102 protein-coding genes and 1 riboswitch (2 of these 103 only partly in view) are annotated in these 115,343 nt (G+C 72.4%); of the genes, 77 read left to right on the plus strand and 25 right to left on the minus strand.

All coding sequences use genetic code 11. From position 1 onward, the window contains the following. The 17 genes from carB to rpe form a co-directional block, all read left to right on the plus strand. Nucleotides 1-2,527: the 3' portion of a carbamoyl-phosphate synthase large subunit gene (carB, locus tag ACZ6YG_RS05420; RefSeq protein ID WP_466017295.1), read on the plus strand. It extends 761 nt beyond the left edge of the window; the window shows 2,527 of its 3,288 coding nt (coding positions 762-3,288); its start codon lies beyond the left edge, outside the window; it ends in the stop codon at nt 2,525-2,527. A gap of 22 nt (nt 2,528-2,549) precedes the next feature. After that, nucleotides 2,550-3,416 (plus strand): dihydroorotate dehydrogenase electron transfer subunit, encoded by an 867-nt coding sequence (locus ACZ6YG_RS05425; protein ID WP_148032724.1) that lies wholly within the window; start codon nt 2,550-2,552, stop codon nt 3,414-3,416. A gap of 6 nt (nt 3,417-3,422) precedes the next feature. Next, a complete protein-coding gene (locus tag ACZ6YG_RS05430) occupies nt 3,423-4,406 on the plus strand; it encodes a dihydroorotate dehydrogenase (RefSeq protein WP_466017296.1) in 984 nt (327 codons plus the stop codon). Beyond that, nucleotides 4,403-5,101, plus strand: a complete 699-nt coding sequence (gene pyrF, locus ACZ6YG_RS05435; protein WP_148032722.1) for an orotidine-5'-phosphate decarboxylase — start codon at nt 4,403-4,405, stop codon at nt 5,099-5,101. The genes ACZ6YG_RS05430 and pyrF overlap by 4 nt, the downstream gene beginning before the upstream one ends. A 1,650-nt stretch (nt 5,102-6,751) precedes the next feature. Further along, complete coding sequence (gene mihF / locus ACZ6YG_RS05440) at nt 6,752-7,075, plus strand: integration host factor, actinobacterial type (protein WP_148032721.1); 324 nt, start codon at nt 6,752-6,754, stop codon at nt 7,073-7,075. 69 nt (nt 7,076-7,144) lie between these two features. Continuing rightward, nucleotides 7,145-7,786, plus strand: a complete 642-nt coding sequence (gene gmk / locus ACZ6YG_RS05445; protein WP_148034746.1) for a guanylate kinase — start codon at nt 7,145-7,147, stop codon at nt 7,784-7,786. A gap of 6 nt (nt 7,787-7,792) precedes the next feature. Next, nucleotides 7,793-8,062: a DNA-directed RNA polymerase subunit omega gene (rpoZ, locus tag ACZ6YG_RS05450; protein ID WP_049577463.1), complete on the plus strand. Its 270-nt coding sequence runs from the start codon at nt 7,793-7,795 to the stop codon at nt 8,060-8,062. A gap of 8 nt (nt 8,063-8,070) precedes the next feature. After that, nucleotides 8,071-9,267: a bifunctional phosphopantothenoylcysteine decarboxylase/phosphopantothenate--cysteine ligase CoaBC gene (gene coaBC, locus ACZ6YG_RS05455; protein ID WP_466017297.1), complete on the plus strand. Its 1,197-nt coding sequence runs from the start codon at nt 8,071-8,073 to the stop codon at nt 9,265-9,267. Nucleotides 9,268-9,451: 184 nt separating this feature from the next. Further along, entirely contained in the window at nt 9,452-9,778 is a 327-nt protein-coding gene (locus ACZ6YG_RS05460; RefSeq protein ID WP_246639248.1) for a hypothetical protein, read from the plus strand. A gap of 344 nt (nt 9,779-10,122) precedes the next feature. Next, the gene (gene metK, locus ACZ6YG_RS05465) at nt 10,123-11,310 is read left to right on the plus strand and encodes a methionine adenosyltransferase (RefSeq protein ID WP_148032718.1); all 1,188 of its coding nucleotides are present in this window, start codon (nt 10,123-10,125) and stop codon (nt 11,308-11,310) included. Between the two features lie 1,085 nt (nt 11,311-12,395). After that, nucleotides 12,396-14,837, plus strand: a complete 2,442-nt coding sequence (locus ACZ6YG_RS05470) for a primosomal protein N' (protein ID WP_466017298.1) — start codon at nt 12,396-12,398, stop codon at nt 14,835-14,837. 49 nt (nt 14,838-14,886) lie between these two features. Then, entirely contained in the window at nt 14,887-16,392 is a 1,506-nt protein-coding gene (locus ACZ6YG_RS05475) for a serine/threonine-protein kinase (protein WP_466017299.1), read from the plus strand. 37 nt (nt 16,393-16,429) lie between these two features. Next, nucleotides 16,430-17,749 carry a hypothetical protein gene (locus ACZ6YG_RS05480; protein WP_148032715.1) on the plus strand — a complete coding sequence of 440 codons (1,320 nt, stop codon included), beginning with the start codon at nt 16,430-16,432 and terminating at the stop codon, nt 17,747-17,749. Between the two features lie 34 nt (nt 17,750-17,783). Continuing rightward, nucleotides 17,784-18,332: a peptide deformylase gene (gene def, locus ACZ6YG_RS05485; protein WP_148032714.1), complete on the plus strand. Its 549-nt coding sequence runs from the start codon at nt 17,784-17,786 to the stop codon at nt 18,330-18,332. Between the two features lie 2 nt (nt 18,333-18,334). Then, nucleotides 18,335-19,264, plus strand: a complete 930-nt coding sequence (fmt, locus tag ACZ6YG_RS05490) for a methionyl-tRNA formyltransferase (protein WP_466017300.1) — start codon at nt 18,335-18,337, stop codon at nt 19,262-19,264. A gap of 151 nt (nt 19,265-19,415) precedes the next feature. Further along, nucleotides 19,416-20,876, plus strand: coding sequence for an RsmB/NOP family class I SAM-dependent RNA methyltransferase (locus ACZ6YG_RS05495; RefSeq protein ID WP_187281257.1), 1,461 nt, complete (start codon nt 19,416-19,418; stop codon nt 20,874-20,876). 82 nt (nt 20,877-20,958) lie between these two features. Then, nucleotides 20,959-21,618, plus strand: a complete 660-nt coding sequence (gene rpe / locus ACZ6YG_RS05500; protein ID WP_466017301.1) for a ribulose-phosphate 3-epimerase — start codon at nt 20,959-20,961, stop codon at nt 21,616-21,618. Nucleotides 21,619-21,649: 31 nt separating this feature from the next. Here the strand turns inward: rpe and ACZ6YG_RS05505 are convergent, their stop codons facing one another. The 5 genes from ACZ6YG_RS05505 to ACZ6YG_RS05525 are packed head-to-tail and all read right to left on the minus strand — an operon-like array spanning nt 21,650 to nt 27,524. Further along, a complete protein-coding gene (locus ACZ6YG_RS05505; protein WP_466017302.1) occupies nt 21,650-22,684 on the minus strand; it encodes an ABC transporter ATP-binding protein in 1,035 nt (344 codons plus the stop codon). Beyond that, on the minus strand, nt 22,681-23,697 hold the full coding sequence (locus ACZ6YG_RS05510; RefSeq protein ID WP_466017303.1) for an ABC transporter ATP-binding protein: 1,017 nt from the start codon (nt 23,695-23,697) through the stop codon (nt 22,681-22,683). Before ACZ6YG_RS05510 ends, ACZ6YG_RS05505 begins: the two co-directional genes overlap by 4 nt. Continuing rightward, a complete protein-coding gene (locus ACZ6YG_RS05515; RefSeq protein WP_466017304.1) occupies nt 23,697-24,677 on the minus strand; it encodes an ABC transporter permease in 981 nt (326 codons plus the stop codon). Before ACZ6YG_RS05515 ends, ACZ6YG_RS05510 begins: the two co-directional genes overlap by 1 nt. Nucleotides 24,678-24,731: 54 nt before the next feature. Beyond that, nucleotides 24,732-26,513, minus strand: coding sequence for an ABC transporter substrate-binding protein (locus tag ACZ6YG_RS05520; protein ID WP_466017305.1), 1,782 nt, complete (start codon nt 26,511-26,513; stop codon nt 24,732-24,734). A 9-nt stretch (nt 26,514-26,522) separates the two neighbouring features. Next, nucleotides 26,523-27,524, minus strand: coding sequence for an ABC transporter permease (locus ACZ6YG_RS05525; RefSeq protein WP_148032706.1), 1,002 nt, complete (start codon nt 27,522-27,524; stop codon nt 26,523-26,525). 318 nt (nt 27,525-27,842) lie between these two features. Here ACZ6YG_RS05525 and ACZ6YG_RS05530 point away from each other — a divergent pair, with 318 nt between their 5' ends. From ACZ6YG_RS05530 to ACZ6YG_RS05580, 11 genes are all read left to right on the plus strand, one after another. Further along, complete coding sequence (locus tag ACZ6YG_RS05530) at nt 27,843-28,604, plus strand: oxygenase MpaB family protein (protein ID WP_466017306.1); 762 nt, start codon at nt 27,843-27,845, stop codon at nt 28,602-28,604. 66 nt (nt 28,605-28,670) lie between these two features. Continuing rightward, a riboswitch (FMN riboswitch) is annotated at nt 28,671-28,801 on the plus strand. A 103-nt stretch (nt 28,802-28,904) separates the two neighbouring features. Further along, nucleotides 28,905-29,999, plus strand: a complete 1,095-nt coding sequence (ribD, locus tag ACZ6YG_RS05535; protein ID WP_466017307.1) for a bifunctional diaminohydroxyphosphoribosylaminopyrimidine deaminase/5-amino-6-(5-phosphoribosylamino)uracil reductase RibD — start codon at nt 28,905-28,907, stop codon at nt 29,997-29,999. Continuing rightward, entirely contained in the window at nt 30,000-30,590 is a 591-nt protein-coding gene (locus ACZ6YG_RS05540) for a riboflavin synthase (RefSeq protein WP_148032704.1), read from the plus strand. Beyond that, the gene (gene pnuC, locus ACZ6YG_RS05545) at nt 30,587-31,231 is read left to right on the plus strand and encodes a nicotinamide riboside transporter PnuC (RefSeq protein ID WP_148032703.1); all 645 of its coding nucleotides are present in this window, start codon (nt 30,587-30,589) and stop codon (nt 31,229-31,231) included. Before ACZ6YG_RS05540 ends, pnuC begins: the two co-directional genes overlap by 4 nt. Next, nucleotides 31,228-32,469, plus strand: a complete 1,242-nt coding sequence (locus ACZ6YG_RS05550; RefSeq protein WP_148032702.1) for a bifunctional 3,4-dihydroxy-2-butanone-4-phosphate synthase/GTP cyclohydrolase II — start codon at nt 31,228-31,230, stop codon at nt 32,467-32,469. Before pnuC ends, ACZ6YG_RS05550 begins: the two co-directional genes overlap by 4 nt. Beyond that, the gene (gene ribH / locus ACZ6YG_RS05555; protein WP_219543398.1) at nt 32,466-32,936 is read left to right on the plus strand and encodes a 6,7-dimethyl-8-ribityllumazine synthase; all 471 of its coding nucleotides are present in this window, start codon (nt 32,466-32,468) and stop codon (nt 32,934-32,936) included. The genes ACZ6YG_RS05550 and ribH overlap by 4 nt, the downstream gene beginning before the upstream one ends. Nucleotides 32,937-32,956: 20 nt before the next feature. Further along, on the plus strand, nt 32,957-33,409 hold the full coding sequence (locus tag ACZ6YG_RS05560; RefSeq protein WP_148032700.1) for a PH domain-containing protein: 453 nt from the start codon (nt 32,957-32,959) through the stop codon (nt 33,407-33,409). Nucleotides 33,410-33,504: 95 nt separating this feature from the next. After that, nucleotides 33,505-34,371, plus strand: a complete 867-nt coding sequence (locus ACZ6YG_RS05565) for an AAA family ATPase (protein ID WP_219543399.1) — start codon at nt 33,505-33,507, stop codon at nt 34,369-34,371. Continuing rightward, nucleotides 34,364-35,434: a VWA domain-containing protein gene (locus ACZ6YG_RS05570; RefSeq protein ID WP_397197153.1), complete on the plus strand. Its 1,071-nt coding sequence runs from the start codon at nt 34,364-34,366 to the stop codon at nt 35,432-35,434. Before ACZ6YG_RS05565 ends, ACZ6YG_RS05570 begins: the two co-directional genes overlap by 8 nt. Further along, a complete protein-coding gene (locus ACZ6YG_RS05575) occupies nt 35,427-36,515 on the plus strand; it encodes an XdhC family protein (RefSeq protein ID WP_148032697.1) in 1,089 nt (362 codons plus the stop codon). Before ACZ6YG_RS05570 ends, ACZ6YG_RS05575 begins: the two co-directional genes overlap by 8 nt. A gap of 9 nt (nt 36,516-36,524) precedes the next feature. Next, complete coding sequence (locus ACZ6YG_RS05580; RefSeq protein ID WP_219543402.1) at nt 36,525-37,100, plus strand: nucleotidyltransferase family protein; 576 nt, start codon at nt 36,525-36,527, stop codon at nt 37,098-37,100. Between the two features lie 21 nt (nt 37,101-37,121). Here the strand turns inward: ACZ6YG_RS05580 and ACZ6YG_RS05585 are convergent, their stop codons facing one another. Beyond that, on the minus strand, nt 37,122-38,009 hold the full coding sequence (locus ACZ6YG_RS05585) for an endonuclease/exonuclease/phosphatase family protein (RefSeq protein WP_148032696.1): 888 nt from the start codon (nt 38,007-38,009) through the stop codon (nt 37,122-37,124). Between the two features lie 90 nt (nt 38,010-38,099). On the opposite strand from ACZ6YG_RS05585, the gene ACZ6YG_RS05590 reads away from it, so the two are divergent. The 10 genes from ACZ6YG_RS05590 (at nt 38,100) to ACZ6YG_RS05635 (ending at nt 47,280) form a co-directional block, all read left to right on the plus strand. Next, entirely contained in the window at nt 38,100-39,140 is a 1,041-nt protein-coding gene (locus ACZ6YG_RS05590) for an LLM class F420-dependent oxidoreductase (protein WP_148032695.1), read from the plus strand. Nucleotides 39,141-39,259: 119 nt separating this feature from the next. Further along, nucleotides 39,260-40,651, plus strand: coding sequence for a serine/threonine-protein kinase (locus ACZ6YG_RS05595; protein ID WP_466017308.1), 1,392 nt, complete (start codon nt 39,260-39,262; stop codon nt 40,649-40,651). 40 nt (nt 40,652-40,691) lie between these two features. Further along, nucleotides 40,692-41,729 carry a M24 family metallopeptidase gene (locus ACZ6YG_RS05600; protein WP_397197150.1) on the plus strand — a complete coding sequence of 346 codons (1,038 nt, stop codon included), beginning with the start codon at nt 40,692-40,694 and terminating at the stop codon, nt 41,727-41,729. Between the two features lie 25 nt (nt 41,730-41,754). Next, the gene (gene efp, locus ACZ6YG_RS05605; RefSeq protein ID WP_148032692.1) at nt 41,755-42,315 is read left to right on the plus strand and encodes an elongation factor P; all 561 of its coding nucleotides are present in this window, start codon (nt 41,755-41,757) and stop codon (nt 42,313-42,315) included. A 1-nt stretch (nt 42,316) separates the two neighbouring features. After that, the gene (gene nusB, locus ACZ6YG_RS05610; RefSeq protein ID WP_271279769.1) at nt 42,317-42,727 is read left to right on the plus strand and encodes a transcription antitermination factor NusB; all 411 of its coding nucleotides are present in this window, start codon (nt 42,317-42,319) and stop codon (nt 42,725-42,727) included. A 242-nt stretch (nt 42,728-42,969) separates the two neighbouring features. After that, a complete protein-coding gene (locus ACZ6YG_RS05615) occupies nt 42,970-44,178 on the plus strand; it encodes an MFS transporter (RefSeq protein WP_364227147.1) in 1,209 nt (402 codons plus the stop codon). Between the two features lie 40 nt (nt 44,179-44,218). After that, nucleotides 44,219-44,557: an MmcQ/YjbR family DNA-binding protein gene (locus ACZ6YG_RS05620; RefSeq protein WP_466017309.1), complete on the plus strand. Its 339-nt coding sequence runs from the start codon at nt 44,219-44,221 to the stop codon at nt 44,555-44,557. 130 nt (nt 44,558-44,687) lie between these two features. Further along, nucleotides 44,688-45,413 (plus strand): methyltransferase domain-containing protein, encoded by a 726-nt coding sequence (locus ACZ6YG_RS05625; RefSeq protein ID WP_308248785.1) that lies wholly within the window; start codon nt 44,688-44,690, stop codon nt 45,411-45,413. A 27-nt stretch (nt 45,414-45,440) separates the two neighbouring features. After that, a complete protein-coding gene (gene dinB / locus ACZ6YG_RS05630) occupies nt 45,441-46,682 on the plus strand; it encodes a DNA polymerase IV (protein ID WP_271279772.1) in 1,242 nt (413 codons plus the stop codon). 202 nt (nt 46,683-46,884) lie between these two features. After that, a complete protein-coding gene (locus ACZ6YG_RS05635) occupies nt 46,885-47,280 on the plus strand; it encodes a DUF3040 domain-containing protein (RefSeq protein WP_148032686.1) in 396 nt (131 codons plus the stop codon). Nucleotides 47,281-47,363: 83 nt separating this feature from the next. Here ACZ6YG_RS05635 and ACZ6YG_RS05640 read toward each other — a convergent pair whose 3' ends face one another. From ACZ6YG_RS05640 to ACZ6YG_RS05650, 3 genes are read right to left on the minus strand one after another with little or no spacing between them, the layout of a single operon-like run. Then, entirely contained in the window at nt 47,364-49,802 is a 2,439-nt protein-coding gene (locus ACZ6YG_RS05640) for a transglutaminase TgpA family protein (protein ID WP_148032685.1), read from the minus strand. Further along, complete coding sequence (locus ACZ6YG_RS05645) at nt 49,799-51,052, minus strand: DUF58 domain-containing protein (protein WP_148032684.1); 1,254 nt, start codon at nt 51,050-51,052, stop codon at nt 49,799-49,801. Before ACZ6YG_RS05645 ends, ACZ6YG_RS05640 begins: the two co-directional genes overlap by 4 nt. Further along, complete coding sequence (locus ACZ6YG_RS05650; RefSeq protein WP_372452399.1) at nt 51,049-52,074, minus strand: AAA family ATPase; 1,026 nt, start codon at nt 52,072-52,074, stop codon at nt 51,049-51,051. The genes ACZ6YG_RS05645 and ACZ6YG_RS05650 overlap by 4 nt, the downstream gene beginning before the upstream one ends. A gap of 425 nt (nt 52,075-52,499) precedes the next feature. On the opposite strand from ACZ6YG_RS05650, the gene mraZ reads away from it, so the two are divergent. From mraZ to ACZ6YG_RS05740, 18 genes are all read left to right on the plus strand, one after another. Next, entirely contained in the window at nt 52,500-52,931 is a 432-nt protein-coding gene (mraZ, locus tag ACZ6YG_RS05655; protein ID WP_148032682.1) for a division/cell wall cluster transcriptional repressor MraZ, read from the plus strand. A gap of 217 nt (nt 52,932-53,148) precedes the next feature. Further along, nucleotides 53,149-54,132, plus strand: coding sequence for a 16S rRNA (cytosine(1402)-N(4))-methyltransferase RsmH (gene rsmH, locus ACZ6YG_RS05660; RefSeq protein WP_148032681.1), 984 nt, complete (start codon nt 53,149-53,151; stop codon nt 54,130-54,132). Beyond that, entirely contained in the window at nt 54,116-54,832 is a 717-nt protein-coding gene (gene ftsL / locus ACZ6YG_RS05665; RefSeq protein ID WP_148032680.1) for a cell division protein FtsL, read from the plus strand. Before rsmH ends, ftsL begins: the two co-directional genes overlap by 17 nt. A gap of 902 nt (nt 54,833-55,734) precedes the next feature. Then, the gene (locus tag ACZ6YG_RS05670) at nt 55,735-57,465 is read left to right on the plus strand and encodes a peptidoglycan D,D-transpeptidase FtsI family protein (RefSeq protein WP_466017470.1); all 1,731 of its coding nucleotides are present in this window, start codon (nt 55,735-55,737) and stop codon (nt 57,463-57,465) included. Nucleotides 57,466-57,502: 37 nt separating this feature from the next. Continuing rightward, nucleotides 57,503-59,035, plus strand: coding sequence for a UDP-N-acetylmuramoyl-L-alanyl-D-glutamate--2,6-diaminopimelate ligase (locus ACZ6YG_RS05675; RefSeq protein ID WP_466017471.1), 1,533 nt, complete (start codon nt 57,503-57,505; stop codon nt 59,033-59,035). Then, nucleotides 59,032-60,450 carry a UDP-N-acetylmuramoyl-tripeptide--D-alanyl-D-alanine ligase gene (locus tag ACZ6YG_RS05680; RefSeq protein WP_466017310.1) on the plus strand — a complete coding sequence of 473 codons (1,419 nt, stop codon included), beginning with the start codon at nt 59,032-59,034 and terminating at the stop codon, nt 60,448-60,450. The genes ACZ6YG_RS05675 and ACZ6YG_RS05680 overlap by 4 nt, the downstream gene beginning before the upstream one ends. Further along, nucleotides 60,447-61,502, plus strand: coding sequence for a phospho-N-acetylmuramoyl-pentapeptide-transferase (gene mraY, locus ACZ6YG_RS05685; RefSeq protein WP_148032678.1), 1,056 nt, complete (start codon nt 60,447-60,449; stop codon nt 61,500-61,502). Before ACZ6YG_RS05680 ends, mraY begins: the two co-directional genes overlap by 4 nt. Then, complete coding sequence (gene murD / locus ACZ6YG_RS05690) at nt 61,502-62,866, plus strand: UDP-N-acetylmuramoyl-L-alanine--D-glutamate ligase (protein ID WP_466017311.1); 1,365 nt, start codon at nt 61,502-61,504, stop codon at nt 62,864-62,866. Before mraY ends, murD begins: the two co-directional genes overlap by 1 nt. Then, nucleotides 62,863-64,155: a putative lipid II flippase FtsW gene (ftsW, locus tag ACZ6YG_RS05695; protein WP_466017312.1), complete on the plus strand. Its 1,293-nt coding sequence runs from the start codon at nt 62,863-62,865 to the stop codon at nt 64,153-64,155. Before murD ends, ftsW begins: the two co-directional genes overlap by 4 nt. Before the next feature lie 12 nt (nt 64,156-64,167). Then, complete coding sequence (gene murG, locus ACZ6YG_RS05700; RefSeq protein ID WP_466017313.1) at nt 64,168-65,244, plus strand: undecaprenyldiphospho-muramoylpentapeptide beta-N-acetylglucosaminyltransferase; 1,077 nt, start codon at nt 64,168-64,170, stop codon at nt 65,242-65,244. Further along, entirely contained in the window at nt 65,241-66,650 is a 1,410-nt protein-coding gene (gene murC / locus ACZ6YG_RS05705; RefSeq protein WP_148032674.1) for a UDP-N-acetylmuramate--L-alanine ligase, read from the plus strand. The genes murG and murC overlap by 4 nt, the downstream gene beginning before the upstream one ends. Nucleotides 66,651-66,662: 12 nt before the next feature. Further along, nucleotides 66,663-67,325, plus strand: coding sequence for a cell division protein FtsQ/DivIB (locus ACZ6YG_RS05710; RefSeq protein WP_466017314.1), 663 nt, complete (start codon nt 66,663-66,665; stop codon nt 67,323-67,325). A 367-nt stretch (nt 67,326-67,692) separates the two neighbouring features. Then, complete coding sequence (gene ftsZ / locus ACZ6YG_RS05715; RefSeq protein ID WP_466017315.1) at nt 67,693-69,198, plus strand: cell division protein FtsZ; 1,506 nt, start codon at nt 67,693-67,695, stop codon at nt 69,196-69,198. Between the two features lie 186 nt (nt 69,199-69,384). After that, on the plus strand, nt 69,385-70,077 hold the full coding sequence (locus tag ACZ6YG_RS05720) for a YggS family pyridoxal phosphate-dependent enzyme (protein ID WP_261808669.1): 693 nt from the start codon (nt 69,385-69,387) through the stop codon (nt 70,075-70,077). 138 nt (nt 70,078-70,215) lie between these two features. Continuing rightward, the gene (locus ACZ6YG_RS05725) at nt 70,216-70,716 is read left to right on the plus strand and encodes a cell division protein SepF (protein ID WP_148032670.1); all 501 of its coding nucleotides are present in this window, start codon (nt 70,216-70,218) and stop codon (nt 70,714-70,716) included. Between the two features lie 81 nt (nt 70,717-70,797). Beyond that, the gene (locus ACZ6YG_RS05730; RefSeq protein ID WP_148032669.1) at nt 70,798-71,088 is read left to right on the plus strand and encodes a YggT family protein; all 291 of its coding nucleotides are present in this window, start codon (nt 70,798-70,800) and stop codon (nt 71,086-71,088) included. A gap of 104 nt (nt 71,089-71,192) precedes the next feature. After that, nucleotides 71,193-72,068 carry a DivIVA domain-containing protein gene (locus ACZ6YG_RS05735; protein WP_148032668.1) on the plus strand — a complete coding sequence of 292 codons (876 nt, stop codon included), beginning with the start codon at nt 71,193-71,195 and terminating at the stop codon, nt 72,066-72,068. Nucleotides 72,069-72,150: 82 nt separating this feature from the next. Beyond that, nucleotides 72,151-74,187 carry a hypothetical protein gene (locus ACZ6YG_RS05740; protein ID WP_466017316.1) on the plus strand — a complete coding sequence of 679 codons (2,037 nt, stop codon included), beginning with the start codon at nt 72,151-72,153 and terminating at the stop codon, nt 74,185-74,187. A 382-nt stretch (nt 74,188-74,569) separates the two neighbouring features. Here the strand turns inward: ACZ6YG_RS05740 and ACZ6YG_RS05745 are convergent, their stop codons facing one another. After that, nucleotides 74,570-75,631 (minus strand): SDR family oxidoreductase, encoded by a 1,062-nt coding sequence (locus ACZ6YG_RS05745; protein WP_148034741.1) that lies wholly within the window; start codon nt 75,629-75,631, stop codon nt 74,570-74,572. Nucleotides 75,632-75,830: 199 nt separating this feature from the next. On the opposite strand from ACZ6YG_RS05745, the gene ACZ6YG_RS05750 reads away from it, so the two are divergent. Beyond that, nucleotides 75,831-76,727, plus strand: coding sequence for a LysR family transcriptional regulator (locus ACZ6YG_RS05750; protein WP_466017317.1), 897 nt, complete (start codon nt 75,831-75,833; stop codon nt 76,725-76,727). Between the two features lie 38 nt (nt 76,728-76,765). Continuing rightward, nucleotides 76,766-77,389, plus strand: coding sequence for an MBL fold metallo-hydrolase (locus tag ACZ6YG_RS05755; protein ID WP_466017318.1), 624 nt, complete (start codon nt 76,766-76,768; stop codon nt 77,387-77,389). Between the two features lie 50 nt (nt 77,390-77,439). Here the strand turns inward: ACZ6YG_RS05755 and ileS are convergent, their stop codons facing one another. Beyond that, nucleotides 77,440-80,589 (minus strand): isoleucine--tRNA ligase, encoded by a 3,150-nt coding sequence (gene ileS, locus ACZ6YG_RS05760; protein WP_466017319.1) that lies wholly within the window; start codon nt 80,587-80,589, stop codon nt 77,440-77,442. A 466-nt stretch (nt 80,590-81,055) separates the two neighbouring features. On the opposite strand from ileS, the gene ACZ6YG_RS05765 reads away from it, so the two are divergent. From ACZ6YG_RS05765 to ACZ6YG_RS05775, 3 genes are read left to right on the plus strand one after another with little or no spacing between them, the layout of a single operon-like run. Beyond that, on the plus strand, nt 81,056-81,457 hold the full coding sequence (locus ACZ6YG_RS05765; RefSeq protein ID WP_148032663.1) for a TraR/DksA family transcriptional regulator: 402 nt from the start codon (nt 81,056-81,058) through the stop codon (nt 81,455-81,457). Next, entirely contained in the window at nt 81,430-82,014 is a 585-nt protein-coding gene (locus ACZ6YG_RS05770; protein WP_396990194.1) for a signal peptidase II, read from the plus strand. The genes ACZ6YG_RS05765 and ACZ6YG_RS05770 overlap by 28 nt, the downstream gene beginning before the upstream one ends. Continuing rightward, nucleotides 81,998-82,927 (plus strand): RluA family pseudouridine synthase, encoded by a 930-nt coding sequence (locus ACZ6YG_RS05775; RefSeq protein WP_148032661.1) that lies wholly within the window; start codon nt 81,998-82,000, stop codon nt 82,925-82,927. The genes ACZ6YG_RS05770 and ACZ6YG_RS05775 overlap by 17 nt, the downstream gene beginning before the upstream one ends. Nucleotides 82,928-82,932: 5 nt before the next feature. On the opposite strand, the gene ACZ6YG_RS05780 is transcribed toward ACZ6YG_RS05775, so the two are convergent. The 6 genes from ACZ6YG_RS05780 to ACZ6YG_RS05805 are packed head-to-tail and all read right to left on the minus strand — an operon-like array spanning nt 82,933 to nt 89,991. Then, entirely contained in the window at nt 82,933-84,315 is a 1,383-nt protein-coding gene (locus tag ACZ6YG_RS05780) for a serine/threonine-protein kinase (RefSeq protein ID WP_466017320.1), read from the minus strand. Between the two features lie 9 nt (nt 84,316-84,324). Next, nucleotides 84,325-84,639: an AzlD domain-containing protein gene (locus ACZ6YG_RS05785; protein ID WP_271279063.1), complete on the minus strand. Its 315-nt coding sequence runs from the start codon at nt 84,637-84,639 to the stop codon at nt 84,325-84,327. Next, nucleotides 84,636-85,298 carry an AzlC family ABC transporter permease gene (locus ACZ6YG_RS05790; protein ID WP_466017321.1) on the minus strand — a complete coding sequence of 221 codons (663 nt, stop codon included), beginning with the start codon at nt 85,296-85,298 and terminating at the stop codon, nt 84,636-84,638. Before ACZ6YG_RS05790 ends, ACZ6YG_RS05785 begins: the two co-directional genes overlap by 4 nt. Nucleotides 85,299-85,323: 25 nt before the next feature. Next, on the minus strand, nt 85,324-86,163 hold the full coding sequence (locus ACZ6YG_RS05795) for an AraC family ligand binding domain-containing protein (RefSeq protein WP_466017322.1): 840 nt from the start codon (nt 86,161-86,163) through the stop codon (nt 85,324-85,326). Further along, a complete protein-coding gene (locus ACZ6YG_RS05800) occupies nt 86,160-88,187 on the minus strand; it encodes a serine/threonine-protein kinase (RefSeq protein ID WP_466017323.1) in 2,028 nt (675 codons plus the stop codon). Before ACZ6YG_RS05800 ends, ACZ6YG_RS05795 begins: the two co-directional genes overlap by 4 nt. Before the next feature lie 10 nt (nt 88,188-88,197). After that, nucleotides 88,198-89,991 carry a serine/threonine-protein kinase gene (locus tag ACZ6YG_RS05805; RefSeq protein WP_466017324.1) on the minus strand — a complete coding sequence of 598 codons (1,794 nt, stop codon included), beginning with the start codon at nt 89,989-89,991 and terminating at the stop codon, nt 88,198-88,200. A gap of 289 nt (nt 89,992-90,280) precedes the next feature. Between ACZ6YG_RS05805 and ACZ6YG_RS05810 the strand changes: the two genes are divergently transcribed. Further along, the gene (locus tag ACZ6YG_RS05810; RefSeq protein ID WP_466017325.1) at nt 90,281-91,099 is read left to right on the plus strand and encodes a chorismate mutase; all 819 of its coding nucleotides are present in this window, start codon (nt 90,281-90,283) and stop codon (nt 91,097-91,099) included. Between the two features lie 113 nt (nt 91,100-91,212). Here ACZ6YG_RS05810 and ACZ6YG_RS05815 read toward each other — a convergent pair whose 3' ends face one another. Next, the gene (locus tag ACZ6YG_RS05815; RefSeq protein ID WP_187281250.1) at nt 91,213-92,241 is read right to left on the minus strand and encodes an SGNH/GDSL hydrolase family protein; all 1,029 of its coding nucleotides are present in this window, start codon (nt 92,239-92,241) and stop codon (nt 91,213-91,215) included. A gap of 220 nt (nt 92,242-92,461) precedes the next feature. Between ACZ6YG_RS05815 and ACZ6YG_RS05820 the strand changes: the two genes are divergently transcribed. Further along, nucleotides 92,462-93,358 carry an oxidoreductase gene (locus tag ACZ6YG_RS05820; protein ID WP_466017326.1) on the plus strand — a complete coding sequence of 299 codons (897 nt, stop codon included), beginning with the start codon at nt 92,462-92,464 and terminating at the stop codon, nt 93,356-93,358. Here ACZ6YG_RS05820 and ACZ6YG_RS05825 read toward each other — a convergent pair. Further along, nucleotides 93,342-94,730, minus strand: coding sequence for an amino acid permease (locus ACZ6YG_RS05825; protein ID WP_222709019.1), 1,389 nt, complete (start codon nt 94,728-94,730; stop codon nt 93,342-93,344). The two genes, ACZ6YG_RS05820 and ACZ6YG_RS05825, sit on opposite strands and share 17 nt — an antisense overlap. Before the next feature lie 158 nt (nt 94,731-94,888). Between ACZ6YG_RS05825 and dnaE the strand changes: the two genes are divergently transcribed. Then, on the plus strand, nt 94,889-98,416 hold the full coding sequence (gene dnaE / locus ACZ6YG_RS05830) for a DNA polymerase III subunit alpha (RefSeq protein ID WP_148032653.1): 3,528 nt from the start codon (nt 94,889-94,891) through the stop codon (nt 98,414-98,416). Nucleotides 98,417-98,510: 94 nt separating this feature from the next. Continuing rightward, nucleotides 98,511-99,881: an amidase gene (locus ACZ6YG_RS05835; protein WP_466017327.1), complete on the plus strand. Its 1,371-nt coding sequence runs from the start codon at nt 98,511-98,513 to the stop codon at nt 99,879-99,881. 5 nt (nt 99,882-99,886) lie between these two features. Here the strand turns inward: ACZ6YG_RS05835 and ACZ6YG_RS05840 are convergent, their stop codons facing one another. Then, the gene (locus ACZ6YG_RS05840; protein WP_271279070.1) at nt 99,887-100,420 is read right to left on the minus strand and encodes a hypothetical protein; all 534 of its coding nucleotides are present in this window, start codon (nt 100,418-100,420) and stop codon (nt 99,887-99,889) included. 62 nt (nt 100,421-100,482) lie between these two features. Between ACZ6YG_RS05840 and murA the strand changes: the two genes are divergently transcribed. Then, nucleotides 100,483-101,790 carry a UDP-N-acetylglucosamine 1-carboxyvinyltransferase gene (murA, locus tag ACZ6YG_RS05845; RefSeq protein ID WP_271279071.1) on the plus strand — a complete coding sequence of 436 codons (1,308 nt, stop codon included), beginning with the start codon at nt 100,483-100,485 and terminating at the stop codon, nt 101,788-101,790. Between the two features lie 55 nt (nt 101,791-101,845). Next, nucleotides 101,846-104,056 (plus strand): transglycosylase domain-containing protein, encoded by a 2,211-nt coding sequence (locus ACZ6YG_RS05850; protein ID WP_466017328.1) that lies wholly within the window; start codon nt 101,846-101,848, stop codon nt 104,054-104,056. A 4-nt stretch (nt 104,057-104,060) separates the two neighbouring features. On the opposite strand, the gene ybaK is transcribed toward ACZ6YG_RS05850, so the two are convergent. Both ybaK and ACZ6YG_RS05860 read right to left on the minus strand, forming a co-directional pair. Beyond that, complete coding sequence (ybaK, locus tag ACZ6YG_RS05855) at nt 104,061-104,555, minus strand: Cys-tRNA(Pro) deacylase (RefSeq protein WP_364227228.1); 495 nt, start codon at nt 104,553-104,555, stop codon at nt 104,061-104,063. Nucleotides 104,556-104,573: 18 nt separating this feature from the next. Continuing rightward, nucleotides 104,574-105,317: an AraC family transcriptional regulator gene (locus ACZ6YG_RS05860; protein ID WP_466017329.1), complete on the minus strand. Its 744-nt coding sequence runs from the start codon at nt 105,315-105,317 to the stop codon at nt 104,574-104,576. Between the two features lie 58 nt (nt 105,318-105,375). On the opposite strand from ACZ6YG_RS05860, the gene ACZ6YG_RS05865 reads away from it, so the two are divergent. Continuing rightward, the gene (locus ACZ6YG_RS05865) at nt 105,376-106,515 is read left to right on the plus strand and encodes an MFS transporter (protein WP_466017330.1); all 1,140 of its coding nucleotides are present in this window, start codon (nt 105,376-105,378) and stop codon (nt 106,513-106,515) included. 12 nt (nt 106,516-106,527) lie between these two features. On the opposite strand, the gene ligD is transcribed toward ACZ6YG_RS05865, so the two are convergent. After that, nucleotides 106,528-107,532 carry a non-homologous end-joining DNA ligase gene (gene ligD, locus ACZ6YG_RS05870; RefSeq protein ID WP_364227237.1) on the minus strand — a complete coding sequence of 335 codons (1,005 nt, stop codon included), beginning with the start codon at nt 107,530-107,532 and terminating at the stop codon, nt 106,528-106,530. 59 nt (nt 107,533-107,591) lie between these two features. Then, the gene (locus tag ACZ6YG_RS05875) at nt 107,592-107,783 is read right to left on the minus strand and encodes a hypothetical protein (RefSeq protein WP_148032647.1); all 192 of its coding nucleotides are present in this window, start codon (nt 107,781-107,783) and stop codon (nt 107,592-107,594) included. A gap of 226 nt (nt 107,784-108,009) precedes the next feature. Between ACZ6YG_RS05875 and hisD the strand changes: the two genes are divergently transcribed. The 9 genes from hisD to hisF are packed head-to-tail and all read left to right on the plus strand — an operon-like array spanning nt 108,010 to nt 113,987. Beyond that, on the plus strand, nt 108,010-109,317 hold the full coding sequence (gene hisD / locus ACZ6YG_RS05880; RefSeq protein WP_148032646.1) for a histidinol dehydrogenase: 1,308 nt from the start codon (nt 108,010-108,012) through the stop codon (nt 109,315-109,317). Then, the gene (locus ACZ6YG_RS05885) at nt 109,314-110,384 is read left to right on the plus strand and encodes a histidinol-phosphate transaminase (RefSeq protein WP_466017331.1); all 1,071 of its coding nucleotides are present in this window, start codon (nt 109,314-109,316) and stop codon (nt 110,382-110,384) included. Before hisD ends, ACZ6YG_RS05885 begins: the two co-directional genes overlap by 4 nt. Further along, on the plus strand, nt 110,381-110,974 hold the full coding sequence (hisB, locus tag ACZ6YG_RS05890) for an imidazoleglycerol-phosphate dehydratase HisB (RefSeq protein ID WP_148032644.1): 594 nt from the start codon (nt 110,381-110,383) through the stop codon (nt 110,972-110,974). The genes ACZ6YG_RS05885 and hisB overlap by 4 nt, the downstream gene beginning before the upstream one ends. Then, nucleotides 110,971-111,126: a hypothetical protein gene (locus ACZ6YG_RS05895; RefSeq protein ID WP_187281249.1), complete on the plus strand. Its 156-nt coding sequence runs from the start codon at nt 110,971-110,973 to the stop codon at nt 111,124-111,126. Before hisB ends, ACZ6YG_RS05895 begins: the two co-directional genes overlap by 4 nt. Then, complete coding sequence (gene hisH, locus ACZ6YG_RS05900) at nt 111,123-111,758, plus strand: imidazole glycerol phosphate synthase subunit HisH (RefSeq protein WP_187281248.1); 636 nt, start codon at nt 111,123-111,125, stop codon at nt 111,756-111,758. Before ACZ6YG_RS05895 ends, hisH begins: the two co-directional genes overlap by 4 nt. Further along, entirely contained in the window at nt 111,751-112,080 is a 330-nt protein-coding gene (locus ACZ6YG_RS05905; RefSeq protein ID WP_148032642.1) for a hypothetical protein, read from the plus strand. The genes hisH and ACZ6YG_RS05905 overlap by 8 nt, the downstream gene beginning before the upstream one ends. Then, on the plus strand, nt 112,080-112,802 hold the full coding sequence (gene priA / locus ACZ6YG_RS05910; protein ID WP_148032641.1) for a bifunctional 1-(5-phosphoribosyl)-5-((5-phosphoribosylamino)methylideneamino)imidazole-4-carboxamide isomerase/phosphoribosylanthranilate isomerase PriA: 723 nt from the start codon (nt 112,080-112,082) through the stop codon (nt 112,800-112,802). Before ACZ6YG_RS05905 ends, priA begins: the two co-directional genes overlap by 1 nt. A gap of 31 nt (nt 112,803-112,833) precedes the next feature. Continuing rightward, a complete protein-coding gene (locus tag ACZ6YG_RS05915) occupies nt 112,834-113,229 on the plus strand; it encodes a Rid family hydrolase (RefSeq protein WP_246639251.1) in 396 nt (131 codons plus the stop codon). Continuing rightward, nucleotides 113,226-113,987 carry an imidazole glycerol phosphate synthase subunit HisF gene (hisF, locus tag ACZ6YG_RS05920; RefSeq protein WP_148032640.1) on the plus strand — a complete coding sequence of 254 codons (762 nt, stop codon included), beginning with the start codon at nt 113,226-113,228 and terminating at the stop codon, nt 113,985-113,987. The genes ACZ6YG_RS05915 and hisF overlap by 4 nt, the downstream gene beginning before the upstream one ends. Here hisF and ACZ6YG_RS05925 read toward each other — a convergent pair. After that, nucleotides 113,984-115,343, minus strand: partial view of a glutamine synthetase family protein gene (locus ACZ6YG_RS05925; RefSeq protein ID WP_466017332.1) — the 3' portion only. It continues 2 nt past the right edge of the window; only the last 1,360 of its 1,362 coding nucleotides appear in the window; the start codon is cut by the window's right edge — 1 of its three bases falls inside, at nt 115,343; it ends in the stop codon at nt 113,984-113,986. The genes hisF and ACZ6YG_RS05925 overlap by 4 nt on opposite strands.

Genomic DNA, 115,343 nt, shown 5'->3' on the forward strand with positions numbered 1-115,343 from the left:
CACCGTCGCGCCCGCGCTCACCCTCACCGACCGCGAATACCAGAACATGCGCGACGTGGCCATCGCGGTCATCCGCGAGGTCGGCGTCGACACCGGCGGCTGCAACATCCAGTTCGCGGTCGACCCGCGCACCGGCCGGATGATCGTCATCGAGATGAACCCGCGCGTGTCGCGCTCCTCGGCGCTGGCCTCCAAGGCGACCGGCTTCCCGATCGCGAAGATCGCCGCCAAGCTGGCCATCGGCTACACGCTCGACGAGATCCCCAACGACATCACCAAGGAGACCCCGGCCTCCTTCGAGCCCACCCTCGACTACATCGTGGTCAAGGTCCCCCGGTTCGCGTTCGAGAAGTTCAGCGGCGCCGACCGCACCCTCACCACCCACATGAAGTCCGTGGGCGAGGCCATGGCCATCGGCCGCTCCTTCACCGAGGCGCTGCAGAAGGCGCTGCGCTCGCTGGAGAAGAAGGACTCCTCCTTCTCCTGGACCGGCGACCCCGGTGCCAAGGACGAGCTGCTGGCCGCCGCCGGCACTCCGCACGACGGCCGGCTGCGCACCGTGCAGCAGGCCATCAGGGCCGGCGCCACGGCGGAGGAGCTCTACGAGTCCACCGGCATCGACCCGTGGTTCCTCGACCAGCTCTACCAGCTCGACGAGCAGGCCAGCGCCGTCGCCGGCGCGCCCGAGCTGACCGCCGACGTGCTGGCCACGGCCAAGAGCCACGGCTTCAGCGACGCCCAGATCGCCGAGATCCGGGGCATCGACGAGGCCCGCGTCCGCGACCTGCGCCACGCGCTCGGCCTGCGGCCCGTCTACAACACCGTCGACACCTGCGCCGCCGAGTTCGCCGCCAAGACGCCCTACCTCTACTCCACCTACGACGAGGAGAGCGAGGTCCCGACCGGCACCCGGCAGAAGGTGATCATCCTCGGCTCCGGGCCCAACCGCATCGGCCAGGGCATCGAGTTCGACTACGCGTGCGTGCACGCCTCCTTCGAGCTGTCCAGGGCCGGGTTCGAGACCGTCATGGTCAACTGCAACCCGGAGACCGTCTCCACCGACTACGACACCTCCGACCGGCTCTACTTCGAGCCGCTCACCCTGGAGGACGTCCTGGAGGTGGTGCACGCCGAGCAGCAGACCGGCCCCGTCGCCGGCGTCATCGTGCAGCTCGGCGGGCAGACGCCGCTCGGCCTGGCCCAGGCGCTCAAGGACGCCGGCGTGCCCGTCGTCGGCACCTCGCCCGAGTCCATCCACCTGGCCGAGGAACGCGGCGCGTTCGGGCGGGTGCTGGCCGAGGCCGGGCTGCCCGCGCCCAGGCACGGCGTCGCCACCACCGTCGCCGGGGCCGTCGAGGTCGCCGCCGACATCGGCTACCCGGTGCTCGTGCGTCCCTCGTACGTGCTCGGCGGCGCCGGCATGGCCATCGTGTACGACGACGAGACGCTCACCCGCTACATGGCCGCCCAGGAGGGCGGCCACCCGGTGCTCGTCGACAAGTTCCTGGACGAGGCCGTCGAGATCGACGTCGACGCTCTCTACGACGGCGAGGAGCTCTACCTCGGCGGCGTGATGGAGCACATCGAGGAGGCCGGCATCCACTCCGGCGACTCGGCGTGCGCGCTGCCGCCCATCACGCTGGGCAGCGCCGACATCAAGCGCATCCGCACCGCCACCGAGTCCATCGCCCGCGGCGTCGGCGTACGGGGCCTGCTCAACGTCCAGTACGCGATCTCGGCCGGGGTGCTGTACGTGCTGGAGGCCAACCCGCGCGCCAGCCGCACCGTCCCGTTCGTGTCGAAGGCGACCGCGGTGCCGCTGGCCAAGGCGGCGGCCCGGATCATGCTCGGCGCCACGCTGCGCGAGCTGCGCGCCGAGGGCATGCTCCCGGCCGGGGGCGACGGCGGCACGCTCCCCCTGGACGCGTCCATCGCGGTCAAGGAGGCGGTGCTGCCGTTCAACCGGTTCCACGGCGTCGACATCGTGCTCGGGCCCGAGATGCGCTCCACCGGCGAGGTCATGGGCATCGACGCGTTCTTCGGCGTGGCCTTCGCCAAGTCCCAGGCGGCCGCCTACGGCGAACTCCCGACGAAGGGACGCGCGTTCGTATCCGTGGCCAACAGGGACAAGCGTGCCATGATCTTCCCTGTGAGGGCGCTGGCCGACCTCGGTTTCGAGATCCTCGCCACCGAGGGCACCGCCGAGGTGCTGCGCCGCAACGGCGTCCATGCCAAGATCGTGCGCAAGCACGGCGAGGGGACCGGTCCAGGAGGTGAACCCACCAGCGTGCAGGCCATCCTCGACGGGGAGATCGACCTGATCGTCAACACCCCGTTCGACAGTCCCGGCCAGGCCGGATCGCGGCTCGACGGCTACGAGATCCGCACGGCCGCCGTGCTGCGCGGCATCCCGTGCATCACCACGGTGGCGGGGCTCGCCGCCGCCGCGGCCGGCATCCAGGCCATCGTGCGGGGCGACGTCGGCGTACGGTCCCTCCAGGAGCACGCGAAGGCACTACGGGGCTGACACCCCCGGGAGGTGAAGCAGACTGGCCGGCACTCCGGTGCAGGTGACGGGCACGGTGCTGACGACGCGCCGGGTCGACGCCTACCATGCGCTGACCGTGGTGGCGCCCGGCATCGCCGAGCGTCACCGCCCCGGCCACTTCGTCTCCGTCGCGGTCGGGGGCGCGCACTCGTCCATGGTGACGCGGCGCGCCCTGACCGTCCACGACGTCAAGGCCGACTACGGCGGCACGGTCGAGCTGGTCTTCACCGTGCGCGGCCCGGGCACCGCGTGGCTGGCCGAGCGCCGCGCCCGCGACACGCTCGACCTGGTCGGGCCGCTCGGACGGCCGTTCCCGCTGCCCCGCGACCCGGTCCACTGCGTGCTGGTCGGCGCCGAGTACGGCTCGGCCGTGCTGTTCCCGCTGGCCGACATGCTGCTGGAGCGAGGCTGCCGGGTCGACTTCGTGCTCGGCGCGGCCAGCGCCGACCGGGTGTTCGGGGCCATGCGGGCCCGGCGCATGGCCGAGACCACCACGCTGACCACCGAGGACGGCTCGCTCGGGCTGCGCGGCAGGGTCACCGACGCGCTCCCGTCGGTGATCGCCGACACGCGGGCCGACGCCGTCTACGCGTGCGGGCCGATGGAGTCGCTGCGCGCCGTCACGGCCGTCGCGATGGAGTTCGACATCCCCGTCCAGGTGGCGGTCGAGGAGTCCATGGCGTGCGGCATCGGCGTCTGCATGACGTGCGTGCTGCCGGTCATCGGTGACGACGGCGCCACCCGGATGGTCCGGGCCTGCGCCGAGGGCCCGGTGTTCCGCGGTGAGCGGGTGCGCTTCGAGGACGTCGGGACGATCCCGTTCGACGCGCTCGGCGCCCCCGGAGGCGGTGCCCGCCATGCCGGATAGCGGGTGATGGCCGTGGCCGTCGACATGCGCACCTTCCTCGCCCACGTGGAGCTGGCCAACCCGGTCACCACGGCGGCGGGCTGCGCCTCAGCGGGCCGTGAACTGGCCCAGTTCTTCGACCTGCACCGGCTGGGCGCGCTCACCACGCGCTCGGTCACCATGGCGCCGCGCGCCGGGCGGCCCACGCCCCGGATGGCCGAGACGCCCTCCGGCATGCTCAACGCCGTCGGCCTGCAGGGGCCGGGCATCGACGTCTTCCTCGAACGCGAGCTGCCCTGGCTGGCCCAGCGCGGCATCAGGACCATCGTGTCGGTCGGCGGCGGCTCCGTCGCCGAATACTCCGAGCTGGCCCGCAGGCTGGCCGACGCGCCCGGCGTGACCGCGCTCGAGGTCAACCTGTCGTGCCCCAACATGGAAGACCGCGGCCGCGTCTTCGCCCGCGAGGGCGGCACCGCCGCCGAGGTGATCGCCTCCGTCCGGTCGATCATGCGCTACGACGTCCCGGTCGTCGCCAAGCTGGCCCCCGACGTGGCCGACATCGTGGCCGTCGCCCGCTCCTGCGTCGACGCCGGCGCCGACGCCCTCTGCATGATCAACAACCCGCTCGGGATGGCCATCGACACCGAGACGCTGCGGCCGTCGCTGGCCGCCGTCACCGGCGGGCTGTCCGGCCCCGCCATCCTGCCGCTCGCCGTGCGCTGCGTCTGGCAGGTGCACGCCGCGCTGCCCGGCGTCCCGCTCATCGGCGTCGGCGGCGTCATGACGGGCAGGGACGCCTTCCAGCTCGTCCTGGCCGGCGCCTGCGCGGTCGGGGTGGGCACGGCGCTGTTCAACGACCCGTACGCTTGCCTGCGCATCGAGCGCGAGCTCGAAGACCTGCTGCAGGCGCGCGGCTTCCAGCGGCTGGCCGACGCGGTCGGCCTGGCCCACCGCCCGCCGGGCGGCGCCGCCCGGCACCTGCTCGTCGACACCGAGGAGAGCACCTCTTGACTCCCGCACCCATCGCCGTCGCCCTCGACGCCCCCGACCTGGAGACCGCCGCCCGGTGGGCCGGGCTGGTGACCCCGCACGTCACCACGGTGAAGGTGGGCCTGGAGCTCTACCTGCGCTACGGGCCCGACGTGATCGCCTCCGTGCGCGGGGCCAGTGGGGTCAGGGTCTTCCTCGACCTCAAGCTGCACGACATCCCCAACACCGTCGCGGGGGCCGCCGGGGCCGTCGCCCGGCTGCGGCCCTCCATCCTGACCGTGCACGCCGCCGGCGGCCCCGCCATGATCCGCGCGGCGGTGGAGGCGGCCCCGCACACCCAGATCGCCGCCGTCACCGTGCTCACCTCGCTCGCCGAGGAAGACCTGGAACGCATCGGCCTCGCCGGGCCGGCGTCCGACGCGGTCCGCCGCCTGGCCGCCCTGTCCGTGGCGGCGGGCGCCACCGCGCTGGTCTGCTCACCGCACGAGCTGCGCGCGGTCCGCGCCGAGGTGGGCGACGACATCACGCTCATCACCCCAGGCGTCCGGCCGGCCGGCGCGGCCACCCAGGACCAGGCCCGGGTCGCCACCCCCGAACGCGCCCTCGCCGACGGTGCCGACCTCCTGGTGATCGGACGGCCCATCACCGGCTCCCCGGACCCCGGCGCCGCGGCCGCCGCCATCGCCGCCTCCCTCCGCCGCACCAGCCACGCCTGACAGCCGGCGCCGCTCGTACGGGCCGTCAGGCGGGCGGCCCTGTGCCGTGTCCGTCACGGAAGGAGGGGCCGCCTCTCTCCGCTGCGCCAGCCACGCCTGACGGCCGGTGGGCGGCTATCGGCCGGTGTTGCTCGTACGGGCCCGTTCGGTCTGGCCCGGCGGCCAGGCCAGCAGCAGCGACCCCCAGACGGTGTCGCCGGCGCAGATGGGAGCGGCGGCCATCGAGAAGTCGTACGGCAGGGACAGCGCCGCACCGGGTAGTCACGGGCCAGCTCCTCCTGGTCAGCCAGCCAGACCAGCCGCCGCTCGCGCAGGGCCACCGCCGACGGCTCGGGTCAGTCGGGCGGCCCTGCCGCGTCCTTCACGGGATGGCGGGCGGCCTCTCCGCCGCGCCTGACTGCCGTTGGGCGGCCCTGTGCCGTATCCGTCACGGAAGGAGGGGGCTGCCTCTTTCCGCCGTGCCAGCCAGGCCTGATGCTGAGGGGCGTACGGCGGCCGGTGGCGCCCCGTACGGGCTTGGCCGCCGTGTCCTTCACCGAAGGGCGGACACCACCGGCGTTGAGCGCCTAAGGCTGTGTGAGCGGGCGGCCCCGCGGTCCCCCCATGCGGGTTTGCGAGCTGGGTGACTGGTCTGAGGCCCGCGCTTCGGAAGACCGGGTGCTCCCGCATGGCGGGCGATTCTGTGGGGGGTGCGGGAGGTGTCTTGTCTGAAGGCTCGCGGAGGTTCGCGTTGATGGCGGGGCGCCCGGAGGTCGCCTCCCTTTGCTGCACCAGCCACGCCTGACGGCCGGTGGGCGGCTGTCGGCCGGTGCTGCCCGTACGGGTCTGAAGCCGGGCGCCCTTGCGGCGTTCTTCACGGAATGAGGGCCGCCTCTCTCCGCTGCGCAAGCCGCGCCTGATGCTGACGGGCGTACGGCGGCCGGTAGCGCCCGTATGAGCACCGCCGCCGCCCTTCACCGTGGGGCGGACACCATCGGTGGTGAGTGCTTAAGGCCGCGTGAGCAGGTGGCCCCCCGATCTCCGGGTGACTGGGAGGTCTCTTGTTTGAGGGCCCGCGCGTCGAAGGGCCGTAGGACCTGATGCCCTGTGGCTTCCCACATGGGCGGGCGATTCTGTTGGGGTGCGGGAGCGTCTTGTCTGAAGGCACGCGCGGGCTCGCGTAGAAGGCGGGGCGCCGGAATTTCTCGTAGGGGGACGGGGTGATGCGGCGTACCGGAGGCGTGCGGTGGCGCGCTGCGGGCGGTCTTGACACGCGATTCCACAAGGGAGCTCCGGACGGCGGGGGAGGGGCGTGAAAGGGCGCGGCGCGACAGCCTCGGCAGCCGAGATCGTCAACGCCGTGCCGGACCGTCGCCGGACCCCGCCGGGCATGGCACGGTCCAGGTTTCGGACACAGGTCAGCCCTGCTTTCGGACATGGTCGGCGGGTCCGTACGTGATCATCGTAGCGCCCCTCGCGACCTCCGGGGGCGCGGTCGAGAACAGGGAAGTGGAGGCGATTTGATCAGCACTGTGTGATTTTACGGTCACCCAAAGTGATGAAGTGGATTTTGTAGCGAGAGAAACCGCTCTTGGCGTTGCTAAGGGGGCGATGACCAGCTAGTTTCCCTTCCCGTCCGAGTACATCGACAGAAATTCGAGGTGACCCGGCGTGGCTCTTCCTCCCCTGACCCCCGAGCAGCGCGCCGCAGCCCTGGAGAAGGCTGCAAAGGCCCGTAAAGAGCGTGCCGAGGTCAAGAACCGGCTCAAGCATGGCGCGGTTTCTCTGGCCGAGGTGCTCAAGGATGGGCAGACCGACGACGTCATCGGCAAGATGAAGGTGTCGGCATTGTTGGAATCGCTTCCCGGCGTGGGCAAGGTCCGCGCCAAGCAGCTGATGGAGAAGCTTGCCATCGCCGAGTCCCGCCGCGTGCGGGGCCTCGGCGCGAACCAGAGGGCCTCCCTCGAGCGCGAGTTCGGTGGCAACGAGAGCTAATCTCGATTCCACAAGAAGCGCTGGTTCGACGGGGGGTAGGAAGTGGCCGACAGGTCCTGGTCCGGCGGTGTGACGGCCCACGAGGCGGCCGGAGCCGGAAGTGGAGTCGGAGACTTCCTCCCCTCGAGCGAGAGGCGGCTGACGGTCCTGTCGGGGCCGTCGGGCGTGGGCAAGTCAACGGTCGTAGCCGAGCTCCGGCGGGCGCACCCCGAGGTGTGGCTGTCGGTCTCGGTGACCACCAGGCGACCCCGTCCGGGCGAGGTGGACGGGGTCCACTACTTCTTCGTCGACGGCGAGGAGTTCGACCGGCTCGTGGAGCGGGGCGAGCTGCTCGAGTGGGCGGAGTTCGCGGGCAACCGCTACGGCACGCCGCGCCGGCCCGTGCTCGACAAGCTGGCCGCCGGCGTGCCGACCCTGCTGGAGATCGACCTCGAAGGCGCCCGGCAGGTGCGGCGCAGCATGCCGGAGGCGCTGCTGATCTTCCTGGCCCCGCCCAGCTGGGCCGAGCTGGAGAAGCGGCTGCGCGGCCGCGGCACCGAGCCCGAGGACGTGATCGCCCGCCGCCTGGACGCCGGGCGGATCGAGATGGCGGCCGAGAAGGAGTTCGACCTCTCACTGGTTAACACGGACGTCAAACTCGTGTGCCACCGGCTGATAGCCTTGATGACTGACCCTCAGGGGGTCACCGCAACCACCAACCGAGAGGTCTGATCAATCGTGGCAGGAATTGCCCCGGTCGCTGAGGGCATCACCAACCCGCCGATCGACGCGCTGCTCGACATCGTCGACAGCAAGTACTCCCTGGTGATCATGGGTGCCAAGCGCGCCCGCCAGATCAACGCCTACTACTCGCAGCTCGGCGAGGGCCTCCTCGAATACGTCGGTCCGCTGGTCGAGACCCACGCGCAGGAGAAGCCGCTGTCGATCGCGCTGCGCGAGGTCTCCGAAGGCCTGCTCAACGCCGAGCCCATCGAAGGCGCGGCCTGACCCTTTCGATGAAGGTCGTCCTTGGTGTCAGCGGCGGCATCGCCGCCTACAAGGCGTGCGAGCTGCTGCGCCTGTTCACCGAATCCGGGCACGAGGTGCGGGTGGTCCCCACCCGCGACGCCCTGAGGTTCGTCGGAGAGCCCACCTGGGCCGCCCTGTCGGGCAACCCGGTGACGACCGACGTCTGGGAGTCCGTCCACGAGGTGCCCCACGTGCGCATCGGCCAGGCGGCCGACCTCGTCGTGGTCGCGCCCGCCACGGCCGACGTGCTGGCCAAGGCGGCCCATGGGCTCGCCGGTGACCTGCTCACCAACACGTTGCTGACCGCGCGCTGCCCGGTGGTGTTCGCGCCCGCGATGCACACCGAGATGTGGCAGCATCCGGCCACCCGCGCCAACGTCGCCACCTTGCGCGAGCGCGGATCGGTCGTGATCGACCCGGCCGTCGGCCGGCTCACCGGCGCCGACACGGGCCCCGGGCGGCTGCCCGACCCCGCCGAGATCTTCCAGGTCTGCGTGCGCGCGCTGCGCGGACGCCCGCTCGACCTCGCCGGCCACAGGGTCGTCGTCTCCGCCGGCGGCACCCGCGAGGCCATCGACCCGGTCCGCTACATCGGCAACCGCTCCTCCGGCCTTCAGGGGTACGCGCTCGCGCGCACCGCCGTGGCCAGGGGCGCCGAGGTGACGCTGGTGGCCGCCAACGTGACGCTGCCCGACCCGGCCGGCGCCGCGGTCGTGCGCGTCGGGTCGGCCGCCGAGCTGCGGGAGGCGGTGCTCGCCGCGGCCGACGACGCCGACGTGGTGGTGATGGCCGCCGCGGTCGCCGACTTCCGGCCCGCCGAGCGCCACGACGCCAAGATCAAGAAGACGGACGGCGAGCCCGCCCCCATCCACCTGGCCAAGAACCCCGACATCCTGGCCGAGCTGGGCGGCCGTCGCAAGGAGCGGGGCGGGGATTCGCCCCGGGTGCTCGTCGGGTTCGCCGCCGAGACCCACGACGTGCTCGCCAACGGCCAGGCCAAGCTCGCCCGCAAGGGCTGCGACCTGCTCGTCGTCAACGAGGTCGGCGAGAGTCTCGCCTTCGGCACCCCCGACAACGCGGCCACCATCCTGGTGGCGGGGGGCGAGCCGGTCGAGGTCCCGCGCGGTCCCAAGGACGACATCGCCGACGCCGTCTGGGACGCCGTCGCCCCCCGGCTGCGCTGATCTCTTTTCCGCCCGTGCGGCGCCGGGGAAGGTGACCGTTCCTACGCGCGGGACGTACGGGACAAATGGGTTAGAACGATTGCCCTATCACCTGTTGCAGCTTTCCGGAATGCCTGCTGATACTGGGGCGAAGGGGGGCGGCATGCCGGTGAATTCTGCTGTCAGAGACCGCTGCAGGACGGTTATGGGACACAAAGGCGCGATCCGCTACGTGTTCCCCGCGCTGTCCGTCGGGCCGGGCGGCTCGGCCAACTTCCTGATCGTGGTCACGGACCTGGCCGTGGCGGTGCTGTCCACGCGGATGTTCCGCGGCGACCGGCCGATCTCGGTGTACGCGATGTACCCGCGCGACACGCGGCTCGGGCCGATCACGCTGGCGCCGGGGCCCGTCATCGAACTGGGGGAGATGACCTTCGAGTTCGACGACGAATACGCCGCCGTGGTCGCCGCCGCCGACGCGGAGGTGTTCGCGCCCGAGACGCTTCCCCCGGATCCCCTTCCCCACCTTTGACCGGGGCGGGCTCCTTTTCGTACTTACGCTGGCTCCCTCGTCCGTACGCGGGCTCCTTCGTTCGTACGCTGGCTCCTTCGTCCGTACGCGGTCGGCAGCCTGGCCGCCGGGCGGGCCGAGCGCTCGCGGAGTGACTGCGGGACCACCGCCCGCGGTGACACGCCCGATGGAGCGGAACCGCTGGAGCGTGGCATGGGCCGCGCAGGAGGGATCCCCGGCGTAACGATCGTGGACGGTTTCGCGGCGAGGCGCCGGGTACGGCTAGACTTCTGCGAGGCTCTGGCGTGCCAACCCGTCTTGAGCCCTTAAATCCGTCAGCAGCCGCTGCATGAGGAGCCACTGAGTTGTCACGTCGCCTGTTCACCTCCGAGTCGGTCACCGAGGGCCATCCGGACAAGATCGCCGACCAGATCAGTGACGCGATCCTGGACGCCATGCTCAAGGACGACCACAAGAGCCGGGTCGCCGTCGAGACGATGATCACCACCGGCCAGGTCCACGTCGCGGGCGAGGTGACGACCGAGACCTATGTCGACATTCCCGGCGTCATCCGGGAGAAGATCCTGGAGATCGGCTACGACGCCTCCTACAAGGGCTTCGACGGCGCCTCCTGCGGCGTGTCGGTGTCCATCGGAGCGCAGTCGCCCGACATCGCCCAGGGTGTCGACGACGCCTACGAGCACCGCGTCGAGGGTGACGTCGACGAGCTCGACCGCCAGGGCGCGGGCGACCAGGGCCTGATGTTCGGCTACGCCTGCCGCGAGACGCCCGAGCTGATGCCGCTGCCGATCATGCTCGCCCACCGCCTGGCCCTGCGCCTGTCCGAGGTCCGCAAGTCCGGCACCGTGCCCTACCTCCGCCCCGACGGCAAGACCCAGGTCACGGTCGAGTACGACGGCGACCGGCCGGTCCGCCTCGACACCGTGGTGGTCTCCACCCAGCACGCCGCCGAGATCGACCTCAAGGAGATGCTGACCCCCGACATCAAGGAGCACGTCGTCGACGTCGTGCTCGCGGGGCTCGACATCGAGACCGACGGCTACCGCCTGCTGGTCAACCCGACCGGCCGCTTCGAGATCGGCGGCCCGATGGGCGACGCCGGCCTCACCGGCCGCAAGATCATCATCGACACCTACGGCGGCGCGGCCCGTCACGGTGGCGGCGCGTTCTCCGGCAAGGACCCGTCCAAGGTCGACCGCTCGGCCGCCTACGCCATGCGCTGGGTCGCCAAGAACGTCGTGGCCGCCGGGCTCGCCGACCGCTGCGAGGTCCAGGTCGCGTACGCGATCGGCAAGGCCGAGCCCGTCGGCCTGTTCGTCGAGTGCTTCGGCACCGAGAAGCTGCCGGTGGAGAAGATCCAGACGGCCGTCCTCGACGTGTTCGACCTGCGTCCCGCGGCGATCATCCGCGACCTCGACCTGCTGCGGCCGATCTACTCCGAGACCGCCGCCTACGGCCACTTCGGCCGCGAGGGCTTCTCCTGGGAGTCCACCGACCGCGCCGAGACCCTCCGCACGGCCGCCGGCCTCTGACACCCGGCACCTCGGGAGCTCCCGCGCCCTCCCGGCGCAGGCGCTCCCGCAGGGCTGCCTCCCTTCCCGGGCCTGGCGTTCTGTAAGGGTTGCTCCGGTCCTGTGCCTGGCGCTCCGGGAAGGTTGTTTCCGTCCTGTGCGTCGTGCGGCGGGAGGGTTCTTTCCCTCCTGTGCGTGTGTGGCGGGAGGGCCGCCGTCCCTGCTCGCCGCCTACGGCCGCTTCGGCCGCGAGGGCTCCTTCTGCGAGTCCACCGACCCGCGCCGAAATCCTCCGCACCGCCGCCGGCCTTTGACATCCGGCACGCTCGGGAGCTCCCCGCCCCTGGAAGCTCCCGCGCCCCTTGGCGCAAGTGCTCCCGTAGAGCTGCCTCCTCCCGCGCCGGGCGCGCCGGGAGGGTTGCTTCGGTTCTGTGCCGTGGTGCGTCGGGAAGGTTGTTTCCGTCCGTGCCGTGGTGCGTCGGGGGCCTGCTTTTCCCTCTTGTGCCTGGCGCTCTCGATGGGTTGTTTTCGTCCTGTGCCTGGCGCGCCGTGACGGGTGTTGCCGTCCTGCACTCGGCGCTCTGGGAGAGCTGCCCCCTCCCGCACTCGGCGCTCCGGGAAGGTTGCTTCCGGCCTGCGCCCGGTGCTCCCGAAAGGATGCCGGGCCTTCCGCACTCGGTGCCACGAGAGGTTGTCGTGTTTTCGGCGTAGGGGCGTTTTCGCCAGGTTCGTCGCGCCTTCGGTGCTCGGTGGGAATGAGGGACGCTCCTTCGGGGCTCGGGCTCTGTCGTGGGGTTCGATGCCGCCGTCTCCGTGGTCTGCCCCGCGATGTCGCGGCGGGCCGATCATGTGATGTGCACGACCGTTCATGCAGGGTCCGCGCCGTCGAAGGAAGTCCTTCCCCTGAACGTCTCAGCGCGGCCACCCTGTCATGAGCGGCTGACCGTGAGGCTGCGGCCGCCCGGCTTGCTTCGTCCTCGCCGTTGGGCCACGGCCAGGTTCGGCGCCCGCTCCCGAGTGGATCCTTGGACGAGGGCTGGTCGGGGCAGGCAGGTCTGGGGGAAGGGGCGGGCGTTCCGGGCCGTCGCGTCTGGTAGACGTAGTGCGTGACCGACTCCGACGACGCGCTCCTGCCGCTCGACGCCGTGCGGCCCGCGGCGTCGCCGAAAGGGGCCAAGGGAGCCGTCGTCCCCGCCGCCGAGCTGCCCGTCGCCCGGGTGGCCGTGGACAACCCGCTGCCTCACCTGGACCGGCCGTTCGACTACCTGGTGCCCGCCGCCATGCACGACACGGCGCGGCCGGGGGTGCGGGTGCGGGTGCGGTTCGCGGGCAAGCTGGTCGACGGGTTCCTGCTGGAGCGGGCCGGGCAGAGCGACCACGCGGGCAAGCTGACGCCGCTCGAACGCGTCGTCTCACCTGAGCAGGTGCTGACGCCCGAGGTCGCGGGGCTGGCCAGGGCTGTGGCCGACCGCTACGCGGGCACGCTGGGCGACGTCCTCCGCCTCGCGATCCCGCCCCGCCACGCCAGGACGGAGGCCGCCACCCGCCCCGTTCCCGAGACCTCGGGCGAGCAGGCCGCGTCCGAGCGGGAGCCCGAACCACAGGATGCTCCCGATGCGGGGACGTGGGCGGACTATCCGATGGGCCCCTCGTTCATCGACGCGCTGCGCAACGGGAGGGCGCCGCGCGCGGTGTGGACGGCGCTGCCCGGCGGGGGCGGATGGGCGACGGGGTTCGCCGAAGCGGTGCGGGCGACCCTGGAAGGTGGCAGGGGCGCGCTGGCCGTGGTGCCCGACGGCAAGGACGTGGCGCTGCTCGACGAGGAGCTCAGCCGGGCGCTGGGGCCCGGACGGCATGTGGCGCTCACCTCGGACCTGGGCCCGGCCGAGCGGTATCGGCGGTGGCTGAGCGTGCTGCGCGGTCAGGCGCGGGCGGTGGTGGGCACGCGGGCGGCGATGTTCGCGCCCGTCGAACGGCTCGGGCTGGTGGCTGTCTGGGACGACGGGGACGACCTGCACGCCGAACGGCTGGCCCCGTACCCGCACGCCCGTGAGGTGCTCGGGCTGCGCGCGCACCGGACCGGCGCGGCCATGCTGATCGGCGGATACGCGCGTACGGCCGAGGCCACGCAGCTCATCGCGGCCCGGTGGGCGCGGCCGATCGTGGCCGCGAGGCAGGAGATCAGGCGCAGGGCGCCGCGCGTGCGCGCCGCGGGGGAGGACGCCGAGCTGGCCAGGGACCAGGCGGCGCGGGCGGCGAGGCTGCCCAGCGTGGCGTGGCGGGCGCTGCGTCAGGGCCTGGACCACGGGCCCGTCCTGGTGCAGGTCCCCAGACGGGGATACCTGCCCGCGCTGGCGTGCGCGCACTGCCGCGCCCCCGCCCGGTGCGCCCACCCGCCGACCCGCATGAGCGCCCTGGAATGGGCCGGCCCGCCCTCCGGCGAGGGACAGCTCCCGTACGAGGAGACCGGGGAGGGCGCGGCCGGGTCGCGTCAGGACACGTACGGCGAGGCGGGGCGCGGGTCGCGGGACGCGGCTCCGGGTGGGTCACGCCGTGGCGTGCCCGATGGCGGCGAGGCGGGGCGCGGGTCGCGGGACGCGGCTCCGGGCGGGTCACGCCGTGGCGTGCCCGACGGCGGAGAAGCGGGCGGCGGGTCGCGGGACGCGGTTCCGGGTGGCTCACGTCATGGTGGGGAAGCACCGGCTCCGGACGGGGCGCGTCGCGGCGGGCCCGACGGCGGGGAAGCGGGGCCTGGGGAGGGGGGCCGGGGGGCCGAGGAGTTCTGTCACGGGCCGCTGGCGCTGCGCACCGGGCATGCGGCGCCCTACTGCCGCTGGTGCGGGCGGGTCGACGCCGCCTGGAAGTGCCCGGCCTGCGGGAGCCACCGGCTGCGTGCCGTGGTGGTGGGGGCCCGGCGCACGGCGGAGGAGCTGGGCAGGGCGTTCCCGTCCGTGCCGGTGCGGACGTCGGGGCGGGACGGGGTGCTGGCCCGGCTGCCCGCCGGTCCCGCGCTGGTGGTGGCCACGCCGGGGGCGGAGCCGGTCGCCGAGGGCGGGTACGCGGCGGCCGTGCTGCTCGACGGGTGGGCGCTGCTGGGCCGGGCCGACCTGCGGGCGGGGGAGGAGGCGGTGCGCCGGTGGATGAACGCCGCCGCCCTGCTCCGCCCGGCCGCCGAGCTCGTGGTGCTCGCCGACGCCGCGCTGCCCGCCGTGCAGGCGCTGGTGCGCTGGGACCCGGTCACGCACGCAGAACGCGAACTCGCCGACCGCGCCGAGCTGGGCTTCCCGCCCGCGGTGCGGATGGCCACGCTCACCGGCGCGGCCTCGGCCGTGCGGCAGATGCTGGAGGAGTCCCGGCTGCCCGGGGGAGCGCAGGTGCTCGGCCCGGTGCCGGTCGACGACGCGGGCCGGGAACGCGCCATGGTACGGGTGCCGCGCGGTGGAGGTGCCGCTCTGGCCGCCGCGCTCAAAGGGGCCAGCGGGGTGCGTGCCGCGAGAAAGGCAGCAGAGGTGGTGAAGGTGTGTGTCGACCCCCTCGACCTGATTTAGACCGTTTCCCCGATTCGCTCATCCGTAAGCCAGCCGTTAGCGTGCCTGTGTGTCGATCGAATGGGTGAACTCGGCCATCGACGACCTGCGCGCCTGGGGGCGCGCCCGGGGCGTCGAGGTGGACGCGGACGAGGTCCGCTTGCTCTGCGACTACGCCAGCGACTACCTGAACGTCAACAAGCTCGCCGACTTCACGCCCGCCACGTTCGACGAGCTGCTGCTGTCCATCTATCCGCGCAAGGTCATCGCGCCCCCGGAGAGCGCCGAGGAGACCGTGGCCGCCGGGCGCACGCTCGTCCGCTACCTGCAGGAGTCGGGCGAGGTCGGCGACGAGACCGCCGCCGCCATGCGCGAGCGGCTGGCCGACATCGAGACCCGCATGCCCGACGCCCTGGCCGACACGGCCAACTTCGGCATGGCCAAGAGCCTGTTCAGCTCCATCGGGCCCGAATCCCTGGAGCAGTCCATCGCCATCCCGTCCGGTGAGGTGCCCGATCTGGGGGAGGCGCCCTGCGACTGCCCCGGCTGCACCCCGCGTCCCGCCGTCCGGCCGGCCGCGCCCGAGGAGCTGGAGGCGGAGCTGCGCGGCGTCCCGCTCCTGGCCGCGCTCGACCGCGGCGCGGTCCCCTACCTGGAAGGGCTGCGCGCGCCCGGCGGCCCGCTGGGCAGGTGGGCGGCCGTCGTGGCCCACCTGATGGAGGGCGACACGGGCGGCGGGGTCACCGGCTCGGCGGGCGTCGACGAGGAGCTCTACGACCTGTTCGACATGCTCTACCGGGTGCAGGCCCCGGTGCCCGCCGAGGTGATCGGCGAATACCTGGAGGAGCTCGTCGAGGACGAGGTGGACGTGCCCGCCGTGCTCGCCCGCCTTGCCTGGTGCGGCCTCGTACGCCTCACCGGAGACGGCGCCCACCCAGCGGCCGGGCTCACCCCCGCCGCCGTGTGGGCGCTGCGCGAGCACTACCTCGCGCTCGGACTCGACGCGCCGCAGGCGCCCGACCTGGCCGAGGCCGACGCGCGCGGGCTCATCGAAGGGCTGCTCGACGGCGTGCCTGCCGAGCTGGCCGAGTCCGACATCGACCGCTGGCTGGCCGCCAGGAGCCCCGAAGAGGCCGCGGCCGAGCTGTTCGACGCCGCCTCGGGAGCGCCCGCCGTCGCCCGCGGGATCGCCGTCACCATCGTCGACCGGCTCGGCGCCGGGGCCGAGCCCGCGGTGCGCGGCGGCCTCGACGAACCCGAGCTCCGGCCGCACGCCATCCACTGGCTCATCTCGCGCGGCCTGCCCGCCCCGCATCTCACCCACGACGAGCTGCTCTGGGTCAGCGTCGACATGCTCGCGCTGGCGATGCCGCACGCCCAGGAGGCCCCGGAGATCTTCGCCGAGAACATGGGCGCCTCGGGCCCGCCCGCCCACCTGATCGAGGAGATGTGGCAGGTGGACCATCCCGACGTGGTCGAGGTCCTGGAGCTGCTCGGGCGCTCGCTGCCCGACACCACCACGGCCAAGGCCGCGCGCAAGGCCGCTTTCAAGGCACGCTCGCGGGCCATCCGTTGAGTACGCCTCTGTGACTCACGTGCAGTAAGTTTCGTGGGTGGCAAACAACGTCTTCGACCTCGCCGAGCTGCGCAAGCTGATCGATGAGCAGGCCGCTCCGCCGGGGCCGCCTGAGGAGACGCCCGTGGAGCACGAGGCGCTCACCTTCCCGCCTGTCACCCTCGCCGACGACGCCGAGCTGGCGAGGGCGGTTCCCCAGGTGCCGCTCGTCGCCGACGCGGTGCGCCTGGCCGGCTGGACGGGCACCCGCCCCGTCACCCCCGAGGGCCTGCCGACCGAGGCCGACGCCGCGGCCGCCGCCGCCGAGCTCGGGCTCGACCCCTCCCGCCTGCGCCTCGTCTGGATCGTCGCCGTCAACACCGGCCTGCTCCAGATCCTCGGCGGCCGCGCCTCCCGCGGTCCGCTGCCGCAGCGGCTGACCGTCGAGGCCACGCTCGAGTTCTGGGACGGCGTGGTCATGGACGTCCTCGACCGCGCGGACGAGGGCCTGACCGGCTCCGCCGTCGTCGACGGCCACCTGGCCGAGATGCTCGCCACGATCTATTCCGTACGGTCCGGCGTCGCGGTCGCCAACCTGGCCCGCGGCATCCTGCAGTCCCACGAGGTCGCCTGCGCCCCGGGCGAGACCGGGATGCGACGGATGGCCGCCGACCTGCCCGGCGAGCTGCTGCAGGCGCTGTCGCTGCTGGCCTACTGCGGCGTGGTCGAGCAGACCGCCGCCGGCCGCACCGCGCTCACCCCGCTCGGCGTCTGGGCCATCAGGCGCGATCTGCTGCGCGAGGGCCACGACGCGCCCACCTCCGCGGAGGTCGAGGTGTTCGCCGACCTGACCGCGGCCGAGCTGGTCGACGCCCTGGTCAGCGGGTCCGCCACGCAGAGCGCGGTGGCGGGGTGGCTGGAGCGCCGCCCGCCCGAGGAGGCCGCGCGCGAGCTGATCGCCATCGCCGCCGAGGGCACCGCCGGCCGGCGCGGCGCGGTGGGAGCCGTCCTGGAGGAGCTCGGCCCCGAGGCCGAGTCGCCCCTGCGCGAGGCGCTCGATCTGCCGCTCATGCGCCGCTACGCCGCCTCCTGGCTGCACATCCGCGACCTCGACGCGCCCCCGCTCAGCCCTGAGGACCACACCTGGATCGCCGTCGACTCGCTGGCCGCCCTCATGCATCTGTCCGGTCACGCCGCCGACCGGCTCGACACGCCCGAACCCCGCGAGGACCTCATCCGCCTCGTCGCCGAGATGCCCTCCGTCGGCCACCCCGACACCGTCGCCGTGCTCGACATGCTCGCCCGCGCCCACGGCGACGAGGCCGTCGTCAAGGCCGCGCGCAAAGCGGCGATGAAGGCTCGCTCGTTCGCCCACTAAACTGAGCTGATCCCTCGAAGAAACGGAGTGACCCTTGGCGATCCAGGCGATCCGGCTGTTCGGAGACCCGGTGCTGCGCACCCCGGCGGCTCCGGTGGTCGACTTCGACAAGGAGCTCCGCAAGCTCGTCAAAGACCTCACCGACACGATGATGGACGCGCCGGGCGCCGGCCTCGCCGCCCCGCAGATCGGCGTCGGGCTGCGGGTGTTCACCTATTACGTGGACGACCAGCTGGGCCACCTCATCAACCCCGACCTCGACCTGTCCAGCGAGCTCGACGAGGAGGGCGAGGAGGGCTGCCTGTCCTTCCCCGGCCTGTCCTTCCCGACGCCGCGCGCGATCCGCGCCGTCGCCAAGGGCTTCGACATGCACGGGGAGCCGGTCGTGCTGGAGGGCACCGACCTGATGGCGCGCTGCTTCCAGCACGAGACCGACCACCTCGACGGCATCCTGTTCATCGACCGGATGGACCCCAAGCAGCGCAAGCTCGCGATGAAGGCCGTGCGTGAGGCCGAGTGGAGCGGGCTGCAGGCGCCCGCGGTCAAGTTCTCGCCCCACCCGACCGGCGGAAAGGCTCTCTGACGATGCGGCTGGTCTTCGCCGGCACCCCGGAGACGGCGCTGCCGTCGTTGCGCGTCCTGCTCGACTCGCCGCGTCACGAGGTCGTCGCGGTCGTCACCCGCCCCGACGCCCAGTCGGGGCGCGGACGCAAGGTGCATCCGTCGCCGGTGGCCGAGCTGGCCGAGGAGAGCGGCATCGAGGTGCTGCGCCCGGTCAAGGCAGGCGACCCCGCCTTCCTCGACCGGCTGCGCGCCCTGGAGCCCGACTGCTGCCCCGTCGTCGCGTACGGCGCGCTGCTGCCGCAGGCCGCGCTCGACATCCCCCGGCACGGCTGGGTCAACCTCCACTTCTCGATCCTGCCGGCCTGGCGCGGCGCCGCCCCCGTGCAGCACGCCGTGCTCCACGGCGACGAGATCACCGGCGCGACCACGTTCCGCATCGTCAAGGAGCTCGACGCCGGTCCGGTCTTCGGCGTCGTCACCGAGGAGGTCAGGCCAGGCGACACCAGCGGCGCCCTGCTCGAACGGCTGTCGGTCTCCGGCGCCGGGCTGCTCGCCGCCACCCTCGACGGCATCGAGGACGGCAAGCTGGAGGCACGCCCGCAGCCGTCCGAAGGGGTGAGCCTCGCTCCCAAGATCAGCGTTGAGGACGCCCGCGTCGACTGGTCCGCCCCCGCCATGAGGATCGACCGGCTCATCCGCGCCTGCACCCCCGGCCCGGGGGCATGGGCCGAGTTCCGCGGCCAGCGGGTCAAGCTCGGCCCGGTGCGCGTCGCCGCCGGAGAGGAGCGCCTCGCCCCCGGCGAGATGGCGGCCGGCAAGCACCGCGTCCTGGCCGGCACCGCCACCGACCCGGTCGAGCTGGGCGAGGTCCAGCCCCAGGGCAAGCGCCTGATGAGCGCGGTCGAGTGGGCCCGCGGCGTTCGCCCGGAGGCCCGGGAGTGCCTCCGGTGAGCGACCAGATCTGTCGAGACGGTGCGCCCGGCCGTGAGGCGGACGCCCCGCGGGGCGTGACCGCCGGGTTCGCGGAGCTCGGAGCGAAGGAAGCCCGGCCTCGTCGATGCGCGGGCGTCGCCGGCCGAGGCGTGACGGAAAGTCGGAGGGCATGAGACCACGGGGTGCCGCGGGCAGGGGCGGTGCGGGAAGGCCGCGCAGGCCGGTCCGCGACCAGGCGCGCAACACCGCCTTCGACGTCATGCGCGCCGTGGCGGAGCGCGACGCGTACGCCAACCTGCTCCTGCCGCGGCTCCTGCGGGAGCGCGGCATCGGGGGGCGCGACGCGGCGCTCGCCACGGAGCTGACCTACGGGACGCTGCGCGGGCTCGGCACCTACGACGCGATCATCGAGGTGTGCGGCGACCGCGCGCCCGACCCGGCGGTGCGCGACGCGCTGCGGCTGGGCGCCCACCAGCTGCTGAAGATGCGCGTCCCGCCGCACGCCGCCGTCGGCACCAGCGTCGACCTGGTACGGCTGCGCGTCGGGCAGGGGGCGGCCAAGTTCGTCAACGCGGTGCTGCGCAAGATCGCCGGGCGGACGCTGGAGGAGTGGGTGGCGATCGTCGCGCCCGACCCCGAGCGTGACCCGGCGGGTCACCTGGCCGTCGCCCACAGCCACCCGCGCTGGGTGGTGACCGCCTTCCGCGACGCGCTGGGCGAGGACGCCGCGGAGACCGCGGATCTGATGGCCGCCGACAACGACCGTCCGCTGGTGACGCTGGTGGCGCGTCCCGGGCGCTCCTCGGCGAAGGAGCTGCGCGACGCGGGGGCCGAGCCCGCCCGCTACTCCCCGTACGGGGCCTACCTGCCCGAAGGCGACCCCGGCCAGATCGCGGCGGTGGCCGAGACCCGGGCCGCGGTGCAGGACGAGGCCAGCCAGCTCGTGACGCTCGCCCTCACCCGCGTCCCGCTCGACGGCCGCGACGAGCGCTGGCTCGACCTGTGCGCGGGCCCGGGCGGCAAGGCGGGCCTTCTCGACGCCATCGCGACCCACGGCGACCTCGAAGGACTCGCGGCCCCGTCGGCCCAGCGAGGCGAGGAGGGGCCGGGTGGCGGAGCGCCCCGCGCGTTCCCCGGTGGGGCGTGGGTGATGGCCAGTGACGTGCAGCACCATCGGGCGCGGCTGGTGTTGCAGACCACGGACGACGCGCTGGTGATCACCGCTGACGGCACCGCGCCGGCGTGGCGGCCGGGGGCGTTCGACCGGGTCATGCTCGACGCTCCCTGCACCGGGCTGGGGGCGCTGCGGCGCCGGCCGGAGGCGCGGTGGCGGCGCGAGCCGTCGAGCGTCGCCGAGCTGAGCCGGCTCCAGCGGGAGCTGCTCGGCACCGCGCTGGACTCGGTCAGGCCCGGCGGGGTCGTCGCCTACGTCACCTGCTCGCCGCACCTGGCCGAGACCCGGGTGGTGGTGGGCGACGTGCTGGCCCGCAGGGACGACGTGGAGCAGCTCGACGCACGCGACTACCTGCCGGGGATCGACGGGCTCGGCGAGGGGCCGCACGCGCAGTTCTGGCCGCACCGGCACGGCACCGACGCGATGTTCCTGTCCCTGCTCCGCAAGCGCCCGTGACCGGCGAGGTCCTCTCGACGCGGAAGTGAGACGGCCCGCTGGGCGGGGCAGGGACACCGGCACCCAATAGACTCGGGGCATCATGGCCGTACAGATCTCTCCCAGCATCCTCTCCGCCGACTTCGCGCGGCTCGCCGACGAGGCCGCCGCGGTGCCGAACGCCGACTGGCTGCACGTGGATGTCATGGACTACCACTTCGTCCCCAACCTGACCCTCGGGCTGCCCGTGGTCGAGGCGCTGCGCAAGGCGACCTCGCTGCCGCTCGACTGCCACCTCATGATCGACGACCCCGACCGGTGGGCGCCCTCGTACGCGGAAGCGGGGGCGGGGAGCGTGACCATCCACGCGGAGGCGTCCTCGGCCCCCGTGCGCACCCTGCGGGAGATCCGGTCGCTGGGCGCCAGGGCGGGGCTCGCGCTCAACCCGGCCACCGCCGTGGAGCCGTACGAGGATCTCCTCCGCGAGATCGACATGCTGCTGCTGATGACGGTGGAGCCCGGGTTCGGCGGGCAGTCGTTCCTCGACATGGTGCTGCCGAAGATCCGGCGGGCTCGGGACCTCATCGAGCGGCACGGCGGCCAGGTGTGGCTCCAGGTCGACGGCGGCATCGCCGGCGACACCATCGAGCGGTGCGCGGAGGCGGGAGCCGACGTGTTCGTGGCGGGCAACGCTGTCTACGGCGCCGACGACCCGGTCGCGGCGATCGACTCGCTGCGCGCCCTGGCCGACGGGGCGTCCTGACCGGCCCCCGCCACGAGGCGGGGGCTTCGGGTCAGTCCTGGAGCGCGGGGTCGAGGACGATGTCCTCGCCCTCCGTCGTCGGCTCCTCGGGGAAGTGACAGGCGGTCAGGTGGCCGTCGCGGTTGCCCGACAGCCGCAGCAGCGGCGGCTCCTCGGTCGCGCACGTGTCCTGCGCCTTCCAGCAGCGGGTGCGGAAGCGGCAGCCGGACGGCGGGTCGACCGGGGAGGGCACGTCGCCCGCCAGGCGGATGCGCTCGCGGGGCGGGGCGTCCAGGTCGGCGTCGGGCACGGCCGACAGCAGGGCGTGCGTGTACGGGTGCCGGGGCCGCTCGTACAACGACTCCCGGTCGGCGATCTCCACCACCTTGCCGAGATACATCACCGCGACCCGCTGCGAGAAGTGCCGCACCACGGCCAGGTCGTGCGCGATGAACAGGAACGCGATGCCCAGCTCCCGCTGCACCCGCTGGAGCAGGTTGATCACCTGGGCCTGGATCGACACGTCCAGCGCCGACACCGGCTCGTCCGCGATGATCAGCCTGGGGTTCACCGACAGCGCGCGGGCCACGCCGATGCGCTGGCGCTGGCCGCCGGAGAACTCGTGGGGGAAGCGGTTGTAGTGCTCCGGATTGAGCCCGACGATCTCCAGCAGCTCGCGGACCCTGGCCTCCCGGCCGCCCGGCGGGTCGATGCCGTTGACCTCCATCGGCCCCTTGATGATCGACCCGACCGTGTGGCGCGGGTTGAGCGACGAGTACGGGTCCTGGAAGATCATCTGGATCTGGGAGCGGATCGGCTTCAGGTCGCGCCGGGAGGCGTGGCTGATGTCGCGGCCCTGGTAGCTGACCGTGCCCTTGGTCGGTTCCAGCAGCCGGGCGGCCAGCCGGCCGGTGGTGGACTTGCCGCAACCCGACTCGCCGACCAGGCCGAGCGTCTCGCCGCTGTGCACGGTCAGGTCGATGCCGTCCACCGCGTGCACGGCGCCGACCTGGCGCTTGATGAACGCGCCGCCTCTGACGGGGAAGTGCTTCTCCAGGCCGGACAGCTCCAGCAGCTTCTCCGTCACGTCGTCTCCTTACCGGCCGCTCGTTCGCGGATCTCCGTCTTCTGCTTCAGCGGCAGGTAGCAGGCGTCGCCGTGGCCGCGGTGCGGCGACAGCTCCGGCCGCTCACCCGTGCACACCTCGCGCCCCAGCAGTTCCATGAAGTCGCAGCGGGGGTGGAACGGGCAGCCGCGCGGGACGTTGATCAGGCTGGGCGGCGTGCCGCGCACCGGGCGCAGCGGCTCGTCCACCGCCTGGCGCAGGCTCGGCATGGACCCGAGCAGCCCCCACGTGTACGGGTGGCGGGGCTCGCGCAGCACCTCGCGCATCGTGCCCCGTTCCACGGCGCGGCCCGCGTACATGACCAGCACCTCGTGCGCCGTGCTGGCCACCACGCCCAGGTCGTGCGTGACCAGGATGATCGCGGTGCCGGTCTGCTCCTGCAGCTCGCGCAGCAGGTCGAGGATCTGCGCCTGTACGGTGACGTCCAGCGCGGTCGTCGGCTCGTCGGCGATGAGCAGGCCGGGGCCGCAGACCAGGGCCATCGCGATCATCGCCCGCTGCCGCATGCCGCCGGAGAACTGGTGGGGGTACTCGTCGACGCGGAGCTTCGGCTGCGGGATGCCGACCCGGTCGAGCATCTCGATGGCCCGGTCCCGCGCCACCGACTTGGAGACGCCCTTGTGCTTGCGGTACACCTCGGCGATCTGCGCGCCGACCGTGTGGAACGGGGACAGCGAGGTCAGCGGATCCTGGAAGATCATCGCGATCTTGTTGCCGCGCAGCCGCTCCATCGTGGACCGGGACGCCGTCAGCAGCTCCTGGCCGTCGAGCGTGATGCTGCCGGAGATCTGCGCGGTCTCCGGGTTGTGCAGGCCGAGCACGGCCAGGTTGGTCACCGACTTGCCGGAGCCGGACTCGCCCACGATGCCCAGCGTGCTGCCCCGTTCGACCTCGAAGGAGAGCCCGCCCACGGCGTGCACGACGCCGTCCTCGGTGTGGAAGTCGACGGTGAGGTCGTTGACTTCGAGATACATCAGCTCAGCCTCACGCGGGGGTCGATGACGGCGTACAGGGAGTCGACGACCACGTTCATCAGCACGATCGCGCCGGCCGCGAGCACCACCGTGGCCATCAGCGTCGGCAGGTCGGAGTAGTCGACCGCGCGCACCGCCAGTCGCCCGATGCCCTGCAGGCCGAACGTGGTCTCGGTGATGATCGCGCCGCCGATGAGCGTGCCCAGGTCGACACCGAAGATCGTGATGACCGGGGTGAGCGTTCCGCGCAGCGCGAACCGCAGCACCACGCTCCGCCCCGACATGCCCTTGGCCCTTGCTGTGCGGACGTAGTCCTCGTTGAGGTTCTCCACCATGGTGGAGCGGGTGATGCGGGTGTAGTTCGCGGTGAAGATGAGCGCCAGGACCAGCCAGGGCAGCAACAGCCCGTTGAACCAGCCGAGCGGATCCTCGGTGATGGGCACGTACTTGGGCTGGGAGAAGACCTGTGTCTGGTAGACGAACAGGTACATGGCCAGGGTGCCGACGAAGTAGATCTGCACCGACGCGCCGATGAGCGACGCCACGCTGGCGACCTTGTCGAGCGGCTTGCCCTGACGCAGCGCGGCGATGATGCCGGTGGCCACGCCGAAGATGAGGAAGATCACCGCGGCGCCGAGCGTGAGCGCGATCGTGACCGGCATCCGGTCCATGATCGTCTCGAACACCGGGGCCTTGTTGACGAACGAGAAGCCGAGACAGGGCGCCGGGCAGTTGCCGAGGCCCTCGTAGTCACGGCCGACGAAGATCCCGGACAGCCATGACACGAACTGCACCAGGAGCGGCTGGTCGATGCCCAGGTTGCGGCGGGCCTGCTCCAGCGTCTCCGGCGGGCACACCTTGCCGCAGGCCAGCCGGGCCGGGTCCGCGGGAATCGCGTAGAACAGGAAGAAGGTCACCGCCGAGATGACCAGCAGGATGACCGCCGCTCCCAGCACGCGGCGGATGAGGAATCGAAGCACGAGATCTCCAAGAGGGTGCCCCGGGCGCCCGCACGGACGCCCGGGGCGGTGGCACTACGGCTTCACGAAGATGGTGTTCGGGGAGACGATCCACATCTGCGGGTCGATCTCCGCACCACCGACCTTGGAACCGTGCAGCCAGGTCCCGATCCGGTTCTCGGCCACGACCAGCGGCGCGTGCTTCTCCTGGATCTCCTTGTCCAGCGCCATCCAGGCGGCGTTGGCCGCGTCGATGTCCGGGTTCTCGGAGATCTCCTTCATCTTCGCGTCCAGCTCCGGGTCGCGCAGGTGCGTCATGTTCTGGCCACCGTCGCTGACCGGGCCGAAGATGATCGGCATCACCGTCGAGCCGGACGGCCAGTCGGAGCCCCAGCCGCCCCAGTACAGGTCGAACTCGTTCTTGGTCTGGCTGATCGAGTCGTAGTACGTCTTGCGGTCCAGCGGCTTGGTCACGACCTTGATGCCGGCCTTCTCCAGGGCATTCTTGATCACGACCGTGATCTGCTCCTGGACCGGCGTCTGGTTGTGCGCGTAGACGATGGTCGGGTTCGGGTCGCTCGACTCGGCCAGCAGTTGCTTGGCCTTCTCGATGTCGCCCTCGGGCTTGGCCGCCTTGCCGTACAGGTCGTAGGACTCGTACCCGACCGTGGTGTTCTCGTTCAGGATCGTCGTCGGCAGCGCCGCGGCGGCCGGGCCGCCCATCGTCTGCTGGATCTGCTTCGACGGCCACGCGTAGTTGATCGCCTGGCGGATCTTGATGTCCTTCACCCGGTCGAGGTTGAAGTAGTAGTAGTTGCCGTAGGGCGAGGGGCTGACCATGCGCCGGTCGGCCAGGCTCTCGTCGGCGAGCACCTGCTGCAGCCGCTCAGGCGGCACCGCCGCGTAGAAGGTGAACGCCTGCTGGTCAGGGCCGTTGTCCGCGACGAGCCGGTCCGTGATCTGCAGGTTCTCCTGGCCGAACTCCAGCTTCCAGACGTCCGGGTACGCGCCGCGGACCGGGTCGGTGCTCGCGTCCCAGTGCGGGTTGCGCTCCAGTTCCATCGACTTGTCGACGGTGTGGGACTTGATGATGTACGGGCCGGAGGAGAAGGGCTCCTTGTCGTACTTCTCCTTGGTGTCCTTGGCCTTGGGCACGATGGCGTAGCCGCCCATGGCGAAGGCGTAGTTGGCGTCGGCGTGCGGCGCCTTGAAGGTGAAGACGATCGTCTTCTCGTCCGGCGTCTCGATCGCGTCGAGCCGCTTGCCGTCGTACGGACCCTCGTACGCCTTCTTGTAGTCCTCCTCGGTCAGCCACTGCTGGATGTACGCGGGACCCTGGGTGATGAACGGGGCGAACATCCGCTCGATCGTCCACTTCACGTCCTCGGACGTGATCGGCGTGCCGTCCTGCCACTTCACCCCGTCCTTGAGGGTGAAGGTCCAGGTCTTGCCGCCGTCGGACACCTGGCCGGCGTCGGTGGCCAGGTCGCCCACGAGCTTGTACTCGCCCTTGGCGACCCGCTTGTAGCCGGTCAGGCCGCGGTGGATGAGCAGCTGGAAGTTCGTCGCTGTGTTGACGTAGCTCTGGGCCGGGTCCAGGTGGGCGAAGTCGTCACGGTCGATCATGGTGACCGTGCCGCCCTTGACCACGCCTTCCGGCTCGATGGCCGGGCCCTTCGAGTCCTCGGCCGTGCCCAGGGTGATCACGGCAGGCTTGTACTCCGTCTGCGGCGGCGCCGACTCTCCGGAGCTGGGGGCGGCCGACGGCGCGCCCTGGTTTCCCGGCGCGCAGGCGCCGACCAGGGTCAGCGACGCCGCGGCGAGCACCGCGAGCACCGACCTCGTACGGTGGTTCATCTCTCTCCTCTAGCGCTTGATCTTGGGGTCGAAGGCGTCACGCACGGAATCGCCGAGCAGGTTGAAGGCGATCACGAAGATCAACAACGCGACGCCGGGGAAGATGAGGTACGTGATGTCGTTCTGGTAGACCTGGGTCGCCCGCAGGAACATGCGCCCCCAGTCGGGCACCAGCTCACCCATCCCGACGCCGAGGAACGACAGCCCCGCCTCGGCCGTCACCATGGCGGGCAGCAGCAGCGTCGACTGGATGAGGATCGGCGTCCACAGGTTGGGCAGCAGCTCCTTGAACACGATCCGGGCCGGCGAGGCGCCGGTGACCTTGGCGGCCTCGACGAACTCGCGCTCGCGCAGCGACAGCACGTAACCGCGCAGCAGCCGGGCCAGCCCCGCCCAGCCGAAGGCGCTGAGCATGATCGTGAGCGAGACGGCGCGCAGCCAGATCGGCGTCTCCTCGTCCGGCGGCACCAGCAGGCTCTCCACCACCGGGGTGAACGCGATGATGAAGATCGTCGACGGGAAGGACAGCGTCAGGTCGATGATCCGGCCGATGAAGTAGTCGGTCCTGCCGCCGATGTAGCCGGCCACGATGCCGATCACGATGCCGAGCGCGGTGATGATCAGGGTCGCGGCCAGGGCGATGCCGAGCGACGTCCTGATGCCGTACACCAGTTGCATGAACACGTCCCGGCCGAGGCTCGGCTCCAGCCCGAACCAGTACTCGGAGCTGATGCCGCCGTTGGGCAGGATCGGGTAGCCGTAGTCGTTCAGCAGTCCTGGGATGTCCTGCCCGTACAGGGTGTACGGGTCCTTGCCGTACAGCCACGAGATCACGGGCGCGAAGATCGCCACCAGGAAGAAGAAGATGACGATCACCGCGGAGGTGACGCCGACGCGGTCGCGGCGGAAACGCGTCCACATCAGCCGGCCGGGTGACCGGCCGGCGGTGTCCTGGGTTTCGGTCACGGACGTCGCGTCGGTGGTGATCGCGGTGGACGTCGGTGTCGTCATGTGGTCGGGGTCCCTCAGCACGTACGAAATCCGGGAATTCCGGGCCACAGGCGACGTTCTCAGGTCATCTCACTCTGTGACAATGCCTCCACGGTTTTTCGTAAGTTTGTTGTAAAAAATAGACTTTGTCGTATTCGCAAAGTCATTGACCTGCCATATCACCGGATGCAAGAATCAGAACCGTTTATACGCTCAGTAATCACGGAATCGCGGCACAACCACGACAGTCCTGTGACATAGCCCCCGGCCCTGGCGGGTAGGCCCTTACTCATGGAAGACCACGGGCTGTTCGGGCCGGAGTCCGTGACGTGGCGGGTGATGGGTGAACCGATTCTGCTGGTCGGCGGGTTCCGCGCGCTTCTCATGCAGAGCCTTCACCCGCGCGCGATGCGCGGCGTCATACAGAACTCCGCCTTCATGAATCCCGACGAGGCATGGTCGCGTTTCGTCCGGACCACAGAATTCGTCCGCGTGCGCACGTACGGGACACGAGCCGAAGTCGAGCAGGCCGGCCGCCGCGTACGCAAGATCCACGCCACGCTCACAGGCTGTGACCCCGACACCGGCGAGCGGTTCCGGCTCGACGAGCCCGCGTCGCTGCGCTGGGTGCACGTCGGCGAGGTCGACTCCTACCTGACGGTGGCCCGCCGGGCGGGCGTGCGGCTCAGCGACGCCGACGCCGACGCGTTCGTCGCCGAGTGGCGGCGCGCCGCCGAGGTCGTCGGCCTGGACCCGCTGAGCGTGCCCGGCTCGGTCGGCGGGCTGCGCGCCTACATCGAGGCCGCCCGCCCGGGGCTGCGGCTGGTCCCCGAGGCCGCGAACCCGCTCCTGGCGTCCCTGCACACGCCGCTGCCCGGCCTGCTCGCCACGCTGCGGCCGGTGGTGCCGGCCTTGACCGTGCTCGCCTTCGCCACGCTGCCGCGCTGGGCCAGGCGGATGTACGGGCTGCCCGCCACGCCGGTCGGCGACCTGTGGGCGACCGCCACGCTGCGGGCCCTGCACGCCGGCATCGGCCTGGTGCCCGCGAACGTCCGCTACAGCCCCGACGCCCGCCGCGCCCGCAAGCTCATGGCCGCCTGAGCCGATCACGGGGAGGCCCCGGTCGCGCGCATGAATTCGGACATGGCACACTGGGATGGACAGAGCTAGCGTGCTCCGGGGTCGGTGAAAGTCCGAACCGGCGGTGACAGTCCGCGACCCGGCCGATGCCATCGGCCGGTTGACCCGGTGAAATTCCGGGACCGACGGTGAAAGTCCGGATGGGAGGCAGCACGCGGGTGCCCGGCATTGCGCCGGGTGCCCCACGGTGCGTTCGCGTACCGTGTTCGACCCCCCGGGGCCCGCCACGGCTTGGAGCTACTGGCGAGTAGGAGGCCCCCGGTGGCGGGATCCCCGCATGACGCGGTCCACATGGCGCGCGCCGTCGAGCTGGCCGCCCGCGGTCACGGTCACACCAGCCCCAACCCCGTCGTGGGCTGCGTCGTGCTCGACGCCGCCGGCCGGGTCGCGGGTGAGGGGTTCCACGCGTACGCGGGAGGGCCGCACGCCGAGGTCGCCGCCCTGCGTGAGGCGGGGGAGCGGGCCAGGGGCGGCACCGCGTACGTCACCCTCGAACCCTGCGACCACACCGGCCGGACGGGCCCGTGCAGCGGCGCGCTGCTGGAGGCGGGCGTGGCCCGCGTCGTGCACGCGGTCGCCGACCCCAACCCGAAGGCCGCCGGCGGCGCCGGGCGGCTGCGCGCGGCCGGAGTCGCCGTGACGGCCGGGGTGCTGGCCGAGGAGGCGGAGCGGGTCAACGCCGAGTGGCTGACCTGGGCCAGGCTCGGCCGCCCGCACGTAACGTGGAAGTTCGCCGCCACTCTCGACGGCCGCTCGGCCGCCGCCGACGGCACCAGCCAGTGGATCACCTCTCCCGAGGCCAGGGCCGACGTGCACCGGCTGCGCGCCCGCAGCGACGCGATCGTGGCCGGCATCGGCACCGTGCTGGCCGACGACTCCCGGCTCACCGCCAGGCCGGCCCTGACCGAGGGCCGCCCGCTGCGCGTGGTCGTCGACCCGGACGCCAGGACACCGGCCACCGCGCGGGTGCTCGACGGCGCGGCCCCCACGCTCGTCGCCGTGGCCGCCGACACCGTCACGACCCTCGGCGCCGACCTGCTGCGCGTGCCCCGCGACGGCCGCGGCCTCGACCTGCACGCCCTGCTCAAGGAGCTCGCCGCCCGCGAGGTGGTCAGCGTGTTCCTGGAGGGCGGCCCCACGCTGGCCGGGGCGTTCCTGGCCCGCGGGCTGGTCGACCGGGTCGTCGCCTACGTCGCGCCCGCCCTCCTCGGCGCCGGCGCCGCCGCGCTGGGCGAGGCCGGAGTGCGCACCATCGGCGAGGCGCACCGCCTGATCTTCGACGAGGTTTCCCCCATCGGGCCGGACGTGCGCCTCGTCGCACGCCCCGCGCCCCCGCACCCCCGCAGGGAGAAGTGAATGTTCACCGGAATCATCGAGGAGAAGGGCGAGGTCGTCGCCGTCGAGGCGGCCGGCGGCGGCGCCAGGATGTCCGTACGCGGCCCCGTGGTCACCTCCGACGCCCGTCACGGCGACTCGATCGCCGTCAACGGCGTCTGCCTCACGGTCGTGGACGTGCGCGGCGACGTCTTCAGCGTGGACGTGATGAAGGAGTCGCTCGACCGCAGCTCGCTCGGCGCCCTGTCGGAGGGCGGGGCGGTCAACCTGGAGCGCGCGGTCCGGGCCGACCAGCGGCTCGGCGGCCACATCGTGCAGGGCCACGTCGACGGCACCGCCGAACTGCTGTCCAGGGAGCCCGGCGACAACTGGGACGACCTGCGTTTCAGCCTGCCCGCGTCCCTGAGCAGGTACGTCGCGGAGAAGGGCTCGATCGCCGTCGACGGAATCAGCCTGACCGTGACGACTGTTGACGACGGAAGCTTCGGCGTGAGCCTCATCCCGACCACGCTCAAGCTGACCACCCTGGGCGAGCGCCAGGTGGGCGACCTGGTGAACCTCGAGGTCGACGTGATCGCGAAGTACGTGGAGAGGCTGGTGGGCGCCCGATGAGCTGGGCGGACGCATCGATCGACATCTTCGGCCTGCCCGTGAGGTGGACCGACCTGATCGGCAACATCTGCGCGCTGGCGACCGTGGTGTTCGCCATGCGCAAGTCCATCTGGACCTGGCCGGTGCAGTTCACCGGCGCCGTCCTGCTCTTCGCCGCCTCCATCAGCGCGCACGTCACCGGCAACGCGCTCAAGCAGGCCCTGTTCGGCCTGCTGGCGATCTACGGCTGGTGGAAGTGGCGCCAGGGCACCCAGCAGCACGAGCTGGCCGTGCGGCCCGCGACCGGGCGCGAGCGGCTCGTGCTGATCACCGCGGCCGTGCTCGGCACGATCGTGGTGGCGGCGCTGTTCAAGACGTTCAACCTGTCGTGGTACCCGGACGCCCCGCTGGCCGTGGTGGCCGCGGACGCCTACATCTTCGTCGGCGGCGCGGTCGCGACCTGGGCGCAGGGCCGGGCGCTGGTCGACTTCTGGATCGTCTGGGTGGCCGTCGACCTCGTGGGCGTGCCGGTCGCGTTCAACTCCGGGCTGTACGTCTCGGGCGCGGTGTACGCGATCTTCTTCGTGATGGTGCTGGTCGGGTTCGTCAAGTGGCTGCGCGAGTACCGCGCCTCCGCACCGGCCGTGGCGGTGGCGTCATGACCGGGGGCATCCTCGACCCGGTCGAGCGGGCGATCGAGGACATCAGGGCGGGCCGGCCCGTCGTGGTCGTCGACGACGAGAACCGCGAGAACGAGGGCGACATCATCTTCGCCGCGGCCAGGGCCACGCCCGAGCTGCTCACCTTCACCATCAGGCACACCAGCGGCGTCATCTGCGTGCCGATGGAGGGCCGCGAGCTCGACCGGCTCGGCCTGCCGCTCATGGTCCACCAGAACCGCGAGCGGCTGCGCACCGCGTACACGATCAGCGTGGACGCCCGCGACGGCGTCACGACCGGCATCTCGGCCGCCGACCGGGCCAGGACGATCCGGGCGCTCGCCGACTCCGCGACCGAGCCGTACGAGCTGGTACGGCCCGGCCACGTCTTCCCGCTGCGCTACCACGAGGGCGGCGTGCTGGTCAGGCGCGGCCACACCGAGGCGGCCGTCGACCTGGCCAGGCTCGCCGGGCTCAGCCCCGCGGGCGTGCTGGCCGAGGTGGTCAACGACGACGGCACCATGGCCAGGCTGCCCGAGCTGCGCGTCTTCGCCGACGAGCACGACCTCGCGCTCATCTCCATCGAGCAGCTCGCCGACTACCGGCGGCGCACCGAGAGCATGGTCACCCGGGTCGCCGAGACCAACCTGCCCAACGCGTACGGGATGTGGCGGGCGTACGGCTACTCCAGCTCCATCGACGGCGGCGAGCACGTCGCGCTGGTCTTCGGCGACCTCGGCGACGGCGAGAACGTCCTGGTCCGCGCCCACTCCGAGTGCCTGACCGGCGACGTGTTCGGCTCGCTGCGCTGCGACTGCGGGGTGCAGCTCGACCACGCCATGGCGGCCATCGCGGCCGAGGGCCGCGGCGTGGTCGTCTACCTGCGCGGACACGAGGGCCGCGGCATCGGGCTGCTGGCCAAGCTGCGCGCCTACAGCCTCCAGGACGCCGGGGTCGACACCGTCGACGCCAACGTCGAGCTGGGGCTGCCGATCGACGCCCGCGAGTTCTCCAACGCCGCCCAGATCCTCGCCGACCTGGGGGTCAAGGGGGTGCGGCTGCTCACCAACAACCCGGTCAAGGTCACGGGCATGGACGGCTACGGCATCAAGGTGCTCGGCCGCGAGCCGATGCCGGTCGCGGTGAACCCGTACAACGCCCGCTATCTGCAGGCCAAGCGCGACCGGCTGGGCCATTCCATCGAACACACGGACATCGGCGGCACCCAGGAGGCCTCATGAGCGGCGAAGGACGTCCCGCGATCACCACGGCGCCCGACGCGTCCGGGCTGACCGTCGGGGTGGTGGCCGCGAGCTGGCACGCCGACATCACCGACCGGCTGGTGGACCGGGCGGTGCGGGCCTGTGAGGACGCCGGCGCCACCGCCACCGTGGTGCGGGTGCCCGGCTCGCTCGAACTCCCGGTGGTCGCCCAGGCGCTGGCCCGCCGCTGCGACGCGGTGGTGGCGCTGGGCGCGGTCATCCGCGGCGAGACGGCCCACTTCGACTACGTGTGCGACTCGGTCACGGCCGGGCTGACCAGGGTCTCGCTCGACGAACGCACCCCGGTCGGCAACGGCGTGCTCACCTGCGAGAACCTCGGCCAGGCGCTGGACCGATCGGGGCTGCCGGACAGCAAGGAGGACAAAGGCTACGAGTCCGCGATCGCCGCGCTGGAGACCGCACTCCTCCTGCGGACCCTCGGCTGACCTGCGGTACATTCTCGACCGTGCCTGAGCTCGTGCCACCTCCCCCGCTGCCCGTCGTCTGGCGCCCGCGCCGGGGGAGGATCGTCGCCTACACCTTCGCCACCCTGATCGTGCTCGGCGCGGTGGTGATGGCGATCCTCATCGCCCCGCCGTTCCAGCTGGCCGACCGCATCGCGATCGTCGCGTTCGGCTGCGCGGTGGCGTTCGTGCTCCACCTGCTCGGCCGGGTGCGGGTGGAGGCCGACGACGAGGGCGTCACCCTGGTCAACGCGGCCCGCACCCACCGCTACACCTGGCCCGAGGTCCTCGACGTGACCTTCGTGCAGGGCGACCCGTGGCCCCGTGTCGACTTCTCCGACGGGCGGACGATCGGCGCGATGGGCATCCAGGGCTCCGAGAAGCCCGCGGCCCGCCGCGCCATCGCCGAGCTCACCGCCCTCATCCACGACCGCGGCGAGGCCCGCGAAGACTGACGTGAGACCTCACTTCACGTCATAGAGGGCGTCGATTATCAGGAAAACGGTGTGACCCGTAGCCTGAAAGCGTGCGTCGGCGGACAATGAGGGCGATGGACATCGAGTCGCCGGAAAAGCTCATCGAGCTGCTCGACCGGCATGCGTATCTGGCCGACGAAGGTCTGGCCACGGCCGCGTTCCTGGCGCTGCGGATGCGGCGGCCGCTGTTCCTGGAAGGGGAGGCGGGCGTCGGGAAGACCGAGCTGGCCAAGACCCTGGCCGGACTGCTCGGGGCGCCGCTGATCCGGCTGCAGTGCTACGAAGGGCTGGACGCCGCGCAGGCCCTGTACGACTGGGACTTCGCCCGGCAGCTGCTGCACCTGAAGGCGGCAGAGGTCGCCGGCGTGACCGACGTGCGGCGGCTCGAAGGGGAGATCTACGAGCGGCGCTTCCTCATCGCGCGGCCGCTGCTCAAGGCGCTGGAGACGCAGCCGAGCGTGCTGCTGGTCGACGAGATCGACCGGGCCGACGACGAGTTCGAGGCGTTCCTGCTGGAGGTGCTCTCCGACTTCACCATCTCCGTCCCGGAGCTCGGCACGATCAGGGCCGAGTCGCCGCCGGTCGTGGTGGTGACCTCCAACCGGACGCGGGAGGTGCACGACGCGCTCAAGCGCCGCTGCCTCTACCACTGGCTGGAGCATCCGAGCTTCGAGCGGGAGGTGGCGATCCTGCTGCGCCGCCTGCCCGCCTGCACCGAGACACTGGCCCGGCAGGTCGCCGGGGCCGCCGAGCGGCTGCGCGGGGCCGACCTGGTCAAGCCGCCGGGCATCGCCGAGACCCTCGACTGGACCGAGGCGCTGCTGACGCTCGGCGCCGACGAGCTCGACCCTGGCCGGGCGGCCGCCACGCTGGGCGCCGCGCTCAAGTACCGGGAGGACGTCGAACGCGTCCTGGGCAACGGGCTGCTCCGCCATGACTGATTTGGCCGCCACGATGACCGGGTTCGCCCGTACCCTCAGGGCGGCCGGGGTCGCGGCCGACCACGAGCGCACCCAGGGCTTCCTGCGCGCGCTGGAGCAGCTGGACGTCGCCGTCCCCGGCGACGTCTACTGGGCGGGCCGCCTCACGCTCTGCGCCGGCCCCGACGACCTGCCCCGCTACGACCGCTGCTTCCACGCGTACTTCGGCGGCGCCAAGGCCACCACCGCCCCGGCCGCCGTCACCTCCGTCACCCGCTACACAGCGGCGGGCGAGAGCGCGGAGGGCGGGCGCGAGGGCGAGGCCGCGCCCGCCACCGCCAGCAGCACCGAGGTCCTGCGCCACCGGGACGTCGCCAGGCTCACCGAGGCCGAGCGCGCCGAGGTGCACCGGATGCTGACCATGCTCAGGGCCAGGCGGGCCACACGCCGCTCGCGCCGGTACGAGAGCGCCCACCGGGGCGTGCTCGACCAGCGCCGCACCATCCGCGACGCGCTCAGGAAGGGCGAGGTGGCAAGGCTGCGGCGCCGGCGGCACACCACCAGGCCGCGCCGCGTCGTGCTCTTCGTCGACGTGAGCGGCTCCATGTCGCCGTACGCCGAGACGCTGCTGCGGTTCGCGCACGCCCTGGTGCGCAGCGAGCCGCGGGCCACCCGCGTGTTCTCGGTCGGCACCCGGCTCACCGCCGTCACCGCCGAGCTGCGCCACCGCGACCCCGGCACCGCGCTCGACGCGGTGTCGCGGGCCATCCCCGACTGGAGCGGCGGCACCCGGCTGGGGGAGGAGCTGCAGGAGTTCCTGTCCCGGCACAGCGCGCGCGGCGCGACCGTGGTCATCGCCTCCGACGGCTGGGAACGGGGCGACCCCGAACTGCTGCGCGCCCAGATGGCCCGGCTGGCCCGGCAGGCGCACCGGGTGATCTGGGTCAACCCACACAAGGGGTACGAGGACTACCAGCCGCTCACCGGCGGCATGCGGGCCGCCCTGCCCTACCTCGACGCCCTGGTGGCCGGGCACAGCCTGGCCGCCTACGAGGAACTCACCGAAAGGCTCGCCCATGCGTGACGTGCTCCCGGAGATCATGCGCTGGTGGAGGTCGGGGCTCGAGTTCGGGCTCGCGACGGTGGTCGGCACGTTCAACAGCGCGCCCAGGCCACCGGGCGCCGCCATGGCCGTGCGCGGCGACGAGGTGGTCGGCAGCGTGTCCGGCGGATGCGTCGAGGGCGCCGTGTTCGAGCTCGCCACCGAGACCCGCCGCCCGGTGCTGCAGAGGTACGGGGTCAGCGACGACGACGCGTTCGCCGTCGGGCTCACCTGCGGCGGCATCATCGACATCTTCGTCGAGCCGATCTCCCGCGACACCTTCCCCGAACTGGGCGACGTGGCCGCCTCGATCGAGGAGCGCGAGCCGGTCGCCGTCGCCACCGTCCTGTCCGGCCCCGGCGAGGTCGGCGCCCGCCGGATCATCTGGCCCGGCCGCTCCTCCGGCTCGCTCGGCCCCGGCCGCCTCGACGACGCGGTGGACGACGACGCGCGCGGCATGCTCGCCCAGGGGCTGACCGGCATCCGCCACTACGGCGGCGAGGGCGAGCGGCGGCTGGACGACCTGGCCGTGTTCGTGCACTCGTTCGCGCCCCCGCCGCGCATGCTGGTGTTCGGCGCGATCGACTTCGCCGCGGCCGTCGCCCGGGTCGGCAAGTTCCTCGGCTACCACGTCACCGTGTGCGACGCCCGGCCCGTCTTCGCCACCCCCAAGCGCTTCCCCGACGCCGACGAGGTCGTGGTCAAGTGGCCGCACGACTATCTGGCCTCCGTCCCGGTGGACGAGCGCACCGTGATCTGCGTGCTCACCCACGATCCCAAGTTCGACGTGCCGCTGCTGGAGGTGGCGCTGCGCACCCCCGCCGGGTACGTGGGCGCCATGGGTTCGCGGCGCACCCACGAGGACCGGATGGACCGGCTGCGCGAGGCCGGGCTGACCGAGGAGGAGCTGGCCCGGCTGCGCTCGCCCATCGGGCTGGACCTGGGGGCGCGCACTCCGGAGGAGACGGCCGTGTCCATCGCCGCCGAGCTGATCCAGCTCCGCTGGGGCGGGTCCGGCCGGCCGCTGTCGACCACCCGGGGCCGCATCCACCACGACGGGTAGGGGACGGCCATGAAGGGGAGCGGGGTGGCGGGGCTGCTGCTCGCGGCCGGCGAGGGCTCCCGGCTGGGCAGGCCGAAGGCGCTGCTGGAGCTGGCCGGGGAGCGGCTGGTCGACCGGGGGGTGCGGCTGCTGGAGGAGGGCGGCTGCCACCCGGTCGTGGTGGTGCTCGGGGCGGCGACCGTGCAGGTGCGGGGGGCGGTGGCCGTGCGCAACCCGGACTGGCGGTCCGGCATGGGGTCCTCCCTGCGGGCCGGGCTGGCGGCGCTGCCCGCCGAGTCGCGGGCCGTGGTGATCGCGCTGGTGGACCAGCCGCTGGTGCGGGCCGAGGCGGTGCGCGCGCTGATCGCCTCCGGGGCCGGGGTGGCCGTCGCCACGTACGGCGGCCGGCGCAGGAACCCGGTGCTGATCGAGCGCCGCCACTTCGCCGAGGTCGCCGCCCTGGCCCGCGGCGACGTGGGCGCCCGCCCGTTCCTGGCCGCCCATCCGGAGCTGGTGACCGAGGTGCCGTGCGCCGGCGACCCCGCCGACATCGACACCCCCGGCGATCTGGCCAGGCTGGAGCCTCGGCTGCTGGAACCTGAGTGAGCGGCCGCGGTCGCGTCGTCGTCAGAGACGGAACGAGGCGACGGCGGCCCGGTGGTCGCTGCCGGTGGCCGGGGCCACCTCGGCCCGCGTGGCGGTCATCCCGCGGAACAGGATGTGGTCCGGCCGCGTCACGGGGAACCCGGCCGGCCAGGTGAACCCGAACCCGTCGCCCGCGACCTCCTGCGCGTCGGTCAGCGGCGGCGTCAGCCCGCGCATGCCCCGGTCGGTGGTGGCCGTGTTGAGGTCGCCCAGCAGCAGGATCCGCTTGCTGCCGTCGCGGTCGATCAGCTTGCGCGCCTGCGCCAGCGAGGCGTCCCTGGAGGTGGTCTCGCCCGGCCGCGCCGAGGCGAGGTGCATCACGTACACGGTCACGTCGCCCTTGGGGGTCCGCACGGTCGCGCGCAGGGCGCGCACCCAGCCCATGCCGACGTCCAGCGGGCGCTCGCGGCTGATCGGGTAGCGGCTCCACAGGCCGACGGTGCTCACCGCGTAACGGTGCTCGAACATCCGGTTGAGCTGCTTGGCCGCCGGGCCGCCCGGGGTGAGCTCCTGCGCCGCCAGCAGGTCGAGGTCCTCGGCGACGGCGCGTACGGCCTCGCCCGAGGCGTCGTTGCGCACGCCCACGTTCACCGTGCCGACCGCCAGGTCGCTCGGCCCGCCTGGCGGGGTGCGCAGCAGCGCTGGACCGAACATGACGCCCCACACGGCCGCCGGAGCCAGCACGGCGCCGACGGCCGCGGTGGAGCGGGCCAGGGCCGCGCCCAGCAGCAGGACCGGCACGGCCAGGCCCAGCCACGGCAGCAGACTCTCCATGACCGTCGTGAAACCGCCCAGGGCCGGCACGTAGCGGTGTCCGGCCAGGACCACGGCGAGGACGGCGGACACGACGACGACGACGCGCTTCAGCACTCTGACCAAGGTAGCCCCTCGCTGGCTCCAGCGCGGACACGCTAACCTGACGGCATCGGAACGGAACATCATTCTGTGGTGGGAGCGGGCATGCGGATCGGAATGACACTGGGCTACTCCGGGGGATTCAAGGAGACGGTGGGAGAGCTCGCCGACTACGAGAAGGCCGGGCTCGACATCGTCTTCGTCGCGGAGGCCTACAGCTTCGACGCGGTCAGCCAGATGGGATACATCGCGGCCGTCACCGAGCGGCTGCAGATCGCCTCAGGCATCCTGCCGATCTACTCGCGCACGCCCGCCCTGATGGCCATGACGGCCGCGGGCCTCGACTACATCTCCGACGGCCGCTTCACCCTCGGCCTCGGCTCCTCCGGCCCGCAGGTCATCGAGGGCTTCCACGGCGTGCCCTACACCGCCCCGATCGGCCGCACCCGCGAGGTCATCGAGATCTGCCGCAAGGTGTGGCGGCGCGAGCGCCTGCAGTACGACGGCCGCCACTACACCCTGCCGCTGCCGCCCGACCAGGGCACCGGCCTGGGCAAGCCCCTCAAGATCATCAACCACCCGGTACGTTCCCGCATCCCGATCGTGCTCGCCGCCATCGGACCCAAGAACGTCGAGCTGGCCGCCGAGCTGGCCGAAGGCTGGGAGCCGATCTTCTACGTGCCGGAGAAGGCCGCCGACGTGTGGGGCGCCGCCCTGGCCGCCGGCAAGGCCAAACGCGACCCCGAGCTGGGCGAGCTGGACGTGGTCGCCCAGGCGTCCCTCTACATCGGCGACGACGCCGACGGCCTGCTGGACCTCGGCCGGCCGATGGCCGCCCTCTACATCGGCGGCATGGGCGCCAAGGGCAAGAACTTCTACAACAACCTGGCCAGGCGCTACGGCTACGAGAAGGAGGCCGAGCAGATCCAGGAGCTCTACCTCGACGGCAAGAAGGACGAGGCGGCGGCGCTGGTGCCGCGCGAGCTGCTGGAGAAGATGTCGCTGATCGGCGACGAGGCCTACGTCCGCGACCGGATGCGGGCGATGAAGGAGTCCGGCGTCACCACGCTGAACGTCACCCCGCTCGGCCGCACCCACGAGGAGCGCGTCCGCCTGATCGAGACCATCAAGGACATCGCCTCCTGATCACCGCCGCACCGGTACGCACCCGTCGAAACGCCCGCCTTCCCCGTGCTGGAGGAGGCGGGCGTTTCCGTTGGGGCCTAAGGTTGGTCGAAAACTGAAGTTTGAGCATTGGCGGAGATATGTCCGACGCGACGCCGTCCCTGGTCGCCGGGCGGTACCGGCTTGATGAGCGCATCGGCAGCGGTTCGATGGGCGAGGTGTGGCGGGGGTACGACACCCGCGCCGACTGGACCGTGGCCGTGAAGATGCTGGGAGCCAAGGCGGTGGGGGCGGCCACCAGGGAGGTGCTGCGCCAGCACGCCCAGGCCGTGGCCCGGGTGATCCATCCCAACGTCGCCATGGTGCTGGACGTGGGGGAGCACGAAGGGTCCCCGTTCCTGGTGACGGAGTTCCTCACCGGGCCGAGCCTCGGCGAGGAACTGGCCGGGCGCGGGCCGCTCAAGGTGGTGGAGGTGTGCGACCTGGCCGGGCAGGCCGCGGCCGGTCTGGACGCGGCGCACCGCGCGGGCCTGGTGCACGGCAAGGTCGGGCCCGACAGCTTCCGGATGGCCGGCAGCGGCGTGCTCAAGGTCGTCGGGTTCGGCCTGACGGGCCGGCCCGGCGGCGACCCCCGCTACCAGGCGCCCGAGCGGCTCGCCGGAGGCGACGGGCAGGCGTCGGCCGACCTGTACGGGCTCGGCGCGGTCTGCTACGAGCTGCTCACCGGCCAGGCGCCCGCCAGGGAGGGCGCGATCGCGCCGCCCAGTACCCTGCGCCAGGGCGTGCCCGCCGAGCTGGACCGGTTACTGCTCGCCATGCTCGACCCCGAGCCCGCCAAGCGGCCCGGCAGCGGCGAGGCGGTGCGCCGCGCGCTGGCCGCCATCGCCAGGCCACGGGCCGCCGCGCCCGCGCCGCCCGCCCCCGCCGCGACCCCGGCCGCACGGGCCGGGGACACCGCGATCTACGACGCGTCCGAGCTGGCGCCGCCCCCGCCGTCCGGCCGCGAGAACCGCCGCCTGTTCGTCCAGGCCGGCGTGGCCCTCGCAGCCATCGTGGCGGTCACCGTAGTCATGATCTTCCTGGCGAGCGGGGACGAGGACCCGCCAGAGGCCGCCCCCACCACGCAGGTCACCGGCGAGGCGCCGCCCTCACCGACCCCCACGCCGACCCCGACCCCCACGCCCACTTTCACGGCCGAGCCGGAGCCCACCGAGCTCCGCGGCACCGATGCCCTGCCCATCCCCAAGGGCACCGTCGGCCAGTCGGTCCCGCCGGGCGGCTGGGAGACCTGGGTGAGGAGGTTCGACGAGGCGGTCACCAGCCAGATGGCCGTGAACGGCATGCACCCGAAGGTGGCCGAGAAGGCCCAGGACAAGCTCAGGAAGGCCGGGCGGAAGTTCGCCGAGGGCGACGAGCGGGCCGGCGTCAGGGAGGTCTCCCACGTCATCCGCGATCTGCGCAAGGCCAGGGACAAGGGCGAGATCGCCCCGGCCGGCCCGCTGTCCGACTGGCTCAACGACTGGCAGATCTAGCGGATAGTGGACCAACCGGAGATCCGCGTACATTAAGCGCGTGACCGTCAACTACGCACAGCGGCGAGCTCGGCTCGCGGCCCTGCTGCCCGCCCACGAGGTCGACGCCATGCTGGTCACCTCGACCGTCAACGTCCGCTATCTCACGGGGCTCGTCAGTTCCAACGCCGCCGCTCTGATCAAGGCCGACGGCTCGGCGCTGCTGGTGACGGACAACCGCTACATCGAGAAGACGCACGGCCTCGACGTGCAGGCGGTCGAGGCCGCCGACGTGGCCGGGGAGCTCGCCGCCCCCGGCGTCGGCATCGAGGCCGCCCACATGAGCGTGGCCACCTACGAGCGGCTCGGGCCCGGGCTCGTGCCGCTCGGGCCCCTCGTCGAAGGGCTGCGCGCGGTCAAGGACGACGACGAGCTGGAGCTCCTCCGTACCGCCTGCGCCATCACCGACCAGGCCTTCGCCGACGTGCTGCACACCATCCGCCCCGGCGTCACCGAGCGCGACGTGGCCCGGCTCCTCGAAGCCCGCATGATCGAGCTCGGCGCCGCCAAGCCCGCCTTCGACACCATCGTCGCCGCGGGCCCGAACGGCGCCATCCCGCACCACGCCCCCACCGACCGCGAGCTGCGCTCCGGCGAGCTGGTCACCATCGACTTCGGCGCCGCCTACCAGGGCTACCACGCCGACATGACCCGCACCGTCTGCCTGGGCCCGACCGCCGACTGGCAGAGCGAGGTCTACGACCTGGTCGCCGAGGCCCAGCGGGCCGGCCGGCACGCCGTCACCCCCGGCGCCACCGCCAAGGAGGTCGACGCCGCCGCCCGCTCCCTCATCGCCGCCGCCGGCCACGGCGACCATTTCCGGCACGGCCTCGGCCACGGCGTCGGGCTCGAGATCCATGAGGAGCCGTTCCTGGGCCCCGCACGTACCGGTAGACTTGAGGATCGAGTTCCGATCACCGTGGAGCCGGGGATCTACCTCCCGGGCCGGGGCGGTGTTCGCATCGAGGACACCCTCGTCACACGACAGGGCGAGCCGGAACTTTTCACCAAGACGACCAAGGAGCTGCTCGTCCTTTAGAGCGGCCACACGCGGGAGAGAACGAGTGGCGACAACCAACGACCTCAAGAACGGCATGGTGCTGAAGCTCGACGGTGGCGAGCTGTGGTCCGTTGTCGAGTTCCAGCACGTCAAGCCGGGCAAGGGCGGCGCGTTCGTGCGCACCAAGCTCAAGAACGTGCTCTCCGGCAAGGTCCTCGACAAGACCTTCAACGCCGGCGTCAAGGTCGAGGTGGCCAACGTCGACAAGCGCGAGATGCAATACTCCTACCGCGACGGCGACGACTTCGTGTTCATGGACACCGAGACCTACGACATGGTCAACGTGCCCTCCTCCACCGTCGGCGACGCCGCCAACTACATGCTGGAGAACACCCTGGCCACCGTGGCCTTCCACGAGGGCTCCGCGCTCTACGTCGACCTGCCCGCCGCGGTCGAGCTCACCATCGCCAGCACCGAGCCCGGCCTGCAGGGCGACCGCTCCACCGGCGGCACCAAGCCCGCCACGCTGGAGACCGACGCCGAGATCAAGGTGCCGCTCTTCATCACCACCGGCGAGCGGGTCAAGGTCGACACCCGCACCGGCGAATACCTCGGCCGGGCCTGAGGTGTCGGCACGGGGCAAAGCACGCCGGCGTGCGCTCGACATCCTCTTCGAGGCCGAACTCCGCAGTGAGGATCCGCTGAAGATCCTGGCCGAGCGGGTCGAGCGCCAGGAGCCCCCGGTCAACGAGTACACCTCCACCCTCGTCGAGGGGGTCACCCGCCATCTCGCCCGCATCGACGAGCTGATCACCACCTACTCCGAGGGCTGGACCCTCGAACGCATGCCCGCCGTCGACCGCAACCTCCTGCGCGGCGGCACCTACGAGCTGCTGTGGATGCCCGACGTCCCCGAGGGCGTGGTCATCAGCGAGTGGGTCCACCTGGCCGGCGAGCTGTCCACGGACGAGTCCCCCCAGTTCGTCAACGGGCTGCTGGCGCGTTTCAAGCAGCTCAAGCCCAGCCTGACGCTCTAGCTCCCGTACGGGCCGGTCACGGCGTCCCCCTGACCGGCTCCTCCGCACGGCGAGCCCGCCGCCACATCCACGTTTCACACCGGGCGTAACCCGCACTGCGGCGTCCGCGCCGTGTTAGCGCCGTGCTCTCGCTGGGCGTGAGCCGACCGCCGCGCCGGTCACGCGCTGGGCGTAACCCGCCCGGCCCCGCGCGGGCCCCGCCGGTGCCAGCATGGGCGGCGTGCCTCCCGTGCCAGAGCCACGTGGCTGATCGGGTGTTCCGTCCAGCCGCGCTCGGCAACCCCCGGTTCCGCCTGCTGCTGCCCGGCCAGGTGGCCGCGGTCGCGGGCGAGCAGATGTTCGCCGTCGCGATCACCGTCTCCGTCCTCCAGGCGGGTGGTGACGCGGTCGCGCTCGGCCTGGTCCTCGCCGCGCGCGGGGTCACGCTCGTGGTGTTCCTGCCGGTCGGCGGCGTGTGGGCCGACCGGCTGCCGCGGCAGCGGGTCCTGATGGCCGCCTACGGACTCCAGGCCCTCCTCGCGGCGGCTCTCGCCGTGACCGGCACGTTCCCGATCTGGGCGGCGGCCGGGGCCGTGCTGCTGTCGGGGCTGGCCGAGGCGTTCGTCCGGCCCGCCTTCAACGCTCTGCTGCAGGGCGTGCTCGGCGACCACGAGCGCGTCTCCGGCAGGTCGCTGGTCAGCGTCGCGATCCGTACCGGCGTCATGGCCGGGCCAGCCGCGGGCGCAGGGGTGATCACCCTGTCCGGCACCGGGGCCGCGTACGGGATCACCGCGATGACCTTCGCTGTCGCGGTCCTGGCCCTCTGGCGGGCCGGGGAACCCCGGCGGGAGCCCGCCCGCAGGGCCTCGTTCGTCCAGGACGTCCGCGCCGGCGTCGCCGAGGCGCGGCGGCTCCCGTGGGTGCGCGCCATTCTGATCTTCTCCGCGGTCAACCTCATGTTCGTCATCGCGCCGACGCAGGTCCTGCTGCCGGTCGTGACCACCGCCGCGTTCGGCTCGCCCGCCGTGTACGGGCTGGCGCTCACCTGCTACGGGGCCGGCGGCCTGGCAGGCGGCCTGATCACGATGGCGTGGCGGCCGCGCGCCCCCGGGGCCGTGGCGCTGACCGCGATCGCCCTCTACGCCGCGGCGCCTCTCTCGCTGGTCCTCGCTCCCTCGCCGGCCGCGATCTTCCTGGCGTTCGCGATCGCCGGGGCGGGGGTGGAGACGTACGCGATCCACTGGGAGGTCGCCCTGCAGCGAGAGATCCCCGAGCACCTGATCGGGCGGATCAGCTCGTTCGCCTGGCTGTGCGGCTTCGGCCTGATGCCGTTCGGGCAGGCGCTGACCGGGCCGCTGGCCGCCCTCGCCGGGCCGGCGGCGGTGCTCGCGTCGGCGGCGGCCGTCATCCTCCTCGTGCCGCCGGCGCTGCTCCTGGTCAGGGGCATGCCGCGATTCCGGGACCCGCCGTGACCGGTTGCCCCGGCGGGACGGGCGGGGCGAGGATCGGGACATGGCCACCGAAGACGACGTCCGCAGGCTGGCGCTCGCGCTGCCCGAGACCGGCGAGAAGACCATGTACGGCACGCCCGCGTTCTACGTCCGCGGCAAGTGGTTCGCCAGGATGCGGGAGGAACCGGACGTGCTCGCGGTGCCGGTGCCCAGCGAGGAGGAGAAGCTGGAGCTCACCGCCGCCCGGCCCGGGGCGTTCTTCACCACGCCGCACTTCGACGGGTACGCCGTTGTGCTGGTCCGGCTGCCGGAGGTGGGCGAGGAGGAGCTGGGCGAACTGCTCACCGACGCGTGGCGGCTGCGCGCCCCCAAGCGGCTGGTGGCCGCCTTCGACGCCTGACGACCCGTACGGGAGCGGTCCAGATCGCAGGGGAGCGGGCGGCACCCGTACGGCGTAGGCTGGGGCGGACCCACGAGAAGAGGGAGGCGAGCCGACGTTGCGAGCTGAAGGCGTCACGAGGACCCCGGCGGTGCGGACCGCCGTCGTCTGGGACGCGCTGCGCGAGGTGCTGGCGGAGCTGGCCGGCGCCACCGGGCGCGACGCGCTCGACATCGTCGACGCGGGCGGCGGCACCGGAGGGTTCGCCGTGCCGCTCGCGGCGCTGGGCCACACCGTGACCGTGGTCGATCCCAGCCCCGACTCGCTGGCCGCGCTCGAACGCCGGGCCAAGGAGGCGGGCGTGGAGGTGCGCGGCCTCCAGGGCGACACCGCCGACCTGGGCGAGCTGCTCAGCCCGGGCTGCGCCGACCTGGTGCTCTGCCACAGCGTGCTGGAGTACGTGGAGGATCCCGTCGGCGCCCTGACCGAGATGGCCGGGCTGCTGCGTCCCGGCGGTGCGGTCAGCGTGCTGGCCGCCAACCCGGTGGCCGCCGCCATCCACCGCGCGCTGGCCGGGCAGTTCGACGAGTCCAGGGCCGCGCTCGCCGACCCGCTCGGCAGCTGGGGCGACCGCGACCCCACGCCCCGCCGCTTCACCGGAGAGACCCTCACCGGCCTGCTGTCGGCGGCCGGGCTCGGGGCCGGGCCGGTCCACGGCGTGCGGGTCTTCGCCGACCTGGTGCCCAGCCGGCTCGTCGACGGGGAGCCGGGCGCGGCGGAGGCGCTGGTGGCCCTGGAGAAGGCCGCCTCGGCCCATCCGGTGCTGCGCGACATCGCGACCCAGCTGCACGTCGTCGGCCGCAGGCCATCGGCCTAGAACGCCTGTTCGGATAGAATCGGCGGCGTGGCACGCAAGCAGATCACGGGCATCGGCCCCGCTCCGCGGACCGGGGCCGACGACACCGGCTGCCCGATCCTGCACGTCGACATGGACGCCTTCTTCGCCAGCGTCGAGCTGCTGGAGCGGCCCGAGCTGCGCGGCCGACCGGTGATCGTGGGCTCGCCCGCCGGGCGCGGCGTCGTGCTCAGCGCCACCTACGAGGCCAGGGCGTTCGGTGTCCACTCCGCCATGCCGATGAGCCGGGCCCGCCGGCTCTGCCCTCAGGCGACGGTCATCCCGCCCAGCCACGGAAAATACTCCGAGGTCTCCAGAGGCGTCATGGAGATCTTCCATTCGATCACCCCGATGGTCGAGCCCATCGCGTCCGACGAGGCGTTCCTCGACGTCGGCGGCGCCCTGCGCCGGCTGGGGCCGCCCGCCGCGATCGCCGCCGCGATCAGGGCGGAGGTGCTGGAGCGCTTCGGCATCACGTGCTCGGTGGGCGTGGCCGGCAGCAAGTTCGTCGCCAAGCTCGCCTCCAAGCAGTGCAAGCCCGACGGCCTGCTGGTGGTGCCGCAGGAGGAGGTGGTGGCGTTCCTCCACCCGCTGCCCGTCTCCGCCCTGTGGGGCGTCGGCGAGCGCACCGAGCAGGCCCTCGTGCGCCTCGGCATCCGCACCGTCGGCGACCTGGCCCGGGTGCCCGTCGCCACGCTCCAGCGCGAGCTGGGCCCGTCCGCGGGCGGCCACCTGGCGGCGCTGGCGTGGGGCCGCGACGAGCGGCAGGTGAGCCCGCACGTCCCCGACAAGAGCATCGGCAACGAGGAGACGTTCGCCGCCGACGTCGACGATCCCGAGATCATCAAGCGCGAGCTGCTCCGCCTGTCCGAACGGGTCGCCGCGAGGATGCGTAAGGGCGGTCACGTGGGCAGGACTGTAAGTGTGAAGCTGCGCCGCGCTGACTTCTCCACCATCACCCGGTCCCGGACCCTTCCGGAGCCCACCGATGTCGCGCAGGAGATTTTCGCCACAGCCTGCGAGCTCTACCACGCCGCCGGGCTCGAACGGGTGCGCCTGCGCCTGGTCGGCGTCAGGATGGAGAACCTCCGGCCCGCCGATTCCGCCTCCCGTCAGCTCACTCTCGGTGAGCGCGAGACCGGCTGGCGTGAGGCCGAGCAGGCGATGGACCGGGCGATCCGGAGATTCGGTCCCGATGCCGTGCTCCCGGCTTCGCTAGTTCGGGGCAAACTTGATGAAATGGAGGCGTGAGGCGATGTCACGACTTCGGGGGAGGAGACCAAGATGGCCCAGAATGAAGCCATGACGTCACCTCCGGTTTGGTCTGCCTTGGACGTTTGCTTTCGCCTACGTCTACAGCCTCGTATTCTGGGGATAACCGACCGCGAGGTCCGGACACCCCGTGTCGTCCGTTGCCGTCTTCCCCGTCCTGGGGCCGTCCTTGGGAGGCGCCGTGCCGCTCTCTGAGCACGAGCAGCGCTTGCTCGACCAGATCGAGCAGGCCCTCTACGCCGAGGACCCGAAGTGGGCCAACACCGTAAGGATCAGTGACCCACGCAGCCATTACAAGCGGCGCCTGGTCAAAGCCACGATCGGCTTTGTCCTCGGCGTCGTCCTGTTGATGGTCGGCGTGGTGATCAACTTGATCCCGCTCGGCGTCGGCGGTTTCGTGGTCATGCTCGCTGCGTGTCTGTGGGGCCTGTCCAGCTGGAAACGAATGAATGGGTTCGGTGGTGACTCCTCGGCTCAGGGGGCTCCACCGCAGGGCAAGCAGGTCCGCCGGGGCAACCGGGGCACCTTCATGGAGCGCATGGAGGAACGCTGGCGTCGTCGTCACGACGAGCGCTGACACGCATCCCCCGACAAGGCGTCCCCTAGACGAAGGTGCGGTCGTCCCCCTCCCGGGAGACGACCGCACCTTCGGTCAGATTCTCACGTCCCCTTCTGCGTCGCAGTCCTCCGCAGCCTGATGTTCTCCAGGCGGTCGAAGCCGTCCAGCAGCCGCTCGCCGACGAGCCGCAGCCGCCGCACCGTCGACGGCGGCAGCAGCACCGCCCGCACCCTCCTGGCACGTGAAACCGTCGCCGCCAAGGCCTTGCGCACCCGGCGCAGGTCCCCGCCCATCGGCGGGATCTCGCCGGGCTCCCGCGAGTAGAGCACCCGCTCCACCGCCGAGGCGATCGCCGTGACGGCCGCCGCCGGTTCGGCCCCGAACTCGTACTGCTCGGTCAGCCGCCGCGCCAGCTGGCGCGGTGTCTCGCTGGGCTCGCGGGCCATCCCGTAGTCGTAGAGCGCGTCGTCCAGTTCCGCCCAGGCCGCCGCCACCGCCGGATGGCGGCCCGCCACGACCCTGGCCGTCGTCTCGTCCGACGGCTCCGACACCTTCCAGCCCAGCGCCCGGACCCGCCTGCTCCTGGTGATCAGCCTGGCCGCGGCCGGGATCAGCAGCACCAGCAGCAGCACCGCGGCGCCGATGCCGATCTGCGCGGCGAGCGGCGTCGACTCCTCCGGCGGCAGGCCGCCGTTGGCCAGCAGCGCCTCCCGGTCCAGCTCGCGCACGTTGCCCCGGTTCTGCGGGCCCAGCTCCTCCTCCGCGCTGCCGCTGGAGGTCCGGTCCGGCGTCGGGGAGGAGGGGTCGGCCGTGGCCTCGGGCCGTGGCTGGGTGTACTCCGGCACCCGGGCGCTGCCCTGGCCCAGCGTGCCCGAGGGCGTCGGCTCGAACGGCAGCCAGCCCACGCCCTCGAAGTACAGCTCCGGCCACGAGTGGGAGTCGTTCGTGGCCACCGTCCACTGGCCGGCGAGCTGCGTGCCGCCCGTGTAGCCGATCGCCACCCGCGACGGGATGCCGACGACCCTGGCCAGGATCGCCATCGAGGCGGCGAACTGCTCGCAGTAGCCGGCCCGGCTGTGCAGCAGGAAGTCGGCCAGCGCCGAGTTGCCGTGCCCCTGGGTGCGCAGGCTGTAGGCGAAGCCGCCGGTGTCGGTGAAGAACCTTTGCAGCCGCACGGCCGCCTGGTAGGCGGTCTTGGCGTCGCCCGCCTGCTCCCGCGCGAGCTCCCTGATCTCCTCCGGCAGGTCGTCGGGGAGTTCCAGGTAGCGCTCGTCGATGCTCTGCCGGGACGACGGCGCCGACTCCAGCACCTCGGCCGTGGGCTCCGGGTCGCTGGTCGCGACCTGGTACTCCAGGCCCGCCGCCTCGTCGCGGGTGGAGAAGACCATCAGCGTTCTGACGTCGGCCCGCCAGTCGCCCTCGACGCGGATCTCCCGTGGCGGGTACGGCAGCGGCAGGAACGACAGCTTGGCGATCTCGTCACTGATGGTGATCGTGGACGTGACGTTCTTCAGCTTCACGCCCCCGCCCAGGCCCGGCGGCGGCGGGAGCGGGCCGTTGTCCGTCCTGTTCTCCGGCGCGCCCTCCGGCTGCGTCATGCCGAACTGGTCGCCGTCGAAGGTGTCGAGGGAGTAGATGCGCAGGTACCGGGGCTGGTTGTCGGAGTTGGAGTAGGTCAGCACGGTCCGCTGCTCCGGCAGCTCCAGCTGGCCCTTCAGGTTCGCGATCGGGTTCGGGATGCTGATCGAGTTGCCCCGGCCGGGCCCGCCGCCCCCCACGCCGAAGGTGAAGAACGAGACCGGCTCCATGGCCGGCAGCATCGCCGGCACCAGCACGGCCAGCGCGATGGCGGCGAACCCGATGCGCTTGCCCGACAGTCGCAGCCCGCTCGTGTCGGCGGACGCGCCGGGGCCCCGCCTGTCCGGCCGCAGCTCCGCCGCCGTCGTGCGGGTCCGGCGCACCAGCACCGCCCGGCCCCACTGGCCGACCCGCTCGCGGCCGTCCGCGAGGAGCAGGCCGGTGAACCCGAACGCGGCCACGATGAACGCCGGCCAGCTGATCGGGTCGGACAGGATCGTGGCCGGCACCGTGGCCAGCGCCAGCAGCGGCAGCCCGGCCAGCGCCGCCTTGCGCAGCCTGGTCGCGAACAGGTCGACGACGATCGCGATCAGGCCCACGCCGCCCGTGGTGAGCAGCGTGATGGCCTCGTTGGCCGGGACCGGCGCCGCGTACCGCTGGATGTCGGCCCAGCCGGTGGCCAGCAGGCGCGCCACCTCCACCACGGAGTCCTCGGTCGGCACGAACAGCGCCCAGGCCTCCTCCGCCGCGAACGACACGGTCAGATAGACGAACAGCACGCCCACGCCGAGCAGCGGCGCCGCCCACGACGGCAGCGACAGCCGCCCGCTGACCAGGCTCGCCAGCATGACCGAGAGGACCGCGCCGAGCGAGCCCCAGAACCAGGCCCCGCCCTCGAACAGCGGATAGAGCAGGATCGCGGCCGTGAACGTCGCCACCGCGGCGGCGATCGAGAGCCTCATGAAGCCGTACCTCCGCTCACGGCGAACCGGCCGCGGCTGCCCGCGTCCTGCCACACCGACGCGATCGACACCCCGGCGGGCAGCCGGACGATCCGCCATCCGTATCCGGCCAGCACGGTCTGCACCGCCTGGTAGTCCTCGTCGGCCTCGCGGCCGTTCCACGTCTCCACGTCCAGCAGCACCGCCACGCCGGTGATGCCGCTGTGTCTCAGCCTGGCCAGGTCTCTGGCCTCCTCCGGGTCGAGCGAGCCGAGCACGGCCACGATCAGTCCGTCGCCGCCGCCCGCGCGCAGCGCGGAGACGCCCATCTCCAGCGAGCGCGCCGACGAGCCGCGCACCATCGCCAGCGTGTCCAGCAGCGACCAGCTCAGCCCGGTGTCGGTCAGGTGCTCGGGTCCCTGGTCGGTCACCAGCCGCAGGCCCAGCCCCTCGCGGGCGAGGTGGACGCCGATCGAGGCCGCGGCCGAGACCGCCACCTCGAACGACGAGCGCGGGCCCTCGCCGCGGTGCGCGTACTTACGGGTGTCGAGCAGGAGAGCGCCGCGGCTCTGCCACTGCTGCTCCTCGCGCCGTACCATCAGCTCGCCGCGCCGGGCCGTCGAGCGCCAGTGCACCCGGCGCAGGTCGTCGCCCTGCCGGTACTCGCGCGGGGCCACGTCGTCGTCGCCGGCCGCCGCCACGCTCCTGGTGCGGCTGTCGCCGCCGCCCGTCCACTCGCCGGACAGCCGCACGTGCGGCAGCGCCACCACCTGCGGCGTCACCACGAGCGTGTCGGTGATCGTGAACGCACGGGTCAGCTCCACCAGCCCGAACGGGTCCGCGATGCGCACCGACAGCGGCCCGATGGGGTACCGGCCGCGCAGATCCGAGCGCACCTTGTAGTCGATCTCCCGGATGCCCCGCGCCTCCACCCGGTCCAGCACGAACCTCGGCCGCACGCCCAGCGCGTACGGGACCGTGTCCTCGATCAGCAGCAGGCCGGTGGGCAGCCTGGTCACGTTCTCCAGCCGCAGCGTCACCGTGGCCTCGCCGCCCGCCTCGGCCCTGGCCGGGTCCAGCCGCCTGGCGCAGCTCAGCCGGTAGCGGGTGCGCGCCACCACCATCGCGGCCAGCAGCGGCAGCGCCGCCACCAGCACCCCGATCCTGAACAGGTCGTTCTCGCCGAGCAGGAACGCCATCAGCAGCGCCGCGACGCCCGACGCCAGGAAGGACCGTCCCCTGGAGGTGAGCGCTCGCAGTCCCGCTCTCACGACGCCCGGGTCTCCGGCACCGGGACGCGCCTGACGAGCTCCATCACCACCTGCTCGGGCAGCCGCCGCTGCCCCTGCGCCTCCACGCTGGGCAGCAGCCGGTGCGCCAGCACGGGGACGGCGAGGTCCTGCAGGTCGTCGGGGATGACGTAGTCGCGGCCCGACAGCGCCGCGTGCGCCCGCGCCGCCCGCACCAGTTGCAGCGTGGACCGGGGAGAGGCGCCCAGGCGCAGGTCGGGCGAGTGGCGGGTGGCCACCGCCAGGTCGATGGCGTACTTCTTGACCGGCTGCGACACGTACACGCCGCGCACCGCCTCGATCAGCGCGCGCACCTCCGACGTGGTGGCCACCGGCTCCAGCTTGTCCAGCGGCGAGGTGCCGCCGTGCACGTCCAGCATCTCCAGCTCGGCCGTCGGCTCCGGGTAGCCCATCGCCACCCTGGCCGTGAACCGGTCGCGCTGCGCCTCGGGCAGCGGGTAGGTGCCTTCCATCTCGATCGGGTTCTGCGTCGCGATCACCATGAACGGCGCGTCCAGCTGATAGGTGTGCCCGTCGACGGTGACCTGCCGCTCCTCCATGCACTCCAGCAACGCCGACTGGGTCTTGGGGGAGGCGCGGTTGATCTCGTCGCCCACCACGATGTTGGCGAACACCGGCCCCGGCTTGAACTCGAACTCGCGCGTCTGCTGGTTGTAGGCGCTCACTCCGGTGATGTCACTGGGCAGCAGGTCGGGGGTGAACTGCACGCGGCGCACCGGGCAGTCGATCGACCGCGCCAGCGCCTTGGCCAGCATCGTCTTGCCGACCCCGGGAACGTCCTCGATCAGCAGATGGCCCTCGGCGAGCAACACGGTCAGTGTGAGGCGGACGGCGTCGCCCTTTCCCTCGATCACCGATTCGATGGCCTCGCGGATGCGGTGAGCGGTGGTGACCAGCTCCCCGAGCTGGTGAGGGACGTCATGGGTTACTGCCACCAGGCCTCCATGCGAAGTGCGACGGCCACCTCGCGCGAGGCTGCGCATTGCGGGAGGCATGCCATTGTTTTCCATTATCTGTACGACCCTACGACTCTGTGCGTTCTTGGGCGACTTTTGTGGATATTCCAGAGAAGCCTGCTCCTGTTCGCGTTCTTGTCGCATAGCGGTGCGAATGCCGTAACACACTGGGCCGCGCGCCGCGCCACTTTCCCCCACCTCCGCCCCGCCCGTCACAGGGCCTCCTTATTGGCCCGGCTTTCGCGCGCCCCGACACGCCCGCCGCCGGTCCGCGGGCGCTTCCCCGGCCCCACTCCGCACCACCCGCTATGACCTGCGACAACGCCTCCCAGTTGAGCGGCGGACAAGGTTCGAATCAGTTGACGGTGGGGAGAAGTGGAGTATGGTGGTGCGCAGTGGAGAGCGCGGTGCACCAGCGCCGAGCGCTTCACGAGGCACGGGAGGTGGCGCCGATGTTCCTCGGCACCCATCACCCGCGTCTGGACGACAAGGGACGGCTGTTCCTGCCGGCTAAGTACCGTGAGGAGCTGGCGGAGGGTCTTGTGATCACCAAAGGCCAGGAGCGATGCCTCTACGTCTTTCCTGTGGAGGAGTTCCAGCGCATCACCGAGGCTCTCAGGACCGCCCCGGTTACCGCCAAAGCGGTGCGTGACTACAGCCGCGTCTTCTTCGCCAGCGCGTCCGACGAGAAGCCAGACAAACAGGGGCGCGTCACCATTCCGCAGGGCCTGCGCCAGTACGCCGGCCTGGAGCGTGACTGCGTCGTCATCGGGGCCAACACCCGTCTGGAGATCTGGGACGCACAGGCCTGGGACACCTATCTCAACGAGCAGGAACAGGCGTTCGCCGACCTCTCCGAGGAGGTGTTGCCAGGGATCTTGTAAACAAACGGTCGAGCCGTCGGAGATGTCGTTCGGCGAGGTCTCCACCCGCAACCACTGCCGGCCAGCTGATGCACCTTCCCCGGTGTCAGATGGCAGGCGTCCACGAAGAGGGTGCGGATGGGGACCTGGCCGGGCGGCGCCGGGGTGGGGACCCAGGACAACCGACACATCGACCGGCCGCGTCATCCGCGAGCCAGGACGCGAAAGGGGGGTGGAGATGCACGACGACGCCGACACGACCGGTCACGTTCCGGTCATGCTCGAACGCGTTCTGGAGCTGCTGGAGCCCGCGATCACCGCGTCCGCCTCCGGCCCCGCACCCGTCGTCGTCGACGCCAATCTGGGGCTCGGCGGCCACACCGAGGCCCTGCTCGCCGCACACCCCTCACTCCACGTGATCGGCATCGACCGCGACCCTTTCGCGATCGAGTACGCCACGCGCAGGCTCGCGCCGTACGCCGGGCGCACCACGCTGGTCCACGCCTCGTCCGACGAGCTGGACGCCGTGCTGGCCGGGGCGGGGCGCACCACCATCGACGGGGCGCTGTTCGACCTCGGCGTCTCCTCGCCGCAGCTCGACGAGGCGGCGCGCGGGTTCGCCTACTCCTATGACGCCCCGCTGGACATGCGGATGGACACCGAGCAGGAGCTCACGGCGGAGACGGTGGTCAACACCTACTCCGCGGCCGAGCTGATCCGGATCCTGCGCGACTACGGCGAGGAGCGGTTCGCGGCACGGGTCGCGCACCTCATCGTCAAGGAACGCGCCAAGGACCCCATCACGTCGACGAAGCGGCTCGCGGACCTCGTGAGGGACGCGATCCCCGCCGCTACCCGGCGCACCGGGGGAAACCCCGCCAAAAGGACTTTCCAGGCGCTGCGCATCGAGGTCAACGCGGAGCTCGCCGCCCTGGAGGTGGCGCTGCCCGCCGCGCTCGACGCGCTGGCACTGGGCGGGAGGGTCGTCGTGCTCTCCTACCACTCGCTGGAGGACCGGCTCACCAAGCAGGTCCTCACCGCGCGGACCAGGGACACCAGCCCGCCGGGGCTGCCCGTCCCGCTGCCGGCCCACCAGCCGCGGTTCCGCACCCTGACGAGGGGAGCCGAGCTCCCGAGCGAAGAAGAGCTGGCCCGCAACCCGCGGGCGGCTTCGGCCCGGCTCAGGGCCGCAGAGAGGATCCGTGTTGACGACCAGGACTGAGCAGGAGACCAGGCGGGGCGCGCCCGTCCGCGGCGCTGTGCCCACGACTGGGGCCAAGACCGGCCAGCGCAGGCCCGAGCCGCCGCACCCGGCCAAGCCCGTCCCGCAGCCGCGGCCCGACGCGGCCAGGCGCCGCCCGCGCGCCGACGACGAGCCGGCGCCCCGCGCGGCCCGCCCGGCGCCCTCGCGCGGCGAGACGGGCGCGCGCGCGAGCCGTGGCGCGGCCGGCGTGCGCGACCGCGCCACCCGCGTGGAGACCGACGAGCGCGCGGCCGGGACCGGCGTGCGCGGGTCGCGCACCGTCACCGAGCCGCGCAGGGCGCGTCCCGGCGTGCGCAAGCCGCGTCCCGAGGCCGGTCGGCCCGAGCAGGCGCGCCCGCGGCGCCCCGCCGCCGGGCGGCCCGCGCGGCGCCAGCGCGCCCCGTTCGTGCTGCTCGTCGTCGGGCTGCTGTGCGGTGGCCTGGTCACCCTGCTGCTCCTCAACACCGTCCTGGCGCAGGACTCGATGACCGCCTCCAACCTGGTCGACGAGATCTCCACCGCCCGCCAGCAGAACGAGGACCTCCAGCGCAAGATCGAGGAGGAGAAGCTCCCCGGCAGGGTCGCCGAGCGGGCCGAGGACCTCGACATGCGCCGCGACTGGGACTCGGTCAACAACTACGACGGCTCCGCCTCCAGTCAGGCGGGCCCGGCACGGTGAGAGACTCCGGCGGCAGGGGGCAGGGCCCCGGTCGCGGCGGGGGCGGCGCCGGCTCTCAGGGAGGGCCCGGCGCCGCTCGTCGTACGCCGGGCGGTCCCGGACGGGCGGGGCGCCCCGGCACAGGCCGTGCCTCGTCCCCGGACGACCCCTTCCACCTCCCCTTCGGCGACACTCCCCGCTCCCGGGGAGGTTCCCCGGCCGACGACGACGTTCCCGACGACGACCCCGCTCCCGGCGGCCCACGCCGGCCCCGCCCCGGGCAGGGGAGACCACGCCGCGGCGATGACGACCTCCCCGCTGGAGGCCCGCACGCCGACGAAGGGTCGCGCGGCCGTACCTCCCAGCGGGGCGGTTCCCGCCGGGGGGAGGACGACCTCCCAGCGGGTGGCCCGCACGCGGAGGAACGGTCGCGCGGCCGGGCCGGGCAGCGCGATGGTGAGGCGCCTCCCGGAGGCGCACGCGGGGGGTCCGCCCGGGGAGAGCGGTTCCGCAGGGACGAGAGCGACCACCGGCGCGACGCCGGCCCCTCGCGCGGCCGGGCCGGGCAGCGCGACACGGAGGCGCGGCAGGACGACGCGTTCCGCCGCAGGCCCTCCGACACCGCCCGGCGTCCCCCGCACGACCGATCACGCGGCGACGGCGACGCGCGCGGCCGAGACGACGGCTCGGCGCGCCGCACCCAGGCCGACAACCCTGTACGGCGTCCCCGGGACGAGGACGCCGGACGCGCGCGCCCCGGAGAAGGGCCACGCGCGGCGACACGTGCCGGCACGGACGCGGGCGGCCGTGGGGGCACCCGCGTCCGCGCCGGCGAAGGCGCGCGGCGCGACCCTCAGGACGGGGCGCGGCCGCGCGCGGGCGGCGGAGGCCGCAAGCCGCCCCCGCCGCCGAAGCCGCCGCTCGTGCTCCGCCTCGGCAGCCCGAAGCGGCGCATCAGCATCGGCCTCATCGCCATGACCTTCATCCTGTCGATCTTCGCCGGCCGCCTCATCCAGATGCAGGGCCTCGACTCCAAGGTCTACGAGGCCGCGGCCACCAAGCAGCGCCTGCACGTCGAGAAGATCCCCGCCAAGCGCGGCTCCATCACCGACGTCAACGGGCACAACCTGGCGCTCACGGTCGAGGCGCGCGACATCTCCATCGACCCGTCCAAGATCCCCGCCGAGGTCAGGCAGGGCGTGGCCTCGCTGCTCGCCCGCACCCTCGGCAGGCCCGTGGAGGAGATGGCCGCCAAGCTGGCCAGGACCGACACCCGCTACCAGCTGCTGGCCAGGGGCGTCGCCCCGCCCGTGGCCGACCGGCTGCTCAAGGAGCCGGTGCCGTCGCTCAACGCGACCAGCACCTTCCGCCGCGTCTACCCGGGCGGAGACCTGGCGGGCAGCCTGATCGGCTTCGTCGGCGACGACAAGGACGGCCTGACCGGGATCGAGCAGGTGAAGAACACCGCGCTGGCCGGGACCGACGGCGAGCTGCAGATCGAGACCGGCCGCGACCTGCAGCGCATCCCGATGACCGGCAGCCAGCGCACACCCCCCGTCGACGGCCGCGACGTGCGCCTGACGATCGACCGCGACATCCAGTGGGCCGCCCAGAAGGCGATCGGTGAGCAGGTCGAATCCGCCGGCGCGAGCAGCGGCACCGTCATCGTCATGGACGTGCGCACCGCCGACGTCATCGCCATGGCCAACGCCCCCGAGCTCGACCTGGCCAACTGGCGCGAGGCCCCCGAGTCTCACTACCTCAACCGGGCCGCCGCCGACGTGTTCGAGCCCGGCAGCACCAACAAGGTGATCACCGCCGCGGCCGCGCTGGAGGCCGGCGTGGTCGACTCCGACACGGTCTTCCACGTCAAGGACAACATCCAGTGCTACGACCGGGTGCTGCGTGACGCCCACGCTCACCCGCCGGAGGACATGACCTTCGCCCAGGCCATGGCGCAGTCCAGCAACGTCGCCACGGTCATGGCGGCGCGCAGGGTCGGCAGCGAGGGCCTGTACGACATGCTCAAGGCGTTCGGGTTCGGCACCAAACCCGGCGGCGACATGCCGGGCGCCGGGGCCGGTCTGCTGCCGCACCACGACAAGTGGTCGGGCAGCCAGAGCTGCACGATCGCCTACGGACAGGGCGTGTCGGTGACCGCGCTGCAGATGGCCAGCGTCTACCAGACGATCGCCAACGGCGGCGTGAAGGTCGAGCCCAGGATCGTCGCCGGCACCACCGCCCCCGACGGCACGTTCACGCCGGCCAAGCCCGGAAAGAAGACCAGGGTCATCAGCACGGCCACCGCCAAGGAGATCACCGCCATGCTCGAGGACGCGGTCGGCGCGCAGGGCACCGGCGAGCTGGCCGCCATCCCGGGATATCGGGTGGCGGGCAAAACCGGCACCGCGAACCGCTACGATGCCGAACTCGGCCGCTACGACGGCTACACCGCCTCGTTCGCCGGTTTCACGCCCGCCGACGCGCCCCGCCTGGTGGTGCTGTCGGTGCTGCAGAACCCGAAGAACGGCCACTACGGCGGGCAGATCGCGGCCCCGGTGTTCAAGGATGTGATGACGTTCGCTCTCAAGAGCAGGAAGATCCCGCCTACAGGCTCTGCCGCGTCTCCGGCGCGCGAAGGCGCGGAGCAGTGAGAGGGGAGGGTACGCTGCCGCCGTGCGTCCCCCGTCCATGCGTCCCACCGACAGCCCGCCGCGCCCGCTGACCGCGCTGGCGACCATGCTCGATGCCGAGACCGGCACCGCGCGGTCGCCGCACGCCGCGCTCACCGGCGTCACCCACGACTCCCGCCAGGCGCGGCGCGGAGACCTCTACGTCGCGCTCCGCGGTGAGCGCGCGCACGGCGCCGACTTCTCCGCCGAGGCGATGGCGCGCGGCGCCGTGGCCGTCCTGACCGACGCCGCGGGCCGCGACGCGGCCGTCGCCACCGGCCTGCCGGTGCTCGTCGTGCCCGATCCGCGCGCCCTGCTCGGCCAGGTCGCCGCCTGGGTCTACGGTCACCCGGCCCGCGACATCACGGTCCTCGGCGTCACCGGCACCAGCGGCAAGTCCACCACCACGTTCCTGCTGGAGGCGGGGCTGCGCGCGGCGGGCCTGCGCACCGGCCTGGTGGGCGGCGTCGAGATCCACGCCGGCGACCTGTGCTTCGAAGCCGGGCTCACCACCCCGGAGGCGTCGGATCTGCACGGCCTGTTCGCGCTCATGCGCGAGCAGGGCGTCACCGCGGCCGCCATGGAGGTCTCCAGCCACGCGCTCGCGCTCAACCGCGTCGACGGCGTCTTCTACGACGTGGCGCTGTTCACCAACCTGTCGCAGGACCACCTCGACTTCCACAAGGACCTCGACGACTACTTCGCCACCAAGGCCAGGCTCTTCCAGCCCGAGCTGAGCCGGGTCGGCGTGACCAACCTCGACGATCCCCACGGGCGAGAGCTGCTGCGCCTGGCCAAGGTGCCGATGACCACGTTCTCCGCCCAGGGCGACCCAGGCGCCGAGTGGCGGGCGCTCGACGCCCGGCTGGGCGCCGACGGCAGCGCCTTCAGGATCGTCGGCCCCGGCGGCGTCGAGGCCGACGCGCAGATCGCGCTGCCCGGCCCGTTCAACGTCGCCAACGCGCTCGGCGCCGTCGTCACCCTGGTCGAGGCCGGCGTGCCGCTGCAGACCGCGGTCCACGGCGTCGGCACCCTCACCGGGGTGCCCGGCCGGATGGAGCGGGTCACCGGCTCCGGCGACGAGTTCCAGGCCGTCGTCGACTACTCGCACAAACCCGGCGCCGTGGAGTCGGTGCTCCACTCGCTCCGCGAGGTGACCGCGGGCCGGCTCACCGTCGTGCTCGGCTGCGGCGGCGACCGCGACAGGGGCAAGCGGCCGCTCATGGGCGAGGCCGCCGCGCGGCTGGCCGATGTGGCGGTTCTCACCAGCGACAACCCCCGCTCCGAGGATCCGCTGGCCATCCTGGCCGAGATGATGGAAGGGGCGCTGAGCGTGCCCCGCGAGGAGCGCGCTCATGTGATCATTGAGCCCGACCGCGCGGCCGCCATCGACCTCGCGGTGAACCGCGCCACACGCGGTGACGTCATAGTCGTGGCAGGCAAGGGCCACGAGCAGGGCCAGTACGTTTCAGGCGAGGTGATCCCCTTCGACGACAGGGAGGTGGTCGCCGCAGCGATCGACGCACGCAAGGAAAGCAGGAAGTACGAATGATCCCGTTGCCTCTGGCCAGGATCGCCGAGATAACCTCGGGCGCGCTGTCGGGCATGGCCGACCCCCGCGCCGTGGTGCGCGGCCCCGTCGTGATCGACTCGCGGGCCGTCGAGCCGGGATCCCTCTTCGTCGCGTTCAGAGGCGCCCGCGTCGACGGACACGACTACGCGGCGCAGGCCGTGCGGGCCGGCGCCGTCGCGGTGCTGGCCGGCCGCCCGGTCGAGGCGCCCGCCGTCATCGTGCCTGACACCACGGCCGCGCTGGCCGAGCTGGCGACCGCGCAGGCCGCGTCGCTGCCGGACGCGACCGTGATCGGGGTGACCGGCTCGGCGGGCAAGACCACCACCAAGGACCTCCTCGCGCGGCTGACCGCCAGGATCGGCCCGACGATCGCCCCGGCCGGAAACCACAACAACGAGATCGGCCACCCGCTCACCGTCCTCAAGGCCGGCCTCGACACCCGCTACCTGGTGCTGGAGCTGAGCGCCCGCCACATCGGCAACATCGCCGACCTGGCCCGCATCGCCCCGCCCACGATCGGCGTGGTCCTCAACGTCGGCACCGCCCACATCGGCGAGTTCGGCGGCAAGGAGGCCATCGCCAAGGCCAAGGGCGAGCTGGTCGAGGCGCTGCCGCGCACCGGCGTCGCGGTGCTCAACGCCGACGACCCGCTGGTCCTGGCCATGGCCGCGCGCACCGACGCGCGCGTCACCCTGTTCGGGCGCGGCGAGCACGCGGCCATCCGCGCCGAGGACGTCACCGCCGACGAGCGCGGGCGCGCCTCGTTCACGCTCCGCACCCCCTCCGGCGCCGCGCCCGTCAAGCTCAGGCTGTACGGAGCACACGCGGTCGACAACGCGCTGGCCGCCGCCGCCGCGGGCTACGAGCTGGGCCTGCCCGTCGCCGCCATCGCCGAGGAGCTGTCGGCGGCCGAGCCGCGCAGCCGGTGGCGGATGGAGGTCACCGACCGCCCCGACGGCGTGACGATCGTCAACGACGCCTACAACGCCAACCCCGACTCGATGCGGGCCGCGCTGGAGACGCTCGCCGTGCTCGGGCGCGACCGGCGGCGGTTCGCGGTCATCGCCGCCCTGCGCGAGCTGGGCGAAGACAGCGAGGCGCTCAACACCGAGGTCGGCCGCCTGGCCGGCGCGGGCGGCCTGACCGGGCTCGTCGTGGCCGGCCCCGACGCGGGCCCGGTGCTCCAGGGCGCCCACGCGGGCGCCGAGCAGGCCCAGCGAGGCGGGCCCCCGGGCACCCCGCTGCCCCGCATCGTGCACGTGCCCGACGCCCAGGCCGCCGCCGCCGAGCTCGGCCCGTGGCTGCGGCCCGGCGACGTCGTGCTCGTCAAGGGCCCGCGCGCCATGGGCCTGGAGCGCACCGCCGAGCTCCTGCTGGGAGGTGCAGGCCGGTGACCAACATCATCATCGCCGGCGCCGTCGGGCTCGTCCTGTCGATGCTCGGCACCCCCCTGGCCATCCGGGTGTTCTCCAGGCGCGGCTACGGCCAGGAGATCCGCGAGGAAGGACCGTCCGGCCACCACGGCAAGCGCGGCACCCCCACCATGGGCGGCACCGTCATCGTGCTCGGCTCGCTGCTCGCCTACGGCGCCTCCCACCTGGCCACGCTGGAGCCGGTCACCGCCTCCGGCCTGCTCGTGCTGTTCCTGATGACCGGGCTCGGCGCCGTCGGCTTCCTCGACGACTTCATCAAGATCTACAAGCAGCGCAGCCTCGGCCTGCGCAGCGGCGCCAAGGCGTTCGGCCAGCTCATCGTGGGCGCGATCTTCGCCGTGCTGGTCACCCAGCAGCCGAACATCTACCAGATCACCCCCGCCGACACCCGGCTCTCCTTCCTGCGCGACTTCGGCCCGTCGATCGGCATCGTGGGGTTCACCATCTGGGTGCTCATCATGATCGTCGGGTTCTCCAACGCGGTGAACCTCACCGACGGCCTCGACGGCCTGGCCAGCGGCGCCACCGGCGTGGTGCTCGGCGCGTACGTGCTCATCGGCAACTGGCAGCTCCGCAACAACTGCATCGACCAGCTCGGCCCCAACTGCTACTGGGTGCGCGACCCGCTCGACCTGGCCGTGGTCGCCGCCTCGGTGCTCGGCGCGCTCGTCGGCTTCCTGTGGTGGAACGCCCCGCCCGCCAAGATCTTCATGGGAGACACCGGCTCGCTGGCCCTCGGCGGCGTGCTGGCCGGACTGGCCATCGCCACCCGCACCCAGCTGCTGCTCATCCTCCTCGCCGGGCTCTGCGTGGTCATCACGCTGTCGGTGATCATCCAGGTCGGCTTCTTCAAGATGACCGGCAAACGGGTGTTCCGGATGGCGCCGCTGCAGCACCACTTCGAGCTCAAGGGCTGGGCCGAGACGACGATCGTGGTCCGCTTCTGGCTGATCGCCGGTCTGTGCGCGGCGCTCGGGCTCGGCCTGTTCTACGTCGAATGGATGCCCCGCTGATGAGTCTCACCTGCGTCGCCGGGCTCGGCGTGTCCGGCACCGCCGTGGCCAGGGCCCTCGCCGGGCGGGGCGAGCGCGTGGTGGTCGTGGAGTCCGGCGGGGGAGAGCGGCAGCTGGCCGCGGCGGCGGAGCTGTCCGGCCGCGGCGTGGAGGTCCGGCTCGGCCCGCTGTCGCTGCCCGAGGGCACCACCCGGCTGGTCACCACCGGCTGGGCGCCGCACCACCCGCTGATCGCCGCCGCCCTGTCGGCCGGCGTCGAGGTGATCGGCGAGGTGGAGCTCGCCTGGCGGCTGCGGCCCGCCGAGCCCGCCCCCTGGCTGGCGCTCACCGGCACCAACGGCAAGACCACCGCCGTGCGCATGCTCACCGCCATGCTGACCGCCGCCGGTCACAAGGCCGCCGCCGTCGGCAACGTGGGCGTGCCCGTCGTCGAAGCCGTGCGCGAGCCGTACGACGTGCTCGCGGTCGAGTTGTCCAGCTTCCAGCTCCACTGGTCGGCCACGCTCGCCCCGCACGCCGCGGCCGTGCTCAACGTGGCGCCCGACCACCTCGACTGGCACGGCTCGATGGACGCCTACGCGGCCGCCAAGGGGCGCGTCTTCGAACGGGCCGGCACCGTGATCTACAACGCCGACGACCCGGAGTCCGCCCGGCTGGCCGGTCCTTACCCCGGCGCGGTCGGGTTCACGCTGCGCGTCCCCAGGCCCGGCCAGGTCGGCCTGGTCGAGGACCTGCTGGTCGACCGGGCCTTCGTCGGCGACCCCGTGGAGGCGGCCGAGGAGCTCGCCACACTCGCCGACGTGCGCCCGCTCGCGCCCCACAACGTCGCCAACGCCCTGGCCGCCGCCGCGCTGGCCCGCGCGTTCGGCGTGCCGGCGGAAGCGGTGCGGCAGGGCCTGCGGGACTTCACGCCCGACCCGCACCGGCTGGCGCACGTCGCCAGGGTCGCCGAGGTCGACTACGTGGACGACTCCAAGGCCACCAACCCGCACGCCGCCGCGGCCGCGCTGGCGTCCTACCCGTCGATCGTGTGGGTGGCCGGCGGGCAGCTCAAGGGCGCCGACGTGGCCGACCTGGTCCGCCAGGCGGCGCCGCGGCTGCGCGGGGCCGTCCTGCTCGGCGCCGACCGGGCCAGGATCGCCGAAGCTCTCGCGCGACACGCGCCGAATGTCCCCGTCGTGGACATCGAAGGTCAGGACACTGGTGTGATGGACCGTGTCGTGACCGAAGCCTCCCGCCTCGCCTCCCCCGGGGACACCGTGCTGCTCGCCCCGGCGGGCGCCTCGCTGGACATGTTCCCCGGCTACCCGGCCCGAGGGGAGGCCTTCGCGCGAGCCGTACGCGCCTTGGAGGCGGGCACGTGAGCACGGCCACCGGCGAACGCGCCGAGCCCGCCCGCCCGGCCGCCACGCAGCAGCCGTCGACCTGGGCCCGCGAGCGGCTCACCACGCTCAAGGAGCTGCTCGACAAGCCGCTGGCGACCTACTACCTGATCCTCGGGTGCAGCCTGCTGCTGCTCTCGCTCGGGCTGATGATGGTGCTCTCCGCCTCCAGCATCGAGGCGATGCAGGAGACCGGCAACCCGTTCTACTGGTTCATCAAGCAGTCGCTGTCGGCGGCCGTCGGGCTGCCCATCATGTGGTTCTTCACGCAGCTGCCCTACCGGTTCTTCCGGTGGATGGGCTATCCGCTGATGGCGTTGTCGATCATCGCGCTGGTCCTGGTGCTGTTCATCGGCTCGTCCGAGCTGGGCGCGCAGCGGTGGATCTACTTCGGCCCGTTCACCGTCCAGCCGTCCGAGCCGGCCAAGCTCGGGCTGGCGCTGTGGGGGGCCGACCTGCTGGCGCGGCGGGTGCGCAAGGGCCGCATCGAGTGGCGGCAGATGCTCATCCCGCTGCTGCCCGGCACCGCCATCCTGGCCATCCTGGTCATGCTCGGCAGCGACCTCGGCACCACGCTCGTGCTGTTCCTGATCTTCCTGGCGCTGCTGTGGGTGGTGGGGGCGCCGGTCAAGCTGTTCGGCGGCATCCTCTCGCTCGCCGTGCTGGCCGCCGTCATCATGATCACCGTGGAGCCCTACCGGCTGGCCCGCGTCGGCGCCTTCCTCGACCCGTGGGCCGACGCGCAGGGCGCGGGCTACCAGGCCGTGCAGGGGCAGATCGCGATGGGCTCGGGCGGCTGGTTCGGGCTCGGGCTCGGCAGCAGCAGGCAGAAGTGGGACTGGCTGCCGCACGGCGAGAGCGACTTCATCTTCGCCATCCTCGGCGAGGAGCTCGGGCTGATGGGCACGCTGCTGGTGGTCGCGCTGTTCGGCCTGCTCGGGTACGCCGGGCTGCGGGTGGCCTCCCGGGTCAACGACGCGTTCGTCCGGCTGGTCTCCGTCGCGGTCGTGGCCTGGGTCGTCGGGCAGGCCATCGTCAACATGGGCGCGGTGCTCGGGGTCCTGCCGATCACCGGCATCCCGCTGCCGCTGGTCTCCTACGGCGGGTCCGCGCTGCTGCCCACGCTGGCGGCGCTGGGCATGCTGCTGTCGTTCGCCAAGCGGGAGCCGGGGGCGCGTGAGGCTCTGGCCGCGCGTGGCCCCGGACCGGCCGTGCGGGCCCTAAGCTGGCTTGGCCTGGGGGGTATGACCAGAGGCCGAGGAAGACGTTAGGGAGTGACCGACATGAGGGTGGTCCTCGCCGGTGGCGGGACGGCCGGGCACATCGAGCCGGCGCTCGCCCTGGCCGACGCGCTGCGCCGCCTCGACGCGAGCATCGGCGTCACCTGCGTGGGCACCGAGCGGGGGCTGGAGACCCGTCTCGTCCCGGCCAGGGGCTACGAGCTGGAGCTGGTGCCGGCCGTGCCGCTGCCCAGGGCGCTCACGCCGCAGCTGCTGACCGTCCCCGGCCGCCTCGCCGGGGCGGTCAACGCGGTCGCCGCCGTCCTCGACCGGACGCGGGCCGACATCCTGGTCGGTTTCGGCGGCTACGTCGCCACCCCCGCCTACCTCGCCGCCAAGCGGCGCGGCCTGCCGATCGTGGTCCACGAGGCCAACCCGAAGCCCGGCCTGGCCAACCGGCTCGGCGCCAAGCTCACCGACCACGTCTTCACCGGCTTCCCCGACGCCTCGATCGCCAAGGCCGAATACATCGGCACCCCGCTGCGCCGCCAGATCGTCGAGCTCGACCGGCTGTCCATGGGCGACAGGGCCCGCTCCTGGTTCGGGCTGCAGACCGACCGGCCGACGCTGCTGGTGTTCGGCGGCTCCCAGGGCGCCAGGTCGATCAACGACGCCGCGCTGGCGGCCGCGCCCGCCCTGCGCGCCGCGGGCGTGCAGGTGCTGCACGTGGTCGGCGCCAAGAACACCGTCGAGCACGAGCCGCCGCCCGGCGACCCTCAGTACGTCCTGCTGCCGTACCTCGACCGGATGGACCTCGCCTACGCGGCCGCCGACATGGCGCTGTGCCGCAGCGGCGCGCTCACCTGCGCCGAGCTCACCGCCGTCGGCCTGCCCGCCGCGTACGTGCCGCTGCCGCACGGCAACGGCGAGCAGCGGATGAACGCCGAGCGCGTCACGGCGGGCGCGGGCGGCATGCTGGTGGACGACGCCGAACTGTCATCTGATTGGATCATTGATCACGTGCTGCCCCTTCTCCACGACCCCGAACGGGTCGCCGTCATGTCAGAGGCGGCCTCGGCGCTGGGCATGAAGGACGCGGACGTCACGCTCGCCAGGAAAGTGTTGGAGATAGTCCGATGAGTCTCGTCAAGCTGGTCGATCCCGTCGCCGCGGAAGAACTGGGCAGGGTCCACTTCATCGGCATCGGCGGTGCGGGCATGTCCGGCATCGCGCGCATCCTTCTCAAGCGCGGCGTGCGCGTGTCCGGGAGCGACGCCCGCAGCGGCGAGCTGGTCACCGAGCTGCGCGAGCTGGGCGCCACCGTGCACATCGGCCACGCCGCCTCGCACATCAAGGACGTCGACACGGTGGTCGTGTCCACCGCCATCCGCGACTCCAACCCCGAGCTGGGCGAGGCGCTCAAGCAGCGGCTGCGGGTCATCCCGCGGGCCGCCGCGCTCGCCGCCGTGATGTCCGGCCGCACCGGCGTGGCGATCGCCGGCACCCACGGCAAGACCACCACCACCTCGATGCTCACCGTCGCCCTGCAGAAGTGCGGCGCCGACCCGTCCTACTGCGTGGGCGGCCAGCTCGTCACGACGGGCCTGGGCGCCGACGAGGGCTCGGGCCAGGTGTTCGTGGCCGAGGCCGACGAGAGCGACGGCTCGTTCCTCATGCTGGCCCCGGAGATCGCCGTGGTCACCAACGTGGAGGCCGACCATCTCGACAACTACGGCGACCCGCGCGCCGTCCACGACAGCTTCGCGCGGTTCGTCGACCGGGTCGGCGAGCTCCTCGTGGTCTGCGCCGACGACCCGGGCGCGGCCGAGGTGGCCGAGGTGGCCCGCCGCCGCGGCAAGCGCGTGGTGACGTACGGGACCGCCGCCGACTACCGGATCTCCGGGGTCAGGCCCGACGGGTTCGGCACCGTCTTCACCGTCGAGGGGCCGGGCGCGAGCAAGGGCGAGGTGCGGCTGGCCGTCCCCGGGGCGCACAACGCGCTCAACGCCACCGCGGTGATCGCCGTGGCCGACGAGCTGGGCCTGCCGTTCGAGGAGATCAGAGACGGGCTGGCGGCCTTCACCGGGGCCAAGCGGCGCTTCGAGGCCAAGGGCGAGGCCGGCGGGGTCGTGGTGTTCGACAGCTACGCCCATCACCCGACCGAGCTGGCCGCCGACCTCAGAGCGGCGCGCGACGTGGTCGCCTCCTACTCCGGCGACGGCCGGGTCATCGCGATCTTCCAGCCGCACCTCTACTCGCGCACCCGGTTCTTCGCCGACGAGTTCGGCACCGCGCTCGGGCTGGCCGACGAGGCGATCGTGCTGGACGTGTACGGCGCCCGCGAGGATCCCGAGCCGGGCGTGTCCGGGGCCCTGGTGGCCGGTCTGGTCCCGCTGCCCGCCGAGCGGGTGGCGTACGTGCCGGACCGGTCGGCGGTGGCCGACTTCGTCGCGGGCCGCGCCAGGCCGGGCGACCTCGTGCTCACCATGGGCGCCGGAGACGTCACCGAGCTGGGGCCGCGGATCGTCGCGGCCCTGTCGCGCTGAGCCGGGGGCGCGGTGACCGCTCGCAAGGTCTTCCTGGTCCTGCTCACCGCCGGCGTGGTGGGCACGGCGGCGTGGCTGGTGTTCTTCTCGCCGGTGCTCGGAGTCCGGACGGTGGAGATCGTGGGAAATGTCACACTAGCGCCCGATGTGGTGAGGAAAGCCGCGGCGGTGCCCGATCTGCACCCGCTCGCCACCGTCGATCTGGCGCAGGTCGAGGACCGGGTCCGCGGCATCCGTCAGGTCGCCTCCGCGAAGGTCGACCGCGTCTGGCCCGCCACGCTCCGCATAGAGGTGGTCGAGCGGGAGCCGGTCGCGCAGATCCCGGCCGGAGACAAGATCGCCGTCATCGACAAGACCGGGGCGGTCATCGAGTTGCGCGACGTGGCGCCGCCCATGCTGCCGGTGCTGAAGGTGGCCAGTCCGGCCGTCGGCGACCCCGCCACCATGGCGGCGCTGGACGTGGTGCGCGGCCTGCCGGCGAGCATCTCGGGGCGGGTTCGCCAGGTCAGCGCCACGACGGGGGAGGACGTCACCCTGGGCCTGTCCGACGGGCGCACCGTCGTCTGGGGCGGCACCGACCGGCCCGAGGCCAAGGCGCGCATCCTGCGGAGCCTGTTGAAGCGCAGGGCCGAGGTGTACGACGTGAGCTCTCCGGACGTGGTGACCCTCAAGTGATCCAATTCCGGATAAGACGCCGCGAAGCATCGCGCGTACCCGGGAAACACGGCGACTTCCCGTCAGGCGTGTCGCCGAGCCTGTGCCGGGCAGCAGGCGCGACGTGAGAGCCTGTAGATCGGGTAGAGCGGCAGGGAGTACCCGACCAGGCAAGACGTCAGAGCGAAACGGACAGCCCGCGACACGCCGGACGTGCTTGCGGCGCGGTTAGTTGACCCGCCCGGAGCGTAACTCCTACTGTCCGTATCAATCCTCAGGTTGACATAAATCTAAATCTCAACTTGAGGTTGAGAGTTACCCGAACTGACAAGACGCGGAGACAATCCGCACCGAAATGGCAAGTCAACGAGCGGAAAGGCCCCTCGTCGTGGCAGCACCGCAGAACTACCTCGCGGTCATCAAGGTCGTCGGCATCGGCGGCGGCGGAGTCAACGCCGTCAACCGGATGATCGAAGAGGGACTCAAGGGCGTCGAGTTCATCGCGATAAACACCGACGCCCAGGCGCTGCTGATGAGTGACGCCGACGTCAAACTGGACGTGGGCCGCGAGCTCACGCGCGGCCTCGGCGCGGGGGCCAACCCCGACGTGGGGCGCAAGGCGGCCGAAGACCACCGCGAGGAGATCGAGGAGGTCCTCAAGGGGGCCGACATGGTCTTCGTCACGGCGGGTGAGGGCGGCGGCACCGGCACGGGCGGCGCCCCCGTCGTGGCCAACATCGCGCGCTCCCTGGGCGCCCTGACCATAGGCGTGGTCACCCGGCCGTTCAGCTTCGAGGGCCGCCGCCGGGCCATGCAGGCCGAGGCCGGCATCGAGACGCTGCGCGACGAGGTCGACACCCTCATCGTGATCCCCAACGACCGGCTGCTGTCGATCTCCGACCGGCAGGTCAGCGTCCTCGACGCGTTCAAGGCCGCCGACCAGGTGCTGCTCTCCGGTGTGCAGGGCATCACCGACCTGATCACCACGCCCGGTCTGATCAACCTCGACTTCGCCGACGTGAAGTCCGTCATGTCCGGCGCCGGCTCGGCGCTCATGGGCATCGGCCACGCGCGCGGCGACGACCGCTCGGTGGCCGCCGCCGAGATGGCCGTCTCCAGCCCGCTGCTGGAGGCCAGCATCGACGGCGCCCACGGCGTGCTGCTGTCGATCGCGGGCGGCTCCGACCTCGGCCTGTTCGAGATCAACGAGGCGGCGCAGCTCGTGTCCATGGCGGCCGCGCCCGACGCCAACATCATCTTCGGCACGGTCATCGACGACGCGCTGGGCGACGAGGTGCGGGTCACCGTGATCGCCGCCGGGTTCGACGACGTGCCGCAGAACGACAAGCAGGCGCCGCGCCCGCAGACCCGCCCCGCCACCGCCGCGAGCGGCACCGGCGCCGCCTCCAGCGTGCCGCCGTCCGGGCTGCGCTCCAGCGCGCCGACGCCGCCCAAGCCGGAGCCCGCGCGCCCCGAGGCGCGCTCCGACTTCAGGCCGGAGCCCCGTACGGACTTCCGCCAGGAGCCGCGCTCCGACTTCCGCCAGGAGTCGCGTCCCGAGCCCCGTCCCGAGCCGCGCTCCGACTTCAGGCCGGAGCCCCGCACGGACTTCCGCCAGGAACCCCGTACGGAACCACGCACCGAGCCGCGCCCGGAGCCCCGCCCCGAGCCGGTGCGTCCGGCGGAGAGCGTCCAGGACCCCGCCCCGGCCTCCTCCGCCGACGAGACGCCGGCTGACGGGCCTTCCGGTCCGGTGTCGATCCCGCGCCCCGCTCCGGAGCCTGCCAATCCGCCCACGCCCATCACCTCCCGCATGTCGGAGCCCGGCAAACGTCGTCCGGTGGTCTTCGAGGAGCAGGAGGAGGAACTCGACGTCCCCGACTTCCTCAAGTAACCGTTCCACCCGGCCGCCGCTCCCTCCGCTTCCGCACCCGTGACGCGGTACGGGAGCGGCGCCGCCATGTCAGGCCCCGTTCGCGGGGCTGCCGGTGGAAGGCGGGGCGCCGGGGCGTCCCGGGGGTCCTCCCCTCAGGCGGGTGCGTGGTGTGCGGGGGAGAATGGGCTGACAGGAAGGAGAGGCGTGCGGAAGGAAGAGATCGCCTCGCGCGTGGCCGAGGTGGACGAGCGGATCGCCGAGGCGTGCCGGGCGGCGGGGCGGGACCGGGACGAGGTGACGCTGATCGCCGTGACCAAGACGTACCCGGCCGACGACGTGCGGATCCTGGCCGGGCTGGGCCTGCGCGACGTGGGCGAGAACCGCGACCAGGAGGCCGCGCCGAAGGCGCGCGAGTGCGCCGACCTGCCGCTGACCTGGCACTTCGTCGGTCAGTTGCAGACGAACAAGGTCCGCTCGGTGGTGGGGTACGCCGACGTGATCCACTCGGTGGACCGGCCCCGGCTGGCGAGGGCGATCAGCGGGGAGGCCGTCAAGCGGGGCAGGGAGGTCTGCTGCCTGGTGCAGGTGGCGCTCGACGACGACCCGGGGCGCGGCGGCGCCGTTCTGGCCGACGTGCCGGCGCTGGCCGACCTGATCGCCGGCGCTCCCGGTCTGCGGCTCGGCGGGGTCATGGCGGTGGCGCCGCTGGGCGAGGATCCGGCCAAGGCGTTCGCGAGGCTGCGTGATGTCGCGGTGGCCGTACAGGAGAGGCACCCACGTGCCACGATGATTTCCGCGGGGATGAGCGACGATCTGACGGAGGCCATCGCCCACGGCGCGACACACGTGCGGGTCGGTACGGCGTTGCTCGGCCGTCGGAAGCTCTTCGTCAGGTAATGTCCCCTCAAGTGGGTCTTCAGGCCCATGATCCGGTAGAGGTCGATCAGCGGTGAGCTCCAAGGGGGTACGGCTACCGCCTCGGACCCGGCGACAGGCCCGAGCGAGTGCGACCATGAGCAGGAGGACGACTTAGCGATGGCCGGCGCGATGCGCAAGATGGCGGTCTACCTCGGTCTCGTGGAGGACGACCGCTACGAGAGGTACGAGACCTACCCCGACGACTACCCGTACGAGGACGACGTCCAGCGCGCGGGCGAGGACCGGCCTGTCACGGTCCAGGACCGGGAGGAGGACACCGATCCGTCCGTTCCCGCCCCCAGGCCGGCCACCACTGTCCTTGAGCGCCGTACCACCGACCTGGCCCGGATCACCACCCTGCATCCCCGCACGTACAATGAAGCCCGAACCATCGGCGAGCACTTCCGTGACGGCACCCCCGTCATCATGAACCTGACTGAGATGGTCGACAGCGACGCAAAACGGCTCGTCGATTTCGCGGCAGGTCTGGTCTTTGGCCTACATGGAAGCATTGAACGTGTTACCAACAAGGTGTTCCTGTTGTCCCCTGCCAATGTCGAGGTGACCGCCGAGGACAAGGCTCGAATCGCGGAACGCGGGTTCTTCAACCAGAGTTAGAGTGCTCTGTATGTCAATCGGACTCAACCGGGTCTCGCCGAGACCGGGGGAGTACATCAGAAGTGGAGGCGCGGCCGGACCGTGGGGATAGTCAGCCAGATCTTGGTCGTAGTCCTGTCTCTCTACCTGGTGCTTCTCATCGGCAGGATGATCTTCGAGACGGTGCAGGCGTTCGCCCGCTCGTGGCGGCCCACCGGGGTCGTGCTCGTGCTGGCGGAGGTCACGTACACCGCGACCGACCCGCCTCTCAAGTTCCTCCGCCGTTTCATTCCCCCACTGCGGTTGGGTACGGTGGCCTTTGACCTAAGCTTCACAGTCCTCTTCATCGTCGTGTTGATCTTGATCAACGTCGTAGGATCGTTCGGTCCGTGACGAGGTCTGCAGGGCACCCGGTCATGATCCAACTCGTGTCCGCGCTGAAGTGATTCGGGTGACCGTCCCTCCGGACAGACTCCAAGCGCGCCAAGGAGACCAAAATGCCGCTTACGCCCGCTGATGTGCGGAACAAGCAGTTCAGTACCACCCGGCTCCGACCGGGCTACGACGAGGAAGAGGTCGACGCCTTCCTCGACGAAGTCGAGGCTGAGCTTGACCGCTTGATCCAAGAGAACGAAGAGCTGCGTGCCAAGCTTTCCGAGTGCATGCGCGGCAAAGTGCCTGGTGGCATGAACATGCCCATGGCCTCCGCGCCCGTGCAGGAGCAGCCCAAGCCTGAGATGATGGCGCCGCCCCAGCCGGAGCCCATGCGCGCGCCGGAGCCGCCGCAGCATCAGCAGCCGCAGCCGGTCCCGGTGGGCATGAACATGCCGCCCGCCGAAGACAACATGGACACCGCCGCCCGCGTGCTCGCCCTCGCCCAGCAGACGGCCGACCAGGCGATCGCCGACGCCCGCCGGGAGGCGGACGAGACCGTGACCCGCGCCCGCCGCGAGGCCGACGAGATCCTCACCAAGGCCCGCCGCCAGGCCGAGCAGGTCATCGGCGACGCCCGCGCCCGCGCCGAGACGCTCGAGCGCGACGCCCAGGAGCGGCACCGCCAGGCGATGGGCTCCCTCGTCCAGACCCGCGACGAGCTCGAGCGCAAGGTCGAGGAGCTGCGCAGCTTCGAGCGCGAGTACCGCAGCCGCCTCAAGCTCTACCTGGAGAACCAGCTCGCCGAGCTGAACGTCTCAGCGGAGGGCAGCGGCGGGTTCCCGGTCATGTCGGGCGGTCCCTCCGGCGCGCCGGCCATGTCGCACGCCGTGCCCCAGGGCGGTCAGCAGCCTCTGCCCGGCAACCCCAACCCGTTCGGCGGCGAGGCCCCGCAGGGCGCCTTCCCCGGCAGCGACGGTCCCCACAACGAGCGCCGGTAAGGTGTAGCGGGTCACACCAAGGACCCGTCACTCGAAAGAGCCCCTAGTGATCCTTATCAGTGCTGGTTTGGTGCTCGCGGCAGTGATTCTGCTGATCGCGGGCTTCGTACTGGCAAAGCCGTTCCTGATCATGTGGTCCATCGTGGTCAGCGTGCTGTCCGCGCTGTTCCTCGTGATCGGAGCGCTGCTGCGGCGTCACGAGCTGTTTCCCGGTGGTGGGCAGGCCGCGATGCCGGCCACCCCTCCTCCGCCGGCAGGGCTCGTGCCTCCCGGCGTCCCGCCGTACGCCCAGACCGGCCCCATGGGCGCGCCGCCGTCCCGTCCGCAGCCCTACCCGCGGACGGCGACCGTGCCGTCGCCCGCGCCCGGCGTCCCCACGCCGCACCGGCCCGCGGCCGGGGGGATCTCCCCCGACGCGATCGTGCTGGTGATCCCCGGGCGCAAGCGGTACCACGTCCGAGGCTGCCGCCAGCTGGCCGGGCGGGATCACGAGGAGCTCACCTACGAGGAGGCTCGCGAAGAGGGCTTCACGCCCTGCACCGCCTGCCTGCCCGACGCCGCGCTCGGCGGGCGGCAACTGCCCCCAGCCGACGACTCGGCGCCCGCGGTCCCCGCTGAGAGCCTCGCCGACCCCTCCGAGCCGACCCGCGACCTCCGGCCGCCGGTGCTTCCGCCGGAGCCCGCCACCCCCGCTCAGGAGTCCGCCGCCTCGCCCGCCGAAGCGGGCTGGTTCGGCCGCACCACCGAGGACGCGCCGCCGCCCGCGGGCAAGGGCGAGCCGTCCGCCGCCGCCGCGCCGGAGCCCGAGGGTTCCCGTCCCGGCGCCCCCACCGCCGAGCAGACCCGCCCCGTCCAGCAGCGCGGCCGCTCGTCCGGAGGTCGTCCTTCCGGTCCGTCCGCGGAGAGCCGCTCGTCCGGAGGTCGTCCTTCTGGCCCGTCTGCGGAGAGCCGCTCGTTCGAAGGTCGTCCTTCCGGTCCGTCTGCGGAGAGCCGCTCGTTCGAAGGTCGTCTTTCCAGTCCCTCCGCGGAGAGCCGCCCGTCCAGGCAGGACCGTCCGCCGGCGGAGCGCGACGACCCGGAGCCCGGGAGCGGTTCCCGGTCCCCGCACGAGCCGGGTCGTCCGGCGTCGGAATCCGGCTCCTCGCCGCAAGGGCCCGGTCGTGGTGCCCAGAGTGCGGGCCGGTCGTCCCAGGAGCAGGGCAAGCGTCCGTACGCGGCTTCCGCGCGGGCGGACGAGCCGGACTCCGGGCCTGACACCCGCCCGCAACCCCGCGTGACCGCCGCCGGCACGCCAGTGCCTCCCGCGCCCGCGTCGGGCTCCCGTGAGGGCTCGGGTGACCGGCCCGCACAGGGGAAGCCCTCCGGTACGGGGGATCCCGCCACGGGCGGCACCCCGTCGGCGAGAGGGGACCAGGCCACGCCCCGTGAGGAGAAGTCCGGGAGCGGTGGCTCTGTGAAGGGTGATCGGGCTGCGTCTCCTAAGTCCGGGAGCGGTGCCTCGTCTGTGACCGGTGCCGGCCGGGATGATCGGGCCGAGTCTCGGGAGAAGAAGCCTGCTGCCTCGGCTGTGGGTGGTTCCGCCAAGGGTGATCGGGGGGCGTCTCGGGACGACGCGGGTGAGAAGGGCGTGTCACGTGAGAAGGGCGGAGGCGACTCGTCCGTAGCGGGTTCCTCCGAGGGGGAGTCGGCTTCCGCGACGGAGAAGACTGTCAGGACGCGTTCCCTGTTCGAGCCCGCGTCCCCGGCTGGGGCGCAGCGGCCGCCGTCGTCGGCCGAGTCCGCCAAGGCTCAGGGGCCGTTGCCCAAGGGCGCTGCTTCTCGTGACACCCGTCCGTCCGAAGACAAGGCGGAGAACGGCAGGACCGCGCCAGGTGACAGTTCGGACGTCGACGATGCGCGCGACCAAGAGCCTGCCGAGGCGGCGAACGGTGACAGTGGGGCCAAGGGGTCCGGCATGGTCAAGGTCATCGTCGGCACCCGCCGCTACCACAGCACCGCCTGCCCGCTGATCAAGGGGGCGGGTGACTCGGGTGTGGAGACCATGACCCGCAACCAGGCGGAGGCCGCGGGTCTGACCCCCTGCTCCGTCTGCCAGCACGCTCACGAGACCGTCAGCTGACTGTAGGTCATCCCCGCGACAACGGTCCGGACCGCTCCGACGGGGTGCCCCGGAGTGAGTCGGGGCGTTGTCCGCGCAGTGCCCGTGTCGGGGGAGTCCGGACGGCGCGGCGCTGTGCGGGCCTTGAACTGGCAGAGCCGATCCTGCGGGACCGGTCGGCTGGGGGTGATCTGCGGGACAGGTTGGCTCCGGGGTGATCCTGCGGGATCGGTCGGGGGTGATCTGGAACCGACTGCTCAGGGGTGATCCTGCTGGACTGGTCGGCTTGGGGGGTGATCCTGCGGGACTGGTCGGCTGGGGGGTGATCCTGCGGGACTGGTTGGCTCGGGGATGATCCTGCGGGACTGGTTGGCTCGGGGGGGATCCTGCGGGACTCGTCGGGTCAGGGGATGATCTTGCGGGTGCGGAGGTCAGTGAGGATGTCGAGGAACATCTTCTCCGTGTCGACGAACTCGTGGAAGCCGAAGCGGCGGGCCTTGGAGCCGTCGGCGATCACGTCGTAGTCCCAGGAGAAGACGGCGTCGCCGAACGCCCACGACGACACCTCCTCGTAGGAGTGCGGTTCGAGCCCGTACTTCCCGGTCATCTCACGCCAGAGCGGCTCCTTGTCCGCCATGACCACCTGGAGTGACATGGGCAGCGGATCGGCCACCTCCAGGTCGAAGAAGCGGGCGATCTTCGGCCACATCTCGTTCCAGCGGAAGAGGTCGCCGTTGTTGATGTTGAACGCCTGGTTGGCGCAGCGCGGGTCCGTCGCCGCCCAGACGGTGGCCTTGGCCAGCAGGCCGGCGTCGGTCATCTCCAGCAGCTTGTCGTAGGCGCCCGGGCGACCGGGGAAGCGCAGGGGCAGGCCGAGTTCCTTGGAGACGGCCGCGTAGACGGCGATCACCATGGCCAGGTTCATCGGGTTGCCCAGGGCGAATCCGCACACGACCGACGGGCGGAGCGCGCTCCACGTCCAGCCCGCCCCTCGCTGCCGCCTCTCCAGGAACGCCTGCTGGTCGACGTTGAACTCCGGCGGCATGTGGCCCGGGTCGGACTCGCGGGCCGGGGTCTTGAAGGGACCCAGGTGCGCCCCGTACACCTTGTAGCCCTGCATGAGGCTGACATGGGTCAGACCGGGCGCCACCGGCTCGATCGCGTCGACCACGTTGACCAGCATCGCCAGGTTGGGCGGCACGAGTTCGGCCCACGTCGGGCGGTCCTGGTAGGCGGCGTAGAAGACGTGGGTCACCTCGGTGAGCCCGCTGAGCTTCTTGGCGGTGTCGTCCCGGTCGAGCAGGTCGACGGAGACCTGGCGGACCCGGCCGGTGGTCTCGCCACCGCGACGCGAGAGCCCGATCACCTCCCAGTCGCCGAGGGCGTCGAGATGCTCGACCAGGTTGCGGCCGATCACCCCTTGGGCGCCGACGACGAGGGCGACCTTCCGCTGGACGCTGTTCATCTTTTCTCCTCTTCATGATGGTGTCGCCGCCCTTGGCGGCCTTTCGGAGCAGCGGCCCCAGGCCGTGCTCGCGCTGGGTGTGAGCCGGCCGCCGCGTCGGTGCCGTCATGGGCCCATTCCGCCTGTCCGGTACAAGTCTGGGGCGAGTGTCCTCTATAGGGCCAACTCATAGTTTCTATCGTCCTGATAAGTTCTGTGCATGATCAGCTTGCGGCAGCTCGAATACCTGGTCACGGTCGTGGACGAAGGGTCCTTCACGCGCGCCGCCGAGCTCCTGCACGTCACGCAGCCCGCCCTGTCCCACCAGGTGCAGGCGCTGGAGCGGGCGATCGGGGCCGCGCTGCTCGAAAGGTCGCCGCGCGGCGTCACCCTCACCCCGGCCGGGCGGGCCATGCTGCCCCACGCGCGGGCCGCGCTGGCCGACGCGGCCGGTGCGGTGTCCGCGGTGCGCCGGGCCGCCGGGCTCAGCGCGGGTGAGCTGCGGCTGGCGGCCGTCTACTCGGTCAGCCTGGGCGTCCTGCCCGCCGCGCTGCGGGTCTGGAGCCGCCGCCATCCGGGCGTCGACGTGCGGCTGTTCGAGCACCGGCACGCCGACGAGCTCGCCCAGGCGATGGCCGGCGGGCAGGCCGACCTGGCCATCGGCCCCCGCCCGCACGGCTGGGCCGGGCCGGTGCACACCCTCGGCGAGGAGGAGTTCGTCATCGCCGTCTCGCGGGACGACCCGCTGGCCGGCCGGCAGGCGGCCGAGGCCCGCCTGGAGGAGTTGCGGGAGCGGCGCTGGGTCCACTACGCGCCCGGCAACGGCCTCGCCGACATCCTCGACCGCGCCTGCGCCGCGGCGGGTTTCCAGCCGAAGATCGCCGTCAGGGCCGAGCAGACGGCGTCCGCGCCGATCCTGGCCGCCGCGGGGCTCGGGCCCGCGCTGATCCCCGCCAATGTGGTGCCGGCCGGCTACGACGGCCACACGCTCAAGCCGGTGCCCCGGGTGACCCGCGAGCTCACCGCCTACACCCGCGCCGCTCCCGACGCCCTCTGCGCCGCCTTTCTCGATCTGCTGCTCGACACCACGCGCGAGCGGCTGGCCCGCCCCTGGTAGCGGACGCGACCAGGGTGAAAGGGCGCCAGGATGGGTCGATGAGGATCACCAAGTACGGTCACGCCTGCGTACGGCTGGAGAAGGGCTCCCGGGCCCTGGTCATCGACCCGGGGGTGATGACGCCCGAGCCCGAGGCGCTGGAGGGCGCCGAGGCGGTGCTGATCACGCACGAGCACTTCGACCATTTCGCCCCCGAGCGGCTGCGTGAGCGTCCCGACCTGCCCGTGTACACCTGTCCGGGGGTGGCGCGGCACCTGACGGAGCTCGGGGACCGGGTGCGGGTGGTCAAGGACGGCGACGTGCTGGACGTGGCCGGGTTCCGGGTGGCGGTCCTGGGGGAGAAGCACCACGTCAGCCATCCCGACGTGCCGCCGGTCGACAACGTGGGGTTCCTGGTGGACGGGGAGGTGTTGCACCCGGGCGACGCGCTGACCGTCGTGGAGGTGCCGACGCTGCTGGTGCCGGGCCAGGCGCCGTGGATGACGGTGCCCGACCTGATCCGCTACCTGCGGGCGGTACGGCCGCGGCGCGCGTACGCGATCCACGACGGGCTGCTCAACGAGTGGGGCCTCAAGGTCCTCGACGGCGTGCTCGCCGGCGAGGGGGAGCGGGCCGCCGCCGAGTTCCGGCGGCTGCCCGTCGGCGGCTCCGCCGAGATATGACGGGCCCGGCGGGGAAGGACGCCTTCCCCGCCGGACTGGGTCCTGCACCGTCAGGCGCGGCGGAGCCGGAAGGTGAGGCCGAGATCGGCGTCGGTGTGTTCCGGGAGGCCCGGCTCGTCGCCTTCCGTGACCGACGTGGCCAGCACCTCGTCGGCGACGACCTGGGCGCCCGCGCGCAGCGCCTCGGCCAGGTCGGGGTCGGACGAGCGCCACCAGAGGGAGATCCGGTCGGTGATCGACAGGCCCGTCGCCTTGCGGGCCTCCTGCACCAGGCGGATCACCTCGCGCAGCAGCCCGGCCCGGCGCAGCTCGTCGGTCAGCTCCAGGTCGAGCGCCACCGTCTCGCCGGTGCCGGTGTCGAACGCGCCGGTCTCCACCGCCCAGCCGGAGCGCGGCTGCTCGGTGACGATCACCTCGTCCGGGCCGAGCGTCACCTCGCCCAGCTCGCCCGCCGCCAGCGTCACCGTCGCGCCGGAGCGGAGCGTGCGCGCCACCGACGCGGCGTCGGCGGCGCCGACCGCGGCGGCCACCAGCTTGGTCTGCGACCCGAACCGCTTGCCCAGCGCCCGGAAGTTCGGCTTGACCGTGTAGGAGACCAGGTCGGCGCTGAAGCCCGACATGTCCTCCAGCGCCTGGACGTTCAGCTCGTCCGCGACCAGGCCGCGCAGCTCGCCCGGCAGCGCCGGCCAGCCGTGCGCCCCCACCAGGGCGCGGCGCAGCGGCTGGCGGGTCTTCACGCCGGAGGAGGCGCGGGCCGAGCGGCCCAGCTCCACCAGCCGCCGCACCAGCGCCATCTGCTCCGAAAGCGCCGGGTTCAGCAGCTCCTCGCGCACCGCCGGCCAGGAGGTCAGGTGGACCGAGGACGGCTGGTCCTCGGCGCGCAGGACGTCCCACAGGTAGTCGGTGACGAACGGCGTGAGCGGCGACATCAGCCGGGTCACCGTCTCCAGGCACTCGTACAGGGTGGCGAAGGCCTCCCGCGACCCCTGCCAGAACCGGCGGCGCGAGCGGCGCACGTACCAGTTGGACAGGTCGTCCAGGAAGTCGGCCAGCCTGCGCCCGGCCCGCTGCGTGTCGTACACGTCGAGTGCGGCCGTCACCTCGGCGACCGTGCGGTGCAGCTCGGCCAGCGCCCACCGGTCGAGCAGCGGCCGCTCGGCCGCGGGCGGCGCCGAGGCCAGATCGGCCGGCGACCACTCCTCGGCGTTGGCGTAGAGCGTGAAGAAGGAGGCGGTGTTCCAGTAGGTCAGCAGGACCTTGCGGACGATCTCCTCCAGCGCGCCGTGCCCCACCCGGCGGGCCGACCACGGCGAGCCCGCACAGGCCATGAACCAGCGCAGCGCGTCGGCGCCGTGCTGGTCCATCAGCGGCATCGGCTCCAGCACGTTGCCCAGGTGCTTGCTCATCTTGCGGCCGTCCTCGGCCAGGATGAGCCCGAGGCAGAGCACGTTCTCGTACGAGGACTGCCCGAACACGAGCGTGCCCACGGCCATCAGCGAGTAGAACCACCCGCGCGTCTGGTCGGTCGCCTCGCAGATGAACTGCGCCGGGTAGACGCCCTCGGGCTTGCCCGCCTCGCCCCACTGGGCGAACGGCATCGAGCCCGAGTCGTACCAGGCGTCGATCACGTCGGGCACCCGGCGCGCCTCGGCCGAGCAGGACGGGCAGGGGAAGGTCACGTCGTCGACGAACGGCCGGTGCGGGTCGAGCGACGAGAGGTTCCGGCCCGCCAGCTCGCCCAGCTCCGCCAGCGAGCCGACGCAGGTCACGTGGGACTCGTCGGCCGAGCAGACCCAGAGCGGCAGCGGCGTGCCCCAGTAGCGGGAGCGCGACAGCGACCAGTCGACGTTGTTGCGCAGCCACTCGCCGTAGCGGCCCCACTTGATCGTGTCGGGGAACCAGTTGGTCTTGGAGTTCTCCTCCAGCATCTGGTCCTTGACCGCGGTGGTGCGGATGTACCACGACGGCAGCGCGTAGTAGAGCAGCGGCGTGTGGCAGCGCCAGCAGTGGGGGTAGCTGTGGTCGAAGTGGCCGCCGCGGAACAGCAGCCCGCGCTCGCGCAGGTCGTCGGTGAGCCGCTCGTCGGCGTCCTTGAAGAACACCCCGCCCACCATGGGCACGTCGTCCAGGAAGCGACCGTCGGGGCCGATCGGGTTGACCACCGGCATCGCGTACTTCTTGGTCACCGCCAGGTCGTCGGCGCCGAACGCGGGCGCCTGGTGGACCAGGCCGGTGCCGTCCTCGACGGTCACGTAGTCGCCGAGCACCACGTAGTGGGCGCCGGGGATGTCGACCAGCTCGAACGGGCGCTCGTACGGGGTGCGCTCCAGCTCGCGGCCGGTGAAGCGGGCCACCTCGGTGACGTCGTCGCCCAGCACCGCGGCCAGCAGCGGCTCGGCCACCACCAGCACCTCGCCGTCGCCGGTGCGGGCGGCGACGTAGGTCACGTCGGGGTGGACCGCCACGGCCGTGTTGGACACCAGCGTCCACGGCGTGGTCGTCCAGATGAGCAGCTTGGCGCCCAGCTCGGCCAGCGGCCCTGAGGTGACCGGCATCCGCACGAACACCGACGGGCTGGTCACGGTCTCGTAGCCGCCCGGCTGGCCCAGCTCGTGGTCGGACAGGCCGGTGCCGCAGCGCGGGCAGTAGGGCGTGATCCGGAAGTCGCGGAACAGCAGCCCCTTGTCGAAGATGACCTTCAGCGACCACCAGACGGCCTCGACGTAGTCGGGGTCCATCGTCCGGTAGGCGGTCGACAGGTCGATCCAGTAGCCCATCCGCTCGGTGAGCTGCTCGAACGCGTCGACGTGCCGCAGCACGGACTCGCGGCAGCGGGCGTTGAACTCGGCGATGCCGTAGGACTCGATGTCACGCTTGCCGGAGAGGCCGAGCTCCTTCTCCACGCCGACCTCGACCGGCAGGCCGTGGCAGTCCCAGCCGGCCTTGCGCGGCACGCTGAAGCCGCGCATCGACTTGTAGCGGGGGAAGATGTCCTTGAAGACGCGGGCCTCGACGTGGTGGACGCCGGGCAGGCCGTTGGCGGTGGGCGGGCCCTCGTAGAACACCCACGCGGGGTTGCCCTCGTTCTGCTGGACGGAGCGCTCGAAGATCTTCCCATCGCGCCAGCGGTCCAGGACCTCACGCTCAAGCGCGGGCAGGTCGACCTGCGCGGGAAGGGAGCGGAACGGTGGCGAAGACATGTCGGGCGGGACCTCCACGCGTCTCTGATCTGCAGACAGGTTGCGTGAAGGGACGAGGCCGACGGGCCCCGCGGTACCACCCTTCTTGGCCTCACGCTCGGTGAGACCCTCTTCTTTCTGGCTGCTGCCGGGTCTAGTGAGCTCGATCGAGCCGTTCTTCCGGCGGCTCCGGGGTGATGCCCCTCGCGAGAGGGCCCCATCAACGCCTTGCAGGTTCACACCATAACGCAGAGCGGAGACGGAAGCTTCCGGGTTTCGAGGCTGCGCACCAGGCAAGGGGGAGAAGTCCTGGAAGTGACAAATTTGTGGGAATGGAGTCGCCTGGGCAGGAGTTAGAAGGGCGAGGCGGGATAGTACGGGAGGGGTAATCCGTCCGGCGGGTCGTTTGCCGTTCCGTTATGAGGAACCTAGGCTGCCCGCACCAATCACGGCCTTGACCAGCCCGAGATCGGCATCGCCCAACAGCATGGAGGCAACCATGGCGGCAGTCACGCAGACCGCGACCCCGTCGATGTGGTCGGACGAGGAGCTGGCCGAGGTACGCGGCAGCCTGCGAACCGAGATAGACGAGCTGAACGCGGACATCCTGCGCCACGAGAGCGAGATCGCGTCCGGAGACGTCACCCAGGGCGCCGGCGACGATACGGCGGACGCCGGCGCCAAGACGTATGAGCGGGAACGCGAGATCGCCCTTACCCTGAATGCACGCGACCTGGTCGCGCAGAACGAACGTGCGATCGCCAGGATCGACGCAGGGACCTATGGAGTGTGCGAATCGTGCCACAAGCCGATCGGCAAGGAACGCCTTCAGGCGTTCCCGAGGGCGACGCTGTGCGTGACGTGCAAGCAGAGGGAGGAACGCCGGTAGCGGCGGGCGGACGGCGGGGCCGGGTCCTCGCCGTCCTCACCTCACTCGCGGCCGTCATCTACGTGGCCGACCTCGTCACCAAGACCGTGGTGCTGGAGGCGCTGGAGGGGGAGCCGCCGCTGGTGGTGATCCCCGGCGTCCTCCAGTTCAGGGTGATCTTCAACTCCGGAGCCGCCTTCAGCATCGGCACCGGGATGACGTTCATCTTCACCCTGATCGCCGCCGGTGTGGTCGCCGCCATCATCCGCACCGCGCGCAAGCTGGTGAGCATGCCGTGGGCGATCACACTGGGGCTGCTGCTCGGCGGGGCGCTCGGCAACCTCACCGACCGGCTGCTGCGCTACCCGTCCGGCTTCGGCCGGCCGACCCAGCTGCAGGGGCACGTGGTCGACTTCGTCGAGGTGCTGCCGGGCAACTTCCCGGTCATCGACTACTTCCCGGTGTTCAACGTGGCCGACTCGGCCATCGTGTGCGGCGGCATCCTGGCGGTGATCCTGGCCTGGCGCGGCTACCAGATCGACGGAACGAGGGAGGGCAAGAGTGGCCGAGCAGCGTAGCCTGCCCGTGCCCGACGGGCTGGAGGGAGAGCGGCTCGACGCCGCGCTCTCCCGGCTGTTCGGATTCTCGCGCACCCGCGCGGCCGAGCTGATCGCCGCCGGGGAGGTGATGGTCGACGGCAGGCAACCGGCCAAGTCCGACCGCGTGCGCGGCGGATCCTGGCTGGACGTGACGCTCCCGCCGCCGGTCGTCACGCCGATGCCGGTCGCCGAGCCGGTGCCCGGCATGCGGGTGGTCTACGAGGACGACGACATCATCGTGGTCAACAAGCCCATCGGGGTGGCCGCCCACCCGACCGTGGGCTGGACCGGCCCCACCGTGATCGGCGGGCTGCTCGGCGCCGGCCACACGATCGCCACCAGCGGCGCCGCCGAGCGGCAGGGCATCGTGCACCGGCTCGACGCCAACACCACGGGCGCGATGGCCGTCGCCAAGAGCGAGCACGCCTACTCCCACCTCAAGCGCGCCTTCAAGGAGCGCACCGTCGACAAGCGCTACCACGCGCTGGTGCAGGGCCACCCCGACCCGTTCAGGGGCACGGTCGACGCCCCCATCGACCGCCACCCGTCGGGCGACGGCAGGTTCGCGGTGGTCGCGGGCGGCAAGCCGTCCGTCACCCACTACGACACCATCGAGGCGTTCCGGGCGGCGTCGCTGCTCGACATCAACCTGGAGACCGGCCGGACCCACCAGATCAGGGTCCACATGTCCGCGCTGCGTCACCCGTGCGTGGGCGACATGCTGTACGGCGCCGACCCGACGCTCGCCGCCCGGCTGGGCATCACCCGCCAGTGGCTGCACGCGGTCTCGCTCGCCTTCGAGCACCCGTCGACGGGGGAGTGGATGTCGTTCGGCACCGACTATCCCGAGGACCTGCAGAAGGCGCTGGACCTGGTACGCGCCGAGTCCTGACCGACCTACTCCCAGGCGTGCCAGTGCTCGGCCTGGGCGCCGCCGCCGCGCGAAGGCTCCACCTCGCCGGGCTCGTCCTCGTCCGGCTCGGGTTCCGGCTCCGGCTCCGGTTCCGCGGATCGGGTGGGCGCGGCCGACCTGGTGGGCCTCTCCTCGGGCGTGGGGTCGGCCCGCCTCTGGGCGCGGCGGTCGGGGCCAGAGTCCCGGTCGGGGCGCGATGTCTCGTACGTGGCGGGCGGTGAGTCGTCACGGCGGGCGTCGGAGCGGCCGGGCGGGTCCCCGGCCTCGCGCCCGTCGCCGTCCTTGGACCCGGTGCTGGGCGGCGGGCCGGAGACGGTCGCGGTCTGCTGCGGCGTGTGCACCACGGCCGGCGGGCCCGACGTCTCGGGCGGCCGGTGCGACCACCACGCCGCGCCGCCCGTGACCAGGGCCGTGACCAGCGCGCCGAGGCCCAGGGCGAGCAGCGGCTGCCTGCGCCTGCCGGGCAGCGTCCGCGCCGCCGACGCGATCGCCGCCGCGTCGCCGCCGGTCACCTCCGCGATCGGCACCGGCCCGGTCGGCTCCGGCCCGATGCCCCTGATGATCGCGGTCAGGCGTTGCTCCGCCTCGTCCACCGTCATCCGGTCGGCCGGGTTCTTCCTCAGCAGCCCCAGCAGCACCGGCCCCAGCACGCCCGCCCGCGACAGCGGGGCGGGCTCGGCGTGCATGACCGCGCCCAGCGTGGCCAGCGCGTTCGACCGGTGGAAGGGCGAATGGCCCTCGACCGCCACGTACAGGGTCACGCCCAGCGACCACAGGTCCGAGGCCGTCTCGGCGGGGCCGCCCGCCGCCCGCTCGGGAGCCATGAAGGCGGGGGTGCCGATCAGGATCCCGGTCCTGGTGACCGGCGCCTCGTCCTCGGTGGTGGCGATGCCGAAATCGGTCAGCACCGCCCTGCCGTCATCCGTCAGCAGCACGTTGTCCGGCTTGACGTCCCGGTGCAGCACCCCGGCCGCGTGCGCCGCGCGCAGCGCTTCCAGCAGCTGCAGCCCGACGTTCGCGGCCTCGGCCGGCCGCATCGGCCCGTTCTCGCGCACCAGCTCGCCCAGCGTCCGCGACCGGACGAGCTGCATGACGATCCACGGGTGCCCGTGCTCCTCCAGCACGTCGTACACGGCGGCCACGCACGGGTGCGCGACCCGGCCGGCCGCGCGCGCCTCCCTGAAGGTGCGCACGGTGAACAGGTCGCGTTCCGGTCCTGTCAGATCAGGGGGCGGGAGGACCTCCTTGACGGCCACGTCCCTGCCGAGCACCTCGTCGTGGGCCTGCCAGACGGTACCCATGCCGCCACGCCCGATCGTCCTGACCAGCCGGTAACGGCCCCCAACAATCCCCACAGAATCGGACATGCGGGGCGACTACCCCAGAAAGACCCGGGCAACCGCTGTCACGGCGGCGGCCGCCGCCAGAACCACCAGGAACGGAGCACGCAGCAGCAACGCGACGACCGCCGCCCCCAGACCGGCCGTGCGGGCCAGGTCGAACGCCAGCGCGCCGTCCTGCGTGAACATCTGCACCCCGATGAGCGCCGCGAGCAGCGCCACCGGCACCAGCTCGGCGAAGCGGCTCACCACCGGGTGGTCGAGCACCTGGCGCGGCGCGGCCAGCCCGGCCAGCTTGAGCGCGTAACACCCCAGGCACACGCCGGCGATCGCCCACCACAGCGCGGTCATCGCAGCATCACCACCAGCACCGCCACGGCCGCCAGCAGCACCGGCACGCCCGGCGGGAAGAACGGAGTCGCCGCCAGCGCGATGGCCAGGCCGCCGGCCGCCAGCGCGCGCAGCTCGGCGCGCTCCTTCAGCCGCGGCCACAGGATCGCCAGGAACGTGGCGGGCCCCACCACGTCCAGCCCGAGCATCCCCGGGTCGCCGAGCGAGCTCGTGCCGATCGCCCCGAGCAGCGTTGTCACGTTCCAGCCCACGTAGACCGCGGCGAAGGTGGTGAAGAAGCCCGCCCTGGCCGCCTCGGGGGTCGGCTGGGCCAGGGCGACGGCGGTCGTCTCGTCGATGACCCCCTGCGCGGTGCCCAGCTTGCGTGCTCCGCGCACCCGCAGCACGTCGGCCATGCGCAGCCCGTACAGCGTGTTCCTGGCGCCGAGCAGCAGCGCGCCCGACGCGGCAGAGACCAGGTCGCCGCCCGCCCCCACCGCGCCCGCGAACGCGAACTGCGAGGCGCCCGTGAACGCCAGCAGGCTCAGCACGCACGCCTGCGGCACGGTGAGCCCGGCCGTGACCGCCGCGGCGCCGAAGGCGACCCCGGACAGCCCGACGGCCAGGCCCACACCCAGACCGTCCCGGATGGCGGCGGAACGGAGTGTCGTCTGTTCCATGGGATATGAGGATATGCGCAGGTCACTACCGTTTCTTGTACGTTCCTGCGGTGCGTTGATAGGCAGCCGGTGGTACCCCTACCACGCGTTTGAAGTGACGGTTCAGGTGTGCCTGGTCGGTGAAGCCCACCTCGGCGGCCACGTCCGCGGGCCGCACGCCGGAGCGCAGCAGGTGCCGGGCCTGCCGCACCCGCAGCGAGTTCAGGTAGGCGTGCGGCGGCAGCCCGGTCGCCGCCTTGAACGCCCGCAGCAGCGGGAACGGCCGCGCGCCGACCATCCGCGCCAGGTCGTCCAGCGACGGCGGGTCGGTCAGCCGCTCGTGCAGCACCTCCATCGCCTGCCGCACCGCCCGCCGCCCCTCGGGCGACAGCGTCACCGCCGGGCGCGGCACCGCGTACCGGGCGAGCAGCCGCCCGAACAGCGTGCGGGTCAGCGTGGACGCCGCCAGGTCGTCGCCGCGCTCGGTCGCCTGGTGCGCGCGCGCCATCAGCGCCGCCACCTCGGGGTCGCGCACCACCTGCTCGGGGAAGTACGGGTTGCCCTTCGGCAGGCCCAGCTCGGCCGCCACCTCGCCGACCGCCGCGACCGACGGGTAGAGCATCCGGTACGCCCACCCGCCGTCCACACCGGCCTGGCCCGTGTGCACCGAGTCCGGGTTCACCAGGACCACCTCGCCCGCCGCGGCCCGGTGCAGGTCGCCCCGGTACTCGAACTCCTCCACGCCGTCGAGGATGATCCCGATCGCGTACCCCTCGTGCACGTGACGGGAGAAGCGGTGGGTCACGTAGCGGGCCTTGAGCAGGTCCACCTCGGGCACCGCCGGATGACGCCAGAAGCGGGCCCGCTCCTGCGGCCGCCCGCTCATCGCGCCGGCCGGAACGTGGCGGTGAACGTCTCGAAGAAGCGCCTGTCGCGCTCCCAGCGGGCGCCGGTGGTCTCCCAGTAGAGCGCGAACGGGCGGCCGCCGGCGGTGGTGAAACCCCGGTTGATCACGTGGATCGCGGTGCCGTCGCGGGAGCGGGTGAACTCCCAGTCGGCGGCGGGGCGGCCCTGGTACTCGATCGCGCGGATGGCGACGCGTTCGTAGCCGGGGAACTCGCCCTTGCGGAGGATCTCCCGCTCCAGCGCCCGCCAGTGGTCGGCCGGGGTCGCGTGGTCGCCCTCGGGGACGGTCCATTCGACGATCATCACGCCGGGGGTGCCGGGGCCGCTGAAGGTGACGCTGTCGCGCTGCGGGTTCTTGACGGCGCGCCAGCCGCGCGGCACGGCGACCGAGAACCCCCCGGCCGCGTTCCGATACGCCCGCCAACCGGCGGGGACCGGGTTCCCGGTGGGGGTCACGTTCCCGGTGGGCTCGCCGGTCGCGTTGCCGGTGGGCTCTCCGGTTGTGTTCCCGTCGGGTTCGCCGGTCGCGTTGCCGGTCGGCACGCCGCTCGCATTCCCGGTGGGCTCGCTCGTCGGCTCCCCTGTACCGCCCGCTGTCGGGTCCCCGCCGGGTTCCCGGGTCGGCTGGCGCGGAGGCTCTCCGGACGGCCCGTGGGTGCTCTCCGTCGGCCCGACGGCACCGATGCCCGGTTCGCTCCCCAGCAGATTGACGAGTACCACGCCTCCGCCGCCGACCACCACGAGCGCGGCCACGGCCGCCGCCACCACGACCCACCGCTTCCCGCCCGACCGCCCACCGCCGGTCACCGTCCCATACGGGGACCTCTGCGGGCCCGTCCCCTGCGGCGGCGTCCCGTACGAGCCAGAGCCTCCGTGAGAGTCGAGCGGAGCGGAATCCCCTCCGCCCGGACCCGAATGCCCGTGCGGGACGCCGACGTGATGGGGCGCTGGGCCCGCGCCGTGGGGCCCCGAGGCGCTGGCGTGGTGGGGTCCCGAGCCCACGTCGTGAGGGCCCGAGGTTCCGTACGGGGTGCCGGCGTGGTGGGGCGCTGGGCCCGCGCCTTGATGGCCCGAGGCTCCCTGCGGGGTGCCTGCGTGGGGCGGGGACGGGCTTGCGTATCGGCTGTCGGGGCCCAAGGGTGCCGGTTGCTGGTGGATTGCGCCGTACGGGCCGGGTGCCTGAAGGCCGGGGAAGGGCCGGTCCATGGACGCGGCATCGAGGAGCTGGGCGGCGTGGCCGGCGGGCAGGCGGGTGCCCGGGTCCCGCTGGAGCCAGCCCATGATCACCGGTGTCAGCGCCCCGGCCCGGCGGGGCGGCTCGACCGCGTCGCGGAGCACCGCCGCCACCGTCGCCGCCCACGAGTCGCGCCGGAACGGCGGCCCGCCCTCCACCGCCGCGTACAGGGTCGCCCCCAGCGACCACAGGTCGGACTCGGGTCTGGCGGGCTCGCCGTTCAGCCGCTCGGGAGGCATGTACGCGGGCGTGCCCACGAGGCTGCCCGTCGCCGTCAGCCCCGCCTCGGACTCCATGGTGGCGATGCCGAAGTCCGTCAGCACCACCCGCCCGTCGTCGGCCAGCAGCACGTTCTCCGGCTTGACGTCGCGGTGCAGCACCCCGGTCGCGTGCGCGGCGCGGAGCGCGTCGAGCACCCGCGCGCCGATCGCCGCAGCCCGCGCCACCGGCAGCGGCCCGTCCGCGCGGATCGCCTCCGCCAGGGAGCGGGAACGGACGAGCTGCATGACGATCCACGGCCGCCCGTCCTCCTCGACGACGTCGTGGATGACCACCACCGACGGGTGGTCCAGACGGCCCGCGGCCCTGGCCTCGCGGATGGTCCTGCGGTTGAGCTCGGCGCGCTGCCGCTCGCCGACCCCGCTGTAGCGGACCTCCTTGATCGCGACCGTACGGTCGAGCAGCTCGTCGTAGGCACGCCACACCACGCCCATGCCGCCCTCACCGAGCGGCTCGACGAGGCGGTAGCGATTGCCGACCTGCCTGTCCACGCGGGGCAGCCTACTGGTCGGGTTTGAAGGTCGCGCAGAACGTCTCGAAGAAGTGGTAGTCCTTCTTCCAGCGACTTGCGAGGTTGTGCCAGTAGATGGCGTAACCACGGCCGTTGTCGGTGATGAATCCCCGGTTGCGCACCCTCGTCTTGCCGGTGTTGGTGTTCCAGGTGAAGTCCCAGTCGGCGGCGGCCTTCTGGTAGTCGACCGCCTTGATGTCGATCAGCTGGTAGCCGCCGAACCCGTACTTGGCCGTCTTCTCCTGCTTCCGCCAGTCCTTGACCGGGTCGCTGCCAGGCTTAGAGGCCCGGTCGACCGACACGAACGCGTTGGAGCCCGCGCCGGGGCCGCGGAAGAACACCTGGGAACCCTCACGCTTGTAGACGTCCCAGCCCTTGGGCAGCCCTATGGTGAAGTCGAGCTGCTTGTCCTTGTACCACTTCCAGCCCGAGGGCAGGGTGGCGGCCTGTGCCGTCTCCTCCTCGGTGGGCGTGGGGGAGGGCGTGGCCGACGGGGACTCGCTGACCGTGGGAGAAGGGCTCGACGACGGCTCGGCCGCGTCCGTGGTCGCCGCGCCGGTCGGCTCGGAGGTGGCGGCGGTGCTGGCCGCCGTCGTGGGGCCGGGGCCGCCGGACGGGTCCTCCGGGGTGGCCCGCAGGCCGAGGTAGCCGCCGACGCCCGCGACCAGGAGCACGGCCGTCACGGCCGCGATCACCGGCAGCGCCTGGCGCCTGCCGGCCGAGTCGGCGTTCATCGTGGACTCGGCGTCGTGAGGCGGCGTCGGTGGGTGCTCGGTCGCCGGCGTGATCCGCGCGCCGGTCTCGGGCGGCGGCGCCACGGCGGGCCGGGGCGCGGGCTTGGACACCGGCTGAGGAGCGGGACGGGGCGGGGGCACCGGCATCAGGTTGGGGTCGGTCGGCATGTCGTCCTCGACCGGCGGCACCTTCGGCATCTTCGCCGTCCGCACGGCCGGTGGCTCGCTCGACGCGGCGATCGTCTGCCGCAGCAGCCGCTCCGTCTCCTCGTACATGAGCCGCTGCACCGGCTCCTTGGCCAGCAGCCCGTCGATCACCGGCGCCAGCGGCCCGGCGTGCGTGGCCGGGTCGGGCTCGTCGGTGAGCACGGCGTGCATGGTGGCCAGGGCGTTGCCGCGTTCGTGCGGCGAGCGGCCCTCGACGGCGGTGTAGAGCGTCGCGCCCAGCGCCCACAGGTCGGACTCGCGCCGCGCGGGCAGCCCTTTCAGCCGCTCGGGGGCGATGAACGCCGGCGTGCCCGCCAGCCCGGTCACCGTCAGCTGCGTCTCGGTCTCCAGCGTGGCGATGCCGAAGTCGGTCAGCACCACGCGGCCGTCGTCGGCCAGCAGGACGTTCTCCGGTTTGACGTCGCGGTGGAGCACCCCCGCCTCGTGGGCGCGGTGCAGCGCGTCGAGCACCGCCAGGCCGATCTCGGCCACCCGCTTGGGAGGGAGCGGCCCGTCGTTCTTGATCACGGCGCCGAGCGACCGTGACTGCACGAGCTGCATGACGATCCAGGGCCGGCCGTCCTCCTCGATCACGTCGTGCACGACGATCACGTTGGGATGCTCGAACCTGGCCGCGGCCCGCGCCTCACGCATCGTGCGCCGGTTCAGCAGTTGCACCTCGTCGCCCAGAGCGGCCGCGTATCTGACCTCCTTGACCGCGACGGTGCGGTCGAGCAGTTCGTCATGGGCTCGCCACACGATGCCCATGCCACCCTTGCCAATGGGTTCTTGCAGGTGGTAACGACCGGCGATGCGGCGTCCGCCCGGCTTGTGATCCGACATCAACGGCCTCAAACCCTCCCTCTAGGCCAAGAAATACTCCCATAGCCGGGGATCAACGGCGACTCGCCGCGAGGACAGTCCGCTATTCGAGAAGCCCGTCCCACTAGGTGGAGTGGGCCGTGTAAAGTGCGAACATGACTCGTCGCTACGTGTTTACCGAGCCGGCTCCGGGAGGGCCGGTCGTCAGCTAGCGACCACCTGGAGCCGGCAACAAAGGCAGAGACGCCTCGTCTCTGCCTTTTCACGTTCTTTGCCGGCTCCCGGTGAGCCGGCCGAGTGGGGAGCCGAGATGTCATCGACCTTGGAACGCCACGTGGTCCCGCTGGGCGGCCATCCCGTGGGCGAAGGGCCCGCCGTGGTGATCAGTGACCGGGTGAGCCTGCGCGAGCCTGACGCGGTGCTGCCCGCCGCCGTCACGCTCGCCGAGCCCGCGAGCGCCGCCGACCTGCCCGCCATCGCGGCCAGCGCCCAGGGCGTGGTCATCGGCGGCGCGTGGACCAGGGACATCCCGCTGGTGCGCGCGGTGGCGGGGCTGGGGCTGCCGGTGGTGGTGGAACGCCGCCGCACGGCCACCCTGGAGGAGTGGCTGGGCGTGGCCGACTACTGCGAGGCGGAGGGCGGCGTCCAGGTGATCCTGTGCGAGCACGCCGACCTGGGGCTGCTGCGCGAGGCGCGCGCCGTGTCGGGCCGCCCGGTGCTGGCGGACGTCACCGCCGACCCCGGCCTGTCGACGGCCGCCGTCGCGGCGGGCGCCGACGGCCTGATCGTGTCCGCCGACGGGCGGCACGAGGCGGAGGAGGCGGCCGCCCTCGTCGGCGCCCTGCTCCGGCCGGAGGACCCGGCCACGCTGGCCGAGTGCCGTCAGGCGATCGACCGCGTGGACGCCGCCCTGGCCACCCTCCTGGAGCGCCGCGCCGCCCTCGCGGGCCGCGTCCAGCGGCTCAAGCCGGTCGGCGGCTTCGCGGGCCGCGACCCCGGCCGCGAGCGCGCCCTGGTGGCCCGGATGGCCGAACGCGCCCCCAGCCTGGGCGAGGCCAGGCTGGCTCTCGTCATGAACGCGGTCATCGAGGCCGGGCTGCACCTCGCGGAGGAACGCGCGGCCGGATGAGCAGCCGCCCGGCCCGCTCCCCGCAGACGGTCCGCGACGCTCCCGGGGAGACCCCGGCCGCCGAGCGCCAGGAGGGGAGGACCTCCGGTGGGCGATGCCGGGAGGGTCTTCCCTCAGGGGGTGGTGAGGTGGAAGTTGTTCAGCGGGCGGCCGGGGCCGGTCGTGATCTGGGCGTTGATGAGTTCGGCGAAGCGGCGGTAGCCGTCGGCCGTCGGGTGGAAGCTGCGCGGGTCCACGGTGAGCTGCTCCATGTCCACGATCACCCCGTTGAGGTACGGGCGCGGCCGGCCCACCTCGTGGCCGTCGAACGCCTCGTACGCGTCCACGTACTCGACGCTGCCGGGCCCGCCGAAGGCGACGATCGCCCGGTCGAACTCGCCGGCCACCTCGCGCACGACGCCGTTCAGCCGCTCGGTCATCGAGTTGAGCCAGCGCTGGTCGGCGACGCCGAGGTTGTCGATCCGCCCCGGCGGCGAGGCGGGGAACGGCCGCGGGTAGCCCAGCAGCACCACCCTCGCCTCGGGCGCGCGCGTCCTGATCTCGGCCAGCACGGCCCGCATGCTGCCGCGAAGCTCCCCGATCCGGCGCCGCACCTCGGCGTCCTGGTCGACGCAGGCCGACGACCACGGGAACTTGACGATGCACTCGGTGAGCACCGGCGCGAACCCCGCGTCGTTGCCGCCGATGCTCAGCGTCACCAGGCTCGTGCCGGCGCCGACGCGCTCGATCTGCGGCTGCTGGCCGTGCTGGCCCCGCAGCAGGTTGCCGGTGGTCGCGCCGCTGCACGCCCAGAACCCCGTCTCGCCGCCGAACGCGTGGGCGCCCGCCACGAGCGGCACGTACGAGCCGCCGGCGCGGTGGCAACGGTCGGCGCCGCCGTCCAACGGCGCCTCTCCGCGCCGGTAGACGCCCTCGCCGGACGAGTACGAGTCGCCCAGCGCCACGTAGGCCCCGCCGAGCGCGACCTCGGCGGCGGTCAGCCTGGTCACCTGCGGGAGCCGGCCCGCCGGCTCCCCGGTCGCCGGACAGCCGGCGTCCAGCAGCGCGCACGCGAGCCCCGTGTAGACACCCGCCGGCAGCCCCGCGACGGCCAGCGCCACGCCGAGCAGCACCGCCGCGACGACGCCCGCCGCCTTCCTCACCCCAGTCAGCGCGACCTCCCCCGAGACTCCGCCTTCGAGGGTAGATCAGGGGACGGCTTACGGTCACGGTCGTTTTGCGTACGTTCCGGCCCCGCGGTGATCTTCGGCCGCCCGGACTGCTAAGATTCCGGTGATCGCCTGAGCCTTCCCGGCGCGGACCACGTCCGCCGGGGAGGCTTTTTTCATGTCCGGATCCCCTTTCGACGACGTGAGGCCCCGCATGACCACGCAGACCCCCGCCGCCGGCACCTGGAAGCTCGGCGACCTGACCGTCAACCGCATCGGCTTCGGCGCGATGCGGCTCACGGGCGGCGCCGCCTTCGGCCTCGGCACGCCGAGCGATCGCGACCGTCCGATCGCCGTGCTGCGCCGCGCGATCGACCTCGGGGTCGACCACATCGACACCGCCGCTTTCTACTTCTCCTCGACGCGGTCCGCCAACGAGCTGATCAACCGGGCGCTGTCTCCTTACCCGGAGGGCCTGGTCATCGCCACCAAGGTCTGGGCGGGCAGGGACCCGTCGGGCGAGTGGATCTGGGCCACGCCCGGACAGCTGCGCGGCCAGGTGGAGGAGAACCTGCGCCAGCTCGGCCGGGACCACATGGACGTGGTGAACCTGCGCATCCCGCGGAGCCGCGCGACCGGCTCGATCGCCGAGCACTTCGGCGCGCTGGCCGAGCTCCGCGACGCCGGGCTCGTACGCCATCTGGGCCTGTCCAACGCCACACCGGCCCAGCTGGCGGAGGCCGTGGCCATCGCGCCGGTGGTCTGCGTGCAGAACGCCTACACCGTGGGGGCGCCGGCCGCCGAGCAGGAGTTCCTGCGGGCCTGCGGCGAGCAGGGCATCGCGTACGTGCCGTTCTTCGCGATCGCCGGCGCGGGGCGCGAGCGGGGAGCGGTCGCCGGGGAGCAGGAGTCCGTGCGGGCCGTCGCGCGCGCCCACGGCGCGACGCCCGCGCAGGTCCGGCTGGCCTGGACGCTGGCGCAGGGGCCGCACGTGCTGGCCATCCCCGGCACCGGGAACCCGGACCACCTCGCCGAGAACGTGGCCGCGGGGGCGCTGCGGCTGACCGGCGAGGACCTGGCACGCCTGGCCGGTGTCACTCGGCTGGACTGACCGCGGGGGAGGCCGGATCTGCCGCGGCCGCGAGGCGCTTCCTGCGGAGGCGGAGCAGGAACCATCCGGCGGCGATGCCGGCGGCGACGACCGGGAGCAGGTAGAAGGCGACCCGCTGGTCCTGGTCGGCGAACGGCATCAGGAAGACCACCAGGGCGAGGAAGGCCAGGGTGAGCCAGTTGGTGTAGGGGGTGCCGGGCATCGGGAAGGCGGAGCGGTGCCCGGTGCGCCGCAGGCGGAGCTGGCAGTAGACCAGCGTGCCCCAGGTGGTGACCACGCCCAGCGAGGCGCACGCGGTGGCGATGTTGAAGGCGCGCTCCGGCACGAAGGAGAACAGGGCGATGCCCGCCAGGAACATCGACGCGGTGAACAGCACCCCGCCGATCGGGATGCGGCGCCGGCTGAGTGCGGCGGTGAAGCCGGGCGCCTCGCCCTTGAGTCCCATCGACCGGACGATGCGGCCCGTCGCGTACAGGCCGGAGTTGCATGACGAGAGTGCGGCGGTGATCACGATGAGGTTCATGGCGTCGGCCGCCCACGGCACGCCCAGACCGGCGAACACCGTGACGAACGGGGACGTGCCGGCCTCGTAGGCGGTCCACGGCAGGACCATCGACAGCAGCAGCACCGAGCCCACGTAGAAGAGCGCGATCCGCCACACCACGCCGTTGACCGCCTTCGGCATCACCTTCTCGGGCCGGGCCGTCTCGCCCGCGGCGATGCCGACCAGCTCGATCGACGCGTACGCGAACACCACCGACTGCAGGCTCATCAGCACCAGCGGGAACCCGGTCGGGAAGAACCCGCCGTGGGCCACCGCGTTCGCCGGCGTCGCCTGGCCGACGGTGAACACCACCAGCACCAGCCCGACCACCAGGAACGTGACGATGGCCAGCACCTTCAGCAGCGCGAACCAGAACTCCAGCTCACCGAAGAGCTTCACCGACAGGAGGTTCACCACGAGCACGAAGGCCAGCGCGAGCAGCGCCGTCAGCCACTGCGGGAACGCCGGCGCCCAGTAGTGGACGTAGGTGGCGATCGCGACCAGCTCGGCGACGCCGGTGAACGCCCAGTTGAACCAGTACATCCACCCGCTGGCGAAGGCGGCCCACGGCCCGATGAACTCGTGCGCGTACACCACGAAGGAGCCCGAGGCGGGCCGGTAGAGCGCCAGCTCCCCGAGCGCCCGCATGACGAAGAACGCCGCCACCCCCGCGGCCGCGAACGACAGCACCAGGGCCGGCCCCGCGGCGGCCAGCCGCCCGCCGGCGCCCAGGAACAGCCCCACGCCGATCGCGCCGCCGATGGCGATCATCTGGACCTGGCGGTTGCCCAGGGCGGGCCGGTATCCCTCGTCGGACTCCGTGTGCACTGAGTGTCTCCTTCGTGACTTTCCGTCACGGAGAGGGTATAGGCGCTGATCGAGGGAGAGGGATCCGGCACGCCGTCCCCTGCCACGCCCCGGAGTGTCGGTGCGGACCACTAGAGTCGGAGCGCACACCACACGTTCAGACCGGGAGGCGCCGCTCCATGTCGTCCAGCGACTCGTTCGTCCATCTGCACGTGCACACCGAATACTCCATGCTCGACGGGGCCGCGCGGCTCAAGCAGATGTTCAAGCAGGTCGGCGAGCTGGGCATGCCGGCGATCGCGATCACCGACCACGGCAACATGCACGGCGCCTACGACTTCTACCGGCAGGCGACCGGCGCGGGCGTCAAGCCGATCATCGGCATCGAGGCCTACGTCGCCCCCGCCTCGCGCTTCAACAAGAAGCCGGTGCTGTGGGGCGAGCCGCACCAGAAGAAGGACGACGTCTCCGCGGGCGGCTACTACACCCACATGACGATCTGGGCGCGCAACAAGACCGGCCTGCACAACCTGATGCGGCTGTCCTCGCGTGCCTACACCGAGGGCTTCGTCCGCAAGTGGGCGCGGATGGACGCCGAGATCCTCGCCGAGCACGCCGACGGGCTGATGGCCACCACCGGCTGCCCCTCCGGCGAGGTGCAGACCAGGCTCAGGCTCGGCCAGTACGACGAGGCGGTCAAGGCCGCCGCCAAGTTCCAGGACATCTTCGGCAAGGACAACTTCTTCCTGGAGGTCATGGACCACGGCCTCGACATCGAGCGCCGCGTCCGCGACGGGCTGACCCGCATCAGCAAGGAGCTGGGCATCCCGCCGCTGGTCACCAACGACTCCCACTACACCTACGAGTCCGACGCCTCCTCCCACGACGCCCTGCTCTGCATCCAGACCGGCAAGCAGCTGTCCGACCCCGACCGGTTCCGGTTCGACGGCAGCGGCTACTACATCAAGACCGCCGACGAGATGCGCGCCGTCGACTCCTCCGACCTGTGGGCCGAGGGCTGCCGCAACACGCTGCTGGTGGCCGAGAAGGTCGACCCCGCCGGGTTCTTCGAGCACAAGAACCTCATGCCGACCTTCCCCGTGCCCGACGGCCTGACCGAGGAGGAGTTCTTCCGCCAGGAGGTCTGGAGAGGGCTTGAGCGCCGCTTCCCCGAGGGCGTCGACGAGGAGCACCGCGCCTGGGTCGAGAACGAGCTGCGGGTCATCGTCCAGATGGGCTTCCCGAGCTACTTCCTCGTGGTCGCCGACTTCATCATGTGGGCGAAGAACAACGGCATCCGCGTCGGCCCCGGCCGTGGCTCCGCGGCCGGCTCCCTGGTGGCGTACGCGCTCGGCATCACCGACCTCGACCCGATCCCGCACGGCCTGATCTTCGAGCGGTTCCTCAACCCCGAGCGCGTCTCCATGCCCGACGTCGACATCGACTTCGACGAGCGCAGGCGCGGCGACGTGATCCGCTACGTCACGGAGAAGTGGGGCGCCGACAAGGTCGCGATGATCGCCACGTTCGGCACCATCAAGGCCAAGGCCGCCATCAAGGACGCCGGCCGCGTCCTGGGCTACCCGTACGCCCTCGGCGACAAGGTCTCCAAGGCGTTCCCGCCCGCCGTGATGGGCAAGGACATCCCGCTGTCGGGCATCTTCGACAGCGACCACCCCCGCTACGCCGAGGCGGGCGAGCTGCGCAGGCTCTACGAGGAGGACGTCGACGTCAAGGCGACGATCGACCTCGGCAAGGGCCTGGAGGGCCTGATCAGGCAGACCGGCGTGCACGCCGCCGGCGTGATCATGTCCGCCGAGGTGCTGACCGACCACATCCCGATCATGCGCCGCGACTCCGACGGTGTGATCATCACGCAGTTCGACTACCCGACCTGCGAGACGCTCGGCCTGCTGAAGATGGACTTCCTGGGCCTGCGCAACCTCACGATCATCGACGACTGCCTGAAGATGATCGAGGCCACCACCGGCGAGCAGATCGACCTGCTGGCGCTGCCGCTCGACGACCGCAAGGCCTACGAGCTGCTGGCCCGCGGCGACACGCTGGGCATCTTCCAGCTCGACGGCGGCGGCATGCGCTCGCTGCTGCGGCTCATGCGCCCCGACAACTTCGAAGACATCTCCGCCGCCCTCGCGCTCTACCGCCCCGGCCCGATGGGTGCCAACTCCCACACCAACTACGCCCTGCGCAAGAACGGCCAGCAGGAGATCACCCCGATCCACCCGGAGCTCGAAGAGCCGCTCAAGGAGATCCTGTCCACGACCCACGGCCTGATCGTCTATCAGGAGCAGGTCATGGCCATCGCGCAGAAGGTCGCCAACTACTCGCTGGGCGGCGCCGACCTGCTGCGGCGCGCGATGGGCAAGAAGAAGAAGTCCGAGCTCGACAAGCAGTTCGTGACCTTCGAGCAGGGCATGAAGGACAACGGCTTCTCCGCCGCCGCCATCAAGGCGCTGTGGGACATCCTGCTGCCGTTCTCCGACTACGCCTTCAACAAGGCCCACACCGCCGGCTACGGCCTGGTGTCCTACTGGACGGCCTACCTCAAGGCCAACCACCCCGCCGCCTACATGGCCGCGCTGCTGTCGTCGGTCAAGGACGACAAGGACAAGTCGGCCCTCTACCTCAACGAGTGCCGCCGGATGGGCATCAAGGTGTTCCCGCCGGACGTCAACGACTCCGACTTCGACTTCACCCCGCGCGGCACCGACATCCGCTTCGGCCTGTCGGCCATCCGCAACGTGGGCGCCAACGTCGTCGACGGCATCATCAACGCGCGCAAGGAGAAGGGCCGCTTCGCCGACTTCAAGGACTTCCTGCGCAAGGTGCCGGCGCTCGTCTGCAACAAGCGCGTCATCGAGTCGCTGATCAAGGCCGGCGCGTTCGACTCGCTCGGCCATGTCCGCAAGGGCCTGGTCATGGTGCACGAACAGGCCGTCGACGCGATCATCGACATCAAGAAGAACGAGGCCATCGGCCAGGACTCGCTGTTCGGCGCGATCGAGGGCGGCGAGGACCAGACCTTCGACGTGCAGATCCCGGTGGGCGAGTGGGACAAGACCACGCTGCTGCAGTTCGAGCGGGAGATGCTCGGCCTGTACGTGTCCGACCACCCGCTGTTCGGCGTCGAGCACATCCTGGCCGCCGGGGCCGACTGCTCGATCGCGGCGCTGCAGGACGACAGCCGTCCCGACGGCCAGGTGGTCACCGTCGGCGGCATCCTGTCGGGCGTGCAGCGCAAGGTCACCAAGAAGGGCGACACGTGGGTGCTCACCCAGCTTGAGGACCTGGAGGGCGCCATCGAGGTGATGATCTTCCCGTCGGCCTACCAGCTCTGCTCGACGATCCTGGCCGAGGACGCGATCGTGTTCGTCAAGGGCCGCATCGACAAGCGCGAGGACATCGGCAAGATCATCGCGATGGAGGTGACGGCCCCCGACCTCACCCAGGAGGCCGGCGGGCCGCTGCTGGTGAGCCTGCCGCTCAACCGCTGCACCGCCCCCGTGGTGAGCAGGCTCAAGGAGATCCTGACCACCCACCCCGGCACCTCCGAGGTCCACCTCCAGGTCCACAACGGCCCCAAGACGACCGTCCTGCGGGTCGACGACCGGCTGCGGGTGGCGCCGTCACCGGCGCTGATGGGCGATCTGAAGCAGCTGCTCGGCCCGGCCTGCCTGGGGGCCTGACCCGTCCCCGGTGGCGGAGTTCGACCAGGCCGGGGCCGCTGCCTGGGCAGACCTCGCCATCGTGGGCCGCCCCCGGGTGGGGGAGGATCACGGGGTGAGCGAACTGCACTACCTGAGCGCCACCGAGCTCAGCCATCTGATCCGTACCCGCCAGGTGAGCGCGGTCGAGGTGCTCCAGGCCCACCTCGACCGCATCGAGCAGGTCAACCCCCGGGTCAACGCCGTCGTCACCCTCGTCGCCGAACAGGCCATGGACGCCGCCAAGGCCGCCGACGCCGTCGAGCCGGTCGGTCCGCTGCACGGCGTCCCGGTCGCGCACAAGGACCTCACCGACACCGCGGGGATCCGGACCACCTACGGCTCGCCGCTGTTCGCCGGCCACGTGCCGGAGCGCGACGACCTGGTGGTGCGGCGGCTGAAGGCGGCGGGCGCGATCACCGTGGGCAAGACCAACACGCCCGAGTTCGGCACCGGCTCCCACACCGTCAACGACGTGTTCGGCCTCACCCGCAACCCGTACGACCTGACCAGGTCCGCCGGCGGCAGCAGCGGCGGCGCGGCGGCGGCGCTGGCCACCGGGATGGTGCCGCTGGCCGACGGCTCCGACATGGGCGGGTCGCTGCGCAACCCCGCGTCGTTCTGCAACGTGGCCGGGCTGCGGCCCACGCCGGGGCGGGTGCCGGCGGTCTCCGAGATCGCGGCCTGGTACACGCTGTCGGTGCAGGGGCCGATGGCCAGGAACGTCGACGACCTGAGCCTGATGCTGTCGGTCATCTCCGGGTTCGACCCGCGCTCGCCGTACGCGATCAAGGAGGCGTACGCGCCCGAGCCGGAGGAGGGGGTGGCAGGGCTGCGCGTGGCGTGGAGCCCCGACCTCGGCGGGCTGCCGGTCGACGCCGCGACGGCGGCGGTCACCGCGACCGCGCCCGCGGTGTTCGAGCGGCTCGGCGCCCGCGTGGAGGAGGTCGAGCTGGACCTGGCGGACGCCGAGGTGGCCTTCCGCACCTACCGCGCGTGGTTCTACGCGCTGGCCTACGGCGAACTCGACGGGCTCGGGGCCAACACCGCGTGGAACGTCGAGCGGGGGCGCGAGGTCACCGGCGCCGACCTGGCCCGCGCCGAGCGCGCCCGCAGCCGTCTCTACCAGCGGATGGCGGACTTCTTCGACTCCTATGACGTGCTCATCGCCCCGGTCAGCCAGGTGCCGCCGTTCCCGGCGGAGGAGCCGTACGTGCGCGCGATCGACGGCGTGGAGCTGCCCGACTACCTGGCGTGGATGCGGTCCGCCTACTGGGTCAGCGTGCTGCACGCCCCGGCCGCGTCCGTCCCCGCCGGGTTCACGCCGTCGGGGCTGCCGGTGGGGGTCCAGATCATCGGCCGTCCCTTCGCCGACGCCCGCGTCCTGCGGGTGGCCCGCGCCTTCGAACAGGCCACCGGCCACGCCTCGCACCACCCGCCCCTCTGACGGCCTCAGCCGGGCGGGGGAGCGCCGTCCCCGGTGGGCGGGTGGGGCTTGCGGAGGGGGGACTCGCGGTAGCCGTGCATGCCCTCCAGGAACCCGAAGAGCCCCACCGCGAGCATCGGCCACGACACCAGGACGCCCTTGGCCGTCAGATCCAGCGGGCCGGGGACGAACGTGACGCCGGGGAAGGCCGAGGCCTCGACGGTGACGACGCCCACGGTGACGGTCGTGCCGATCCACCAGGCGGCCAGGGCGCCCGCGGCCCCGCCCAGGCAGAGCCCCAGGAGGACCGGGAGCTGGACGCGGCGGCTGAGGAACCAGGCCAGCGCCCCGCACGCCAGCCCCAGCCCGCCGGTGATGGTGGCGAACCAGCCGTCCGCCGCGATGAGCGCCTGCGTGGACGGGTCCGCCAGCGCCGGCGCCTGGTCGAAGACCCGGTACGGAGGCCGCGGCGACAGGGCGGACCACAGGAGGCCGGCGGGAAGCCCGAGGGCGGCGAGTGCGAGGACAGTGATCGCGAACGCGCGTACTTCCCTCGTCACGCCACGCCCCTTCAATCGCCGGCAGGACCAGATCGATGGTATCTCCCGGTTAGGCTCACTTCGTGATTGAAGAGAAGGTCTGGGTGATAGAACCCTCTGGCCCGCTTCGCGGCGATGTCGTGGTGCGCGGGTCGAAGAACGGGGTCTCCAAGCACATGGTCGCCGCCATGCTCGGCGGCGGCGAGAGCACCATCCACAACGCCCCCGAGGTGGGCGAGGTCGGCATCACCGCCGCCATGCTGGAGGCGCTCGGCATCCACGTCGAGATCAGCAAGACGGAGATCCGCATCGGCCGGGGCCAGGAGATCCGGCCGCGGGTGCCCGACGCGTTCACCGGGCTGAACCGCATCCCGATCCTCATGCTGGGCCCGCTGCTGCACCTGGCGGGGGAGGCGTTCGTGCCGCTGGTCGGCGGTGACCCGATCGGGCGGCGGCCGATCAACTTCCACGTGGAGGCGCTGCGCGCGATGGGCGCCGAGGTGGAGGTCGGTGACACCGGCGTGTTCGCCAAGGCGGGACGGCTGCACGGCACCCGCCTGGAGCTGCCGTACCCGAGCGTGGGCGCGACCGAGACGATCCTCATGTCCGCGGTCCTGGCCGAGGGCAAGACCGTGCTGAAGAACGCGGCCACCGAGCCCGAGGTGGTGGAGCTGGCGCTGTTCCTGCAGCGGATGGGCGCCATGATCGAGCTGTCGCCGGACCGCCGGATCGTCATCGAGGGCGTGGAGCGGCTGCGCGGCGCCTCGACCTGGCTGGCCGGCGACCGCATCGAGGCGTTCTCGTACCTCGCGGCGGGGCTGATCACCGGCGGCGAGGTGCGCGTGCACGGCTGCCCGCAGGACCGGCTGGTCACCGCGATCACCACGCTGGCCAGGATGGGCGCCCGGTTCGACATCAACGACGAGTACCTGTGCGCCACCGCGCCGCCGGAAGGGCTGCGGGCGGCGGCCGTGCAGACCGACACCCATCCGGGGTTCATGACCGACTGGCAGACGCCGCTCATGGTGCTGTTCACGCAGAGCCAGGGGATGTCGGTGCTGCACGAGACGGTGTTCGAGAACCGCCTGGTGTACGTGCCGGCGCTGAAGAGCATGGGCTGCGAGATCGAGGTGTTCGACCAGTGCCTCGGCGGCCCCGCCTGCCGCTACCACGACACCAACGCGCGCCACTCGGCCGTCGTGCGCGGGGTGTCCCAGCTGCGGGGCGCCGACGTGACGTTGCCCGACATCCGGGCCGGGTTCTCCGCGGTGCTGGCCGCAGCCGTGGCCGACGGGCGCTCGACGCTGCGCGGCGTGCACCACATCGAGCGCGGCTACCACCACCCGTTCGAGCAGTTCCAGTCACTTGGTCTGAACATCAGCAGAGGTTAGTAAAGAGACAGGAATCGGGCGTTTGCCGGGGATCGGGCGGTCGCACATCAATGTCGTGACTGTCCGCACATCCATCGCCACGCTCAGCATGGTGGGCGCCCTCGGCGGGGTGCTGGTCGCGGCGTTCGCCGCGCCCGTCGTCGCCGGGGCGGGCCTGGCCGCGAAGGGCACCGCCGACACCTTCACGCACCTGCCGCCGGCGCCGCGCGAGGAGCCGCTCAGCGAGGTGACGCGGCTGGTGGACGCGAGCGGGCACACCTTCGCCCAGTTCTACCAGGCCAACCGGACCACGGTACGGCTGGACCAGGTGGCGCCGGTGATGCGGCAGGCCATCGTGGCGATCGAGGACGCCCGCTTCTACGAGCACGGCGGCATGGACGTCATCGGCACGCTCCGGGCGCTCATCGCCAACACCCGGGCGGGCTCCATCAAGCAGGGCGGTTCCTCGCTCACCCAGCAGCTGGTGAAGAACATCCTGGTGGAGAGCGCCAAGACCGAGGAGGAACGGGACCGGGCCCGCGCCCCCAGCGTCTCCCGCAAGATCCACGAGCTGCGGCTGGCGCTGGCGATGGAACGCAAGTACCGCAAGGGCGAAATCCTGGAGAAGTACCTGAACATCGCCTACTTCGGCGCCGGCGCGCACGGCGTCGAGGCGGCGGCCAGGCGCTTCTTCTCCACCTCCGCCGCCGAGCTGACCCTCACCGAGGCGGCCACCCTGGCCGGGGCCGTGCGCACCCCGTACTCGACCGACCCGTCCATCGGCCGCGCGCAGCGCGCGCGCCTCAAGGAGCGCCGCGACCTGGTGCTCGACCGCATGGCGGGACTGAAGCTGATCACCCGCGAACAGGCGTCCGAGGCCAAGGCGAGCGCGCTCGGGCTGAAGCTGAAGCCCGAGCCCGGCGGCTGCTCGCAGAGCGAGCACCCGTACTTCTGCATGTACGTGCACCGCGAGCTGCTGACGAACGAGGTCTTCGGCAGCACGGCGGCGGTACGGCGGGCCCGCATGGAACGCGGCGGGCTGGTGATCAGGACCAGCCTGAACCCGAAGGCGCAGAAGGCCGCGGAGCGGGCCATCAGGAAACGGGTGAACCCCGACGACACCGAGGTGGCCGCCGAGGCGATGGTGGAGCCCGGCACCGGCTGGATCCGGGCGATGGCCGCCAGCAAGAAGGTCGGGCCGGGCAAGAAGGGCGGCCCGCGCACCACCTACAACCTGGTCGCCGACGTCCGGCACGGCGGCGGGCAGGGGCTGCAGGCGGGCTCCACGTTCAAGGTGTTCACGCTGGTCACCGCGCTCAAGGAGGGCTGGCGGTTCGGCGACGGGTTCGACACCCCGGGGTCGCTGGTGCCCTCGAAGGGTTACCGGGACTGCTCGGGCAAGCCGGTCAACGACCCGTCGGCGCAGGTGTTCAACGCCGGCGGCGAGGGCAGCGACGGCGGCCCGCACAGCCTGGAGACCGGCACCTGGAAGTCGGTCAACATCTTCTACATGATGCTGGAGCGCAAGGTCGGCCTGTGCGACGTGGTCAAGACCGCCAGGGAGCTCGGCGTCGTCAGGGCCGACGGGCGGCCGCTGCGCGAGGTGCCGACGTTCACGCTGGGCGTCAACGAGATGGACCCGCTCACGGTCGCGGCCTCGTTCGCCGCGCTCGGGGCCCGCGGCCGGTACTGCCGCCCGCTCGCCATCGTGGAGATCGCCGACAGGAACGACCGGCGCACCCGCGTGCGGCCCGACTGCCACCAGGCGATCGAGCGGCCCGTCGCCGACGCGGTCAGCCACGTGCTGACCGGCGTGTTCGACAAGGGCACGATGCGCGGCCAGGACCCCGGCATGCCCGCCGCCGGCAAGACCGGCACCAACAACGGCTACACCTCGGCCTGGTTCGCCGGCTACACGCCCCGGCTCGCCGCCGCGGTCAGCGTCGGCGACATCCGCGGCTCCTACCGCCACCCGCTGAGGAACGTGGAGATCGGCGGCCAGTACTACGGCTCGGTGCAGGGCGCCTCACTGCCGGGGCCGATCTGGGTGGACTCGATGCGGCGGGCGCTGCGGGGCGAGGAGAACCGGGGCTTCCACGACCCCGACATGTCGCGCTTCGGCGGCGGTCACACGCCGGGCCTGGAGGAGGCGCTGGCGGAGGAGCGGGGGGAGACGCGCGAGAGGGGCGACCGCCGCGGCCGCGACCACCCGATCTCCAAGCGGCACCGCAAGATCATCGAATGGCTGCTCGGCGAGCGGCGGCACCCGCCGCGCGACCGGTGGTGAGGCGTCAGGCGGGCTTGCCGATGGGCGCCGTCACGGCCCCGGTCAGCTCGATCAGGCGGGCCGGGGCGGTCTCGATCTGCAGCCCGCGCTTGCCGGCCGAGAAGTAGACCGTCTCGAACTCCAGCGCCGAGGAGTCGACGACGGTCGGCAGCCGCTTGCGCTGCCCGAGCGGGCTGATGCCGCCCACCACGTAGCCCGTCACCCGCTCCACCTTGGCCGCGTCGGCCATCGCCGCGCGCTTGCCGCCGAGCGCCGATGCCAGCGCCTTGAGGTCGAGCTTGCCCGCCACCGGCACCACCGCGACGGCCAGGCCGCCCTCGGTCTCGGCCACCAGGGTCTTGAAGATCCGCTCGTAGGGGACGCCGAGCGCGTCGGCGGCCTCCTCGCCGTAGGCCTGCGCGGCGGGGTCGTGATCGTACGGGTGGAGCGTGAACTCCGCCTTGGCCCGCTCCAGCGCGACGGTGGCGGGGGTGCCGCCCTTGGTCTTCGACTTGCCCACAGGACGAGTGTAGCGAATCTACAATGTAAAGGCGCGGCCGGGGGTGTACCCGAGCGCCCGCCGGAACGCGTCGATGAAGGCGCTCGCCGACGACCAGCCGCACCGGTGCGCCACCTGGGTGACGGTGCCGCCCTCGGCCAGGAGCAGCAGCGCGTGGTGCAGCCTGAGCTGGGTGCGCCACTGCGGGAACGTCATGCCGAGCTCGGCCCGGCAGAGCCTGGCCAGGGTCCGGTCGCTGGTGCCCGCGTCGGCGGCGTGCCGGGCGAGCGTCCGCGGGTCCGCCGGGTCGGCGTGCAGCGCGGCGCAGACGGCCGCCAGGCGCGGGTCGCGCGGCGTGGGCAGGTGCAGCGGCTGCTCGGGGGAGCGGCGCAACCGGTCGAGGAGCACGGCGAGCAGCCGCCCGCGCTCCCCGCCGTCCGGGCCGGCCTGTGCCGCCTCGCCGGTGTAGGCGATGATCAGCTCGCGGAGCAGCGGGCCGACGGCGAGGACGGCGGGGCGGCCCAGGCCCAGCGGGTTGGCGGTGAGGCCGACCAGCCGCACCTCGGTGGCGCCGTGGGCGCGGTGCTCGTGCACGGTGCCGGCCGGGATCCAGATGGCGCGGTTGGCCGGGGCGACCCAGGTGCCGGCGCCGGTGGTGACGGAGAGGACGCCGTGGCGGGCGTAGACGATCTGGTGGGTGTCGTGGCGGTGGGCGTCGATGCCGCTTCCCGGCGCCAGGGGGCGGAGGCCGGTGGGCGCCTGCGGCAGATGGCGGATTTCCATGACAAGTTGGCACTTTATCGGAAGCGCGCCATCCAACGGCCCGGCGATGATCGGGGGCGTGCGGGCGAACAAGGTGGGGATGCTGGCGGCCGGCCACGCCGGGGTGGACGTCTACCAGGGGGCGGTGCCGGCGCTGGTGCCGTTCCTGGTGGCCGAGCGGGGTTACGGGTACGTGGCGGTGTCGGGCGTGGTGCTGGCCGCGACGTTGCTGTCGTCGGTGGTGCAGCCGGTGTTCGGGGCGCTGGCGGACCGGTGGCGGATGCCGTGGCTGATCCCGGCCAGCATGGTGACGGCGGGGCTCGGGGTGGCGCTGAGCGGGGTGACGGACTCGTACGCGCTGACCTGGCTGGCGGTGGCGCTGTCGGGGCTGGGCGTGGCCGCGTACCACCCGGAGTCGGCGCGGCTGGCGAGGATCGCCAGCGCGGGCAGCCACGTGCGGATGAGCTGGTTCTCGCTGGGCGGGACACTGGGGTTCGCGTCGGCGCCGGTGCTGGTGACGCCGCTGCTGGCGGTGGGCGGGCTGGGCGCCTCGCCGTGGCTGGTGGTGCCGGGGGTGGTGGGCGCGCTGGTGACGCTGCCGGTGATCCGGGCGCTGTCGGGGCGCGGTGCGGCGCGCGGCGCGGCGGCGGAGGCCTCGGGGCGCGACGACTGGGCGTCGTTCGCCCGGCTGACGCTGGTGATCGTCTTCCGGTCGGTGGTGTACGTGGGGCTGAGCGCTTTCGTGGCCCTGTACGCCGGGGGCGGGGCGGCGGGGGCGGTGGCGCTGTTCGTGCTGTTCGGGGGCGGGGCCGTGGGCACGGTGCTGGGCGGCAGGCTGGCCGCGCGGTGGGGCCGGGTGCGGGCGATGCGGGCGGCCTACGCGGCGAGCGTCCCGGCGGTGGCCGGGGTGGTGCTGGCGCCGGGGCCGCTGATGTACGTGTTCGTCGCGGCGGCGGCGATCACCCTGTACGCGCCGTTCTCGCTGCACGTGACGCTGGGCCAGGACTACCTGCCGCGGCGGGTGGGCACGGCGGGCGGGGTGACGCTGGGGCTGGCGGTGAGCGCGGGCGGGCTGGCCAGCCCGCTGGTCGGCTGGGTGGCGGAGACGGCGTCGCTGCGGGTGGCGCTGGGCTGCCTGGCGCTGGTCGCGATACCGGCCTGGCTGCTGTCGCGCACGCTGGCGGAGCCGTCCAGGCCCACCGTCACGAGCGAGACCTGACGGCCGCCGCGGTCAGCCGACGGCGGAGGCGCCGCCCGGCGAGCCGGGACCGATCAGGCGGACCTCGCCAGGCCGCCGGTCGGGGCGCAGGCCGCGCCAGGAAGGGTGGCGCAGCCGGTGGTCGCCGGTCACCTCGGCGTACTGGACCTCGCCGACCATGACGGGCCGCACCCAGTGGGCGCCGCGGGCGTGCTCGCGCGGCACCGGTTCGGCGAAGGGCGGGTCGTCCTGCTCCAGCGGGGCCAGGCGCCGGCGCAGGTCGCCCAGCATGGCCTCGGTGAAGCCGGTGCCGACGTGCCCGATGAACAGCAGGCGCCCGGCGTCGTCGTACGAGCCGAGCAGCAGGGAGCCGATGGTGCCTGAGCGCCGCCCGGAGCCGGGCTTCCAGCCGCCGATGACGACCTCGACGGCGCTGACGTTCTTGACCTTGGTCCACTCGCCGGTCCGCCTGCCGGGCCGGTAGGGGGAGGCGAGCCGCTTGCAGACGACGCCTTCGAGGCCGAGGCGGCGGGAGGAGGCGAAGGCGTCCTCGGCGTGGTCGTGGAAGCGGACGGGCACCTGCCAGCGGTAGCCGGGGGTGAAGACGGTCTCCAGCAGCTCGCGGCGTTCGGTGTAGGGCAGCTGGATGACGGGGTCGTCGTCGAGGTGCAGCAGGTCGAAGGCCATGAAGGTCACGGGCACGGTACGGGCGAGCTCGGCGACGCTGACCGGGTTGCGCTGGTGCATGCGCGGCTGGAGCGCGCCGAAGCTGGGGCGGCCGGCCTCGTCGAAGGCGACGATCTCGCCGTCGACGACGGCCTGGCGGCGTCCGGTGGCGCCGGCCATGAGCTGGAGCTCGGGGTAGGCGGAGGTGATGTCCTTGGCGTTGCGCGACATCAGCCGGACGGTGCCGCCGGCGATGTAGGCGATCGCGCGGACGCCGTCCCATTTCATCTCGACGGCCCATTCGTCCTGGTCGGCGGAGGGCAGCGCGCCGGCCTGGGCCAGCATCGGCGCATAGGTGGGCAGCGGCGCCATGACCGGTGCCATACCCCGGCTGGGTCGTGGACGTAACCCGAAATAACCTGACAGTTCGGTCAAGCCGGGGCGTGGCCGTCCTCGACGAGCTGGCCCAGGTCGACCCCGTGCAGGGCGAGCTCGGTCACGCTGGCGCAGTATCCCTGCAGGTAGAGGCGGCCGCCGATGTCGTGTGAGATGCGGAGGAGCGGCCGGTCGTCGAGCACGATGGCCTCCACCACGATGCCGCCCGGGGCACGCCAGATCGCCATGCCAGGATCGTACAAAGGTGTAGGTAAAGCACAAGTAATGACAAAGTAGACACGAAGTCCGATGGGCGGAGGGAAAGGCTCGTCAAAGGGCGGGTGTGTCAGTTCCCTCGGATCATGGGGAGGCGTCAGCGCCGAGTTTTACCCGGCCGTCCCCCTCGGGCTCGCCCGGAGTGTCCGCATGCTGGACGGAAGCGGATTCAGGGGTTGGACTCCGTAGACTGTGGGGGTGATTTCCCGTATCGACATGCGCGGGTCCCTTCCTGCGGACCTGCGCGACGTGCTGCCCCGCGCCGAGCTCGACGTCGAGGCCGCCCTGGAGAAGGTGCGGCCCATCTGCGAGGACGTGCGCCATCGCGGGGCGGCAGCCGTACGGGAGCTGACCGCCAGGTTCGACGGTGTCGAGATCTCCACCACCCGGGTGCCCGCCGAGGCGATCGCCGGGGCGCTCGCCGGGCTCGACCCGAAGGTCAGGGCCGCGCTGGAGGAGTCCATCCGCCGCGCCAGGCTGGTCCACCGCGACCAGCGCCGCACCGAGGTCACCACCCAGGTGGTGCCCGGCGGCACCGTCACCGAGCGGTGGGTGCCGGTCGACCGCGTGGGCCTCTACGTGCCCGGCGGGCGCGCCGTCTACCCGTCGTCGGTGGTGATGAACGTCGTCCCGGCCCAGGAGGCCGGGGTGCCCTCGCTGGCGGTCACCAGCCCCGCCCAGCGGGAGTTCGGCGGCCTGCCGCACCCGTCGATCCTGGCCGCCTGCGCGCTGCTCGGCGTCGACGAGGTCTACTCCGCGGGCGGCGCCCAGGCCGTGGCCATGTTCGCCTACGGCACCGAGGAGTGCCCGCCCGCCACCATGGTCACCGGCCCCGGCAACATCTGGGTGGCCGCGGCCAAGCGGCTGCTCAAGGGCCGCATCGGCATCGACAGCGAGGCCGGCCCCACCGAGATCGCGATCCTGGCCGACGCCACCGCCGACCCGGTGCACGTCGCCGCCGACCTGATCAGCCAGGCCGAGCACGACGTCATCGCCGCCGCCGTCCTCGTCACCGACAGCGAGGAGCTGGCCGAGGGCGTGGAGAAGGAGCTGCCCGCCCAGGTGGCCGCCACCCGCCACAGCGAGCGCATCGCCGAGGCGCTGCGCGGCCGCCAGTCCGCGATCGTGCTGGTCGACGACCTCGACGCCGGCCTGAAGGTGGTCGACGCCTACGCGGCCGAGCACCTGGAGATCCAGACCGCCGACGCCGCCGCCGTGGCCGCCCGGGTACGCAACGCCGGCGCGGTCTTCGTCGGCCCGTACGCCCCGGTCTCGCTGGGCGACTACCTCGCGGGGTCCAACCACGTGCTGCCCACCGGCGGCTGCGCGTGCCACTCCGGCGGGCTGTCGGTGCAGACCTTCCTGCGCGGCATCCACGTCGTCGACTACACCCGTGAGGCCCTGGCCGAGGCGGCCGCCCACGTGTCGGTGCTGGCCGACGCCGAAGACCTGCCCGCCCACGGCGCCGCGATCCGCGCCCGCTTCGACTGGCAGGTGCCGTCATGAACCTGGACGACCTGCCCATCCGCGACGACCTGCGCGGCAAGAGCCCCTACGGGGCGCCGCAGATCGACGTCCCCGTGCGGCTCAACACCAACGAGAACCCGCATCCTCCGTCCGCCGAGCTGGTCGCCGACCTGGCCGAGGCGGTCGGCAGGGTCTCGGGCGAGCTCAACCGCTACCCCGACAGAGACGCCGTCGAGCTGCGCGCCGCGCTGGCCGCCTACCTGGGCCACGGCCTGACCACCGAGCAGGTGTGGGCGGCCAACGGCTCCAACGAGATCATCCAGCAGATCCTGCAGGCGTTCGGCGGCCACGGCCGCAGCGCGCTGGGGTTCGAGCCTTCCTACTCGATGCACCCGATCATCACGACCGGCACCAGCACCGAGTGGATCCACGCCGCCCGCGAGGAGGACTTCTCGCTCGACCCGGGCAAGGTCGTGGCGGCGATCGGCGAGCACCGGCCCGACGTCGTGTTCGTGGCCTCGCCCAACAACCCTACGGGCACCGCCCAGCCGCTGGAGACGATCGAGGCGATCCTGGACGCGGCGCCCGGCATGGTCGTGGTCGACGAGGCCTACGCCGAGTTCGCCCGCGAGGGCACGCCGTCGGCGCTCACCCTGCTGCCGCGCCACCCCAGGCTGATCGTCACCCGCACCATGTCCAAGGCGTTCGCCATGGCCGGCACCCGGCTGGGCTACCTGGCCGCCCACCCCGCCGTGGTGGAGGCGCTGCTGCTGGTGCGGCTGCCGTACCATCTGTCGACGCTCACCCAGACGGCGGCGCTGGTGGCGCTGCGCCACCGCGCGGAGCTGCTGGGCACCGTCGACGCGCTGCGGCGGGAGCGTGACGCTACGGTTGACTGGCTGCGGTCCAAGGGGCTGGCGGTCGCCGACTCCGACGCCAACTTCGTGCTGTTCGGGCGCTTCCCCGACCGGCGCGCGGTGTGGGAGGGGCTGCTGGCGAGGGGCGTGCTCATCCGCGAGGTGGGCCCGCCCGAATGGCTGAGGGTGTCGATCGGCACCGGTGAGGAGATGGCGGCGTTCCGCGCCGCCATGGAGGGAGTTCTGTGAGTCGCGTAGGCCGCGTCGAGCGCACGACGAAGGAGACGTCCGTCCTGGTCGAGGTCAACCTCGACGGCACGGGCGCCGTGGACGTGTCCACCGGGGTCGGCTTCTTCGACCACATGCTGGCGCAGATCGGCAAGCACGGGCTGATCGACCTGACCGTCAAGACCGAGGGCGACCTGCACATCGACTCCCACCACACGATCGAGGACACCGCGCTCGCGCTGGGCGCCGCGCTCCGCGAGGCGCTGGGCGACAAGTCGGGCATCAGGCGGTTCGGTAGTGCGTCGTGCCCGCTCGACGAGGCGCTCGCCGAGGTCACCGTCGACCTGTCCGGCCGCCCCTACCTGGTCCACTCCGAGCCCGAGGGCATGGCCCCGATGATCGGCCCCGACTACGACACCACGATGACGCGCCACATCCTGGAGTCGATCGTCGCCCAGGCCGCCATCTGCCTGCACGTCCGCGTCCCGTACGGCCGCAACGCCCACCACATCGTGGAGGCGCAGTTCAAGGCGCTGGCCAGGGCGCTGCGCGCGGCGTCGGAGCGTGACCCGCGGTCGACCGGGGTGCCGAGCACCAAGGGCGTGCTATGACCGAAAACGCGATCGCCGTCATCATGGTGTTCCTCGGCCTGTTCCTCATCGGCGGCGTGGTCTCGCTGATCAAGCAGGGCATGAAGGTCGGGGCCGCCGTGTGCGGGCTGGGCGCGGCGATGGCACTGTTCGCGGGGGTGATGTGGTGGTGAGCAAGAACGTCGTGGTGCTCGACTACGGGTCCGGCAACCTCCGCTCGGCCGAGCGGGCGCTGGCCAGGGTCGGCGCCGATGTGACCGTCACCTCCGACTTCGACGCCGCGCTGGAGTGCGACGGCCTGGTGGTGCCGGGCGTCGGCGCGTTCGCCGCCTGCATGGCCGGTCTCAAAGGCGTGCGCGGCGACCAGATCGTCGGCAGGCGGCTGGCCGGCGGCCGGCCGGTGCTGGGCATCTGCGTCGGCATGCAGATCCTGTTCGCCCGCGGCGTCGAGCACGGCGTGCAGACCGCCGGCTGCGACGAGTGGCCGGGCACGGTCGAGCGGCTCGACGCGCCGGTGCTGCCGCACATGGGCTGGAACACCGTCAAGGCGCCGGCGGGCAGCGTGCTGTTCGCCGGGATCGACCCCGCCACCCGCTTCTACTTCGTGCACTCCTACGGGGTGCGCGAGTGGGAGCTGCGCACCGGCGACGGCTTCGCCGAGCCGGTGGTCACCTGGGCCGAGCACGGCGTGCCGTTCGTGGCCGCGGTCGAGAACGGCCCGCTGATGGCCACCCAGTTCCACCCGGAGAAGTCCGGCGACGCCGGCGCCGCGCTGCTGAGCAACTGGCTCGGCACCCTTGAGTAAGGAGCGGGCGCGCCGCCGCGCCGAGCGCGAGGCCGCGCGGGCGCGGGCCATCCGCCTCAACGAGGAGCGCCAGGCCCGCCGCGCCCGTCGCAGGGCGGCGCTGGCCCGCCTGGTGCCGCGCCCGGTCCGGGTCGCGCGGCAGGGCGGGCTGCTGGCCCGCCGCCACCGCGCCCAGAACGCCGCGGTCGCGCTGGGCTTCCTCCTCGTGCAGGTGCTGGCCTGGCTGATGTGGGGCTCGCCGCTGGTGACCTTCGGCGTGTTCGTCTGCTCCCTGCTCCTGCTCCCCGTACTCGTCACACTCGCTTTCGACCGGAGGACCTGATGTCGCTCGTTTTGCTCCCCGCCGTGGACGTCGCGTACGGCGAGGCCGTACGCCTCGTCCAGGGTGAGGCCGGGACCGAGACCGGCTACGGCGAGCCGCTGGCCGCCGCGCTGGCCTGGCAGGAGGCGGGCGCGGAGTGGATCCATCTGGTCGACCTGGACGCGGCCTTCGGCCGCGGCTCCAACCGCGAGCTGATCACCGACCTGATCGGCCGGCTGGACGTGAACGTGGAGCTGTCGGGCGGCATCCGCGACGACGAGTCGCTGGCGGCGGCGCTGGCCACCGGCTGCCGCCGGGTCAACATCGGCACGGCCGCGCTGGAGAACCCCGAGTGGTGCCGCAAGATCATCGCCGAGCACGGCGACAAGATCGCGGTCGGCCTGGACGTGCGCGGCACCACGCTCGCCGCCCGCGGCTGGACCGAGGACGCCGGCGACCTGTGGGAGGTGTTCGACCGGCTGGAGGCCGACGGCTGCCCCCGCTACGTGGTCACCGACGTGACCAAGGACGGCACGCTCAAGGGCCCCAACCTCGACCTGCTGAAGCAGGTCTGCGCACGCACCGACAGGCCCGTCGTGGCCAGCGGCGGCATCTCCTCGCTCGACGACCTGTCCGCACTGGCTTCTCTCGTCCCCGACGGCGTGGAAGGTGCCATCGTGGGAAGGGCCCTGTACGCCCAGGCGTTCACGCTGGAGAGCGCACTGGCCACTGTCCGCAGTTAGATCCCTGTCGGGAGGGGGCGTGATGGGCACCATGAGCATGGACAGCATCGGCACGCGGGTGTTTTCGGGCGGCGTCTGGGAGGAGAAGTACGGATACGCGCGAGCGGTCATCGCCGGAGACCGGGTCATCGTGTCAGGCTGCACCTCCACCGTCGAGGGGGAGGTCCGCCACGTCGGCGACCCCTACCATCAGGCGCTCACCGCGATGGAGATCGCGCTGGAGGCCGTGGTGAAGGGCGGGCTGTCCCGCGAGGACGTCGTCATGGTGCGCTACTACGTGGTGGATCAGCGCCACTTCGACCAGGTGGGCAAGGCCATCGCGGAGGTGTTCGGCAAGGTCCGTCCGGCCTGCACCGGAGTGCGGGTGGCCGGCCTGGTCGACCCGAGGATGCTGGTAGAGATCGAGATAGAGGCACAACGAGCATGACCGTAGCCGTCAGAGTGATCCCCTGCCTGGACGTCGACGCCGGGCGGGTGGTCAAGGGCGTCAACTTCGAGAACCTGCGCGACGCGGGCGACCCGGTGGAGCTGGCCAGGCGCTATGACGAGGAGGGCGCCGACGAGCTGACCTTCCTCGACATCACCGCCTCCTCAGGTGAGCGCGACACCATGCTGGACGTCGTGCGCCGCACGGCCGAGCAGGTGTTCATCCCGCTCACCGTGGGCGGCGGGGTGCGGTCGGCCGACGACGTCGACCGGCTGCTGCGCGCGGGCGCCGACAAGGTGTCGCTCAACACCGCGGCGATCGCCAGGCCGGAGCTGCTCACCGAGGCGTCGCGCCGGTTCGGCGCGCAGTGCGTGGTGCTGTCGGTCGACGCCCGGCGGGCGCCGGGCACGCCGAGCGGCTTCGAGGTCACCACCCACGGCGGCCGCCGCGGCACCGGCATCGACGCGGTGGAGTGGGCGGCCAGGGGCGAGGAGCTGGGCGTGGGCGAGATCCTGCTCAACTCGATGGACGGCGACGGCACCCTCGACGGCTACGACCTGGAGATGATCCGCGCGGTCCGGGCCGTCGTGCGGGTGCCGGTGATCGCCAGCGGCGGGGCCGGGCGCCTGGAGGACTTCCCGCCCGCCGTGGCGGCCGGCGCCGACGCGGTGCTGGCCGCCAGCGTGTTCCACTTCGGCACGCTGAAGATCGCCGAGGTGAAGGACACCCTCCGGGCGGCCGGCCACCCGGTCCGCTAGAACACCCGCATGTGCTGGAAGCACTCGTAGGAGGCGTCCCGTCCCGCGAACGCGGCCGCCTCCGAGCGCTTGACCGCGAGGAAGGCGTCACGCCGCAGCGGGCCCAGCGCCTCCGTCAGCGTCTCGTCCGCCTCCAGCGCGTCGAGCGCCTCGTCCAGGGAGGCGGGCAGGCGCGGGTAGAGGCCGGGGCGGGTGTCGGGGTCGACCGTGACCGGCTCGCCCGGGTCGAGCTTGCGGCGGATGCCGTCCATCCCCGCGTGGATGACCGCGCCGAGCGACAGGTAGGGGTTGGCGGAGGAGTCGGACGGCTTCAGCTCCAGGTTGGGCTCGCCGAGCTCGCCCAGCGGCGAGCAGACGCGGACCGCCGCCTCCCTGTTGTCGGGGCCGTAGACGGCGTACGCGCTCGACCACCTGCGCGGCGCCAGGCGGCGGAAGCTGTTGACGCTGCCGCAGGTGAGCGCGGTCAGCGCGGGCAGGTGGGCGAGGAGCCCGCCGATGAACCAGGCGCGCACGTCGCCGTCCTCGCCGAACACGTTCGTGCCGTCGCGCCACAGCGACAGGTGCAGATGGGCGCCGTTGCCCGCCTGGTCGGCCAGCGGTTTGGGGGCGAGCGACGCCCACATCGCCATGCGCATGGCGACCCCGCGCACGGTCTCGCGGTAGAGCACGTGGTTGTCGGCGGCGCGCAGCGCGGGCGCGTGGCGTACGGACAGCTCCTGCTGGCCGGGGCCGAGCTCGGGATGGCAGTGCTCGACCCGCAGCCCCTGGGTCTCCAGGGCGCGGATCAGCTTGATCGTGTAGTCGTGCGCGGTGTCGAAGCCGGTGCCCGCGTAGCAGAGGGAGTCGTCGATCGGCACCAGGCGGTCGGGCCCGCCGGACGGATCGGGGAGCCGGCGGCCGAGCGTGAACTCCGGCTCGAAGGCCGCCAGCAGCAGGTAGCCCTCGGCCGCGAGTGAGGCCACCGCGTCCTTGAGGAAGGAGCGCGAGCAGGCCTCCCAGGGAGAGCCGTCGGGCAGGCGCAGGTCTGACAGCATCGCGGCCGCGCCGGGCGCGTGGGGGAGGGTGACGTAGGTGGAGGGGTCGGGAACGATGCGCACCTCGCCCACCGGACCCATGTGCTCGACGTCCTGCAACTGGTCGAGCATGTTCATCGCCATCATGGCCACCGTGTGCCCGATGCCGGACGTGAGCCGCTCCGCGAGACGCGACCGGGAGGCGGCCTTGCCGCGGACGACGCCGCCGTGGTCGACGTACAGAAAGCGGATCAGCTCCACGCCTTCGAGCTCCGCTCGCTCGAGGATGCGCCTGACCCCGGGGTCGGGCTGGTGGAGCGTGTTGGCGCCTGGACGATCTGTC

This window comes from Nonomuraea sp. NPDC054003 (assembly GCF_055585125.1).

Excerpts from the sequence above, each read along its gene's own strand:
- ACZ6YG_RS05430 (WP_466017296.1), top strand. The coding sequence starts at position 3,423 with ATGGCCGTGGCCGTCGACATGCGCACCTTCCTCGCCCACGTGGAGCTG.
- coaBC (WP_466017297.1), top strand. The coding sequence starts at position 8,071 with ATGAAGGTCGTCCTTGGTGTCAGCGGCGGCATCGCCGCCTACAAGGCG.
- ACZ6YG_RS05460 (WP_246639248.1), top strand. The coding sequence starts at position 9,452 with ATGGGACACAAAGGCGCGATCCGCTACGTGTTCCCCGCGCTGTCCGTC.
- fmt (WP_466017300.1), top strand. The coding sequence starts at position 18,335 with ATGCGGCTGGTCTTCGCCGGCACCCCGGAGACGGCGCTGCCGTCGTTG.
- ACZ6YG_RS05495 (WP_187281257.1), top strand. The coding sequence starts at position 19,416 with ATGAGACCACGGGGTGCCGCGGGCAGGGGCGGTGCGGGAAGGCCGCGC.
- rpe (WP_466017301.1), top strand. The coding sequence starts at position 20,959 with ATGGCCGTACAGATCTCTCCCAGCATCCTCTCCGCCGACTTCGCGCGG.
- ACZ6YG_RS05510 (WP_466017303.1), bottom strand. The coding sequence starts at position 23,697 with ATGTATCTCGAAGTCAACGACCTCACCGTCGACTTCCACACCGAGGAC.
- ACZ6YG_RS05520 (WP_466017305.1), bottom strand. The coding sequence starts at position 26,513 with ATGAACCACCGTACGAGGTCGGTGCTCGCGGTGCTCGCCGCGGCGTCG.
- ACZ6YG_RS05525 (WP_148032706.1), bottom strand. The coding sequence starts at position 27,524 with ATGACGACACCGACGTCCACCGCGATCACCACCGACGCGACGTCCGTG.
- ACZ6YG_RS05530 (WP_466017306.1), top strand. The coding sequence starts at position 27,843 with ATGGGTGAACCGATTCTGCTGGTCGGCGGGTTCCGCGCGCTTCTCATG.
- ACZ6YG_RS05540 (WP_148032704.1), top strand. The coding sequence starts at position 30,000 with ATGTTCACCGGAATCATCGAGGAGAAGGGCGAGGTCGTCGCCGTCGAG.
- pnuC (WP_148032703.1), top strand. The coding sequence starts at position 30,587 with ATGAGCTGGGCGGACGCATCGATCGACATCTTCGGCCTGCCCGTGAGG.
- ACZ6YG_RS05550 (WP_148032702.1), top strand. The coding sequence starts at position 31,228 with ATGACCGGGGGCATCCTCGACCCGGTCGAGCGGGCGATCGAGGACATC.
- ribH (WP_219543398.1), top strand. The coding sequence starts at position 32,466 with ATGAGCGGCGAAGGACGTCCCGCGATCACCACGGCGCCCGACGCGTCC.
- ACZ6YG_RS05565 (WP_219543399.1), top strand. The coding sequence starts at position 33,505 with ATGGACATCGAGTCGCCGGAAAAGCTCATCGAGCTGCTCGACCGGCAT.
- ACZ6YG_RS05570 (WP_397197153.1), top strand. The coding sequence starts at position 34,364 with ATGACTGATTTGGCCGCCACGATGACCGGGTTCGCCCGTACCCTCAGG.
- ACZ6YG_RS05575 (WP_148032697.1), top strand. The coding sequence starts at position 35,427 with ATGCGTGACGTGCTCCCGGAGATCATGCGCTGGTGGAGGTCGGGGCTC.
- ACZ6YG_RS05580 (WP_219543402.1), top strand. The coding sequence starts at position 36,525 with ATGAAGGGGAGCGGGGTGGCGGGGCTGCTGCTCGCGGCCGGCGAGGGC.
- ACZ6YG_RS05590 (WP_148032695.1), top strand. The coding sequence starts at position 38,100 with ATGCGGATCGGAATGACACTGGGCTACTCCGGGGGATTCAAGGAGACG.
- ACZ6YG_RS05595 (WP_466017308.1), top strand. The coding sequence starts at position 39,260 with ATGTCCGACGCGACGCCGTCCCTGGTCGCCGGGCGGTACCGGCTTGAT.
- ACZ6YG_RS05620 (WP_466017309.1), top strand. The coding sequence starts at position 44,219 with ATGGCCACCGAAGACGACGTCCGCAGGCTGGCGCTCGCGCTGCCCGAG.
- ACZ6YG_RS05640 (WP_148032685.1), bottom strand. The coding sequence starts at position 49,802 with ATGAGGCTCTCGATCGCCGCCGCGGTGGCGACGTTCACGGCCGCGATC.
- ACZ6YG_RS05650 (WP_372452399.1), bottom strand. The coding sequence starts at position 52,074 with ATGCGCAGCCTCGCGCGAGGTGGCCGTCGCACTTCGCATGGAGGCCTG.
- mraZ (WP_148032682.1), top strand. The coding sequence starts at position 52,500 with ATGTTCCTCGGCACCCATCACCCGCGTCTGGACGACAAGGGACGGCTG.
- rsmH (WP_148032681.1), top strand. The coding sequence starts at position 53,149 with ATGCACGACGACGCCGACACGACCGGTCACGTTCCGGTCATGCTCGAA.
- ACZ6YG_RS05675 (WP_466017471.1), top strand. The coding sequence starts at position 57,503 with ATGCGTCCCACCGACAGCCCGCCGCGCCCGCTGACCGCGCTGGCGACC.
- ACZ6YG_RS05680 (WP_466017310.1), top strand. The coding sequence starts at position 59,032 with ATGATCCCGTTGCCTCTGGCCAGGATCGCCGAGATAACCTCGGGCGCG.
- murD (WP_466017311.1), top strand. The coding sequence starts at position 61,502 with ATGAGTCTCACCTGCGTCGCCGGGCTCGGCGTGTCCGGCACCGCCGTG.
- murG (WP_466017313.1), top strand. The coding sequence starts at position 64,168 with ATGAGGGTGGTCCTCGCCGGTGGCGGGACGGCCGGGCACATCGAGCCG.
- murC (WP_148032674.1), top strand. The coding sequence starts at position 65,241 with ATGAGTCTCGTCAAGCTGGTCGATCCCGTCGCCGCGGAAGAACTGGGC.
- ACZ6YG_RS05725 (WP_148032670.1), top strand. The coding sequence starts at position 70,216 with ATGGCCGGCGCGATGCGCAAGATGGCGGTCTACCTCGGTCTCGTGGAG.
- ACZ6YG_RS05735 (WP_148032668.1), top strand. The coding sequence starts at position 71,193 with ATGCCGCTTACGCCCGCTGATGTGCGGAACAAGCAGTTCAGTACCACC.
- ACZ6YG_RS05745 (WP_148034741.1), bottom strand. The coding sequence starts at position 75,631 with ATGAACAGCGTCCAGCGGAAGGTCGCCCTCGTCGTCGGCGCCCAAGGG.
- ACZ6YG_RS05750 (WP_466017317.1), top strand. The coding sequence starts at position 75,831 with ATGATCAGCTTGCGGCAGCTCGAATACCTGGTCACGGTCGTGGACGAA.
- ACZ6YG_RS05755 (WP_466017318.1), top strand. The coding sequence starts at position 76,766 with ATGAGGATCACCAAGTACGGTCACGCCTGCGTACGGCTGGAGAAGGGC.
- ileS (WP_466017319.1), bottom strand. The coding sequence starts at position 80,589 with ATGTCTTCGCCACCGTTCCGCTCCCTTCCCGCGCAGGTCGACCTGCCC.
- ACZ6YG_RS05765 (WP_148032663.1), top strand. The coding sequence starts at position 81,056 with ATGGAGGCAACCATGGCGGCAGTCACGCAGACCGCGACCCCGTCGATG.
- ACZ6YG_RS05780 (WP_466017320.1), bottom strand. The coding sequence starts at position 84,315 with ATGTCCGATTCTGTGGGGATTGTTGGGGGCCGTTACCGGCTGGTCAGG.
- ACZ6YG_RS05785 (WP_271279063.1), bottom strand. The coding sequence starts at position 84,639 with ATGACCGCGCTGTGGTGGGCGATCGCCGGCGTGTGCCTGGGGTGTTAC.
- ACZ6YG_RS05790 (WP_466017321.1), bottom strand. The coding sequence starts at position 85,298 with ATGGAACAGACGACACTCCGTTCCGCCGCCATCCGGGACGGTCTGGGT.
- ACZ6YG_RS05795 (WP_466017322.1), bottom strand. The coding sequence starts at position 86,163 with ATGAGCGGGCGGCCGCAGGAGCGGGCCCGCTTCTGGCGTCATCCGGCG.
- ACZ6YG_RS05805 (WP_466017324.1), bottom strand. The coding sequence starts at position 89,991 with ATGTCGGATCACAAGCCGGGCGGACGCCGCATCGCCGGTCGTTACCAC.
- ACZ6YG_RS05810 (WP_466017325.1), top strand. The coding sequence starts at position 90,281 with ATGTCATCGACCTTGGAACGCCACGTGGTCCCGCTGGGCGGCCATCCC.
- ACZ6YG_RS05820 (WP_466017326.1), top strand. The coding sequence starts at position 92,462 with ATGACCACGCAGACCCCCGCCGCCGGCACCTGGAAGCTCGGCGACCTG.
- dnaE (WP_148032653.1), top strand. The coding sequence starts at position 94,889 with ATGTCGTCCAGCGACTCGTTCGTCCATCTGCACGTGCACACCGAATAC.
- ACZ6YG_RS05860 (WP_466017329.1), bottom strand. The coding sequence starts at position 105,317 with ATGGAAATCCGCCATCTGCCGCAGGCGCCCACCGGCCTCCGCCCCCTG.
- ligD (WP_364227237.1), bottom strand. The coding sequence starts at position 107,532 with ATGGCGCCGCTGCCCACCTATGCGCCGATGCTGGCCCAGGCCGGCGCG.
- ACZ6YG_RS05875 (WP_148032647.1), bottom strand. The coding sequence starts at position 107,783 with ATGGCGATCTGGCGTGCCCCGGGCGGCATCGTGGTGGAGGCCATCGTG.
- ACZ6YG_RS05885 (WP_466017331.1), top strand. The coding sequence starts at position 109,314 with ATGAACCTGGACGACCTGCCCATCCGCGACGACCTGCGCGGCAAGAGC.
- ACZ6YG_RS05895 (WP_187281249.1), top strand. The coding sequence starts at position 110,971 with ATGACCGAAAACGCGATCGCCGTCATCATGGTGTTCCTCGGCCTGTTC.
- priA (WP_148032641.1), top strand. The coding sequence starts at position 112,080 with ATGTCGCTCGTTTTGCTCCCCGCCGTGGACGTCGCGTACGGCGAGGCC.
- ACZ6YG_RS05915 (WP_246639251.1), top strand. The coding sequence starts at position 112,834 with ATGAGCATGGACAGCATCGGCACGCGGGTGTTTTCGGGCGGCGTCTGG.
- hisF (WP_148032640.1), top strand. The coding sequence starts at position 113,226 with ATGACCGTAGCCGTCAGAGTGATCCCCTGCCTGGACGTCGACGCCGGG.